Genomic DNA, 115,343 nt, shown 5'->3' on the forward strand with positions numbered 1-115,343 from the left:
CGAAGAACCCAACGGGCCACAGGTCCTGCTGCTTGACGATGTTCGCTGCTGTCCTTGACTCCTGCTGCAGCAGATACAGCGCCCGAGCTATACATCTGTCCAAACGGTCAGCAACCTAACCGTGACCTTCCGGCGTTACGGTTGCACCTACAACTTGGGTAGGTTGGACATTGATGACTGTTCTTGCTGACACGCACCTGTCGGGCGCGGTAGATGCGGCCGAGCGACTGCTGTCCATGCGCGCGGGGGCTCCGGTGACGCTCGCCGACGCCGAGGATCTCGGCGGCAGCGGACGCACCACCGTGGTACGCGCCCGGGTGGCGCAGAACCCGGTGTCGATGGATCGTACGCTCGTGATCAAATCGCTTCCCGCACATGAGGATCCTCGTTCGTTTCGACGTGAGGTGGTGTCGTATCAGTACGTCACCGCGTTGCCCAACGAGTCGCGGCCGGGACCGCAGTTGATCGCCTCCGACTACGACCGCCGGGTACTCGTGCTGTCCGATCTCGGCACCGGCCAATCGATGAAGGATCTGCTGGCCGGCAACGACGTCGTCGCCACCTCGCGGGCCGTCTCGGCCTGGGGTCAGGCACTCGGACGGATGCATGCGGCGACCCTCGGCGGCGAGGAAGACTTCTCGGCGCTGCTCCGGCGCGGCAACGCGAAAATCGGCGTGAGCGTCGACGTCGGGGAGCGGTGGGCTCGTCACGCGACCGACTCCGCGGCGTCGGCGGCGGCCGGGCTCGGCGTCGAACTCACCGACTCGGTCGCGCGCATGCTCGACGCCGGCTGCGACCTGTTCACCGGCGGTGAGCATCGCGCGTTCAGCCCGTCCGACGTCGGGCCGGAGAACATCATGCTCAACGACGCGGGCGTGCAGTTCATGGACTACGAGTGGGGCGGCTTCCGCGACGCCACCCTCGACATCGCCTATGCGGTCGCTACCTTCGGCCAGCATCTGTCACGAGTGAATCTGGCCCGTCGCGCCGACCTGGAATCAGCGTTGATCGACGCGTGGCGCTCGGAGGTCGAGGGCATCTGGCCCCGACTGAGCAACGACGCCGAACTGCACACCAGGCTGTTCACCGCCTGGGTGCTGTGGTCGTGGCTGTCGACGGTGTGGATGCTGCCCGGCGCGGGGCACGACGGTCTCGCCGTCGACGGCGACGGTGAACTCGTCGAAGATCCCGCGTCGGTCCTGTCCCACGACTGGGCGCTGCACAGCAACGACCCACGGGTGATCATCGCCCGCTGGACCGACCTCGCCGACGCCGCTTCGCGAGCCGGTGACGCGCAGCTGGCGAGTTTCTCGTCGGAGCTCGCCGTGGCGCTGCAGCGCGCCTGGTTGAGCTGACCGGCCCGACCCCGCGCGATGGACACACTCTTCGATCCTCCTGGTGACCCCGTGCCGTCGTCGTCGACGACCCTGGGTCCGCCCGACGCGTCGTCGGCGCCGTTGGCGGTTCGGATGCGACCACAGTCCCTCGACGACCTCATCGGGCAGGAACATCTGCTGACGCCGGGATCACCGCTGCGTCGGTTGATCGCCGGGTCGGGAGCGGCATCGGTGCTGCTCTACGGGCCGCCGGGTACCGGTAAGACCACCATGGCATCGCTCATCTCGCGAGCCACCGGCGGCCGCTTCGAGGCGCTGTCGGCGTTGTCCGCGGGGGTCAAAGAGGTGCGTGCGGTGATCGACGTCGCCCGTCGCCGACTGATCAACGGCCAGCAGACCGTGTTGTTCATCGACGAAGTGCACCGCTTCTCCAAGACGCAGCAGGACGCCCTGCTCGACGCCGTGGAGAACCGGATCGTGCTGCTGGTCGCGGCCACGACGGAGAATCCGTCTTTCTCGGTGGTGGCGCCGCTGCTGTCGCGATCACTCGTGCTGCGATTGCAGTCGTTGTCGGACAAGGACATTCGTGAGGTGATCGCCCGGGCGATCGCCAGCCCGCGCGGATTGAACGGCGCGATCTCGCTCAGCGACGAGGCACTCGAGCACCTGGTCGCGGTAGCCGGCGGCGACGCCCGGCGCGCGCTCACCGCGTTGGAGGCCAGCACCGCGCCCTACCTCGACGACCCCGCGGCCGGCGACCCCGGCGGTGAGGTGCCGGTCGTCGGCATCGCCGACGTCGAGCAGGCGATCGACCGGGCGGCCGTGCGGTACGACCGCGACGGCGACCAGCACTACGACATCACCAGCGCCTTCATCAAGTCGATCCGCGGCTCCGACGTCGACGCCGCCCTGCACTACCTCGCGCGGATGATCACCGCGGGGGAGGACCCGCGGTTCATCGCGCGCCGATTGATGATTCACGCGTCCGAGGACGTCGGTCTCGCCGATCCGATGGCGCTGCAGACGGCCGTCGCCGCCGGTCAGGTGGTCGCGCTCGTAGGTATGCCCGAAGCCCAGTTGGCGTTGGCGCAGGCCACGATTCACCTGGCGACGGCGCCCAAGTCGGGAGCGGTGACCGCCGCGCTCGGCGCGGCGATGGCCGACGTCGCGGCCGGAAAATCAGGTGCGGTTCCGCCGCATCTGCGCGATGGTCACTATGCGGGTGCTCGCAAACTCGGCAACGCAGTCGGCTACCGGTACCCGCACGACGACCCGGATGGTGTACTGCCGCAACAGTATCCGCCAGACGAGCTCGTCGGCGCCGACTACTACCAGCCGACCGAACGTGGATTCGAGCAACAGTTGGCCAAGCGATTGCCACGGCTGCGGGCGATCGTGCGCCGACGGCGCTGAGGTCGCGACCCGGCGTCGAATCCTCCGGCGGTAGGCTTGATTGTCTCGACTCTCGAACCCACGAAGGACACCCAGAGTGCAAACGCATGAAATCCGCAAGCGATTTCTGGATCACTTCATCCGCGCCGGCCACACCGAGGTGCCCAGCGCGTCGTTGATCCTCGACGACCCCAACCTGCTGTTCGTCAACGCGGGCATGGTGCCGTTCAAGCCGTACTTCCTGGGCGCCCAGAATCCCCCGTTCGACCGCGCGACCAGCGTGCAGAAATGCGTGCGCACCCTCGACATCGAGGAGGTGGGCATCACCACCCGCCACAACACCTTCTTCCAGATGGCGGGCAACTTCTCGTTCGGGGACTACTTCAAACGCGAGGCGATCGGTTTCGCCTGGAGCCTGCTGACCGACGCCGTCGACGCCGGCGGCTACGGCATTGATCCGCAAAAGCTTTGGCCCACAGTCTTTCTCGACGACGACGAGGCGTTCGCCATCTGGCGCGACGAGATCGGCGTGCCGGCCGAGCGGATCCAGCGTCGCGGCATGGCCGACAACTACTGGTCGATGGGTGTGCCCGGACCGTGCGGCCCCTGCTCGGAGATCTTCTACGACCGCGGCCCCGGCTACGGCGTCGAAGGCGGCCCGGAAGCCGACGAGGATCGCTACATCGAGATCTGGAATCTCGTGTTCATGCAGAACGAACGCGGCGAGGGCACCAGCAAGGACGACTACGCGATCCTCGGGCCGCTGCCGAAGAAGAACATCGATACCGGCATGGGCATCGAACGTGTCGCCTGCATCCTGCAGGGCGTCGACAATGTCTACGAGACCGATCTGCTCAAACCCATCATCGACATCGCCGCGTCGCTGACCGGCAAACCCTATGGCGCCGATCACGACGACGACGTGCGTTTCCGAGTCATCGCCGATCACACCCGCACCGCGGCGATGCTCATCAGCGACGGCGTGCTGCCGTCGAACGACGGCCGCGGATACGTGCTGCGCCGCCTGCTGCGCCGCATCGTCCGATCGGTACGTCTGCTCGGAGCCACGCAGCCGACCATGCGCGAGTTCGTCTCGGTCGCCATCGACGTCATGTCGCCGGCATATCCCGTGCTCAACGAGCAGCGCGAGCACATCCTCACCGTCGCAGTCGGGGAGGAGAGCGCGTTCTCGACGACCCTGGTCGCCGGGTCGAAGCTCTTCACCGACGCCGCCGACGCCACCAAGAAGGCGTCGCGCACGCAGATCAGCGGCGCCGACGCGTTCGCCCTGCACGACACCTACGGCTTCCCGATCGATCTCACACTGGAGATGGCGTCGGAGGCCGGGCTCACCGTCGACCGCGATGGATTCGCCGAGCTGATGTCGCAGCAGCGCAAGCGTGCCAAAGCCGATGCCACCGCGCGCAAGTCCGGGCACGCCGATCTGTCGGTGTACCGCGAGTTCGTCGACCGCGGACCCACCGAGTTCACCGGATTCGACGAACTCGTCTCCGACGCGCGGGTCCTCGGTCTGGTCACCGACGGCAGGCGAGTCACGCACGCGGGCGTCGGCGACGAACTCGACGTGATCCTCGACCGCTCGCCGCTGTACGCCGAATCCGGTGGCCAGATCGCCGACATCGGATCGATCACCACCGGGTCGGGCGTGCGCCTGCGCGTCACCGACGTGCAGAAGGTCGCCAAGTCGGTGTGGCTGCACAAGGTCGTCGTCGACGAGGGTGAGATCGCCGAAGGCGACGAGGTGATCGCCGCCGTCGACGCTTCCTGGCGTCACGGATCCACCCAGGGCCACTCCGGCACGCACATGGTGCACGCCGCGTTGCGTCAGGTCCTCGGACCGTCGGCGACGCAGGCCGGATCACTGAACCGGCCCGGTTACCTGCGCTTCGACTTCCACTCGGGCAAACCGCTGTCGGAGTCGCAGCGTACCGAGATCGAGGAGATCGCCAACGCCGCCGTCGAGGCCAACTATCCGGTGCGGACCTTCGAAACGGGTCTGGCGGAGGCGAAGGCGATGGGCGCGATGGCGCTCTTCGGCGAGAATTACGGCGACGTCGTGCGCGTCGTCGACATCGGCGGACCGTTCTCGATGGAACTGTGCGGCGGTACCCACGTGGCGTCGTCGGCGCAGATCGGTCCGGTCACCGTCGTCGGTGAGTCGTCGGTCGGCTCGGGTGTGCGCCGCGTCGAGGCGTACGTCGGAATGGATTCGTTCCGGTACCTATCGAAGGAGCGCGCTTTGCTGGCCGGGCTGGCGTCGTCGCTCAAGGTGCCCTCGGCCGAGGTGCCCGACCGCGTGGAACTGCTGGTCACCAAGCTGCGTGAGGCGGAGAAGCAGATCGAGAAGATGAAGGCCGAGGCGGCCGGCGCAGCGGCGTCGGGCCTCATCGACGCTGCCGTGACCGTCGGGGACACGCTGGTCGTCGCCGGTCGCGTCGCCGACGGGCTCGACGGCAACGGATTGCGCGGGCTGGCGACCGACCTGCGTGCGAAGGTCGGCGACCGTCCCGCGATCGTCGTGCTGTTCTCCGTCACCGGGGTACCCGGCGAGGTGAAGGTGCCGTTCGCCGTCGCCACGACTGACGCCGCGCGCAAAGCCGGACTCAAGGCCGGTGACGTCGTGAAGGAGATCGCGCCGATCGTCGGCGGGCGCGGCGGCGGCAAACCCGACCTCGCGCAGGGATCCGGCTCCGACGTCGCGGGCATCGACGATGCGCTCGCCCGGGTCGCGCAGCTGGCCGGCGCGGCGAAGTGACAGACGACTGGACCCGGGGGCGGCGACTGGGAGTCGACGTCGGGACCGTACGGATCGGGATCGCGATGTGTGATCCCGACGGAATCCTCGCGACACCGGTCGAGACGGTGCAACGGGCCAAGGGCAAGGCCCGGGGAACCGATCTCGACCGTATCGCCGACCTCGTCGCCGAATATGAGGCGATCGGCGTGATTGTCGGACTCCCGCGCAATCTCGCGGGTAAGGAATCGTTCGCCGCTGATGCGGTTCGCGAGTTCGGCGACGCCATTGCGGAGCGTATTTCCCCTGTTCCCGTCGAGTATTTCGATGAACGGATGACCACCGCGAGTGCGTCGCGAGCGCTGAGATCGGCGGGTGTTTCTGCGAAATCGGCACGCTCGGTGATTGATCAAGCAGCGGCAGTCGCTATTCTTCAGGGGTGGTTAGACTTCGAACACCGCAGAATGTGATGGGCGATAGTGAATTGTTTTCCTTGTCGGTGATCACACGGTGAATTCAGATGAAGGGTCGGATCGCTCGCGCAGCCGCCATCGTGGTGGCAGCGCCGACGACGCCGACCGGCGCCGGTATTTCACCGAGGTGGATCCGGCCCGTTCCAACACCCGGCATCGCCGACGGCGACTGGAGGGGGACACGACAGTACCCATCTGGTTCACCGGCGAGGTCCCGCTGGTCGACGACGTCGTCGACGAGGGCACCGGTCGAGTGCTTCCCCAGCGCGTGGAGCCGGGACGCCGCTACGCCTCGCGTGAGCCTGAACCTGCGCAAGACGAGGGACCGGGGGAGCCGAACATCCGACGGCACGTGCCGTCGGGCAGGGAAACCGTTGCGCAGTCGCGTCCAGTCGACGTGCCGGCCGTCGAGGGGCCGGCAGTCGACGACGAGACCACCGACGAGCCGCTCGACGACACCGCCGTCGACGAGGCGGCCGCACTCGACCGGAGTCGGGCCGGTACCCACGATGACACGGTCGCCGACGAACTCAGCGAGTGGCAGCGGGAGTTTCCCCGGGAATCCGGCGTCGACGAAGCTTCGGTGGGGCAGCCGTCAGTCACCCACCAGGCGTATTCCGAAGTCGAAGACACCGACGACCCGGTGTATCCCTTCGACGACAACGATCATCGTGACGATGGGAGCGCCGCGCGGCGTCGGCGTCGCAGCATCGTTCTCGCTGTCGTCGTCGTATGTCTGTTGGCGATGGTCGGCGGAATCGGATACTTCGGCCTGCGTTTCCTCGGAGTCGTCGGCGCGAGCGACTATTCGAATGCCAATGGTACCGGTGATGTGCTGGTAACGATCCCCGATAATTCGACGCTGCGCGATTTCGGGCAGATTCTCACCGACAAACACGTCGTCGGAAGCGTGAAGGCATTCACCCGGGCGGCCGACGGTAAGACCCTGGCCGCCGGTATCTACAAACTGCGCACCGAGATTCCAGCCGCCAAAGCAGTACAAATGCTGGACGACTCGCAGATGACGTACCGAGTGGGCCGGGTGGTGATTCCCGAAGGCGTCCAGCTCGATTCGAAGACCGGAATCGACGGCAAGGTGACCCCGGGTATTTTCGAATTGATCGCCGAAGCGACGTCGACCACGATCAACGGTACACCCGTCGGCGTGACGTCCGACGCGCTGTCGAAGGCCGCCGCCGAAGCCACGGTCGATCAACTCGGCATCCCGCAGTGGGCGAAAACCGAGGTCACCGCACTCGACGGCGATCACCGTCGGATCGAGGGGCTGATCGCTCCCGGGACCTGGGAGACCGTGGACCCCTCGGCGTCGGCGACCGACATCCTGCGCACGCTGATCACCGACAGCGCGCGCCGCTACGAACAGTGGGGCCTGCTCAGCGCCAACGAATCCGGTCTGAGTCCGTACGAGACGCTGACCGCGGCGTCGGTGGTCGAACGTGAGGTCAGCCATCCCGACGATTTCGCGAAAGTCGCCCGGGTCATTTTGAACCGCCTGAAAGACGGGCAACGGCTCGAAATGGATTCCACCGCGAATTATACGGCCGCAATCACGAATATCGATGTACACGGCGATGCGTATAAAGCCGACAACAAATGGAATACCTACCGGGTGAAGGGCCTGCCGCCATCGCCGATCGCGTCGGTCGGGCAGAAGGCTCTCGAAGCGATCGAGCATCCCGCGGTCGGCGACTGGAAATACTTCATCACCGTCGACAAAGAGGGCACCACATTGTTCGCGGCCAGTTTCGACGAGCACAAGAAGAATCGTGAGAAGGCGTGCGCGAACAAATTCTTGACGGTCGGATGCAGTTGAGCGCCCGAAAAGCGGCGGTTCTCGGAAAGCCCATCGGGCATTCCCGTTCACCCGACCTGCATCGCGCCGCCTACGCCGCGCTCGGATTGGCCGACTGGACCTACGAGCGCATCGAATGCGACGCCGACCAGTTGCCGGGGCTCGTCGCCGACCTCGACGACTCGTATGTCGGGCTGTCGGTGACGATGCCGGGCAAGTTCGCCGCGCTCGAATGCGCCTCCGAGGTCTCCGAACGAGCGGCACTCGTCGGATCGGCGAACACACTGGTGCGGACCGAATCGGGATGGTTCGCCGACTGCACCGACATCGACGGAATGACCGGCGCCCTACGTGAGGTCGGAGCCGATCTCACCGCCACTGCGCGCGCCGTGGTGATCGGCGCGGGCGGCACCGCACTGCCGACGCTCTGCGCGCTCGCCGGGGCCGGCGCGCGTGAGGTCGCCATCGTCGCCCGCGACCGAACCCGTGCCCAGCGAACCTTCGACGTCGCGGAACAACTCGGCATCGAGGCGACGTACCTCCCGTTCGCGCCGTCAGAGGAACTGACCGCCGCGGTCGACGCCGCCGAGGTGACCGTTTCGACGGTTCCCGCCGACGGAGCGACCCCACTCGCCGCGTCGATCGCCCCGCGGGCCGGCAAAGTCGTCGACGTCATCTACGCCCCCTGGCCGACGCCCCTCGCCTCCGCCGTCGACGCCGCCGGAGGCCGCGTAGTCGGGGGGCTGGTCATGCTCCTCAACCAGGCATACCGACAAGTGGAGCTGTTCACCGGCCTGCCCGCCCCGCGGGAAGCGATGGCCGCCGCGCTGCAGGAGTGAGGGGAAGGGTCGTCTAGCCGCCCGAGTACTGCCCCGCTCGCGTGTCATTTTCGCTCCCCGAGTGCCGAAGCGAGGAACGAGCTTCGGTGTAACGAGGGGCACGTAAGCCGAAATACCAAGGTACCCAATGTGTTTGCTTGCGTTGACGCGCTGCGGCTGGGGCGTCGTTGACCCCCGAAAATGGGCAGAACAGGGACCCCGGGCGTGTCGTCCTCGCCTAGCGGCTCGGCCGCCACGCCGCCCCGATCCCATTTTCGGGCGTCGTCGACACCCCTACCGAAGAGCGCCCTTTCGGCTGCACATTGGTGTGGGCAGATTGCATTCCGCCCCGACACTCCTGCCGAGGGAGCGGGCCCCTCGCCACCGCTGAGCGAGCAGATTGCAATCAGCCAGCACCCACACGGCAGATTGCATTCCGCCCCGACGACCCCCGCCGAGGGAGCCGGCCCCTCGCCACTGCTGAGCGGGCAGATTGCAATCAGCCAGCGCCCCACCGCAGATTGCATTCCGCCCCGACACTCCCGCCGAGGGAGCCGGCCCCTCGCCGCCGCTGAGCGGGCAGATTGCAATCAGCCGCTCGTCAAGCCCGACGTTGTCCACACCGACGCCGCGAGTCCACAGATCCCGAACATCTGCTCAACCACTGCCTCTCGGGCGCCACAATCAGCCCATGGGGGAGTCTTTCGACGTCGTCGTCGCGTTCTGGCTGCTCGCGCTCGCCGGGAGCGACGCGCGCTGCGGACGACTGCCCAATCGGTGGCTCGTGCCCGCGGTCGTCGCGGTCGCGGCGTCGAGCATCGACGACCCCGCGATCCTCCTCTCCGCCGTCATTGCTACGACGCCGTACCTCGCGGGTTTTGCGCTCAACCACGTCGGCGCGGGCGACGTGAAGTTGGCATTCGTCCTCGGCGGGATGTCGGCGGATCCGATCGCAGCGCTGTCGGCGGTACTTCTCGCGCAGATCACCACTGTCGCTTGGCATGTGAGATCGCACACATCCCGGGCATCGCCGCACGGTCCTGCGCTGTCCGGTGCGGCGGTGCTGGTGTGGGCCGCGGGAGGCTGATGCGGGTCGTCGACGCCGAGCATGGAACAATTGAGCATTGTGTTGCGTTGGATAACTGCCGGAGAATCCCATGGCCCCGCCCTGATGGCGATGGTCGAAGGTATGGTCGCCGGGGTGCGAGTCACCTCGTCCGACATCGCCGAACAATTGGCCCGACGCCGCCTCGGCTACGGGCGCGGCGCCCGGATGAAGTTCGAAGCCGACAAGGTCACCGTCATCGGCGGTCTGCGTCACGGCCTCACCCAGGGTGGCCCGGTCGCCATCGAGATCGGCAACACCGAATGGCCCAAGTGGGAGCAGGTCATGTCGGCCGACCCGATCGATGCCGCCGAGCTCGAAGGCAGCGCCCGCAACGCGCCGTTGACCCGACCGCGCCCCGGCCACGCCGACTATTCCGGCATGCTGAAATACGACTTCGACGACGCCCGGCCGGTCCTTGAGCGGGCCAGCGCCCGCGAGACCGCGGCCCGCGTGGCAGCGGGCACCGTCGCTCGCAACTTTCTGCGTCAAGTCCTTGGGATCGAGATCGTCTCGCACGTCGTCTCCATCGGTGCCAGTGCGCCGTACGAGGGTTTGCCTCCGACCATCGACGACATCGAGGCCATCGACGCCAGTCCAGTCCGCGCATTCGACGCCGCCGCCGAAGCCGACATGATCGCGCAGATCGAAGCGGCGAAGAAGGACGGCGACACGCTCGGCGGCGTGGTCGAGGTGGTCGCCACAGGCGTCCCCGTCGGACTCGGCTCGCACGTCAGCGGTGAGACCCGCCTCGACGCGCGCCTCGCCGGCGCGCTGATGGGCATCCAGGCGATCAAGGGCGTCGAGGTGGGCGACGGTTTCGCCACGGCCCGCCGCCGCGGCAGCCAGGCCCACGACGAGATGATTCCCGGACCCGACGGCGTGCTCCGCTCGACCAACCGTGCCGGCGGCCTCGAGGGCGGCATGACCAACGGCGAGTCGATCCGTGTCCGCATTGCGATGAAGCCGATCTCGACGGTGCCCAAGGCACTGTCGACTATCGACATGGCCACCGGCGAGACGGCCGTCGCGATCCACCAGCGCTCCGACGTCTGCGCCGTACCTGCCGCGGGCGTGGTCGCCGAGGCGATGGTCGCGCTCGTCGTCGCCCAGGCGGCCCTGGAGAAGTTCGGCGGCGACTCGGCGGGCGAGACCGCTGACAACGTGGCTCGCTACCGCGCGCACATCGCTGCCCGTCCACCGCGCCCATGACCCCGGCCGTCGTACTCACCGGATTCATGGGATCCGGAAAATCTACTGTCGGACAAGAACTTTCGCGTCTTCTCGACGTAGAGTTCATCGACACCGACACCGAGTTGGAGCGCCGCGAAGGACGCACCATCGCCGACATCTTCACCAACGACGGCGAGGCCGCCTTCCGCGCGCTCGAGGTGGACACGGTGCTCGACGTCCTCGCCACGCACGACGGTGTGATCGCCCTCGGCGGTGGATCGATCACCAACCCCAAGATCGTCGACGCCCTGTCCGGGCACCACGTGGTGTACTTGAAAATCACTGCCGAGCAAGGGTTTTCCCGCGTCGCCGGATCCGACCGGCCCCTGTTGGCGTCGGCCGACCCGGGCGCACGCTACGCCGAACTGCTCGCCGGTCGACTCGCGGTGTACAGCGGCATCGCGACGCAGACCGTCGACGCGAGCGCACTGCCCGCCGACGTCGCCGCCATGATCATCAGCGGCCTGCCGCAGGCGAGCTGAACCGAAGGAGATCGTCCATGACCGAACCGGTATCCATCACCGTCAACGCGGGCTCGCCCTATGACGTGCTCATCGGACGCGGGCTGCTCGACGACGTCGCCGCCGCCGCCGCGGGCGCCGACTCGATCGCCATTCTGTACCAGCCGCCACTGCTGCAGACCGCCGAAGCGGTACGAGAATTCCTGGCGGGCAAGGGTTTCGACGCCCACCGGATCGAGATCCCGGACGCCGAGGCGGGCAAGGATCTGACGGTAGCCGCCTTCTGCTGGGAGGTTTTCGGGCGGATCGGCCTCAAGCGCAACGACAAGGTGATCTCACTCGGCGGCGGTGCGGCAACCGACCTCGCCGGGTTCGTCGCCGCGACCTGGATGCGAGGCATCGGTGTCATCCACATCCCGACGACGCTGCTCGCCATGGTCGACGCCGCGGTCGGCGGCAAGACCGGCATCAACACCGACGCCGGCAAGAATCTCGTCGGCTCGTTCCATGAGCCCGACGCCGTGCTCATCGACATCGCAACGTTGGAGACGGTCCCGCGCAACGAGGTGATCGCCGGCATGGCGGAGATCATCAAGACCGGTTTCATCGCCGACCCGGTGATCCTCGACCTCATCGAGGCCGATCCGGTCGCTGCCCTCGATACCAGCGGCACCGTGCTACCCGAACTCATCCGACGTTCCGTCCAGGTCAAGGCCGACGTCGTGTCGGCGGATCTGAAGGAATCGTCGTTGCGCGAGATCCTCAACTACGGTCACACGCTGGGTCACGCCATTGAACGTCGCGAGCGGTACAAGTGGCGTCACGGCGCGGCCGTCTCGGTCGGCTTGGTGTTCGCCGCCGAACTCGCGCGCCTGGCCGGCCGCCTCGACGACGCCACCGCCGACCGACACCGCAGCATCCTGGAACTCGTCGGACTGCCGACCAGCTACGACGCCGATGCGTTGCCGCAGTTGCTGGAGACGATGGCCGGTGACAAGAAGAACCGCGCGGGTGTGCTTCGGTTCGTCGTGCTCGACGGTCTGGCCAAGCCGGCACGACTGGAAGGACCCGATCCGAGCCTGATCGCTGCGGCCTACTCGGCCGTGGCGAGCGACGGCGCACCGTCAGGCGGCGTATTTCTCTAAGGCGTGTCTCCCGCCGCGGCTCCTCAGACCATTCGGCCGCGACAATTCGCTAGTCCGGGCAACTTTCGCCGGACGTGGTCCTGACGTACGCTGGTATTGAATTAACCAGTTCGTACATTAGGAGCTCTCATGTCCGGCGACATCCTCGTGCTCAACGGCCCCAATCTCAACCTGCTCGGGACCCGACAGCCGCAGGTGTACGGGCATGACACGCTCGACGGCGTCGTCGAACTGTGTCGACGCCGGGCGAAGAAGTTCGGCCTGACCGTCACCGCCCGGCAGTCCAACCATGAAGGACTGCTGATCGACTGGATCCACGAGGCGCGCCGCAGCGCCGCCGGAATCGTGATCAACCCGGGCGGCCTAGCGCACACGTCGATAGTGCTCCGCGACGCCGTGGTCACCGTCGAGTGCCCGGTCGTCGAAGTCCACATCAGCAACATCCATGCCCGTGAAGAGTTTCGGCATCAGTCATATTTGACGCCGGTCGTCGACGGGGTCATCGCGGGTCTCGGTGTGGCCGGATATGCGCTCGCCGTCGACTACCTCGCCGCGAAGATCACCCGATGAGCGGCGTCGCGACGTCGATCGCGACGGTGTGCCTGTCCGGGACGCTGGCGGAGAAACTCGACGCCGTCGCAGCGGCGGGATTCGACGGCGTCGAGGTGTTCGAGCCCGACCTCGTGGCATCGCCGCTGTCGGCGACACAGATCCGCGAGCGGGCCAGGACGCTGGGGCTGACGATCGACCTCTACCAGCCGTTCCGGGACGTCGACTCGACAGATCCCGCTCAGTTCGAGCGCAACCTCGCTCGCGCGGAGGCGAAATTCGACGTCATGAGCGGACTGGGCTGCGACCTGATGCTGGTGTGCTCGTCGCCGCTGCCCACCGCGGTCCGCGACGACGCCGTACTGGTCACCCAGCTGCGGACACTCGCCGAACGAGCGCAGCGGCGCGGGATCCGACTCGCCTACGAGGCTCTCGCCTGGGGAACGCACGTGAACACCTATTGGCACTCGTGGGAGATCGTGCGCGCCGTCGATCATCCCTCCCTCGGGCTCTGCCTGGACAGCTTTCATGTGCTCTCGCGCGGCGACGACCCCGATCGGATCGCCGACATCCCCGGCGACAAGATCTTCTTCGTCCAGTGGGCCGACTCGCCGGCGATGGCGATGGATGTGCTGCAGTGGAGTCGGCACCACCGCAACTTCCCCGGACAGGGGTCGTTCGACCTGCGGCGATTCGCCGTCGCGCTGCAGTCGAGCGGCTACCGCGGCCCGTGGTCGCTGGAGATCTTCAACGACACCTTCCGGGCCGGCGACCCGGTCCGCACCGCGCGCGACGGTCTGCGATCGCTGCGATTCCTGCAGGACAGCGCACACTGCGTCGGCGACGACCTCTTCACCGCGCCCGACGTCGAGCCGCTGGGCGACGTCGTGTCCGTCCGCATCGCGGCGGGACCGGGAAAATCGTCGACGCTGCAGTCCGTGCTCGGCGCGCTCGGATTCGTTCCAGCGGGTCGGCATCGCGACTACGACCTGCAGTTATGGCGTCAGGGGCAGTTGACCGTCGTCGTCGATGCGTCGCCGGGAACGGTCTGGACCGCACCCGGGCTGCCCGCGCATCTGCCCGCACTCACGCAGATCGGCATCCGCTCCGACGACCCCGCGTCGTGGGCGCGGCGAGCACACGCGTTGGCCGTGCCCGCCGACAGCGTCGGGCTACCCGGCGTCGAACCCGACGACGCCGTCGCCCGCGTGGAAGTGACCGGCACGACGTCGGTCGACGTGCGCGCGCCCAGCAGCGCGGCGTCCTGGGGGGCCGCGTTCGTGCCGGTCCCGGGCGTACGTACGGCGACGTCGGTGCCGGTGCTCACCGGCGTCGACCATGTCGGCATCGCCGTCCCCGACGACGAATGGGATTCGGTGATCCTACTGCTGCGGTCGGTCTTCGGCATGGAGCCGCACGACGAACCCGACATCACCGACGCCGTCGGGCTGATGCGCAACCGTTCGGTGATCGCACCGGCGGGATCGTCGACGCCGTTCCGGCTGACCCTGGGTATGGTGACCGGCCTCGCGGCGTCGACGTTCGGCACCGCTCGACGCGGCGGAATCGGACACGTGGCGTTCTCCTGCGACGACATCTTCACCGCCGCGGCCGCGATGCGTCGGCGTGGGTTCACCGCGTTGCCGATCCCGTCGAATTACTACGACGACCTCGCGGCGCGATTCGGGCTGCCCGGTGAGCTGCTCGCGCAGATGGCGGCGTCGGGGATCCTCTACGACCGCGACGCCGACGGCGAGTTCTTTCATCTGTTCACCCCGACGCTGGGTGCGGACCTCTTCTTCGAGGTGGTGCAACGCGTCGGCGGCTACCGCGGGTTCGGTGACGCCAACGCCGCCGTCCGGATCGCCGCCCAGCCCGCCTGACCACCACGCCGGTCCCAAGTCCGAACGCAACGGCCCAGGTCCGACACCAAATGATGTCGGACCTGGGCCGTCGGGTCGGACGTGCGGGACTACCGGTGCGCGGCGATCTCGCGGTTGTCGAGTTCGTCGAGCGTCGTCTTGAACCGTTCGGGTGCCGTGGCAGCCGACGCCGCCGCAAGCAGCGTGCAGCAGGCGGTGAAGATGGCGACGGGCAACCAGTTCTTGACGTCGTCGCCGCGCAGTGCGGTCGCGATCGTCGGGGCGAAACCGGCCAGGGCGAAGCCGATCTGAGTGCCGATCGCCATGCCCGAGTAGCGGACCTTGGAGGAGAACATCTCGGCGTAGAACACCGGCCAGACGGCGTTGGTCGCACCGTAGAAGCCGGCCATCAGCACGATCGCGGCGGCGAAGATCGCTCCGACGTTTCCGGTGCCGATCGCACCGAAGTAGGCGAACACCCCGACGGCGGCGGTGAGGGCGCCGCCGATGAAGACCGGTTTGCGGCCGATCCGGTCGGACAGCGCGCCGTAGAGCGGCTGCGAGACGAGGGCGACGGCGTTCGCGGCGATCGCTACCCACAGCATCGTCGTGCGGCTGATCCCGACCTCCGGTGATGTGGCGAAAGCGAGGCCGAAGACGGCGAAGACGGTGCTGACCACCGCGATGAACGCGCAGACGATGACGCGCAGCACGTCGCGCCAGTGATAGCGGAACAGTGTCACGAAGGGCATCGGCTCCGCCTTCTCGGCGTCGTCGGCTGTGTTGGCGATGAAGATCTCCGGCTCTTCCAGCTTGCGGCGCACGACGTAGGCGACTACCAGGACGAGGAAACTGCACCAGAACGGAATGCGCCAGCCCCAGGTGTACAGCAGATGGTCGGGCATTGCGGCGACCGGAATGAACGCGAGGCTGGCGACGATGAAGCCGGCCTGGGTGCCGGTGAGAGTCCAGCTGCAGAAGAAGCCGCGACGAGCCATCGGGGAGTGTTCCAGCGTCAACGAACCCGCTCCGGATTGCTCGCCGGCCGCCGAGATTCCCTGGCCGACGCGCAGCAGGATCAGCAGCGCCGGCCCGACCCACCCCATGGCTTCGCGCGAGGGCAGACAGCCGACCGCGAAGGTCACGACACCCATCAGGACCAGGCAGAACATCATCACACGTTTGCGTCCGGCGCGGTCCCCGAAGTGACCGAGGACGAAGGCGCCGATCGGGCGGGCGACGTAGGAGATGCCGAATGTCGCCAGCGACAGCATCAGCGGGTTCTTGGAGCCTGCGAAGAATACTGTCGGAAAGACCAGGGCCGCGGCCGAGGCGAAGATGTAGAAGTCGTAGTACTCCAGCATGCTGCCGAAGAACGCGGCCTTGGCGGCCTGCTTTGCCTTTGCCGAGTCGCCGTCGTAGGTCGGCGACTCGACGTCGGAGTTTGTCATCGTCATTGGTGATCCTTGGTCGTCCTGATACGCAGTTCGGGGCGGTGCGTAGACATGAACGTAACCGAGGTCACAGGCCCGGGTCAATAGTGTTTGAACTAGTTAGTTAAAAAATTTCCGACGGACCGTCAGAAGACATACGGCTGGCGGACGTAGGCGACGACGGCGTCGCCGAGCATCCGCCGCAGGTGATCGCGCTGATCGTCGCCGAGCAGGTCGGTCTGGAACAGCGCACGGAACGTGTCCCGGTTCGCGACCCGGAACACGCAATACGAACTGATGAGAATATGCAGGTCAAGGGGAGTGACGTCGTCGCGGAACTCACCGGTGGACCGACCCCGGGCGAGAATGCCCGCCAGGGCGTCGAGGGCCGGCTGCTGCGAATCGGCGAGTCCGTCGATACCCGCGATGTTCTTGCCGCGCTGCATGTTCTCGACGCTGACCAGCCGAATGAAGTCGGGGTGGCGCTCGTGATGGTCGAAGGTCACCTCGGCGATGGCGCGCAACGCCTCGGCGGGCGGAAGGTGCTCGACGTCGATCCGCGATTCCTCGATGCGGATCTCCTGATAGGCATTCGTGAGAACGGTTCGATACAGCGCGTCCTTGTCGCCGAAGTAGTAGTAGATCATGCGCTTGGTGGTCGCCGTCTTCTCCGCGATCTCGTCTATTCGCGCACCGTCGAGGCCCTTCTCGGCGAATTCCCTGGTCGCGACGGCGAGGATGTCGCGTTTGGTCCCCTCGGGATCGCGTGAGCGTTTGGGTTTGTCGGCGGTCATGGCGCTCCTGGGTGTCGATCGCTGGCGAAGCCTTGCCTTAGTGCTGCCTCAGCATGTTACCGTTGCCATAACTCACTAGATAGTTAAAAGCTGGAGCTACCGATGTCCTACAGTTTTCCCGTTCCGCGGACGTACCTGTGCGGCCTGATCGGATCGGGTATCACCCGATCACTCACGCCGTTGCTGCACGAGGGCGAAGGACGTGCGCAAGGCGTCGGTCTCGTGTACCGCATCCTCGACCTCGACGAACGCGGTGGACCCGACAGTCTGCGGCGCCTGGTGACCTCGGCTGTCGAACTGGGCTTCGACGGTCTCAACATCACTTTTCCGGTCAAACAGTCGGTCATCGGAATGCTCGACGACCTCGACGACACCGCCGCAACCCTCGGTGCGGTCAACACCGTCAAGATCACCGACGGCAAGCTGACCGGCTACAACACCGACTGCACGGGATTCGCTCGCAACCTGACCGCCGGACTGGGCGGAATCGATCCCGGCTCGGTCACACAGATCGGCGCAGGCGGCGCCGGCTCAGCGGTGGCGCACGCGACCCTGCACAGCGGAGCGCAGCGTTTCACGATCATCGACGCCGATGCGGCACGCGCACGTAGCCTGCGCGACAGCCTGCGCAACCGATTCCCCGACCGCGACATCGACGCCGACGGCCTCGATGGAATCGCGGTAGCCCTCAAAGAATCCGACGGTGTCATCAATGCGACGCCGATGGGGATGGCACACCATCCGGGTACCGCATTCGACACCGCGTTGCTGCGCGACGACATGTGGGTCGCCGACGTCGTGTATCGCCCGGTCGAGACGGAGTTGCTCCGGACCGCCCGCGCCATCGGTGCCCGGACCGTCAGCGGTGACGGGATGACCGTCGGGCAGGCGCTCGACGCCTTCGAGATCTTCACCGGGTTGACGGCCGACGCCGATCGCGTAGCCGCTCACATGAGCGCGCTGCTCGCCGCGGAGATGACCGCGACCCTCTCGACTCAATAGCGTTCGATGATTTTCCGAGAGAATTGCTATCCGCAAGAACGCGAGTGCGATCATGTGAGAATGCCCACAGATAGCGTGCTCCGTGACGTCGACCGCGGTGGGCGACCCGCGACGACGAGTGCCCACGCGATAGCGGCGGCGGCTCAGCGCCTGTTTCTGAGTCGGGGATTCGATCAGACCAGCGTCGAGGACATCGCGTCGGCCGTCGGAGTGAGCAGGCGGACGTTCTTTCGCTACTTCTCGACGAAGGCCGACGTCGTGTGGGTGGAGTCGAATGCGGAGCTGACGCGTTTCGCCGCCCTGCTCGACGCATCCGATCCGGCTGTCCGACCCTCCGACATCGTTGGGCCGGCGTATATCTCGTCACTCAGTTATGGCGTCGGGGAGACCGAATGGGTCCGTCAACGTACTCAGCTCATTCTGTCGGTGCCCGCCGTCGCCGCACACGCCAACGGCGTCTACGTCCAGTGGCGCGCAGTGGTCGCCGACTTCGCGGCTCGACGCCGGGGCGAGACTCCCGCCGATGCCTACCCGATCGCGTTGGCGCACGCCTTCATCGCCGGATCGATGGCCGCACACGAACGCTGGCTCAGCGCCCCCGGGTCCGCGCTCGCCGACCATCTCACCGAGATGTTCGCAATGATGCTGCCGCTGCGCTGAACTGGACGCGCGGATGCCGCACCTTCACCGCGGTCCACCGCCGCACGCGTCGACGAACACCTGCACGACCTGCCCGATCCCGGGCGCGCCGATGACCCATCCGGCGACGGCCCAGCCGAGGCCGAGGTGTGCGAACGCGGCGGCCAGAGCGCGGACGCCGTCGAGTTCGACGCCGTCGGGTGCGGCATACCGCAGGCGACGCAGCCGCGTCGGATACGTCTGCGCGTCGACGATCTCCATCCCGACCGGATCGCGAGCCGCGATCCAGGAGCCGAGCTCACTGCACGGATCGCAGCCGCGTGCGACGAACAGCCGTGCGGGCGCGCCGAATCGCACCGGTCGCCACCGCGGCAACCACGGTCGCACCGATGCGCGGTACTCGGCCCAGTCCGCACCGAACCGACCACCGAGTGCATCGTCTTCGACGAGCGCCGCCAACCCGGCCGAAAATGCCATCGCCACCACAGCCGCCGCATACATCAGCGGAATCGACGTCACCACACCCGTCAGTACCAGGAGTAGCGTGCCGCACAACTGCATCGGATTGCTGACGTAGGCGTACGGACCCGACGTCACCAGGTGCGACGGCGGATCCCACGGCCAGGGGGTACCGCCGGCCCGCGCGAACTCGACAACCGCGGCCAGGGCGACCATCGCGACGACTCCGGCGAGCTGAACCACGACGACGTCGACCGGTCCACCGACGTGCAGACGCCAATCGGTTGGTGCGAGAAGCCCGCTGCGCCGCCACAGTTCGACGCACACGAGGGGGATCGCGACGAAGAGCACCGCGGTGAACAGCACGACCTGCAGGCACACCCGAACCCTCAGCCGCCGTCGACGAACCGTCAGATCCGCCAGTACGACGCCGGGTACGAGGCAGACGGCGACCGCGAGTGCTTCACCCCACCACCAGTCATCGCGCAATCGCACCGCGGGACCCAACGTCGGCATCGCGTACACGTCGAGCAGCACCAGCCCGATCACCGTGTAGCGCGGGTCGATCCACCGGCTGGCCAGGACCGGGACCAGCGACCACAGTACGGCCCAACCCAGCAGAAGGTCGACCGGCACACCCAGGATCGACGGTCCCGCGGTGCCGAACGACCACCAGCCGACGCCGACGGCGAGCACGTTCACCGTCAGCAGGGCGACGCCGCTCCAGATCAGCGCCAGTACCGCCGCCGCCCGGCGTCGGATGTCGTTGCACACCAACCACAATCCCGCCGCGGTGCCGACCGGCACCAGCACGATCAGCGCGCGCACGATCCCCGCGTCGAGGTGACCGATCACCGGCATCAGTCGACGGTCGCGTGCCGACCGGCCCGCTCGCCGTCGACGTCGACGGTCCGGATGAGGTAGTCGGCGGCCCGCCACGTGACGAACCGCTCGATAGGTCCGAAGTACCACGACGGTGACAGCAGTCGCGTGTAGTGAACCGTCCACCGCAGCTCGGTGCGCCGCGCGTCGACGGCCGTCCAACTCACGTCAATCCTGTTCCAGCGCAGCCACGTTGCGATCGGCGTGGTGTCCGACTCCGCGGTGAATGTCGCCGACGACGGCGTCCGGGCGACGACTCGTAAGGTGAGCGTGCTCGCTGCGGTGCCCCAATGATGTTGCACGACTGGGCCGCTCCGATGATGCGCGCCGTCGAAGGTGATTCGGCGGACGGCGCCGACGTCGAGTCCGCCGGAGTCGTCGCGCGGCGTCGGGAAGCCGATCGCGAGTATGCCGCCGCGTGGAACATCGAACCGCAGCGGACGCGCCAGTGCCGCAGCGACTTGTGACGCGGGCAGATCGATGACGCGGGACGCCGTCGACGCCGCGGCGCCCGGTGGCGTGAGGACGGGCGTCGTGCCCTCGAGTGCCAGTGTGACCAGCAGCAGCGGAACCACGACGGCGAGTGCGCCTGGCGGCCGACCGCTTCTCTTAGCCCGCCATGAATCGGCGCATCGAGCGCCGACGTAGACGACCAGATAGAAGATCGGCGCCGCCATCAGCACACAGCACGCACCCTCGCCGAGCAGCGGAACCGCGAGCAACAACAGCAGCGTCGTCACCTTGATCGCCGTTCCCGCAGCGGATTTCGGTGGCGCCGACAGCGTGATCACCACGGCGATGACCAGCGGGATGCCGATATACAGCGCTGCTGATTGCCCGAGTCCGTGGTCCTTGAAGTAGAGGTAGAGCACAAAACCGGCGCCCCCGGCCGCGATGACTCCGACGGCAAGCCACTGTTGCGTCGACGGACGGTACGGCGTTTCTTCCGGTTCTTCCTGGAGCGGCGGAAGGTCGTGGTCGTCCATGCGGGCTGATGCTACCGAGGGCGCCGGTGCGCGTCGCTCAGTGCGTGGCCTCGGCGTCGGCGTCGGGTTCGACATGATCCCGGGACAGTTCGTGCAGCGCCCGGAACACCCGTTTCGACGACTCGGCCCACGGCATCAAGATGGGGAAGACGTGGAACATCCCGTACTCCTCCATGGCGTAGACCTGCACGCCTGCCTTCTCCAGGTGTTCGACGAACTCCCGGATGCTGTCGCGAAACATCTCGTCGGCGCCCCAACAGACGAAGGTAGGTGGAAACCATTCGGGATCGGGGTCGGAATATGCGGCCGACACTCGGGCGTCGACGGGGGAGACCCCCTGCAGGTACGGCGTGACGGGAACGCTCCACGGCAGGATGTCATGCGGAGCGTTGTCGAGCACCGACGGCTGGTCGAGAGCCAGATCCACCTCGGGGGAGAACAGTGCCAGCGCGGCAGGCGCGGGCATCGACCGCGAACGCAGCAGCGAGATCAGCGACGTCGCCAGGCCGCCGCCGCCCGAATCACCCGCGACGACGAGGTGGGCAGGATCGACGCCACGGTCGAGCAGTCCCCGGTAGACATCGGCGGCGTCGAAAACGGCTGCGGGAAAGGGGAATTCCGGCGCCATCCGGTAGTCGGCGATGAACACCTCGTGTCCGGTGATCTTGACCAGTGACGCCGCGAACGCCGAGTACATGATCGGCGACGTGCCGATGTAGCCTCCGCCGTGCAGGTACAGCATCGTCGCGTTGATGGCGGCCTTGTCGCAGTCGGCGTCGACGTGGCGGTCCGAACTCGCCTTCGCGCGGCACCAGATGCCCGGCACGCCCCCGACGACGTCGTCGGTGATCTCGACGTCGTCGGCGACGCCGATGAACGGTGGCATCACGACCCGGCAGATCTCGTCGAGGATCTTCTCCATCGACCGGAACTCCTCGATCGGCAGACCCATCGCATAGCCCATGAACGAGCGCACCACCTGCCGGGTCACCGACTGCCCGACGTTGTCGAGCAGGCCCGCCGGTCCGTTCCACGGTTGGCGAAACGGAATCGTCGCCAAGCCGTTGAGCAGCGACTGTCCCAGACCGATCACGGTGAGCGCCGTCACCGGCGTCGAGGCCGTCTTCACTTCGGGTCGATCTGCCATAACCATGCTGGCCAGGGTAGTGCTCGACGCCGCGCCCGGCCATGACCCCAGTCACCGGACCAACCGCTCACGGCTCGATCGACCTGCGCCGGAGCGACTTTCGTAGCTGGGGTGTGTCCCACGCCGACCCGCCCGGCGAGCGCTCCGCTGGCGAAACGGCGCGAATTCATTATGGTGTAGAGCGTGCGTGACTTCCGATGCAAGTCCTGTGGTCAGCGTTTGTCCTTCGAGAACAGTTTGTGCCTGCACTGCGAGAGTCCGTTGGGGTTCTCTCTCGCCGAGCGCAACATTCTGGTGCTCGACGACGACGCGCGGGCCGTCGTCGACGATGTCAGCGTCGGGCGGTGTGCGAATTTCACTGTGGCCCAATGTAACTGGCTCACCGACGACGACGCGCCCGACGGACTGTGCGAATCCTGTCGGCTGACGCGTACTCGTCCGTCCGACGACGACACCGACGCTCTGGCAGCGTACGGCGAAGCCGAAACGGCCAAGCGGCGTTTGGTCTTCGAGCTCACCGAACTCGGCTTGCCGATCGTGTCGCGGCTATCCGAACCAGAGTCCGGTCTCGCGTTCGACTTGTTGTCGAGCAGGTTGGAGCCGGTGGTGACGGGACACGCGGACGGCGTGATCACCCTCGATCTCGCCGAGGGCGACGACGTGCACCGCGAGCAGATGCGCGTCGAACTCGCCGAGCCGTACCGTACGGTGCTCGGTCATTTCCGGCACGAGATCGGCCACTACTATCAGTCGGTGCTGATCGACGATGAACGGCGCAAAGGGTTTACCGAGCTGTTCGGTGATCCCGACGCCGACTATCAGGCCGCGCTGGACAAGCACTACAGCCAGGGTGCGCCGGAGGGGTGGTGGGACGAATACGTGTCGTCGTACGCGACGATGCATCCCGCCGAGGACTTCGCCGAGACATTCGCCCACTACCTGCACATCCGCGACACCCTCGACACCGCTGCCGCATTCGCGTTCGCGCCCGCCGGGTCGACGCTCGACAGCGACCTGTCCGGCGACATCGGATTCGATCAGATCATCGAATGGTGGCTGCCGTTGACCTGGTCGCTGAACCAGATCAACCGCTCGATGGGCCTACCGGATCTATACCCCTTCATCCTCGCCGGCCCGGTGTTGGAGAAGATCAGATACGTGCACTCGTTGGTGGGATGACCCGCCGGTCCCAGCCGAGGTGCGCGGCTCCCGTCCGCTGGCTAGCGAGGCGAAGCCCATCCCGCTGGTTGAGCGAGGCGAAGCCGAGTCGAAACCCCCGGTGCCGCAATCGATTTCGACTCACCGCGCTCACTCAGTCCGCAGACCTCGGGACGCTCGTTACTTCGACTCGCGCCGGCTCAATCAGCGGATTGGGACCGCCGTCGGTGACGCCCACGTAATCGGGCAGTTCGACGCCGTTGATGGCACGGTCGATCAGCTCGGCGAACCACTCGCCGGTGAAGTCTGGAACGGGCTCCGCGGCAGTGCCCCCGACGTCGCGACTGCGCGCGTTCAACCGCCCGATCTCCTGGTTGGCCTCGACGAATGGCCGCATCTTCTCTTCGTAGCGACCGAACGCGACGGCTGGGTTCCAGTCGGCGGCGGCCAGTTCACCGGCGAGCACGTAGGCGCCCACCAGCGCGAGTCCGGTGCCCTGCCCCGACATCGGCGACGAACAGAACGCCGCATCCCCGAGCAACGCCACCCGCCCGCTCGACCACCGATCCATCACCACCTGGGCGACCTGGTCAAGGAAGAAGTCCGATGAGTCGTCCAGGTGAGCGAGAATCTCCGGCGTCCGCCAGCCGAGCCCCGCGACGCGCTCGCGAACGAGCGCCTTCTGCGCTTCGACGTCGCGATAGTCGACGTCGAACTCGGGTGAGGCGAAGCAGAACATCGCCATCGCCCGCGTCGCATCCTGGATGGGCCGCACCAGCGCTGCGCGTCCCGTCTCATGATCCTGATATTCGAGCAGCCAGCGGTCGAGTCCGAATTCATTGGGCACGCTGTAGAAGGCCAGTACGTGGCCGAGGTGATGGAGGAACTCCTCGTGCGGCCCGAAGACCATGGCCCGCAGTGCCGAGTGCAGCCCGTCGGTCCCCACGACGAGCTCGAAGCGCCGCCGGTCACCGCCCGCGAACACGACGTCGACGCCGTCGGTGTCCTGGGCGAGTTCGACGATGCGGTCCCCGAACAGATACTCGACGTCGTTCGACGTCGCGTCGTAGAGCACCTGCGAGAGATCCCCGCGCAGAATCTCGATATCCGCGATGAAGCCGTCGCCACCGTCGTCCTCAGCGCTGAAGGTCTCCAGAATCTGCCCCTCGGCGTCGACCGAGTACGCCCCCGCGGTGTCGGTGGTCGCCGCGCGCACCGCCGCGTCGAGGCCCATCCGCTCGATGACGGTCTTGGTGATGCCGCGTGCGTCGACCGCCTGCCCGCCTGGCCGAAGGTCGGGCGCTCGCTCGACGACGGTCACCTCGGCTCCCCAGCGGTGCAGCCAGTGAGCCAGCGCCGGTCCAGCGATGCTCGCGCCCGCTACCAGTACCCGGGGTCGGTTCGCCCGCTGATCGGGGTCGTTGCTCATGCCGCCGCCTTTCGATGTTCGCTGCTGGAAAGATTCCAGCAGTATCGACCTCAACGCATCCGGAAACTCATCGGTGCGTCCACCAATTGCCGGACTTCACCGTAGACGCGACACTATCGGCCCAATACGAGCGCATCTGCGGCCGATGAGGAATGATCTACCCGTGACTGCAATCAAGGTGCGCGATGCGGCGCGTCTGCTCGGCGTCAGCGACGACACCGTCCGCCGCTGGGTGTCCGCCGGATTACTGACCACGACATCCGATGAAGGCGTCGCGACGGTCGACGGCCGCCGACTCGCGGAGCTGGCGCGTGAACGTGCCACCGCACCACCCGACGACGACGGCATCCTCCGATCGGCCCGCAACCGATTCACCGGATTGGTCACCGACGTCGTCGTCGACGGCGTGATGGCGCAGGTCCGCATGCAGTGCGGGCCGTTCGAGGTGACGTCGTTGATGAGTGCCGAAGCGGCGCAAGAACTCTCGCTCGAACCCGGCTCCGTTGCCACCGCGGTCGTGAAAGCCACCACCGTCATCGTCGAAACGAAACGAGAAGACTCATGAAGAAGTTGTTCGCCGTCGGATCAGCGGCCGCACTCGTGCTCCTGGCCGGTTGCTCGTCGAACGACACGGGCACCAGCGCGTCGTCGGCCTCGGCGAGCGCCGCCTCGACGACGCTCAACGTCTCTGCCGCGGCGTCACTGAAGAAGACGTTCACGACGATCGCGGGCGACTTCGAGAAGGCTCATCCCGGTGTGAAGGTCTCGCTGTCGTTCGCCGGGTCGTCGACGCTGGTCAACCAGATCAAGCAGGGGTCACCCGCCGACGTATTCGCCAGCGCCGACGAGAAGAATATGACCAAGCTCGGCGACAAGGCGCTCGATCCCAAGATCTTCGCCACCAACACCCTGGTCATCGTGACGGCGCCGGGCAATCCCAAGGGGATCCACACCATCGCCGACCTCAACAAGGCCGGAGTGACGACAGTCGTGTGCCAGGTGGCTCAACCCTGCGGCGCGGCGACCGCGACGGTCGAGAAGAACACCGGCATCACCATCAACGCAAAGTCTCAAGAGGAGTCGGTGACCGCCGTGCTCACCAAGGTCACCTCGGGGCAGGCCGACGCCGGGCTGGTGTACGTGACCGACGCCAAGGGCGCCGGGGACAAGGTCGCGACCGTCGTCGATCCGGCATTCGCCGCCGTGGTCAACAAGTATCCGATCGCGGTGGTGCGCGGCGCGGCTAACGAGGGTGTCGGCAAGGAGTTCGTCGACGCTGTGCTCAGCGCGTCCGGTCAGCAGGTTTTGCAGGCCGCCGGCTTCGGGAAGCCTTGATAGGCAACAGAACTCGCTCGTCGGTCGGTCTCCCGACGTGGCTGTACCTGCCCGCGGCGGCCGGAGTGGCCCTGATCGTCGTCCCACCGATCGGGCTGCTTCTGCATACGCCCTGGCAGTCGTTCCTCACCCAGGTTCTCTCGGAGTCGTCGCGTCAGGCACTGCTGCTGTCGTTGCGGACGGCGGCGGTGTCGACACTGCTGTGCGTGATCCTGGGGGTACCGATGGCCGTCGTCTTCGCCCGCCACGACGGTCCGCTCATACGCGTGCTCCGTGCTTTGGTGCTCTTGCCGCTGGTATTGCCGCCGGTCGTCGGCGGCATCGCCCTGCTCTACACGTTCGGACGGTTGGGCCTGATCGGATCCCCGCTCCGTGCCGCTGGGATCGACATCGCCTTCACCTCGACGGCGGTCGTCCTCGCGCAAACCTTTGTGGCACTCCCGTTTCTGGTCATCAGCGTCGAGGGCGCGCTGCGCATTGCGGGGACTCGCTACGAGGAGGTCGCCGCGACCCTGGGCGCCAGTCCCACGCGGACCCTGTGGCGAGTGACGATGCCGCTGATCGTGCCGTCATTGCTGGCCGGTCTGGTGTTGGCGTTCGCGCGGGCGCTCGGTGAGTTCGGCGCGACGATCACGTTCGCCGGCAATGCGCCGGGTATCACGCAGACAGCTCCGCTGGCGATCTACACCGCCGAGATCGACGATCCGCAAGCGGCGATACCGCTGGCGTTGGTGCTCGTCGTCGTGTCGCTGATCGTCGTGGTTGCGGTGCATGTTCGACGCCGCGACGCCGGCCAGGGCGCGCTGTGACCCCGACCGCGCCGAACCTGGTTGTGCGCGTGGATAATCGGCGTCCCAAGCTGACGGTTGAGCACGGCTTTCCCGGCGGCGGGACGACCGCCGTCGTCGGACCGAACGGCGCGGGAAAGACTACTCTGCTGCGGGTGATCGCCGGGCTGGCGCACGCTGATTCGGCAGTGATCACCGCGGGCGACCAATCGCTGGACGGGGCGTCGGCGCGTGTCCCGGCCCATCGTCGCGGCGTCGCACTGCTGGGACAGGACGCTCGTCTGTTTCCGCACCTGAGCGTCGCCGACAACGTGGCCTTCGCGCCGCGCGCCCAGCGGCTGAATCGGACCGAGGTGAAGATGCGGGTGACGCAGTGGCTGGCCGCCTGTGAGGCGGCCGACCTCGCCGAGCGTAAGCCCGCGCAGCTGTCGGGTGGGCAGGCCCAGCGCGTGGCCATCGCGCGGGCTCTCGCGGCACAGCCCCGAATCCTGTTGCTGGACGAGCCTTTTCGAGCACTCGACGTCGACGTGGCGGGCCGATTGCGCGCGCTGCTGCGCGATCTGCTCGCCAGCCGGGAGCAGACCACGATCTTCGTGACGCATGACGTCGTGGACGTCGTCACCCTGGCCGACGACGCGGTGGTCATCGACGACGGGCGCATCGTCGACGCCGGGCCCACGGCCGACGTACTGGGGCGCCCGGCGAATGCGTTCACCGCCAGCCTCGCCGGCCTGAACCTGGTGTCCGGGAAGTGGGACGGCAGCGCGGTCGTAGCCGCCGAGGGCAAGCTGAGCGGGTTCCTCGCGGAACCGGTGCGCGTAACCGATCACGCTACCGCGGTGTTCGGGCCGGACGCCGTCGTCGTGACGACGTCGCCGCCGACGGATTCGAGTATTCGCAACGTCGTCCCCGCACGAGTCACCCAGGTGGTGCCGCGCGGCGACCGATTCCTGGTGCGAGGTGCGACGTCGTTGGGTGAGCTCGGAGCCGAACTGACCCGAGAATCACTGTCCGACTTACGAATCGCAGTCGGATCCGACGTGTACTTCGCGGTGAAGGCCACGTCTGTCCGGGTGTATTGAGGTTTGCCGGCGACGGGTCGCGCCGAGCGAGCTTCGTAGTCGAGGCAGCCACCTCCGGCTCGTCGGGTGGCGTGGTGAGGGATGCGACGGCTACCTTCGCTCGTCGGCTGCGGTGGTGAGGGACGAGACGGCAACCCCCGGCTCGTCGAGTGCTGTGGTGAGGGACGCGCCGGTTACCCCCGCTCATCGAGTGCCGGAGCGAGGAACGAGCTTCGGTGTATCGAGATGTCTGTCGGCCGATGTCGAATGCTGCTGCGGTTTAATGGGATTGGGTTGGGTTGCCGACGTTGTCTCGCCGGGCCCCTCGTTACACCGAAGCTCGCGAGCTCGCTGCGGCACTCGGGGAGCAGGTGGGTGCGTGTGGCGGGGTGTCTACCCGCTCGTCGGGTGCTGGAGCGACGGATGCGCCGGCTACCCCCCGCTCGTCGGCTGCCGTCGTGACGAACGCGCCGGTTACCCCCGCTCGTCGAGTGCCGGAGCGAGGAACGAGCTTCGGTGTATCGAGATGTCTGTCGGCCGAAGTCGAATGCTGCTGCGGTTCAATGGGATTGGGTTGGGTTGCCGACGTTGTCTCGCCAGGCCCCTCGTTACACCGACGCTCGCGAGCTCGCTGCGGCACTCGGGGAGCGGGTGAGGTGCGGTTCGCGGGGTGTCTACCCGCTCGTCGGGTGCTGGAGCGACGGATGCGCCGGCTACCTCCGGCTCGTCGGCTGCTGTGGTGAGGAGCGCGACGGCTACCCCGCTCGTCGGCTGCCGTGGTGAGGAACGCGCCGGTTACCCCCGCTCATCGAGTGCCGGAGCAAGGAACGAGCTTCGGTGTATCGAGATGTCTGACGGCCAAAGTCGAATGCCGCTGAGGTTCAATGGGATTGGGTTGGGTTGCCGACGTTGTCTCGCCAGGCCCCTCGTTACACCGAAGCTCGCGAGCTCGCTGCGGCACTCGGGGAGCGGGTGGGGTGCGGTTCGCGGGGTGTCTGCCCCGGCTCGTCGGCTGCTGTGGTGAGGGATGCGACGGTTACCCCCGCTCGTCGAGTGCCGGAGCGAGGAACGAGCTTCGGTGTATCGAGATGTCTGTCGGCCGAAGTCGAATGCTGCTGCGGTTCAATGGGATTGGGTTGGGTTGCCGACGTTGTCTCGCCGGGCCCCTCGTTACACCGACGCTCGCGAGCTCGCTGCGGCACTCGGGGAGCGGGTGGGGTGCGTGTCGCTTCGCGGTCACTCAGCGCGACGCCTACACCGACGCTCGCGAACTCGCTGCGGCACTCGGGGAGCGGGTGGGGTGCGTGTCGCTTCGCGGTCACTCAGCGCGACGCCTACACCGACGCTCGCGAACTCGCTGCGGCACCCGGGAGCGGCGTGTCCGTCGGGGAGCCACCCGTCTCAGCGGTTCAGTGGGCTGTAGAACACCAGCCCGTTGCCCTTGTTGTCGTAGACCACGGCACGGCGCTCGTGTGCGTCGTCGTAGGGGCCCTGGACGATGCCGCCTCCGCTTTCCTCGACAGCTTTCGCCGCGGCGTCGACGTCGGCGGTCTTGATGCCGACGACGACCTGCCCGTGAATCGGATGGTCGATCTTGGTGGCCAGCGCGAGCGTGATGGGCCCGCCGTCGAGCGCCGCGAAATGTGCTCCGTCGCGGAACTTGAGGTCCATTCCGAGTGTGCCGCTGTAGAACTCGATCGACTCGTCGATGTTGTCGGTGGACAGGATGATCATCTTGACTTCGTGATCGCTCATTGGGAAACTCCTAGGTCGGCTCCGTTCACGGTAGCCCAAACCCGTTGCACCACCGAAGTGTTGGTTGAATCAGGCGACCATCCTCGCAGAGCCGTCCTAGGGTAGGTCGCATGACTGGCATCGACGATGATCCGTCGACCGAACCACTGCGGTCGCGGCGAAACCACTGGAACAACCAGATTCGGCGGCACGCATTCATGCGCCCCGACCTTCCCGCGTTGCGGTATCTCGGACGCACCACGACCTGGCGGGAACTCGATCGCCGATCGACGGCCTTCGCCGCCGCATTGCATCGCCGCGGCGTGGGCTTCGGTGATCGGGTGCTGATGGCGCTGCTGAACCGGCCGGAATACGTGGAGGCCGTGCTCGGCGCCAACCTGCTCGGCGCCATCGCGGTACCGGTGAACATCCGCATGAGTCCCAACGAAGTCGCCTACCTCGTCAGCGACAGCGGAGCGAAGGTCGTCGTCACGGAGAAGCTGCTCGCTCCGTTGGTCGATGCGGTTGCGGCATCCACGGGTTCGCTCGACACGCTCATCGTCGTCGACGCCGGAGACGAGGCTTCCGACCATCTCGATTACGAGACGCTGCTGACCGAGCCGGGCGGCGACCGTCCCGACGTCGATGTGCCCGAGGAGACTGTCGCGGTCATCATGTTCACCTCGGGCACGACCGGAAAACCCAAGGGCGCCATGCTGACTCACACCAATCTGCAGGCCCAGGCATTGACCACGATCAGCGCGTCGCGCGCACAGCCGGATTCGGTGTCGTCGGTGGTTCCACCGATCTTTCACATCGCCGGGTTGGCGGCGTTCGCACCGACGTTCTATCTCGGCGTGCCCGCGGTGATCCACCCGCTGGGCGCCTTCGATCCCGACGTGATGCTTGACACCCTGGAGAGCGAGGGCACGACGTCGGTGTTCATGGTGCCGGCGCAGTGGCAGGCGGTCTGTGCGGCTCAACGTGCGCGACCGCGGACCCTGAAGTTGCAGACGATCAGCTGGGGCGCGGCACCGGCGTCGGACTCGGTGCTCTCGGCGATGAATGAGAACTTCCCCGCGGCCGCGAACATGACGGCCTTCGGTCAGACCGAGATGTCGCCGGTGACATGCATGCTGGAAGGTAAAGACGCGCAACGCAAGATGGGATCGATCGGCAAAGTGGTGCCGGCGGTCACCGCGCGGATCGTCGACCCGCTGATGAACGACGTCAAGCAGGGTGAGATCGGCGAAATCGTCTACCGCGGACCGAATCTGATGAAGGGCTACTGGAACAAACCGCAGGAGACGGCCGAGGCGTTTCGGGGCGGCTGGTTCCATTCCGGCGACCTGGTGCGCGAGGACGACGAAGGATTCCTGTTCGTCGTCGACCGCGCGAAAGACATGATCATCTCCGGTGGCGAGAACATCTACAGCGCGGAAGTGGAGAACGTGCTGTTCGGCCACCCCTCGATCCGCGAGGCCGCCATCATCGGGCGCGCCGACGCCAAGTGGGGTGAGGTTCCGGTCGCCGTCATCGTGCTCGACGGTGCGGACGACCTGACTCTCGACGATCTCAAGCCGTATCTCGACGAGAATCTGGCTCGGTTCAAGCAACCGAAGGACCTCGTCATCGTCGACGAACTTCCGCGCAACGCGGGCGGCAAGGTGGTCAAGCCGACCTTGCGCGCCGCGTACGGAAGCAAAGACGCGGGACTATCCGACTGACCCCTCGACCAGCATGTCGATGGCCTTGCGGGTGTAGACGCGGTAGCCGTACTCGGGCCGGTAGCCATGGATCTCCGGAGTGTCGAGGTCGGCGATGAACCGCAGTATCTCGGCACTGAACACCTGCCCGGGCACCAGGACCGGGAACCCGGGCGGATAGGGCGTCACGAATGTCGCCGAGACGACGTCGGTGCCCGCGTCGAGGTACTCGTGGATCTGTTCGGCGTCGAGGTATTCGCAGTTCGCGTCGTCGTAGGACAGGTAGAACGCCGGTCGGACATCGCCCTCCGGCGTCGACTCCGCGAGGCCGGCGTCGGCATCGTCTCCGACGTGGACGACGTCGACGACGTCGACGACGTCACGGAAGGCCGGGTGGAATCCGCTGAAGTTCGGCATGTCCAGTGCGTCGGCGGTCAACCGGGCGACTCGCCGCTCGAAGTGGCCGCGTTCGCCGAGGGCCATGTCGGCGACGTGTTCGTCGAGTTCGCGGGTGATCTTGACCATCACTTCGACGAGGAACGCCACCGACGACCGCGTGGTGCCGATGTTCGTCATGAACAGCACCGTGTTGCGGGAGGTCTTGTTGATCTGCACCCCGTAGCGGTCCATCAGCTGGTCGCGCTTGAAGGTGTCACCGTCGTAGCCGGTGCGCCCGATCGACAAGGTGATCCGCGACGGGTCGAGGACGAACTCATCCTGCTCCCATGCGGCCATCATGTTCTGTAGACCCGATCGCAGTGGCTGACCGATGTGTGACGGCCGGTAGGTCTCGGGAATCAGATCCGACGTCTTCAGGCAGGACAGGTAGCGGCTGAGCAACGGATGGTTGTCGATCGCGTCGCGCAGCTGCATCGCATTCTCGATCTGCCGCTGGACCAATTCGACGCCCTCCAGCGCGACTTGGCGCCGACCCAGATCCAGCGACGCGAGGATCTGATAGTTGGGTGAGGTCGAGGTGTGTGCCATGTACGCCTCGTGGAACGCCTCGGACACCTTCTGGTCGAAGTCCTGGTCGTAGACGTGGATCATCGACCCCTGTCGCAACGACGTCAACGTCTTGTGCGTCGACTGCGTGGCGTACACACGCACCCGTGCCTTCGCCGGATCCGGGGTGAGCCGACGTTCGAGCAGCTCGTCGTCGGTCGGCGGGTGCGCGGCGTCGGCGGCCAGCCGCGTCTCGTGGGCGGCGATGTAGGCGGGCTCGGAGAGCTTGCGGCGCAACGTGTCTGCGTTGTACATCGCGGTGCGGGTGCGGTACACGGGATGGAATCGGGCGAAGGCGAACCATGCTTCGTCCCATAGGAACACCAGGTCGGGTTTGAGTGCGAGGCACTCCTCCATGACGCGCGCGACGTCGTAGACGATGCCGTCGAAGGTGCAGTTGGTCAGCGAGATCATCTTGACCCGGTCGAGTTTGCCCGCGCGACGCAGGGCGAGGAGCTTCGACTTGATCTCCCGCAGCGGCACCGCACCGTACATCGAGTAACCGGGCAGCGGGTAGGCCTCGAGATAGACGACTTTCGCGCCGGACATCATCATGCCGTAGTGATGCGACTGGTGGCAGTTGCGATCGAGCAGCACGATGTCGCCGGGCGCGACGAGTGACTGGGTGACGATCTTGTTGGCGGTCGACGTCCCGTTGGTGACGAAGTAGGTGTTGCGGCTGCCGTAGGCTTCGGCGGCCAGCTGCTGGGCCTCGCGCAGCGGGCCGGTCGGCTCGAGCAGCGAGTCGAGTCCGCCGCACGTAGCCGACGTCTCGGCCATGAAGACGTTGAGCCCGTAGAAGCTGACCATGTCTTTGACCCAATGCGAATTGACGATCGACTTGCCCTGCGAGATCGGCAGCGCGTGGAAGACTCCGGTCGGGCGGTGGCTGTACTCCTTGAGTGCGCTGAAGAACGGGGTGCGGTAGCGGGCCGCAACCCCCTGCAGGATGCTCAAATGCAGTTCCAATACGCCCTCGCGGGCGTGGAACACACGGCGGAACTGTTCGCCGAGCCGTCCGGCGATGTCTTCGACCTCGATCTCGGTCATCAGGTACAGGTCGAGTTCGGGACGCAGTTCGGTGAGTGAAGCCGCCAGGATCTCGGCGCGCTCGTCGGGGAAGAGGTGGTCGGCGAGGTTCTGCGACAGCGACGTGTCGAGGAATTCGGTGAGCGACGACAGGTCCCGCGGCGACGCATGGGAGAACCGGCGTCGAATCACCACCGCCTGCAGGTTGACGTTGAGGCGGGTGGCGACGAGAGCTTCGTCGCCGCTGCCGACGACGACGAGTTCGTAGCGGAACTCGTCGTCGGGCCGCCGCCACGAGCGAACTTCCCGACGCAGCGCCTGTTCCTGTTCGTCGGACATCGCTTCGACGACGAGCACTTCGAAATACGGTTGGTCGTGCCGCGAAACAGGTTGCTGCTCAAGGTCTCTGGGGTCGGTGGGGAAGAGTTCGGTGTCGTCGGCGCCGGCCCGCTTCTGGCTGCCGGAGCGATAGGACTCGTTGGTCAACGCGCGGTTGATCCGCGTGACGAGGTCACCGAATTCGTCATAGGATCCGTCGGTGAACAGTCGCTGCACGCGCGCGAAACGCGTGTTGCCCGGGTAGGCCCAGTAGGGTTCGAGCGGTGTGAGTTCGGCCAGGATGTCGCGGCAGATGCCGACGTAGCGGTCGCGCCGCTCGCCGACGGTGTCCTGCCGGTTGAGTCGGTCCGCGGCCTCGTCCAGGCGACACCACGCATCGCCCCGAAGTTGCCAGACACTGTTGTACGCGTGCGCTTCGTCGGCCATCGCCGCACCTTTCACCGGGGGTGTTGGCGCCATGGTGGCAGTCGAGAGTGGACAGACACGCGACGCGCAAACGAATTCGGCGTGGCCATCATGTGGCCGTCGCGCCGGTATCCGGCATTTCGCACCCGGGTCGGCAGAGAATCAGTCGGCAGAGAATCAGTCGGCACGGAATCAGTCGGCACGGAATCAGATGTCGCCGACGGTCTCCCACCATCGGGTGATCGCTTCGGCGACGTCGTCCGGCGCGTCGGACTGGACGAAGTGCCCCGCGTCGCGGATCGTCACCGTCGTGAGGTCGGAAAGCGTTGCCTCCCAACGTCGACGCTCCTTATCGCCCAGCGCGACGTCGCCGTCGGCCCAGATGAGCAACGTCGGCAGACCGTCGAAGCGGTCGAGGTGATCCTCGACGTCGGCGAGGAAGTCGCGGCTGCCGATGATCGCGCCGGGCAGCGTCGCGCAGCCGTTGCGGCGCTCTCTGGTGGGCAGGGCGTTGCGGTAGTGGTCCATCTCGGAGGCCGTCGGCTTCCGTCGTCGATGACCGGCCGGGATGAGCGCGTTCACGAACAGGTTGAACCGCCGGGTAAGTTCGCGGCCGACCAGTCCGCCTGCCGCGCGTGACGCCAGCTCGGCGCGGATGTCACCGTTCAACGGCCACGCCCAGGTGTTCAGTAGAACGAGGCCGAGGAATCTCTCCGACCGGAATTGAGCGGCGCAGAGACCGATCGGGCCGCCCCAGTCATGGGCGACCAGCGTGACGTCGGCGAGGTCGAGCCGATCGACGAATGCGGCGACCGTCGCGGCGTGATCGTCGGGCTGAAGTCGGTAGCGCCTCGACGCCGTGGACAACCCGAACCCGGGGTAGTCGAGGGCGATGCAGCGGAACCGGTCACTGAGCCGGGCGATCACGTCGCGGTAGACGAACGACCAGGTGGGATTTCCGTGCAACATCAGCAGCGTGGGCCCGGTGCCTTCGTCGATGTAATGCACGACGTTGCCGTCGATCTCGATGAAACGGCTGTCGAACGGGTAGAGATCGGCGTCCACCCAGTCCGGGCGAAGGTAGGAGGTCATCGTTCACTCGCTAGATCGGCGGGGTCGTCGACGACGTGTGGACCGTTGAAACGCAAGCGCTGCAGGACGGTCAGATCCCCGGTGAGGCCGAGTCCGAGTTGGCGCGCGAGCTCGACGTCGACTTGTCGGGTGAGCAGGCCCAACGCGAGCTGTGCGTTGCCCTCGATGGTCAGTGACGGTGGCGTCGACGGCCGAACGAGTGTCGTGCGAATTTCTCCATCGGCGATCTCGATGAATGCGGGGGCCTCGGCGACGCGTGCTTCGACGACGACCGGTGGCGCCGTCGGGTCGGCGTCGTCGAGCAGTTCACTGATCGGGAAGGCGAGCCAGTGACTGCGGAAGGTTTCGGTACTCGTGGGGGCGGCCATGTATCGCGCGCCGAAACGAACCAGCGAGCGGATGACGGGCTCGAGGTCGCGTCCCGCGTCGGTCAGTTCATAGAGGGTGGTGCCGATTGGTGGCGGGGCGTCGTAGCGCGCGACGAGTCCTTGCGCCTCAAGGGTTTTGAGTCGCTCGGCCAGCAGGTTGGTCGAGATGCCGGGCAGGCCGCGGACAAGGTCGGCATACCGGGAGCCGCCTTGCAGCAGCAGTTCCCGGACGATGAGGAGTGTCCATCTGTCGCCGACGACGTCGAGTGCCTTGGCGACCGAACAATACTGGTCGTAGGAGCGCATGAGGCGATCCTACGACCGATGTACTTCAGTTTCAATAGTTAGTACTTCAGTTTATGAAGCAACCTGTGTGGCGTGATCGACGTCGACGACGTCGGCGCGCTTGAGCGCCGATCGATGCCGCGCCGTGGCATAGACCAACACGGCTAGGCCGGCGACCGTGACGACCGCACCCGCCCAGATCGGCGAGGTGTAACCGAGGCCGGCGGCGATGGTGAGGCCACCGATCCACGCGCCCAACGCGTTTCCGATGTTGAAGGCGGCGATGTTCGCGCCCGACGCGAGCGTGGGTGCGGTCGAGGCGAAGTTCATGATGCGCATCTGCAGGCCCGGGACGGTGGCGAAACCGAAGGCGCCCATGAGGATCAGCGACGCTACGGTCATGACTTGGTTACCCGCGGTCGACGCGAACGCGACGAGAATCACCGCGAGCGCGGCCAGGATCACGATCAGGGTCGGTGCTAGCGCACGGTCGGCTGCTTTGCCGCCCGCGTAGTTTCCGATGAACAGCCCCACACCGAACAGGACCAGCAGCCACGGCACAGTTGCGGACGCGAAGCCGGAGACGTCGGTCAGGGTGTAGGCGATATAGGTGAAGGCACCGAACATTCCGCCGAAGCCGAGAATGGTGATCACGATCGACAACCACACCTGCGACGAGCGGAACGCGGCGATCTCGGTGCGCAGACTCGGGGTCTCGCGGTGGTGAGTCTTGGTGTCGGGCACCAGGATTGCGATGCCGGCCAGCGCGATGACGCCGATGATCGTGATGGCCCAGAAAGTCGAGCGCCAACCGAACTGCTGACCGAGGAACGTGCCGAACGGCACCCCGAGCACATTGGCGATGGTCAGTCCGGCGAACATCGCGGCGATCGCGCCGGCCCGCTTGGCCGGTGCGACCATGTCCGCGGCGACGACGGCACCGATGCCGAAGAATGCGCCGTGGCACAGTGCGGCGAGGATGCGTCCGGCGAGCAGCATGTCGTAGCTCGCTGCGGTGGCGGAGAGCAGATTGCCCCCGATGAACAACACCATCAACGACATGAGGACGCGTTTGCGGTCGAAGCGAATCACCGCCGCGGTCACCGCGATCCCGCCGACGGCGACCGCGAGCGCGTACCCGGAGATGAGGTAGCCCGCAACCGACTCGGTGACGCCGAAGTCGGCGGCCACCTCGGGGAGCAGGCCCATGATGACGAACTCGGTGAGTCCGATGCCGAAGCCGCCGAGGGCCAGGGCGAGAAGTCCGACGGGCATGTCGATCCTTTCAGGCAGTTATATGAGGCGTACGCATGTAGTTGCAAGCGCGTGATAAATAGTTGCATACGCTTGCTACTGGCGCAAGCTGGTATCCTTTGTGAGTCACATCGAGGAGGACGACATGGGTATCGCCGACGACGCCGTCGAGGTCCGCTCGCAGGGGTGGCGCACACTCGCCGCGCTGCACGGGCTGCTCGACGCCGAGCTCGAACGCGCGCTGCAACGCGAGCACCGGCTCTCCGTCGTCGAATACACCGTGCTCGATGCACTGAGCCGCCAAGACGGTTGGCACATGCGGATGGCGCAACTGGCTCGCGCGGCTGCGCTCAGTTCCAGCGCCACGACACGTCTGGTCAACAGGCTGGAGGATCGCGGCCTGATCCGGCGGATCCTGTGCGCCGACGATCGCCGCGGCATCTACACCGAATTGACCGACGACGGGCGCGACCTGCTGACGCGGTCGCGACCCACGCATGATGCGACGCTGGAAGCCGCGCTGGATTCGGCCTGTGCGACACCGGAATTGGCGCCGCTCGTGGCTGCGCTGCACGAGTTGCCGACGGCAGGTGGACGGCCGTCGGCGACGAGTCGTTACCCTGGCAGCCATGGTTGATCTCGCATACGTCATCGCAGGATCCGAGGCCACCGGCGGCGCCGGACTGCAAGCGGATCTCAAAACCTTCCAGCAGCTCGGCGTCTACGGTGTCGGCACCATCACCTGCATCGTCTCGTTCGATCCTCAGCACGACTGGGGACATCGATTCGTGCCGATCGCGCCTGACGTCATCGCCGACCAGATCGAAGCCGCCACCGCGGCGCACGCACTCGACGTCGTGAAGATCGGGATGCTCGGCACACCGGCCACGATCGATACCGTCGCCGCCGCGCTCCGCCGACAGCCGTGGCGGCACGTCGCCGTCGACCCGGTGCTGATCTGCAAAGGTCAGGAGCCCGGCGCGGCACTCGACACCGACAATGCGCTGCGCAGCGAGATCCTGCCCCAGGCCACCGTCGTGACGCCCAACATGTTCGAAGCGCAGACGCTCTCCGGCATGCGATCCATCGACAGCGTCGACGACCTGGCCGAGGCCGCACGACGCATCGCCGACCTCGGACCGCGCTACGTCGTCGCCAAAGGCGGCGTCGAACTGCCCGGCGACGACGCCGTCGACGTCGTCTACGACGGCACCGACGTGACCGTCCTGCGGTCGCCGAAGGTCGGGCAGGAGCGGGTGTCCGGGGCCGGGTGCACGCTCGCCGCGGCCATCACCGCCGAATTGGCCAAGGGAGCCGACGTGCTCGACGCCGTGCGCACCGCCAAGGCGCTGACCACCGCCGGGATCGTCCGGCGGGTGTCGGCACGGACGCCTTTCGACAGCGTCTGGCAGGGGGCGTAGCTCGATCCGTGGAGTGAGCGAGCGTGCGCGACTTCGACTCGGCTAGCTGTAGCGCCTCGCTCGGACCGGCTCAACCTGGGTTTACCGGTCGGGGCATTGCATCTGCTGGTTGAGCCGTGAGGAGCGTAAGCGCGCCGTACTGAGCGAGGCGCTAGCCGAGTCGAAGTGACGAGCGTGTCGAAACCGCTGTACCACAATGCATTTGATGGTGGCGCACGTGTCGAACTGTGATCGTATCGAACGGCGCTCGCCCAGCTCAACCAGCAGGCGACGGGGCCGGAGGCGACTTTCTCAGGTCAAAGTAGATAATCGATTCGGCGGCGATGGGGCGGTGCCGGTCAGGCCCGCCGGGAATCAGTCAGCTAGTCGGAACCGCGCGGGTCGGCGCGCAGCGCGGGCATCAGATAGCGGCGCAGGTGTCCCAGGACGTCGCCGGTATCGTCGGGGTTCACCGTGTTGCTCGGCATGGTGCCCAAGCTGATCAGTGTCCTCGCGACCCACTCGGCGACCTCGTCGAGGCGGTGGGCCGCATGGATTTCGCCCTTGCCCGACGCCGCGTCGACGTATGGGCGCCAGAAAGCCGCCAGGTCGGGGACCAACCCGGAGACGCCGGCACCCGCGCAGGCCGCAAAGTCTTCGGGTTCGTCTGTGCGCAACCGCATCAGCAGCGTGCCGGGGTCGTCGTAGGCGCCGCGACCGATCCGAACACCGGCGGCGAGCTGTCGGTCGAAGCCGTCGATTCCGTCGAGCTCGCGGCGCGCGTCAGTCCAAAACGACTCCGTCAATCGCACGATCGCGGCGCCCACCAACGTGGGCTTGTCGGGGAAATGCCGGTACAGCCAGGCTCGTGAAACACCGGCGGATTCGGCGACCTGCTGCATGGTCATCGCGCGAATTCCCTTGTCCGCCAATAGCTTGTCGGTGGCGTCGAGCAGCCGAGTCGTTACGGACGGGGGAGCGAGATCAGTCGGCGGCAGCTCAGACACCACCTGACAGTAGCAGCCACGGTAGACAGATTTCAGAAACTGTTTACAGACGTCGTCGCGATGTAGTAGACAGAATGAGTGATCTGTCTACACACCGGGAGTGCCGTATGAATCACCCCTTGCCGAGCACGGCGATCATCGGCGCCGGTATCAGCGGCCTGACCGCGGGCAAGATGCTCAACGACTACGGCGTGCCGTACGTGTGCTTCGAGTCCTCCGATCGGATCGGCGGGAACTGGGCGTTCGGCAATCCCAACGGCCACAGCAGTGCGTACAAGTCGCTGCACATCGACACTTCCAAGCATCAGCTGTCGTTCCGCGACTTCCCGATGCCGACCGACTACCCGGACTTCCCGCATCACACCGAGATCAAGAAGTACCTGGACTCCTACGCCGATGCCTTCGGCCTGCTGGACAATATCGAATTCGAGAACGGCGTCACGCACGCGCGACGGCTCGACGACGGTGGCTGGGAGCTGGAAACCCAACGGGGACAGCGGCGTCGGTTCGATCTGCTAGTGGTCGCCAACGGGCACCACTGGGACCCGCGATCACCGGAATTCCCCGGCGACTTCACCGGCGTGACGATGCACGCGCACCACTACATCGACCCGAAGACGCCGTACGACTTCTCCGGCAAGCGAATCCTCGTGGTGGGGTTGGGCAACAGTGCGGCAGACATCGCTGTGGAACTGTCGTCGCGGACCCTCGACAACACGCTGACGCTGTCGACACGGTCGGGCGCGTGGATCGTCCCGAAATACTTCGCGGGTAAACCTGCCGACAAGTACTACCACACCTCGCCGCACATACCGTTCGCATGGCAACGCAAGTTCATGCAGGTGATGCAGCCGCTGACCACCGGCCGCCCGGAGGACTACGGGCTGCCGACGCCCAACCACAAATTCTTTGAAGCGCATCCCACCCAGTCGGTGGAACTGCCGCTGCGCCTCGGCTCCGGCGATGTCGTCGCCAAGCCGAACATCACCCGATTCGACGGCGACACAGTCTATTTCGACGACGGCACCTCCGACGACTTCGACATCATCATCTACGCGACCGGCTACAACATCACCTTTCCGTTCTTCGACCCGGACTTCATCAGCGCGCCCGACAATCGCATCGACCTGTACAAACGCATGTTCTATCCGGGCATCGACGATCTCATCTTCGCGGGATTCGCGCAGGCGACGCCGACGCTGTTCCCGTTCGTCGAGGCACAGGCTCGATTGGTCGGCGCCTACGCGGTGGGCCGGTACCGGCTGCCCGACGTCGCCGAGATGCGTCAGGTGATCGCCGCCGATCAGCAGTTCTACACCGGGCACATGCTCGACCGTCCACGGCACACCCAGCAGTTGGATTACTACTTGTACGAACACAACATGCGCACCGCGGAGATCCCCGCCGGCGTCAAGCGAGCGCACCTACAGGGTCCGCCGCGATGGGCCGGCGTCGATGCCGCCGTAGATGCCGCCGTCGAGGCACAGCTTGAGGATCGGCTATGAATCGTCTCACCGTCACGTTCAATTCATACGGAACCCGTTGCGAGGCATGGTTTTACCCCGGCCCAGAAGATTCACGGTTCGACGGCCCCACAGGTCGCCCGGTGGTGGTGATGGCGCATGGATTCGCCGGGACCAAGGACTCCGGGCTCGAGCCGTTCGCACTGCGACTCGCCGACGCCGGGTTCGCGGTGTTCGCCTTCGACTATCGCGGGTTCGGCGCGTCGGAAGGGCAAGTACGGCAACGGATCTCGATGGCAGATCAGGCCGACGACTACCGGGCCGCCATCGCAGCCGTCGGAGCGCGGCCGGGCATCGACCGCAATCGTATTGTGCTGTGGGGTCTTTCGCAGTCGGGCGGGCACGTGCTCGTCGTCGCGGCGGGTCGATCCGATGTCTGCGCGGTCGTGTCGATGGTGCCGATGGTGAGCGGAATCGCCGCCGGACGACACAACTTTGCGACGGTCGGCGCCAAAGGCATGCTCCGCTCGACGGCCGTGGGACTCGGTAGCGCGATGGCGGCGAAAGTCGGTGCACGGCGTCGAATGTTGCCCGTCGTCGGCGAGCCGGGCGAAAACGCCGCCTTGACCGCGCCGGGATACCTGGAGGCATACGAGTCCATCGCCGGCCCGACCTGGCGTAACGAGGTCGATGCCGCGGTCGGATTGGAGCTGGGCTCGTTCAACGCGGATAAGCACGCGGACGACATCGACGCGCCCGTGCTGGTGCAGATCGCCGATTTCGATCGGGCGGCGCCGCCGTACGCCGCGTCGAAGACGGCGTTCAAGGCGCGAGCACAGGTACGCCACTACCCGTGCGACCACTTCGACGTCTTCGAGGGGCGCGGCTGGTTTGAACCGGCTGTGGCGCACCAACTTTCATTCCTCACCGCGCAGCTGTCGTCTGTGGAGGCGGGGGCTGATTGCAATCTGTCGGGTGAGGCTCGGTGAGGGAGTGGCTCCCTCGGCCGGGGTGAGGTGGCTGATTGCAATCTGTCGTCGGGGAGTGCGAGCGCCGCGACGGCCCGATACGACGAAGACTGCCCACCTGCACACAGCGCAGGTGGGCACTCCCGAGTGGGGCCGATCAGGCCGAAACTACTTGGCCGGAACGACCTTGCCGTCGACGGTGACCTCGACTGTGTCGGTCTTCGAGTCCCAGGTGATCTTGCCGTGCTCGAAGGTCGATACCTTCAGCGTGCCCTCTTCGGTCTCGTCGCTGGTCGCGGTGCCGAGCGGACCATTCGAGCCGCCCTTGCCGTCGGCCGACGGGTGACCGGTCGCGTCGCGCTTGACGTTCCACGCGTCGCGGATCTTGCCCCAGGTGATGTAGGCCGGGGTAGCGGGCTCGGCGTTCTTAGCGGTAATGACGCCGCCGTCGAACTGCTGGAACACGACGCCGCTGGCGCTGGTGCCCGACGCCTCCGGGCCCGTCAACGGTTTGCCCAGGTCGGCGCGCTGCTTCTCGGTGGCCGACTGATATTTCGCGGCGAGCGAGCCGGAGAGCGTCACCTTGGTGCCGTCCGCCGCGGTCAACTCAACGGATTTGTTCTCGGCCGACGCCATGGACGACCCCGACATGGCCGACCCCGACATCGCGGCCGAGCTCGCCTCAGCCGACGCCGATGCCGACGCGCTGGTGGAAGTGTCGCTGCTGTTGTCGCTGCAACCCGCGACGATGAGGACCGCGAAAGAAGCGGCGGCAGCTGCGCCGACCGTCCGTCGAATGATCTGCTTCATGATTCCCCTTCGGTTTCTGAGAGCAACTAATCGCCTCGACGCGTACAGGTGCACGCGTACCGCGTTCGACCTAACCACATTTCGATTCGAGAAATGCTCAATTCACGATCCTGGCGTGGCGCGGGGTCGGCGCAGACTGTCTGTTCGCCGTCGGTGACGCGATCCCGGGTGGCCACGTTCTTGGCCACGTCGGCGGACTCGAATCTCACGACGAAGGGCGCCGGAGGAACTACCGCGGTCGAGACGCCGCTCGAACCGAGCTGAGTCAGCGCCGTTCACGGCGAAGCGACGTCGAAGTGGATTGGTAGGTAAGGGTTTTCGCTATATCTACGCGTCTTCGCGCGCTGTAGGGTCGGCATCGAAGGAACGACGACGCACGGTCGTCCTCGGACGCAAGGAGTGATCATGCCAACCTCGCCCACGCTCGCCGAATTGGTGGCTCGCATCGAGACGCTGGAGGGTGAGGCGGCGGTCCGACGGCTGCAGGCCCGCTACATGTTTCTCTGCGACACGCCGTGCCCCGAGTTCGGCGTCGCCGACGACGCTGAACGCATCGATCTGATCCTCGACCTCTACACAGACGACGCCGTGTGGGAGGGCGTCGGTGACTACTACAACGACCAGTTCGGTCGGCTCGACGGCAAACAGGCTCTGCGCGAACATTTTCAGCGATTCTGGGGCGAAAGGCGTGACCCGGCGCTCGTGCTGAACGCGCACTACCTCACCGCCGAGCAGATCTACGTCGCCGGCAATCAGGCGACCGGCCAGTGGATTCACGTACAACCGTGGCTCTACGCCGACGGGAGCGGACTGCTGCGGTCGAGTCGGTTGAACAACGCCTTTCGCAAAGTCGACGGTCGTTGGCTGATTTCGCGGACGCGTACCGAGAACGTGTTCGTCGCGCCGTTGCAGGACGGTTTCGCAGATGCCTACCCGACATCGTCGGTGCTGATGAAGCCGTAGTCGAACGGCAACGCGGACGACGAGAGTCCGGTCGGGCCAGGATGCTCGACCGGACTTGTCGTCGAGGACCTACCTCAATTCGTTTATCAGCCTGCGTGCGTTGACGATTCCTGACTGGATGGCGCCGTCGACGCACACCCCGTTCCAGCCGCGGGCGTAGTCGGCGCCGGCGAATTGCAATCGAGTGTCCGATGATTCGAAGTTGCTCCAGCCGTTGATGAACTGCCCCGAGCGCAGCGTCGCCCAGGTCTGCCCGGACCACTTGTCGGCCACCCAGTCGTGGCCGCCGCAGTCGAGCACGGTGAGGTCGTCGCGCCACACGTTGATTGCGGCCTGCGCCGCCTCGACGTCGTCGAGGGCGAGGCGAGTGTGGTCGGAGCCGAATCCGACGAGGATGGTCGCGTCCTCGTCGTCGAGGAACTTCTCGCTGCGGATCAGCGAGATCGGGTGCTGGCCGGGAGCGCCGGCGATGATCGATTGGTGGCCCTTGACCTTTATCCAGATCTTGAGACCCACCGAATTGGTTCCCGCGGTGATCATTTCCCGTTGTGCCGCGCCGAGTTCCGGGCTGAACTCGATGTTCTTCAGCGCGCCGATGGGTGCGGTGACGATGACAGCATCGGCAGTGTCGGTCGTGCCGTCGGCGAAGGTGACCGTGGCACCCGCCGTCGTGTGCTCGACACGGGACACCGGAGTCCCCAGCTCGACGTCGGCGCACAGATCCTCGGCGATGGACTGATACAGCCCGCGCATCCCGTCGGTCAGCTTGAAGCGCAACGTCTGCTCGTCCATCAGTGAGCTTCGGTGGTCACTCAACGACGCCCAATGCTTGGCCATCAGTGGTGAGGCCGTGGCCGTCGACCCCTGGTAGCCTGCCGACCAGTACGAGTCGGCCAAGTCGATCTGCTCCTGCGAGTATTCGCCGTCACGCAAGCAATCGAGCACGCTTCCCTGGTCAGCCTGCCGGAATCGCTCGACCAGCTCCGGATCCGAGTTCGGGTCGTTGAGGACGTACAGCGGATCATGTGGGTAGGGAAAGAAGTCCCGAGATCCCTCAAAGACCTTGTCCTGCAACGTGGTCAGTGCTTTGTCGAGGTCATGTTCGGTGCCGTGGCGCACGACGCCGTCGCTGACCCAGTAGGCGTCGTCGATGTCGGGGCTGGGGTAGATGCCCTGGTCGTAGCGCGTGATCTCGGTCCAGACGAAGGGCTGCATCCAGTGCACCCAAGTCGCGCCCATTTCGAGAGCGTGGCCGCCGAGGCGCTCGTCGGTCCAGGCCCGGCCGCCGATGCGGTCGCGTGCTTCGACGATGCGGACGGTGACACCGGCCGATTCGAGTTCGCGGGCGGCGATCAGCCCGGCGAATCCGGCCCCGACGACGATGACTTTCTGATGGGTCTGTGAGTCAGACATTGCTTGTGTTCCTTGATCTTTCGGGTGCGACGGTGGATAGGCTCACGCGAGGGGGCTGTGCTGAGTGCGCGCCCCGCGGTCGAGCTGACGGTCGGCTACCAGGCGGGCCCCGACGACGCCGCCGACGAACACCACGGCGATCACCACGAGGAAGACGACGGACAGGACGCGAGAGCCGCCGATCAGGGTGGTGAAGTTGGCGATCACCAGTGCCGTGATCCCGACCAGCCCGATGGTGCCAAGCGCAGGCGCGATCTTGGTGTGCCACCACCGGTTGTCCGAATCGGTGCGCCGGAAGTAGGCGATGATCGCAACGCTGGTGAGGACCATCAGCGCGAGGATGGCGACGATGGCGACGCCGGCCATCCAGGTGAACAGCTGCAGTACGGGGTCGGCGTTGGCCACGGCGAACGCACCGACCAGAATGAATGCGCTGATCGTCTGCAGGATCGAGCCTTCGTGCGGGGAACCGTGCTTGGGGTGGACGTTCATCAGCCGCTTCGGGGCGAAGCCGGTGCGCGACAACGCGAAGATGTAGCGGGCGATCGCGTTGTGGAACGCGAGCAGGGCGGCGAAGAGGCTGGTCACCAGCATCACCATCATGATGTCGGAGGCGACGCTGCCGAGGAACTTGGTAGCCGCGGTGAAGGTGAGGTCAGCGGTATCCGACTGGGCAGCCTCGGCGACCTTGTCACTGCCGAAGGCCAGGACGACGGCCCAACTGGCCACAGCGTAGAGCACACCGATGGTGATGACGGCGACGTACGTGGCGATCGGAACGGTACGTTTGGGATTCTTCGCTTCCTCACCGTAGATGGCCGTAGCCTCGAAGCCGACGAAAGATCCGATGGCGAACATCAGCGCGATACCCGGGGAGCCGGAGAAGAAGGCGTGCGGGGTGAACGACACGAAGTCGATTCCGTGGGCGCCGCCCTTGATCAGCACGCCGACCGACAGTGCCACGATCAACGCGATCTCCGCGACGAGCAGCACGCCGAGAACCTTGGCGCCGAGGTCGATGCTGCGATATCCGAGCACCCCGACGATCGCCATGAGGACGCCGGCCCACAGCCACCACGGCAGGTCCGGCCCGCCGAATTTCACCACAACACCCTGCAGCGTCGACGCCGCGAGACCGTAGATCGCAGCCTGAATCGTCGTGTAGGCGAGCAGCGCCAATCCGGCACCTCCGAGGCCCGCGGATCGTCCGAGACCCTTGCGGACGTAGGCGTAGAAGGCGCCGGTATCGGTGACTGAACCGCTCATGGCGGCATATCCGACACTGAAGATCAGCAGAACCACGGCGGCAATGATGTAGGCCATCGGCGCGCCGGCGCCGTTGCCGATCGCGATCATGACCGGCAGTGACCCGGCGACCGCGGTGAGCGGTGCCGCAGCGGCGATTACCAGAAACACGATGCCTGCGACGCCGATCGAGCCGCGCAGCGACGAACCGCCGTCAGATGTTGTTGGGGTGGTGGGGCTATCGATCATGATCGACCTCTTCCGAAGCGTCCGATTCGACGCTTCACACGATCTCGTGGCTTGGGAGACCACGGTCTGTGATTCAACACGTGTAGAACCATGGCGTCTGATGAACGCTACTGTGACCAGAGAGCGGCGGCTATGCGGAATTCCTTTAGCGCCCGGCGCCGCGACTGACCGGGAGGACGACGTGCCAAAACTGGTAAACCATGCGGAACGACGCACGACCATCGTCGAAGCGGCGTGGCGGCTGATCGCCGAGCGCGGCATTGACGGTGTGAACATGCGTGATCTTGCTGCGGCCGCGGGCTACACCAACGGGGCACTCAGTCACTACTTCGGCGGAAAGGACGAGATCCTGCGCAGCGCCTTCGAACACGTCCTGGTCGAAACGAACCGTCGCATCGACGCGTCGGTCGGGTCGTCGCACGGTCGGGCCGCGCTGCGCAAGGTCTGCTTCGAGATCATGCCGCTGACGTCGTCGGCTGCATTGGAGGCGCGCATCGCGGTGTCGTTATGGCAACGCGCTATGAATGACCCGGTGATGAAGCGGATCAACAACGATGCCGTCGGGCAGTGGAAGGCCATCATGCGCCGACATTGGACCGAAGCCATTGCCGCGCATGAACTTCCACCGACCGATGTCGACAGGGGAGTCGAACTGCTGATGACCGCGATAATCGGCCTGCAGATCACCGCGGTCTTGGACTCTGATGCCGCGTCGCGCGGGGCCCAGGTCGCGCTACTCGATCGGATCCTCGCCGCTGAAGGTCGCTGCGGCTAGGCCTGTGCCTAAAGGAATCACCTAGGAACACGGAAGTGATTGCTGATTGGCGATGCCTGCGCGCGCTCATACTGTTTGAGGCGACACACCGATCGTCCTCGACTCGCGTCAACCGGGTTTCGCCGGGCCTCGCGCGATTCGACGACCCGCAGTTCTGGAGCCGTGATGAGCATCGATTTCACCCCCGACAACATCTACGACCTCGCGCCGTCCGACCTGGTCCAGCCGAGTAAGGTGGCCGGCCGGATGTACATCGACCCCGATATCTTCGAACGCGAGATCAAAGACATCTTCGAGCGAACCTGGGTCTGGGTCGCACACGAAAGCGAGATCCCCGCAGCAGGCAATTTCAAGAGCACTCACGTCGGGCGGCAGCCGGTGATCGTCGTGCGCGACCGAAGGGGCGCGATCAACACGCTACTCAATCGCTGCCGACATCGCGGTGCGAGCGTTTGCGAACAACGCACCGGCAAGGCCAACGGATTCACCTGCCCGTACCACGCGTGGTCGTACAGCCTTGACGGAAAACTGCGCGGAATACCGTATCCCGAGGGCTACGAGGGTGTCATGACCAAGGACGGCATGGGCCTGCGCAAACTGCGCACCGAGGCGTACTGCGGCATGGTCTTCGCGACCTTCGACGACGATGCCGAGCCGCTGGAGGACTTCCTGGGTGACGCGAAGCCATGGATGGACCGCTTCTTCAAGCAGGGCGGTGGCTATCCGCTGAAAGTCCTTGGCACACACCGATTCAAGTTTCACGGAAACTGGAAGATCCAGTTGGAGAACACCACCGACGGCTACCATTTCCCGATCGTGCACCGTTCGTGGATGGCGTCGGTCGACTCCGAGACCGCCGACATGATGAGTTTCATGAACGATCCCGCCGCCACCACCCACGACCTCGGCAACGGTCACTCAGTGGCGCAGATGGTGCCCGAACACTCCGATCTCGACGCCGACGACGGCAGCGAGCCGTTGCAGGAACGCTTCAATGATCTTGTCGCAGAACTGAAGTCGCAGGGATTGTCAGAAGCGCAGGTTCGCCGACTGGTCCGCGCGATGCACGGCACCGGCTTCAACTTGAACCTGTTCCCCAATGTCTCGATGTCGATCTCGTTCCTTCGCGTGCTCAGGCCGATCTCCGTCGACGAGACCTACATCGAACACGTTGCGCTCGGACCTGACGGCCCGCCGGAGATCGTCGACCCGGTGAATCGCGAACGCATGCGCGTCCACGAGCACTTCCAGGGGCCATTCGGATTCGGCACACCCGACGACGCCGAGGGCTGGGACCGGGTGCAGCGGGGCGCAATCGGCGGTCCCGACCTGCCGATCATGGTCAACCGCGGAATCGGTCGTGAAACGCGGGCCGAACAGGGTTGGCCTACCTCACATGTCACCGACGAGACAGGTATGCGATCGGCATACACAAAGTGGAAGGAGATGATGAGCGATGTCTGAGGCGACCACCGCACCCGCCGCCCGCAAGCCGAAACCGGGGGCCTGGGCACCGATCACCGAGGCACGGCTGCTGCCGGTGTCGACGGTCGGCACCGACGACCCGCGGGTTGGCCGCGCGCTCGATCTCATCGCCCGAGAAGCTGAGCTGCTCGACCACAAGGACTACACGGAATGGGAGAAGCTCTACCTCGACGAGGCGCTCTACATCATCCCCATCGACCCGGACACCACCGACTTCGCGAACACCCTGAACATGGTCTACGACGACGCCACTATGCGCCGGATGCGCGTGACCCGCATGACTGAGGGCTACGCGATCGCCGCGGTAGACTCGGCGCGGACTGTCCGTACCGTCAGTCGTGTGGTGCCGTCTGATGTCACCGACGACGTGGTGCAACTGCGCGTCGGCCAGACGCTGATCGCATATAAACGTGGGCGCCATGACATCTGGGCAGCCAACGTCGACTACATCGTCCGACTCGGCGAGTCGGCGATGTCGGATCGCATCCTGCAAAAGGTCATCCGACTAATCAACGGCAACGACGAAGTGCCCGCAGCTGGCTTCCTGCTGTAGGTGTGAGTGCACGACGCCCGTGGCGAGAAATCACCACGGGCGTTTGTGCTGTCTGCTCGGCGTCAGCTACGTACTCGCCCGACGGCGCTGGACAAGCGGGAGGGGCGTGCCACACATCTCCGAGGCCGGATGCACGTGTTTCCGGCATAGCTCAAGACGGTGAATCCAACTGCATTGCAGTGGGATTCACCGTCAGCGGCAGTACCTCAGATCACAGGATCACGGTCACCGTCTTGGTCTCGGTATAGGCCAGGATTCCTTCGTAGCCGAGTTCTCGGCCGATTCCGCTGGCCTTCACACCGCCCCAGGGGAGTTGCGGTGCAAGGGGGGACCAGCCGTTGACGCCGATGGCGCCGGCCTCGACGCGGGCGGAAATACTGTGTGCCCGAGACACGTCGCTGGTCCAGACAGTCGCCGACAGTCCATACTGGTTGTTGTTGGCGAGCGCGACGGCCTCGTCGTCGGTGTCGAACGGAATCACGACGCCGACGGGACCGAAGATCTCTTCGCGGGCGACGGTCATGTCGTTGGTGCCGGCGAACACCGTCGGCTCGACGAAGAATCCCGGCCGATCAGGTGCGCTGCCGCCCGCGACCACTCCCGCGCCTTCGTCGGCGCCCTTCTGCAAGTACCCGACGACGCGGTCGCGCTGACGTTCGTTGACCAGCGGACCCATCGTGGTCGCTGCGTCGAACGGGTCGCCGATCACCTGCGCGGCGGCTGCGCCACCGAGTCCGTCGAGGACTGCGTCGTAGACCGTGCGATGTGCGATGATGCGGGTGCCCGCCGCGCACACTTCGCCCTGGTTGAAGAACAGACCCATCGCGCAGCCCTGCACTGCCGCTTCGAGATTCGCGTCGTCGAAGATGATCTGAGGAGCTTTCCCGCCGAGTTCCAACGCGGTGCGCTTGAAGTTGGTTGCGGAGTTGCGCAGTATCGCGCGACCAGTCTCGGTCGAGCCGGTGAACGAGATCTTCTTAATACCCTCGTGCAGCGACATGGCCTCGCCGGTGACCTTGCCGATGCCGGTCACGACGTTCACCGTGCCCGGCGGGAAACCAGCTTCGGCTACCAGGCCGGCGAGGTGCAGGATAGCCAATGACGCGTCCTCGGCCGGCTTGATGATGACCGTATTGCCGGCGGCCAGTGCGGGGCCTAGCTTCCATCCCAGAATCATCAGCGGGGCATTCCACGGGACGATGGCGCCGACGACGCCCAGCGGCTCGCGCCGGGTGTACGCGTGCTGCTGGATGGGGCTTCCCAGGTAGCCGTCGGTGGCGATCTGTTCGCCGTTGATCTTGTCGGCCCAGCCCGCGTAATACCGCAGGGTACCGACTAGGTTCGGAACCATCAGTGCGACGCCGGCACCCACGGGGCGGCCCATGTCGAGCGATTCCAATGCGGCGAGTGTGTCGACGTCGCGCTCGACAAGGTCGGCGAGCTTGTTGATCAACACGCCCTTTCGTGACGGTGCGAGGGCGCCCCACTCGCCCCGGAAGGCATCGTTGGCGGCATCGACCGCGGCATCGACGTCAGATCCGTCGGCCGCGACGAGCTCCGTAATCGGTTGTCCGGTGGCCGGATTGAGCGTCACGAACGATTCGCGCGCGGTGCGCCATTCACCGCCGATGAAGAGTCCGGTGTGCAGCGCAGAGATGTCGATCATGGGTTGGATACTCCTCGGTGGAAGCGGATAACGTCACCGGTCGTCGGGTGACCGCGTATGCGGAATGCCGGTGTCTGCCAACGCTATCCAGCTGGAAGTCCGACCACCAGGCGAACTTGACAACGCTCGTGTAGAGAATCCTTTACCGATTGGCCGGGCCGATCACGCTGTCCACCAATGGAAATGCCAGGCGCACCGACGTGCCGCGCGGCGTGTTCGGCAGGTATTCGATAGTGCCGCCGTGCCGTTCGACGATGTGCTCGGAGATGATCAGCCCGATACCCGAGCCGTCCTGCTTCGATGAGAAGGCTCCATGGGCCAACCGGTTGCCGGGACCGCCGGCCATCCCGCGTCCCTGATCGCGGATCAGGATGAACGCGGTGCCATCCGCCTCGCCGCTCTGCACCGCAAGTTCCTTGACTTCTGTTGTGGGCCGGATGATTTCGTCAAGGGCGTTGACGCACAGATTGATGATCACCTGGCCGATGAGGACACTTTCACCCTCGATCAGCAGATCCCGTTCAGGGACGTCGGCGAATACGCGGATGCCATGGTCGGCGGCGCGCAGCCGGACGAAATACAGACTTTCGGCGACGGTTTCGTTGAGATCCATGACCGCGGCGGTGCTTTCGATGCGCCGTACGTATCGCTTCACCGACTGGACGATGCCGGCGGCGCGCTGCAGCTGCTTCTCGATCTGGTCGATGCCATACCCCAGACTGCGCCGATCCACGGTGTCGGCGGTAAGGCGCGTCTTGAGTCCGCTGAGGTAGTTGGCCGAGGCTGCGAGCGGCTGGCCCAACTCATGCGCCAGCATCATCGCCATGTCACCCATCGCGTTATAGCGACTCAAATACTGCAGGTGAGCCTCCTGGTAGGCGTTGCGCCGTTCCCATTCAACGCGTTCGGTCACGTCGCGCACGGTGAGCACCCGCGATCGGATGCCGTCGTGCGCGACGATCTCGAGTTCACCGGCAAGCCAGATCGTGGTGCCGTCGGCATTCGTGAGTTCTTGGGAGATCCGGACGGACCCCACGCCACCGTTGAGGCGGGCGACGACGTTTTCGTCGGACAGTCGTGGTTCGCACGGTCCGAGATCTTCGAGATGAATGCCGGCGAGGTCGGCGGGCGTGCTGCTGAACAATTGTGCGGCGAGCGGGGAGATGTCATCGATGCAGTTGTCGTCGTCGAGCACCACGATCCCGGCCTGTGTGTGAGTCATGATGCGCTGCAATGACTCTGACACACGGCTGAGTTCCTGCTCCAGAACTACCTCTTCGGCGATGTTGCGGAACTCGACCATGACGACCGGGCCGTCCTCGCAGTGCACGAGTGTCGCACAGGCGTCGGTGAGGAAGTCGGTTCCGTCCTTCGCCCGGTATTTCCATCTCTTGCGGCTCGAACCGTTGACGACCGCCGATTGAAGCCACGCGACCCCGACCTCGCGCCGATACTGGCGTTCCTGCGCACTCATGTGGTGGGCTTTGAGCGGTTTGAGCTCATCGACGCTGAACCCGAACATGTCGCACGCGGCCGGATTGGCCCACAAGATGTTCTTAGAACTCGCCTCGTGAATCAGAATCCCCGTGCCGGTGATGAGGATCATCTGTTCTATGTCGCGACGGGTGGGAAACATGACTCGAGAATCGTCCACGATGCGGATGCACTCAAGTAAGGAATTGCTTACCGCTGGGACGGTAAGTCCCGATAGCGGGTGTCGACGTCGATAAATAGTGTTCCCACCGGAGCGATTTCACATCGAATGGAGACTTCCCATGACCACCCCAAGCGTGACTGACCGAATGTCCGCTGAGCCCGCGGGCCCGGACCGCGAGGCCGCATTCGTCCACGCCCTCGACGTGCTCGCCGATCGTCGTGATGAGTTCAACGCGCAGGGCTACGTATCGAAAGACTTTGTTGCACTTCTGAAGAAGGCCGGAATGTATCGTGCTTCGACGCCCGCGCAGTTCGGCGGTGAGCCGATGGCACCGTCGGACTTCATGCGTCTCGTCGAGCGCGTCTCGGCGGTCGACCCGGCCACCGGCTGGGTGGCGAGCTTCGGGTCGTCGCTGGTGTACTTCGCGGCCCTGCCCGTCGAAACGCAGCGCAAGATCTACGCTGCCGGACCGGACCTCGCCTACGCAGGCGGTCTGTTCCCGATGCAGGAGGCGGAGAAGGTCGACGGCGGCTACGTGTGTTCTGGCGTGTGGCAGTTCGCCAGCGGATGCCGCGGTGCCGACATTCTCGGCATCGGGCTGGCGGGCGGACCGCAGACCGCGGGCAAGCCGCTGACCGCGCTCGTCGATCCAGCCGACGTCGAGATCGTCGAGAACTGGGATGTGGCAGGTATGAAGGCGACCGGGTCGCACGCGGTACGCGCCGACGGAGTGTTCGTACCCGACGAGATGACTTTCGTCCGCGGCGGCGAACCGCAGATCGACGAGCCGCTGACCCGTTACCCGGCGCTCGCGTACGCTGCGCAGGTGCTTGCGGTGGTCACGCTCGGCGCCGCACGCGGGGCACTGGACTATGCCATCGAGGTGGGGTCGTCGCGGACGTCGATCACCGGCGGTGCCAGCAAGGGCAACCGTTCAACTTACAAGATCGGCGTCGCCGAAGCCGAAGCGGAACTGCGTGCGGCGCAGACGTTCTTCTACGGCACCACCGACACCGTGTGGGCCAAGGCTGTCGCCGCCATCGAGATCAGCGTCGAAGAGCAGGCGCTGCTTCGTCTTGCCGCGACGCACGCCGCCCACGCGGGGCGCCGAGTCGTGTTGCGCGCTTTCGACCTTGCCGGCACTGGCGCGATCTACCAGACCCATCCGCTGCAGCGCTTCCTGCAGGATGCACTGGTGCCCGCTCAGCACGCGATGTTGCAGACCAACACCTATGAGGCTGCGGGAGCGTTGCTGCTCGGGCTCGAAGCCGGCATCCCCAGCTTCCCGTGACCGGCTGACGACAGCTACGACTTCACCATCCATTTGCAAGGAGTTATCGAATGGCACTACGTACTCTGTTCTGCGTCGGCAACAACCAGAACTTCTTCGATCTGCCCAAGTCCGACATCGGCCCCGTGTGGGACGCGACGATGGAGTTCCTGTCTAGCCTGAACTCGATGGACGGCATCGACATCGTTGGAACGTTCGACGACGATGCACACATGGTCGGTCCGTCTGACGGCTGGCCGTGGACCTTCTATGTGCTCGCCGACGTGCGCGATCAGCAGACCGTCGCCGCCGCCTGCAACCTGCTGCGCACCATCATGGTGGGCGAACACGCGTTGTGGCGCTACTTCAAGCTCGAGGCTCGGATGGGCCGCGAACTCGTCATCCGCGACGACGCAAGGGCCTGAGCAATGTCACACGCACAGCCAGGAACGGCTGGCATCGCGCTCGTCACCGGGGCCGCGGGCGGAATGGGCAGCCACATCGCCCGGCGCCTGCACGCCGATGGCCATCGCGTGGTGCTCGCCGACCTCGCCCTCGACGCAGCCGAGCAGATCGCCGCCGAGCTCTCCGCTGACGGTTCCACAGCTCGGGCCGTCCTGCTCGACGTCGCGCACCGCGACAATTTCGTTGCGGCATTGGAGGATTGCCGATCCACGTGGGGTGCGCCGACGATTGTCGTCAACAATGCCGCCCGGACCCAGGCCGCGGACCTCATGACTCTGGCTGAAGACGAGTTCACAACTGTGCTGTCTACCAATGTCAACAGCATCTTCTTCGGCTGCCAGGTCTTCGGGGCCGCCATGGCCGACCAGGGTTACGGCCGGATCGTGAACATGGCCTCGCTCGCCGGGCAGAACGGCGGCACCGCCACCGGTGCACACTATGCCACCTCCAAGGGCGCGATCCTCACCGCCACAAAAGTCTTCGCGCGCGAACTTGCCGGTAGCGGCGTCACTGTCAACGCGATCGCTCCCGGCCCGCACGACTTGCCGGTCGTCAAGGCCACCGTTGCGCCGGACCGGCTCGGTGCGGTGATCGCGAGTATCCCGGTCGGTCGGCTGGGCAGTGCGTCGTTCGTCGCCGACATGGTCGCTCTGCTGACCTCATCCGATGCCTTCTTCGTCACCGGCGCTTGCTGGGACGTCAACGGCGGACTCTACGTCCGCTGAAATCCATTCGGCCTCAAAAGCTTTCAATCCACATTCAGCACGGAGAACTACTATGGCACTCATCGACGTCGTCGTCTCGGACATCGTGCAAGAGACATCCACCGTGAAGACGTTCTACTTCGCCAGGCCCGACGGCACTCCGGTCGGCCGTTACTCGCCGGGCGCACACATCGATGTCGTCGGCCCGACGTCGCTCACCCGCCAGTATTCGCTGTGCAGTAGGCCCGACGACGGTGACACCTTCGCCGTCGCGGTGAAGCGCGAAGAGAACTCGCGTGGCGGCTCGGTGGCGCTGCACGAGTTGGCAGTGGGTGACATCCTGCAGATCAGTGAGCCGCGCAATGTGCTGGCGATCGCCGACAGCGCGACCCACCACGTGCTCGTCGCGGCCGGTATCGGCATCACCCCGATGCTGAGCATGGCGCGATACATGGACGTTCACGGTATCAGCTTTGAGCTCCACTACTTTTCGCGAACGGAAGAGGATGCCGCGTTCCTGCCGTTGCTGCGTGACCGGTGCCCGGAGAAGCTCTTCACCCACCTCGGCGTCGACCGTGAACAGCAAGAGTCGCTGCTCGTGACTGCACTGGAGAAAGCGCCGTCGGACACGCACGTATATGTCTGTGGCCCTGAGGGTTTCATGGACAAAGCAATATCGGTGGCAGAGCGCTTCGTGGCGGAAGCCGCAGTGCACTTCGAGAGCTTCCATGCCGCGGCACAGGCCGATGCAGTGCAGAACGACTCGTTCGAGGTGGAACTCGACGGAGAGATCTACGAGATCCCCGCCGACAAGAGCATCGTCGAGGTTCTCGACGAGAACGGCGTCGAAATCGACACGTCGTGCCAGGAGGGGATTTGTGGAACCTGCACGATGACGGTTCTCGCGGGGGTTCCGGAGCATCGCGACAATGTGCTGACCAAGGCGGAGAAGGAAGCAGGCGAACTGATCGCCGTCTGCGTATCACGCTGTGCGGGAAAGCACTTAGTTCTGGACTATTACTGAGTGGCTCACCTGGCGATACCCGCGTGCCGAAACGAGCTTGCACGTATCGGCACGCGGCCGCTGAGTGACCCAACCGGGTAGTCCTCCTTGCGGGCTATCCCTGCGGCACAGTCACATCGAAACGCAGTACGTCACGGACCAGCGTGCTGATGCTTTCGGCGTCGGTCTTGGCTTTGATGCGAGCGCGGTGGACGTCTACGGTCTTCACGCTCATGCCCAGCCGCCGGGCGATGTTCTGACTGGGCAGGCCCTCCACCACGAGCACCAGGATCTCCCGTTCGCGTGGCGTCAGCGCTGCAACCTTCGTCTCGATCTCGCGCTTGCTCTCGAAAGTGCTGAACCGCTGGACTGCCTGGTCGACACCGGATTGCACGGCGTCGAGCAATCGTTGTGGGTCATAAGGCTTTTCGAGGAAGTCCAATGCGCCGTTCTGCAGTGTCGACACAGACATCCGGATATCGCCGTGAGCGGACACGAAGATGATTGCCACGTGTGGCGCGTACTCGTTGAGGCGGTCCTGGAGTCGGGTGCCGCTCATCTGCGGCATCCGGACGTCGAGAATGATGCAGGCGGGATGATTGCCGTCGTAGACGGCGAGGAACTCGTCGGCGCTGTGACAGATCGTCGGGTGGATGCCGATACTGTCGAGCAGCCAGTCCACCGACTCGCAGAGCTCTGGGTCGTCGTCGACGACATAGACCGTAGCGGGGGCGGTCATGAAACCCCGGGCTGCGCCCGCGACTCGTCCCACGAAGCTTCGGCCACCCAGTAATTCATGCCGAAGTCGCTGACTCGGTGTTCCCACGGCGTTGTCCGGGCCAGTTGGGGTTCTTCACGCATGACCGAGGCGTCGGCGGCTTCCGGTCCATCGGCTTCGACCGTCCAGTGCACCCAATTGACCTCTCGGCCCTCCTCGTCGTGCACGAAGAGGTCCACGTGGTGCCAGCCGTAATCGAAGGTGTCTTCATAGCACATGAGGAACATTCGGTGGTGATTCACAGGGCGGGTGGGAATTGCCATGGTGCCTTCCTGCCTTTCGATTCCGAGCCTAGGCCGATTGAACGGGGAGTGCCCGCAGGACCGATTCGATACGTGATCCCAGATCAAGCAACGTCATCTCGGCGCCCGGAGGCCCGACTAGTTGGATACCGATCGGCAGTCCGCCGGTGCCGCGTGCACCAGGCACGACGACCACCGGGAAGCCGAGCAACTGCCACGGCCTGCTCAAGATCGGCGATCCGGTCGCGTCGAGCCCGAGCGGTGCCGGGCCTGGCGCGGCGGGCCCGACGATGATGGCGTCGTCACCAAGTTTGTCCTCGAGGAGCGCGGAAGAGAGCTCACGGCGGTACAGCGCCGCCGCGGAATCCTCGCTAGACACCGACCGTCCGGTTTCGACGAGGGTCCGCAGCGGGGCGCTGAGTTCGGCGGCATAGGTGTCGTAGATCGCGCCGAGAGTGTGAGCGGCTTCGTGCGCCATCACGGTGGCATGGTCGCCTGCAAGCGTGCGGATGTGATCGTCCCAGCTGAGGTCGTCGGTGACGACCCCGGCGTCGGCGAGCACCGAAGGCATTGCGGCCAGCAACGCAGCCATGCTGGGCTCGATATCGTGCAGTCCGCTTCCGTTCCAGAGCAGTGCGCGCGCAGCACGTTTCGGCGTCGACGAGGTATCGGCGAAGGCGGCATACACATACCGCAGGTCGTCGACGGTCCGCGTCAGAATGCCCAGCGAGTCCAGGCTCTCACTGAGGCCGGTGATGCCTGCAACATCGGCTGCTCCGTGTGCGAAAACGAATCCCGCTGCGCCACAATATGATGCGGGTCGAGTCAGCGATCCCGCGGTTTGCGTGCCCAATGCGATGGCCACCGTGCCCGCGCCCACCGCGGCAGCGGATCCGCTCGACGACCCGCCGGGCGTGTGCGTCAGATCGTGCGGGTTGCGAGTGGGTCCCGGCGCAAAATAGCCGAACTCGGTGGTGACCGTTTTGCCCTGGACGATGGCCCCGAGTTCGCGTAGCCGGCTGACACAGGGAGCGTCGGCCTGCGCAGGCGACGGTGCGGTGACGGTAGATCCGGCTCGCGTCGGGAGTCCGGCGACGTCGATTAGATCTTTGACGCCCACCGAGATACCGTGCAGCGGACGAGGGCCGGTCGACGTGGGTCGTGCGTCGTCGAGATATGTCTCCGACAGCGACACCCATGCCGCGAGATCGCTTTCCCTGCGGTTGATTTCGGAGCGCACACTCGTTGCGAGCGCCTCCGCGGAGACGGTTCCGCCGTTGACGGCTGCTGCCTGCTCACCGATGGATCGAGTCCAGTACTCCGCGCTCACACAGTCCTCCTCGTGATGTGGTCTGAACTTCGAGTCTGCCGGTAAGACACGCGCGTGAACAGTAAGGAAATCCCTTCTACCGCAGTAGGGAACCAACACCTACGGTGTGCGGGTAGATCGGCGGATCCAGGTGATCGGCGCTCGCGAACAACGGCAGGAGATTCCACGATGACACCCACAGGTTCGACGGCGATCGACTCGCGAGTCTTTCGAGAAGTCATGGGGCACTACCCAACCGGTGTCGTCGTCGTGACGGGGCGCACCCCCGACGACGAGCTGCATGCGTTGGTTGTCGGCACCTTCAGCTCGGTGTCCCTCGATCCGCCGCTCGTGTCGTTCATGCCGATGAAGACATCGAAGACGTTCACCAAGCTTCAGGAATGTTCGTCGTTGTGCATAAACATCATCGGTGGCGAACAGGAAAATGTCGTGTTGACCATTGCGCGACGGTGGGAGAACAAGTTCGACGGCATCGATTGGCATCCGTCGCCAACGGGTAATCCGGTGCTCGTCGACGCCGTCGCCTGGATCGAGACCCGAATCTGGAACACCGTCGACGCGGGTGATCACTGGATCGTGCTGTGCGAAGTGATCGATCTCGCGGTCACCAATTCGGTTACGCCGTTGATCTTCTTCCAGGGCGGCTACGGCAGCTTCGCGTGTTCATCGTTGATGGCGCGAATGGATCACGAGATCTTGCCCGCGATCACCTCGGCGCACAGTGCGCGTGCGGCTGTCGAGCAGTTGGCGAATGACATCGGCTGTGAGGCAAGCATTTTCACCACCGTGAGTGAAGAGGAGATTGCAACCGTGTTGTCGGTGACCGCACCCGGCGTGGACCGGGAGGCGGATTTCGCGCAGCGGGTGCCGATGGTGCCGCCGATCGGTGACACGTACTTCTTTGATCAATCCGAGCGTCAGCAGCAACAATGGGTCGACCGATTGCGCGGCGTCGACGACGATGTCAAGGATATCTATCGCCAGCGACTTTCGTTCCTGCGTGAGCACGGGTACGTGTACTCGCTGTTGCCCAGCGAGGAGGGGCGATCCGCCTATGACACGGTCCGCGACGCGACGGCCCGGTACTCCGGCGGACGGCTCACGCCTGCGCAGGAACGCGAAATCCGGGCTTCCCTCGTGAATACGGCTGTTGATTATCGGGTCCAAGAACTGACCGACGACGGTTTCTACGATTTGGGGTCCATCGTGGTGCCGGTCCGCGACCGAAACGGCGTGTACGCGCTCACCCTGAGATTGGCGCAATTGCCGGAGGGCGCGTCGTGCGCGGAGGTCCGAGACTGGGTGGAGAAGGCGCGGGCGGTGGTCAAGACGCTGGAGGGGTGCGACAGTTGAGCGGTGTCGACCTCAGTCGACGCAGGGCACCGCCGCGTCGGCGGATACCGCGGTGCCCTGATCCACATTCTGGACAGCCGGCGTCGGCGAGGCCGTGCTCTGACCTGTTGTCGCCGGTGTCTGCGCCGACGAGTCGCTCGTCGACGTGGTTGCGGTCGACTTACCCTTCGATGCCGACGTCAACGGCACTCCGAACGCGCGCTGAACTTGTGTGCGAATGGCGTCGGAGTCGACGATGTTGACCGATTGGCCTTCGACAGTCGCATAGCGCTCGACGGGCAGAGTGCTGAAGTGAATCTGCTGACCGGCCGGCGCGGTCATCTCCTGCGCCCACTGAACGAGATTCCAGCCGTCGGACACGACGACGTCGCGGTGCAGGACGTCGGTGAGCGCCTGCAGTTTCGCCGGATCGGTCAGCGTGCCCGCATTCTGCAACTGGTGCAGGGCGGAGATGAGGAAGGCCTGCTGGCGACGGGTGCGGTCGAGATCCCCGTTGTCGAGGCCGTGACGCTGCCGGACGAAGGCGAGGGCTTGCGACGCCGAAAGTTGCTGTCGGCCGGCGGGAAACGACGCGCCCGAGTAGGAATCGTGCACGCGATGGTTGAGGCATACGGTGACCCCGCCCAATGCGTTGGCGACGTCGTAGAAGCCGACGAGGCTGACTTCGGCGAACCGGTCTATCGGAACTCCGGTCAGGTCGCGCACCACACGGATCGCGGCGGCGCGGCCGGCCTCGCGTCCTTGCGTTTCCAGTGTCTGCTGGTCGGTCTGTCCGTTGTCGATCATCCGCTGTTCGACCTTGGCTTTGGTGCGACCGTACGCTTCTTTGATCTTGGCGTCGGAGACGTCGAGATCGTGCATCCCGACGTAGTCGTCGCGCGGTATCGAGAAGGCGACCACGTTCTTACGGTCGGCGGGGATGTGGATGAGGATCAGGGTGTTGGTGTTGTAGCCGCCGTCGGAGCTGTCGCCGGCGTGCAATTGCTGCAGAATGGTGGCTGGTAAATCGTTGCCCGACTGGTCTTTTCGGGAGTCCAGCCCCATCAGCAGGATGTTCTCGGCGGACCCGGTCGAGCGCGGCGCGTGGGCGAGCGCGTTCGACGAGGTGACCGTTTGGCTGAGCTTGGTGGTGGCGTTCCACGCGAACGCGGTGACCACGAGCAGCGCCGCCGCCGCCGCCGCCGACGCGGTACGAGCGACCGCGATCAGCCGACGACGACCGGGACTGTGCCGCGCGGTGCCGATCGTCTCGGCCCGAGGTCGTGAGCGCGACGCCCCCGCACGTCGTCGCGGTGCGTTGTCGCCCGCGGAAAGATCTGGCAGCGCTGCGCGTGTGCGTGGGATGCGCGTCGTCGGAGCGTCGGCGACCGAATGATGCGGCGGATGGAAGCGGATCGTCGGCTCGTCGACATGCGGCGTCACGTTCGCCGGGCGGTCGGTGGAGAAGTCCCAGGCACGGCCGGCGGCACGCTCGCGGCGATACAAGTCACCGGAGGTGGGGCGTGCGGCACGTCGAACGCGCCGTGGGGGTGTGGGTTCCATGGCAGCACCACGGTAGGTGGACAAAGCTTAGGCGCGACTGTGAAGCAATTCTGTCGGCACATTCGACGGATGGCCCGGCTAAGGTCGTCACGGGTCGACAACTCTCAACCGGGCGAGGTGAGGCGAGATGGACCGTGACGGCGTTGCGGTGGTACCGGAAGCGGCAGCCGACATTGCGGTAGGCAAGCGCCCGTCGGGTTTGCACGCTTTGCGCAATCCGGGCTTCCGCTGGTACTTCTTGGGTCAAATCGCCTCCGCCAGTGGAACTTTCGTACAGCAGACGGCGATCGCCTGGCTCGTCCTGCAGCTCACCGGATCGGCGGCGGCACTCGGCGTCGTGCTCGCGGTAGGCGGTCTGCCCTCGCTGATTCTGGGGCCCTGGGGAGGGGTGGTGGCTGATCGGTTCGACTTGCGTCGACTACTGCTCGTCACCCAGACGATTCAGGGCGGTCTGGCCGGAGTGCTCACGGTGATGGGAGCGACGGGTTACGTCAGTGTCGTCGCGGTGGTCGCGCTGAACGTCGTCGGCGGTGTCGTGCAGATCGTGGATTCGCCTGCGCGGCAGGCATTCGTCCCGCAACTGGTCCCGCCCGACGATCTCGCCAGCGCGGCCAGTGTCAACGGAGTCGTGATGAACAGCGCCCGGGTTGTGGGACCCGCGGTTGCCGGAGTGCTCATCGCGACGGTCGGGACCACCGCCTGCTTCGCGGTCAACACCGTGTCGTATCTGGCGGTGATCGCCGCGCTCGCGATGATCCGACCGCTGAGCACGGCGACTCGTGCCGGTTCGTCGGATGGCCTGGGTGAGGGGCTGCGTTACGTTCGGGCGCATCAACAGCTGTGGCTGCCGCTGGCGATGATGGCACTCGTCGGGCTGGTGTCGTTCAACTTTCCGGTGATTCTGCCGGTCTTCGCCCAGTCGACCTTCCATGGCACGGGTACCACCTACAGCCTGCTGTCGGTGATGCTCAGCGTCGGGTCGGTGGTCGGATCGCTTGCCGTGGGCCAGATTCCGCATCCGCGACGCATTTACCTCGTCGGCGCCTCGCTCGCGTTCGGTGTGGCGCTCGCCGCGACGGCGGCCGCACCGAACCTGGTGTTCGCGTGCATTCTGCTCGCCGTCAGCGGGGCCACCGGATTCTGCTTCGTGACACTGGCCTCGGTGGCGCTACAGCTGCACGCCGAACCGCAGTATCGCGGTCGAGTGATGGCCTTGTGGGTGTTCGTCTTCATCGGCACCACCCCCATCGGCAGCATCGTGATGGGGTGGGTGACCGGTAGCGGCGGGCCTCGAGTCGCACTGCTCATCGCCGCCGGTGCCGCCGTCGTCGCGGCCGGTGCGGCGGCATTCGTCCGGACACCTCCGCACCCCGACGAATATCTGCGGCAACCACCCGTCGCAGACCGGTGACGGGCGCGCAAGGATGCGAATAGGACCGCCAGGCAGGATTCGATTCCGTCGTCTCCGCAGCGGCGGTGATCCGCTTGCTGGGGGCGGGCGTCGTAAAGGTCGGGCCCTGACCGCTAGATCCGGATCGTCGGCAACGGGAATCGCGGTGGTCGACTCCCGACGTCGTCTCGCCACACCTCGATACACCGAAGCTCGTTCCTCGCTTCGGCACTCGGCGAGCGAGGGGGCGTCGTGCCGACCTGGCGGATGGGCACTCGGCGAGCGGGTGGGCGCGCTGTAGCGGTCGGCACTCGGCGCGGCGACCGCTCCGACCTACACTCGCCCCAAGTCCGCTTCCGCGCATACCTCTTCGAATGCCCGGGCACCCAGGCCGTCGATCGCACCCACTACGCCCGGCTGCACTCCTTGACCGCGCGAAAGGCGTTGCGCGGCAACCGCCATCAGCTCTGCGGTCACCGTGTAGGGCGACGGCCCCTCGACCTCGACCTGCGCGAGTATCGCGCCCGACGCCGACCGGGCCACCGCTACGGCCACACCGCGCACCTTCGCTCGCTCGGCCTCGTCGGGGCCGCCCGCGGGGCCCGACATGCGCGACAGCCCGGCGTCGAGCGCCTTGCGCCCGACGGCGACCTTGGCCAGACCGTTGAACAGCACCGACGTCGCCTGCATCGGGCGGGCGAGGCTCGGGAACCATCCGTTGAACACCCGCACATCACGCAGGTGCGGGTACCGAATCGGGAGCTGCAGCACCTCGGTACCCGACGCCAGGATGGCGCTGCGCGCCGCCCCGCGCACCGGCATCCGCACGACGTTCTGTGCCGCACGGCGCTCCGCCAGCCTGCCGTCGGCGAAGATCGTGACCGGCAGGGTGAGACCGTCGGCGACCGTTTTGCGTGTGCCCTGGCTCAGTCCACGCCACAGCGGTCCGGTGGCGAAGTACCCGACGTCTATCGAGCGTGCCTGCGGCCCAGCGTCTTTCGCGGCCAACTCGCCGGCGAGCACGCCGGGGATGTAGTCGTAGCCGAAGGCCGGCAGCATTACCGAGCCGTTGTCGCGGGCGAGTCGGTCGTAGCGTCGCTGCAATTCCCGGACGAATCCCACCTCACCGGTGGAATCGACGTAGTGCGCACCGGCCGCGGCGGCAGCCTGTGCGGCGGCCCAGCCGACGCGTTCGAACGGTCCGACGCCGGTGACGAGGACATCGCCTTCGCTGACGAGGGCCGCGACGCCGGCGGGGTCGGCGACGTCGGCCACCTGATAGTCGAGCCCGCCGAGGCTCTGCGCGAGTTCAGCGAGCTTCGACGCCGAGCGGCCGGCCAGGACAGGGCGTTCGCCGCGTCGAACCAGGGACTCGACCGCCAGCCCACCGGCATAACCGGTGGCGCCGAAGACAACGATGCGCGAAGCGTTGACGTCGGTCATGCGTCCGCTCCGGGGATGAGCAGCAACACCTTGCCGACGCTGTCCGCGGATTCGAGCAGGGCTTGCCCGGCCTGGGCCTCGGCGAGCGGCAGGGTCGTGGAGATGATCGGTCGGATGAGTCCGTCGGCGACCAGCGGCCATTCATCGGCGGCGACGGCCGCGACGATCTCCGCCTTCGAGCCCGGACCGGTGAGCGGGCGATTGCGCACGTTGAGCCCGATGATGCGGGCACGCTTTGCGATCAGCGCCCCGACGTTGACCTCGCCGGTGAAGCCGCCCTGCATGCCGATGCACACCAGACGTCCGCCGACGGCGAGGGCGTCGACGTTGCGCGACAGATAGCTGCCGCCCATGATGTCCAGGATCACGTCGGCCTGCCCGGCCATCTCGACGGCGAAATCCTGCTCGCGATAGTTGATGACGACGTCGGCGCCGAGATCGAGGCAGCGCTGTCCCTTGGCCGCGGAGCCGACAGTCACAACGACTTTCGCGCCGAGCGCCTTGCCGACCTGAATGGCGTGGGTGCCGATTCCGCTGCCGCCGCCGTGAATCAGGAGCGTTTCGCCTGCGGTCAGTCCGGCGTCCATGACGATCGTCGACCACACGGTGCTGGCCACCTCGGGAAGCGCGGCGGCGTCGATCAGCGAGACCCCGGCCGGGATCGGGAGCACTTGATCGACGGGCACCACCGCATACTGTGCATAGCCGCCACCGGCGATGAGTGCGCACACCTGGTCGCCGACTGCGGGACCGTCGACGCCGTCGCCGAGCGCCGCTATCGTGCCGGAGATCTCCATCCCCATGATGTCGGTGATGCCCGGCGGCGGCGGGTAGAGGCCCTGGCGTTGCATGAGGTCGGCCCGATTGATTCCGGCGGCCGCCACGCGCACGAGGACTTCGCCCGCGGCGGGCGTCGGCGTGGGCTCGGTATCGGAGACGATCAGGTTGCGATCATCGTCGACGACGATCGCCGACATCGTAGTGGGGACGGTCATTTCGATCCCTTTCCGGCGAACTTCCATGCGCGCAATGCCGCGGTGAGCGTCGGCGCCCACAGCCGCCACGGCACCGCGGCGGGCGGTGTGAAGCTTAGACCGCGTTGGTGAGCGATGGTCTGGGCTTCGGTGTATTTGAGAATCCCGTCGCGGCCGTGCCGACGACCGAGGCCGGAGTCGCCCATGCCGCCCATCGGCGCGTCGATGCTGCCCCACGCGGCGGCGAAGGCCTCGTTGACGTTGACGGTTCCGGTGTGCAGGCGAGCCGCGACGGCCCGGCCGAGCGCACCGTTGCGGGTCCATACGCTGGAGTTCAGTCCGTATACCGACGCATTGGCCTGTGCGACGGCGTCGTCGATGTCGGTGAAGGTGTACACGGCGACGACCGGTCCGAAGGTCTCGTGCTCGAACAGGGTCATGTCAGGGGTGACGTCGGTCAGGATCGTGGGCTCGTAGAACAGCGGGCCGAGGTCGGGACGGGCGGTGCCGCCGGCGAGAACCGTCGCACCCTTGGCGACGGCATCGTCGACGTGAGTGCGGACGGTCGTCAACTGCGACGTGCTGGTGAGACTGCCGATGTCGACGGTGTAGTCGAAGTCGGCGCCGATCTTCAGTGCCTTCGTCTTCGCGACGAACTTCGCGATGAACCGATCACGCACCGATTCGGCGACGTAGATCCGCTCGATCGAGACGCAGAGCTGCCCCGACGACGGGAATGCGGCGGCAACCGCGCCGGCTGCGGCCTTGTCGAGGTCGGCGTCGTCGAGCACCAGCATCGGATTCTTGCCGCCGAGCTCCAGGGACGCCCCGATCAGCCGTTCGCCTGCATCGCGGGCGATCTGACGTCCGGTGGCGGTAGAACCGGTGAACATCATGTAATCGGCACCGGCCATCAATGCGTCGCCGATGGAGCTGCCACGCCCGATGACCATCTGCCACACGTCGGCCGGGAGCCCCGCCTCGATCATGAGATCGAGCGCCCACAGCGCCGTCAGCGCGGTCTGCGTATCCGGCTTCTGCACAACCGCGTTGCCGGCCATCAACGCGGCGATCGCGTCGCCCGCGGCCATCGACAGCGGGTAATTCCACGGTGACACGATGGCGATGACGCCCTTCGGGTGGTGCAGTTCGGTGGTGTGCGTGAGCAACGGAATCGCACCCCGACGACGTTGCGGCGCAAGCACTTTCGACGACGTTCGGGCGTAGTAGCGGGCAGTGATCGCGGTGTCGGTGATTTCCAGGAATGCGTCGCGGCGGGTCTTGCCGTTCTCTGCCTGCATCAGGTCGAGTCCCTGATCCTGGCGGGCGAGCACGAGATCGTGGAAGCGCAGCAGCACGGCGGCCCGCTCGTGGATCGGCGTCGACGCCCACTCCTGTTGTGCGCGCCGGGCTTTGACGTACGCGGCTGCGACGTCGGCGGGCGTCGACACGCCGAAGTCGCCGAGTGGGGCGCCGGTGTACGGCGCGGTGGTGGCGACCCGTGCGGCGTCGGCGGCCGCGGTGACGCGAGAGGTCAGGCGACGCAGCAGTGCTGGAGTGAGTGCGCCGGGCAGTGCGGTCCCCGGCGTGGCGACGGTCTGGACAGACATGATGAATTCCCTTGGGAGAGTGGGGGAGTGTCAGCGAGTGGCGACGGAGACGGGGACCGGCATGTGCAGCGCGGCCTGGGCCCGGGTGTTGACGTCGAGCTGGACGGTGCGGATGGGACGCAGCGCACGCAAGTCGTCGGCCATCCGGCCTTCGCCGATGGTGAGTTCGACGCCGCGGGGGAACAGCGAGGTGCCGGTGGCCAGCGTGTTGGTCTGGTTGAGCGTCGACTGCCACACGCCGTCGACCCGCGTGTACGAGTTCAGCGTGCTCACCTTGGCGCCGCTGGCGTACTGCTTCTGCTTGGGGGTTGGCGCGGACAGGGCGACGTCGACGCCGCCCGCGTCGTTGGCGACCCGCGCGGTGCTGCGGTTCTCGTCGATGTCGACGTCGAGGCCGGTGACCCACTTGGGGAAGCCGTAGCCGTCGTGCCCGCGAACCTGCGCGATGTCGGTGTTGACCGGCAGGGACAGCACGTAGGAGTGCAGGTTCTCATTCGCCAGCGCCGACCCGAGGTCGGCGATCGCCAGCGAGCCGTGCCGGGCCGGGCGGACCGCGACGCCGACGGCGGCTTCGGTGTAGAAGTCGATGTCGCACACGTCGTAGCGGAAGAACATCACCGAGACCAGGCCGAGTCCGGGGGCGATCTCCAGTGGGGACAACTCGGCCGGGATCCGGCGGCGGATCGCCTTGCTGGGGGCGATCATGGTCACCCGCGCCGAGGACATCGCGTAGTAGAAGTTCGGCGTCAGAGTCGGGCCGATCGGGGACTCGACGCGCGTCTTGCTCAGTTTGCGGAAGAAGTCGACCGAGCTCACTCGGGGATCGGCGGCGACGTCGTCGAGGTCGGTCTCCATCCGGTAGCGGTCGTAGAGCCCGCCCGCGGGAACGGTGACGGCGCGCCCGCCCAGATCGACGGTGACGGTGGTGGGATCGGTTGCCATGGTGAGCTCCTTCGTTGACTTCGTGTATGCGGTGCTTACATGAGAGTAGAGGGGTGATGTAAGCGGCGTCAACACGTTGGGTCGTGCGAAAGGAGTGTTCTGCGCCACAGGCAGGCAGGTGGCGGCGCCGGGAAGTCGACGCGGGCTCGGCTCAGCGCAGAAAGCCCAGGTCGTGCCGACCGGGCACGACGGCGTTCGGATCGGCTCCGACGACTTTGCCGAGCAGTTCGTGGTAGACGTCGCGAAAGTCGACGGTCGATTTCAAGTCGCCGTCGTCCAGATCGGTGAGGCTCGGGTCGTCGCCGTGGAAACCGCCGCGCACCGTCGGCCCGAGCACCAGCACCGGTCCCGCCGTACCGTGGTCGGTCCCCTGCGACGCGTTCGCCCGAACCCGCCTGCCGAACTCGGAATAGACCATCACCACGGTGTGCCGACCGCGGTCGTCGTCGTGCATGGCGTCGAGGAACCGGGTCAGCGCCTGGTCGACGTCGGCGAGGAGTTTGCGCTGCGTGCCCTTCTCGTCGGCGTGGGTGTCGAAGCCGCCGAGGAACACCGAGTAGACCCGCGTCGGCGCGCCGATCGTGATGCACCGGGCCACGACGTCGAGCTGGGCCGCGAGTTTGTTGTTGCCGAGATCGGTGGTGTCACCGGTTGATCCGCCGGGGCCGTCGTCGGTACCGGCGGTCGAGCCACCGTCGGAGAGATGGGCGAAGGTCGTCGTGACGGTCTTCGACGCCCGATACGACGACCGTACGGCTGCCATCGCGGCGGTGTCGTGGTTGTCCGGAACGGTCAAGGGCCCCACCTTGGTCGCGAGCGTCGACGCCGTGACACCCGACGTCGCGAGTACCGCGGCACTCGCGCGATTGCCGATGGCCAGCTGCGGGACCGTCGATCCGATGCATAGTGCGCGCACCGGATCGTCGCCGGTCGCGTCGAGCCACCGACCGACCCAGCCGGTCGACGACGCCGACTCCGGACTCGCGGTCTGCCAGATGTCCATCGACCGAAAGTGCGAATGGTCGGGTTTGGGGTAGCCGACGCCGCGGATGATCGCGAATTCACCGTCGCGCCACCGCTCGATGAGGCCGGTCATCCCGGGATTGAGGCCGTAGTGGTCGTCGAGATGGTAGACCTCGTCGGCGGTGAAGGCCAGTTCCGGTCGGGCGTCGTGGTAGGCGTTGTCGGCATACGGCACCACCGTCGAGAGACCGTCGTTGCCGCCGTAGAGCGTCACGATCACCAGCGTGCCCGCTCCGGCGGCCAGCGGCCGGCTGACTGCTTCGTTGCGTAGGACGTCGAAAGTTATTGCGCCGCCTGCGATTCCGGCGGTGATCAGCCCGCCGCCCAGCAGCAGCTGCCGTCGATTGAGGGTGGTCATGAGGTGAGGTACTCCGGTGTCACGAGGGCTGCGGCGACCAGCATCCGCGGGTTGCCGGCGAGGGGTTCGAGTGCTCCGAGCGATGAGTCGCTCCAGTGCCCGATGCCCAGCAGGTAGCCGACAGCGTCGACCCGTGAGCCACGTGCGGCCGACGCCACCGTGGATACGTCACCGGCGGCGGCCACCTTGGTCGCGATGGCGAATCGGGTCGTGGCCGCGGCGGTCGACAGCCAGCCCTGCCCGGACGGCCACCCGCCGACGTCGGGCGGATAGAACGGACGTTGCCCGAGGGCGCGCAGATATCCATCGCCGGTGTCGAGATTGTGGGGAGTGCCTGACCGGCCGGTCGCGGCGGGGACGATGCGCATGGCACGCAACGCGCCCACATACCACTCGATCGGTCCGCTGACCACGGTCGCCCGCGCGGTCAGAAACTCCGGATCGGTCCAGATCGCGGTCGTCAGTGCGCGCAGGTCTCGACCGGATCCGTAGGCGTCGACCAGTCGGGCGAGCGTCTTCGCCGACGCGGGCCGGTCGGACGCCAACGCCCGCCACAGCCGCCCCGCCACATACGACGCCGACGACGGGTGACCGAGAACGGCGTCGCAGAACCCGGTCAAGTCCAGATCACCGGTGCGCCCCAGCACCGTCTTCGACTGTGTGTCATGACGTTTCGCCACAAAGCGTGCGGCACCGCCGCCGGTGAGAGTCCAACCGGTCAGGGCTCGTGCACCCGCGCGGACGTCGGCCTCGGTGTATCCGCCGTCATGGCCGAGCGCGAACAATTCCATGAACTCGCGCGCCAGGTTCTCGTTGGGTGCCGCGGCGGTGTTCTGCCGTCCGTCGAGCCAGATCAACATCGCCGGGTCGACGAGCATCGCGAGGGCGAAGTCCCGGAAGTCGCCCAGACAGTGCGTACGCAACGTCGCATTCTGGGCAGCCATCGCCGACGCCGACGTCACCTTGGCGGCCGATGTCGCGAAGTGGTTGTGCCACACCAGCGTCAGCCGTTCGAAGACCGGGTCGTTCGCGAGCACCAAACGTTGTAACCACCAGCGCGACAGCGCGCGCTGCTGCGCGGCGAGAGCTTTCTGGTGCTTCTTGCGGTCGTCGAGATCGGCTCCGCGACGGACCGGTGTGGGCGGATGAAAGACCGGCATCGGCGTGCGTCGATCGTCGTCGGCCTGCGTAGCCGCGAGCGCCGAGGTCACGATCTGCGTGGGCGACGCCGCGGCGGCCGCATCGATCTGCGGTCCGGTCGCGCCGAAACCCATCCGGCGCATGATCCGGGCCGTCTGCATCCAATTCGCCGACATAGCCACCGTGGTTCACGATAGTGGATCGGTCGCGTGGCGATGATGGATTCGCCGAGGCCCGCTGAGTTGCAGTCGGGCCCCGGCGTCGGGGATTGGTATTGGGGGTCAGGCGTTTCGGGTCCGCTAACGCAGACCCGCCGCCACCTGCGCGGCGGCCCCCGCGGTCATCGCCGCGACACCTTCGACGCGTTCGGGCGCGATCGGCGGAATCAGTGCCGCCGCGACCACGACGGGCAACTCGCTCTGTGCGATGACCCGTTGATGCGAGAAGGTGTCGAACCCGGCCTTGCCGTGGTAGGCGCCCGATCCGCTCATGCCGACACCGCCGAACGGCGCGGCGTCGTTGAGGTAGGCCAGCGCCGTGTCATTTCGCGAGACCGCGCCCGAATTGGTGTTGAGCAGGAACCGCTGGAAGGCGTCGTCGTCGGCGCCGTACCAATACGACGACAACGGATGTTCGCCGCGCGCGACGTATCCGATCGCGTCGTCGACGTCGGCGTAGGTGTGCAGCACGAGCACCGGTCCGAAGATCTCCTCGGAGTTGATCACGGCGTCGGGGGAGGTGTCGACCAGCATCGTCGGCGGGATGCGACGCCGGGCGGCGTCGGGCACCCGGTCCCGCTCGTTGTCGGGCACGATGACGATCTCGGTGGCTCCCTTGGCTTTCGCGTCGTCGATCAGGCCGGTGACCCGCGCGTAGTTGGCGTCGTTGACGATCGACACGACGTCGGGGTTGTCGATGAACGTGGGGAAGTAGGTGAAGACGGCCTTGCGGTACTCGTCGATGAACGCGTCCTTGCCGGATTCGGGAACGAAGGCGTAGTCGGGGCACAGACACACCTGCCCGTTGTTCATCATGCGTCCGGCGGCGATGCGGTTCGCCGCATCGGCGATGTCGGCGTCGGGGGCCACGACCGCGGGGTTCTTTCCGCCGAGTTCGAGAGTGACCGGCACCAGGTTCCGGCCGGCGGCCTCGGCGACGATTCGCCCGACCTTGGGTGACCCGGTGAAGAAGATGTGGTCGAATCGCAGGTTGGAAAAGGCCGTCGCGGTGGCCAATCCGCCGTTCACGACGACGACTTCGTCGGGGTTCATCCGGGTGGCGACCGCCCGCGCGAACACCTCGCCGGTCTCGGGGGTGATGTCGGAGAACTTGATCATCACGCGGTTGCCCGCCGCGAGCGCCTCGACCGTGGGTTTGAATACCAGCAGGATCGGGAAGTTCCACGGGCCGATGATCCCCACGACACCCTTGGGGCGGTTCTGGATCGCCGCGGGTACGCCGCCTTCCATCCCGGCGGGCAGCTCGACGGGCGCCATCCAGGCCTCGACGTTGGCTTTGACGTCGTTGATGCTGGGCAGCGCCGACAGGATGTCGGTCTCCAGGGTCGTGGTCTGCGGACGACTCCCGAAGTCGTTGTTGAGCGCATCGGCCAATTCGCTCGCATGTTCGAGGACGGCGGCGACGAAGCGGTCGATCCGGTCGATGCGGGTTGCGGCGTCGGGAATGGGATCGGTGGCCTGGGCGGCCCGTTGCGCGTCGAGTAGAGCTTGGAGTTCTTCGGCAGTGACGTCGGTGGTCATGATTTCCTTCAATCGACTGGAGATGACGGACGTGGATATGACAGCGATACCGAGTCAAGACTACGAACCCGGCGGATCGTCCCGACGGCGGTTTGGCGTAATCGTCGTCGATCTCGGCGTCGTCTTCGTGCGTTGAACGCGTCCGGTGCAGCACCACCGACCACCCGACGGATCGTCGGAGACTGCACGAGATCACCGACAGATCGTCGGGCACGTGCCAGAGTGTCCCACCTCACAATTGCTGCATGGAACATCTACTCGACACCATCAGCGACCTGCCCGCCGAACCGGTCGACCCCGCGCAAGTGGTCACCGGATCTCCCACGACCGGGTTCCGGGCGCTCGCCGCAGTCGCCGGCGCCGAAGTCGGCGTCTGGGAGATCACCCCCGGAGTGATGACCGACGTCGAGGTCGACGAAGTCTTCGTCATCCTCTCCGGGTCGGCGACCGTGACCTTCGACGACGGCGAAGTGCTCGAACTGCGGCCCGGCGTCGCCGCACGACTGCGTGAAGGCGACCACACCACGTGGACCGTCCACGAGACGCTGCGCAAGGTGTACGTGTCGTGACCGAGACGATCATGAACTTCATCGACGGTCGGTTCGTCGAGTCGGCCACGGACACCTTCATCGAACTGATCGACCCGGCGACCGGCCTGGCCGACGGGCGGTCACCGGTGTCGAACGCCGCCGAGGTCGACGCCGCCTACCGTGCGGCAGCACGGGCGCTGCCCGACTGGAAGCGACTCACACCGGGCCGCAGGCAGAAGTACCTGCTCGACCTCGCCGACGCCCTGGCGGCTCGCAGATCAGACATCGCCGCAGTCCAGGCCCGTGACACCGGTCAGCCGATCCGCTACATCGCCAGTGAAGAGGTCGACCAGGGCGTCGACCAACTCCGCTTCTTCGCCGGTGCCGCGCGGATGTCAGAAGGCAAATCGCAGGGTGAGTACCTGCCGGGCCACACGTCGAGCATCCGGCGCGAACCGATCGGCGTCGTCGGGCAGGTGACACCGTGGAACTATCCGTTCTGCATGGCGATCTGGAAGATCGCGCCGGCGCTGGCGGCCGGCAACACCATCGTGCTCAAACCCAGTGACACCACACCGCGTTCGACGATGCTGCTCGCCGAGATCGCCGGCGAGATTCTGCCCCCGGGCGTGTTCAACGTGGTCAACGGCGACGCGACGACCGGCCGACTGCTCGTCGAGCATCCGGTGCCCGCGCTGGTAGCGATCACCGGCTCGGTCCGGGCCGGAGTCGAGGTCGCCCTCTCGGCGGCGAAGACGCTCAAGCGTGCGCATCTCGAGCTCGGCGGTAAGGCGCCGGTCGTCGTATTCGACGACGCTGACCTGCCCAAGGCCGCGACGGCCATTGCGAATGCGGCGTACTTCAACGCCGGTCAGGATTGCACCGCCGCCACCCGGGTGATCGTGCACGAGCGCGTGCACGACGAACTGGTCGATCTCCTCGTCGCCGCGGCGCGCGCGACGCGCCCCGGCCCGCCGTCGGATGAGACCGCCGACTACGGCCCGCTCAACAATGCACAGCACTTCGCGAAGGTCGCGTCGTACTTCGAGACGCTGCCCGGCCATGCCATCGTCGCAACGGGCGGCACCCGCGTCGGCGACGACGGATTCTTCTTCGCGCCGACCGTCGTGACCGGCGTTCATCAGGACGATCGCATCGTGCAGGAAGAACTGTTCGGGCCGGTGCTGACCGTACAGCCGTTCACCGACGAAGAGAGCGCGATCGCCGACGCCAACGGCGTCGCGTTCGGCCTGGCGGCGAGCATCTGGACCCGCGACCACCACACCGCCGAGCGATTGACCCGTGAACTCGACTTCGGATGCGTCTGGATCAATACCCACCTCCCGTTCGTCTCAGAGATGCCGCACGGCGGGTTCGGAGCATCGGGCTATGGAAAAGACCTGTCGGGCTACGGTTTCGACGATTACACCCGCATCAAGCACGTGATGAGCGCCCATGACTGAGATCCCCGCGACCCAGATCCCCGCGACCCAGATCCCCGCGACCGAGACCCGCAACACCGGGACCACGCATGGCCTCAGCACGAGCACAGTGGTCCGCAAGCAGCTGCGAACTCTGCCGATGGTCGCGATCCTGTACTTCAGCGTGTCCGGCGGACCCTACGGGCTCGAGGCGAGTATCTCGGCGTCGGGGCCGGGAATGGCGCTGCTCATGCTGCTCATCGTGCCGGTCGTCTTCGCGATCCCGTGCGCGTTGATGGTGGCGGAGCTGGGCTCGGCGATGCCGGTCGAAGGCGGCTACTACTACTGGGTGAAAGCCGCGTTGGGGCAGGGCGCCGCGGTCGTTCAAGGGATTTGGAATTGGATTCTGACGTTCCTCGACACCGCGCTGTATCCCATTGTGTTCGCCGACTATCTGTCGAGTTGGATTCCCGGAATCGAACGGGGAAAACATGTCGGACTGAGCGTGCTGGGCGGGACTTTCAGCTTCGATGCGCACTGGCTCGTCACGATCGCGTTCATGATTCCATTGGCGTATCTGAACATTCGCGGGTCCAGGCTGGTCGGTGAGATGTCGACGATGTTGATGATCCTCGTCTTGGCCCCCTTCGTCATCCTGTCGGTCTACGGGTTGATTCATTTCGCGACCAGCGACGCGACGTTGGCGTCGTCGTTCACGATGCCGAATGAGAGTGTGATGTCGTCCTTCGGTCTGGGATTGGGCATCATCATCTGGAATTACATCGGCTGGGAATCGCCGAGCACCATTCTGGGTGAAGTCGACAAGCCGCATAAGACCTATGTCAAAGCGCTGTGGATCAGCGTTCCGCTGATCACCATCAGCTATCTGCTGCCGATGATCGCCGCGCTCGGATCGGGGCTGCACGCCGACGATCCGTCAGCGTGGGCCGACGGCGACTTCGCCGACGTCGGCGCGCTGCTCGCGGGGGATTGGCTCAAGGTCGCGATCATCGTCGGCGCCGTCATCGCGCAGATCGGTCTGTTCTCGTCGTTGCTGATGTCGGGTTCGCGAGTACCGCGTGTGCTCGCCGGCGAAGGCTATCTGCCACGCTGGCTGGCCCACGATCACCGGCGTTACGGAACTCCCGCCCGGGCGATCGTCGTGAGCTGTCTCGTCTTCGCTCTGTTCTGCGCGATGGACTTCTCGGCGCTCGTCAACGCCGACGTGATGGTGAATCTCGCGGCGCTGCTGATGCAGTTCGTCGCACTGATCGTCTTGCGGCGGCGACGCCCCGACATGGCTCGCCCGTATCGCGTGCCGGGCGGAAACTGGGGACTGGCGCTGCTGGTGATCGGTCCGGCGATCTGCACGGCATGGCTGCTGAGCAGTTCGTTCACCGAACAGCCGGAGGCGTTCTGGATCGGGATCGGATTGCTGGCGTTCGGCGTCGTGTCCTATCCGTTGCTGCGGCGTCGGTATTCGGGTGTTCCGACCGTGAGCTGACACCCCGGTTCGCGACGTGTTGGGCGCGGTCGGCTATTCGGCCGCGCCCAGCATGTCGTCGGCGACCAGCGCGACATGCAGGGAAACCCGGATGTCGGGATCGTCGAGGTCGACGCCGAGAATCCGCTCGATCTTGGCGAGCCGGTCGTAGAACGCGGCCCGCGACAGGTGCAGACTGGCCGCGGCGGCGGTCTTGCCCGCCGGGTTGAGCAGTAATGCGCGCAACGCCGACATCAGGTCGGTGGTGTCGGTGCTGTTGGCGCGCAGCGGGGCCAGCTCACGGTCTGCGAACAGGCGAATGCGATCGTCGTCGCCGAAAAGGGAGAGCAGTCCGCGCAAGTGCAAGTCGTCGAGCCGATAGACCAGAGCGGCGGCGTCGGCGGGGACGGCGTCGGCCACTTGAGCGGCTTCCTGCAGGGTCTGCGCGATGTCGGACCGGTCCGCGACCGGACGCCCCGACGCGATCACGACGTCGTGCGCGGCGTGTAACCGTGTCGCGATCCGGTCGGCGGTCACCTCGGCGTCGGCGCTGGGGCTCAGCGACAACAGGATCTGGATGTCCTGGTCGACTTCACAGACGAGCGCCGGGACCTTCGCGGTGTGCGCCGCCCGCACCGCCGACGCCGCCACGTCGACGACGCGCTCACCCGCTCTGGCCGGGCGCTGCGGGCGCACCAGGAGGCCGAGGAATCGTCGCCGGTCGAGGGGAAATCCGACGAGGTCGGCGCGGCTGCGGGCCTCGTGCGAGTGGGGGTTCTCGCGCAGGACGGCCAGTGTTTCGCGGTGTTTGCGGCGGATCACGTTGTCGCGGTCACGGTCGTGCAGGCGATGCAGAGCCAGCGCCGCCCCGGCGCGTTCGGCCACCGCGATGAGCCGCTGCGACGGTGGTTGCGCGGTGCCGATGATCAGTCGGCCCCACACCTGATCCGCCGTGCCCAGCCGCGTGACCAACCAGCCGTTGGTCGGGTCCCAGCCGGTTCGGCCGGCGATGCGCACGCGTGCCGACCGGGTGCGCCACCGATCGAGGAACCCGGCCATGTCCTCGCCGCCGGCGAGGTAGTCGAGCGGGCGGTGCTGCGCGTTCTCCAAGACCACCGGCCCGTCGGCGAGCCGCTCGACGGCCGCGAGGATGTCGGCGGGGCTCGCCTGCGTGAAAGACAACTCGGTGAATGTCTCGTGGACGCGCTGGGCGTCGCGCAACTCCGACAGTTGCGCGTCGACGACGTATTCGCCGATCGCCTGCGTCAGCTCGGCGAAGCGTGTCTCGTGTCGTAGCACGACGAGGGGGATATCGGCCGCCTCACATGCCGCGACGAGGGCAGGCGGCAACTCGTGCCGCCAACGGCGACCCAGTTCGACGACGAGCCCCGCACTGTCGACGTCGGCGAGGCTCTGCGCGAACGCGGTCAGCGCGGACGTGTCGTCGTCGTCGGGCAGCCCGGTGCCCATCGTGAGCAGCAGGTCGCCGGATCGGAGCAACTCCTCGACGTCGGAGCGTTCGGTGGCGTGTGCCCACCGGATCGGCCGCCCGAGCGCGGACTTGCTCGCCACGACGAGCGGCGAGGCCCGTCTAAACGGTGGCAACGTCAAGGCTTCGGCGAGGGTGAGTTGGCTCATCGCCCGTCCTTTCCGACAAGGTGTCGAGTTGAAACGCGACAATCCTACATATTGCCGGTCCCGCGCTGGTGTTTTACCGGAGAGTATTGAGACATGACCTTCACAGCTCCGCATCAGACCGCCTACGAGCGAAACGCCCCCGACGTCCGCGTCGTCGAAGCGGCACTCAAGCCGAGCCGCCACGCGGTGTTCTGGCTCGAGGAGGCCGGAGTGAGCGAGCACTACCCGACGCTCGACGCCGCGGTCGACGCCGATCTGACCGTCGTCGGCGGCGGCTATCTGGGGCTGTGGACTGCGGTACTCGCCAAACGCCGAAACCCCGCGCAGCGCGTGGTGTTGCTCGAGGCGGAGACCATCGGTTGGGCGGCGTCGGGCCGCAACGGCGGCTTCTGCGAAGCGTCGATCACCCACGGGGAGGAGAACGGCCGATCACGCTGGCCCGACGAATACGACCTTCTCGAGCGGATGGGTCTGGAGAACCTGGACGCGATGGAGGCCGACGTCCGCGACCTCGGCATCGAGTGCCAATGGGAGCGGACCGGCACGCTGACCGCCGCCGTCGAGCAGCATCAGTTGCCGTGGCTCGGCGACGACGCGCTGTCGCGTGCGGAAGTCACGTCGATGATCAACAGCCCGTTGTTCCTCGGCGGAGCGGTGGACCGGGACGGGTGCGCGCTGGTCCAGCCCGCTCGGCTGGCGAAGGAACTCGCCCGCATCGCCACCGAATCGGGTGTGACGATCTTCGAGCACTCGGCGGTGACGAGACTCGACAGCACGACGTCGGGACGCACCACGGTCGTCACCAATCGCTCGACCGTCACGACCGACCGAGTCGTGTTGGCCACCAACGTCTTCCGTTCGCTGCTCTGGCAGAACCGGCTGATGACGGTCCCCGTCTACGACTACGTCCTGATGACCGAGCCGCTGTCGCAGGAGCAGCTGGCCTCCATCGGGTGGGAGGGCAGGCAGGGCCTGGCCGACATGGCAAACCAGTTCCACTACTCGCGGCTGACGGCAGACAATCGGATTCTCTACGGCGGCTACGACGCCGTCTACCACTTCGGCAAGAAGCTGAGCGCCGCGCGCGAGGACCGACCGGAGACGTTCACGACCCTGGCGTCGCACCTACTCGCGACGTTCCCGCAGCTGGAGGGCGTGACCGTCAGTCATCGGTGGGCCGGCGCCATCGACACCTGCACGCAGTTCGCCGCGTTCTACGGCCTGGCACGCAGGGGCCGGGTTGCCTACGCGGCGGGATTCACCGGATTGGGCGTCGGCGCAACACGGTTCGCCGCCGAGGTACTGCTCGACCTGCTGTCGGGAACGTCGACGCCGCGCACCGAACTGCAGATGGTGCGCAAGCGCCCGCTGCCCTTCCCGCCGGAACCGGCCGCCGCCGCCGGGATCAATCTCACCCGCTGGGCACTCGACCGCGCCGACCATCGCGAAGGCAACCGGAATGCGTTCTTGCGGACGCTGGACGCGATGGGGTTGGGCTTCGATTCTTAGTAATGTGTCGCACTTGAAGAGTTGTATGACGTTGCGTTCCTCTGCCGGTTGAGCGAGCGGAGCGAGTCGAAACCCCCACCGGCCGGGCAATGACGAAACCCGCGGCGGCACAGTGGTTTCGACTCGGCTTCGCCTCGCTCAACCAGCAGGATGCGGCGAGGCAGGGGTGCGCAAGATATCAATACCATTAGGCGCGACGCACCACCAGTGTCTCGGGGCGCCTACAGATTTCTGGGGCCGGCGTCGACGTCGAGTGCCGACACAACACCGTCGATCGCGTCCCGATGCAGGAAGTCCCCGCTCCGCGACACCAACCCCACCTCGGAAATCAACTCACCTTCGGCGATGGGGTGGGTGGTGATCTTCTTCCCGTCGAGGAAACGCGCCGCGGGCGGCATGTCTTTGACGACGGCGATGAGCATCAATTCACCGGTTCGACGCATTCGCGCCTCCAATCCGATGAGGTCGCGCAGGTCTACCTCGGCCACCGATCCGACGCCGGCACCCGACAATGCGTCGTAGACACCGCCGATGAATGCCGGCTGGAGATTGCCCGGCATCGTCAACAGGTCGCGGCCGGACAGATCCGCCAGTACCAACGGCCGATCGTCCGGCAACCCGCTGTCGATGGCCGATGCGACGGCGTACCGGTATCTCGCCAGCGGGACCGTGCGCAATCCCGGCGCCTGGATCGGCAGATGGACCAGAGCGAGGTCGAGCTCACCGTGGCGCATCGCGTCGATCAGGACCGACGACGACTCCGAGACGAATTCCGGGTCGGCGCCGTGGTCGCCCGCCGCGTCGGTGAAGCGTTGGGTCAGCACGGTCGACGTCCACGGGGTGCCGCCGATGCGTAGTCGCGGCTGGTCGCGTCCGTCGGCGAATCGCTGCGCGTGCTCGGCCTGCGCGAGCATCTCCACCGCGAGCGGGAGGAATTCGTCACCGAACGAGGTGCGCTCGAATCGGTGGTACTTGCGCTCGAACAAGTCACGCCCGAGTCCCCGTTCCAGTTCACGGATCGTGCGGCTCAACGGCGACGGAGTAATGCGCAGCTTCTCTGCGGCAGCGGTGATCGTGCCCTCCCGCGACACCGCGACGAATGCCCTCAACTGCGAAAACTCCACCGGCTGAGTCTAATCGGCAGGTGGAATCGCGGTTCGCTGCGGTGCGACCACCGACACTTTGCGCATATTGGCACCTACCGCGGACGAAAACGGCACGACGCCGCTGCCCGACTTTGCGCTGTACGCGACGGGCGTCGCGCCAGCACAGTGGAGGGGAGTCCACGCGTGAAGGGAGCAGCTCATGTCGCCGACTGAGCCGTCAGCAGATCGGCCGCCAGCAGATCGGCCGTCGATCGACCGTCCACTGACCGGCATCCGGGTCATCGACGCCGTCGACGGCCCGATGCAGACCGTCGGGCGCATTCTGTCCGATCTGGGCGCGGAGGTACTGCGCATCGAACCACCGACCGGCTCACCCGCCCGCAGCGCCGGTGTGCTGCACGGCGATCGGAGCCTCACCTTCGACCTGCGCAACGCGGGCAAACAGAGCATCGTCGTCGATCTGACGACCGCCGACGGACGCCGGACGCTGCGCGACTTGGCCGCCGACGCCGACCTCGTCATCCGCGACGGCGTCGCCCACGCCGACCTCGCGTCGTCGACGCTGCGCGAACGCAATCCGCTGCTCGTCGTCCTCGACATCAGCGATTTCGGGTCGTTCGGCGACCGCGCCGGCTGGTCTGCGACGCCGGATGTGCACGCCGCAGTGAGCACGGTGCTTTCCCGCTCGGGGCTGCCCGACGTCGAGGAGCCGCTGCTGCCGCCGGAGTTGCTGCTCTACGAGTCGGCTGCTGTGCAAGCGGTCTGGACGGCCATGTTGGAGCTGGCCCACGTCCGGGCCACCGGTGTCGGCGACGTCGCCGACTTCTCGGTGTCCGAGGGTCTCCTGCAGATTCTGGACCCGGTCTTCGGTGTCAGCGGCAGCGCCCGTGCGGGTGTCGCCCTCACCGACCTGCCGCGCGGCCGGCCCGACGCCCGCCACTACTACCCGATGTTCGCCGCCGTCGACGGCATGGTGCGCATCTGCGTTCTGTCCCGTCGCCAGTGGCGCGGGATGTTCGAATGGCTCGGCAGCCCACCGGAATTCGCCGACCCCGAGTTCGACAAGGTGACCAGCCGCTACCGGGCCAAAGATCGCCTGTACCCGGCGATCGCCGCGATGTTCGCGACTCTGTCCGTCGACGACGCCGTCGAACAGGGGCAGCGGTTCGGCGTCCCGACGGCGGGCCTGGCGTCGTCGCGAGAAGTGCTGGCGCAGCGGGCATTCAGTGAAAACGGGTCGTTCGAACCGTGCACCGTCGGCGACCAGCCGGCACTGCGGCACTCGGGTTGGTACGAGATCGACGACACCCGCATCGGCGCCAAGGCCGGGGCGCCGGAGCTCGGGGCGGGCTCGGCGTCGAACAGTCGCACCGGTGTCCCGATCGCCGACGACGCGCGGCCCGGTCGACGCCCCTTCGACGGGCTGCGGGTCCTCGACCTCGGGGTGATCGTCGTCGGCGCCGAACTCGGCCGGCTGTTCGGCGACTACGGCGCGGAGGTGATCAAGATCGAATCGTCGGCGTTCCCGGACGGGTCGCGGGTGATACCCCGCCACGCACCGATCACCGAGAGCGCGAGTTGGGGCTTCCGCAATCGAAAGAGCCTGGGGCTCAATCTTCGTAGCGACGAGGGCCGCCGAATCTTCGCCGATCTGGTCCGCACCTCCGACGTCGTGCTGACGAATTTCAAGCCCGGGACGCTCGCCAAACTCGGCTTCGACATGGACGCGCTGCTCGACCTCAATCCGGGCATCATCCTGTCCGAGTCGAGCGCGTTCGGCAATCATGGCCCGTGGAGTCGGCGTCTCGGCTACGGTCCACTGGTCCGCGCGAGTGCGGGACTGTCCGGGCTGTGGTCCTACCCGGGCGAATCCGACGGTTACAGCGACGCGATCACCGTCTTCCCCGACCATCTCGTCGCCCGCCTCAACGCGTCCGCGATCGTCGCGCTGCTCATGCGCCGCGACCGCACGGGTCGTGGTGGTCGGGTCAGCACCGCACAGGTCGACGCGATCTTCGCAGCGATGGCCGATCATCTACTCGCCCAATCGCTCGACGCCGAGCGGGAACTGCGCCCGGAAGGAAACGACCGCGGTATCGATGCGTTCCGGGGCCTGTATCCAGCCGCGGGAACCGACGAATGGCTTGTCGTCGACGCGGTCGGCGACGATCAGTTCGCGGCCGTCGCATCGCTGATCGGTCGATCCGAGATGCGTGCCGACCCGCGTTATGCCACCGCGCAGTCTCGCTGGGAGAATCGCGCCGAACTGCGAAAGGTGTTGTCGGAGTGGACGAGTACCCGAACTCCGTTCGACGCCGCAGCGCACTTGCAGGCCGCCGGCGTGCCTGCGGGACCGATGATGCGCATCCCCGACATCGAAGCGGACCCGCATCTACGCGGCCGGGGTGTGTTCGGGGAATTGATCCAACCGCAACTCGCCGGCGGATTGATCACCAATCTCGGCGAGGCGCGGACGCAGAACCTGCGCCCACCGCTGCTGCAGCCCGCTCCGCTGATCGCCGAACACACCCGTGGCGTGTTGCGCGACGTGTTGGGCTCGACCGACGACGAGATCGCGCGATTGATCGAACTCTCGGTTCTCGAAGACGATGTGCAGGCGGCGAAACCCGCTGTGAAAGGCTGATGATCATGATGACAGAACGCGCCGCCATCGCCGGCCTCGGTATGAGCGAGATCGGAAAAGTGTACGGCCACAAGGCGAGTGACTTCGCATCGATCGCCGTGCACAACGCCGTCGCCGACGCCGGGCTGGCCCTGAGCGACGTCGACGGGCTCATCGTGTCCAGTGGCATCGGGTCGGGGGTCAACGTGAGCCTCGCCGCGAAGATGGGACTCACCGACCTCAATCTGCTGACGTCGATGCAGGCCTTCGGATCCACCGCGGCCCAGATGGTCCAATACGCCGCGATGGCCGTGCAGTCGGGGATGGCCCAGACCATCGCGATCGTCTGGGCCGATGATCCGTTGAAGGAGAATGTCGGGTCGGGCGCGGTGTATCGCGCGTCGTCGAGCAAGGCGCCGTCGGGGTGGTGGGGCCTGATGGCGACCAGCGGAATCACCAGTCAGAACACGCATTATGCGCTGGCCGCGCAGCGGCACATGGCAGCCTACGGCACCACCAACGATCATTTCGGCGCGATCGCAGTCGCCCAGCGCGAGTGGGCCGCACTGAATCCGTTGGCGCAGTTGAGAACTCCGATCACGCTGGCGGACTATCACGCGTCGCGGTGGATCGTCGAGCCTTTTCACCTCTATGACTGCTGCTTGGTCTCCAATGGCGCTGTGGCACTGGTGATCACGTCGCTGGAGCGGGCGCAGGCGCTGGCCCAGCCGCCGGTTGAGGTACTCGGCTGGGCGCAGTCGCACCCGGGACGTCCGGTGATGCGCAACGACGACTTCGGGCTGGTCAGCGGTGCGGCGCGATCGGGGCCGGCCGCGCTGCGCATGGCGGACACGAGTGTCGACGAGATCGACCTCGTCGAGATCTATGACTGCTACACATTCACGGCGATGATCACCGTCGAGGACTACGGTTTCTGCGCGAAGGGCGAGGGTGGACCGTTCCTCGCCGAGGCCGGGCGGCTCGGCCCGGGCGGCAGTTTCGCGATGAACACCGGCGGCGGAGAATTGTCGGGCTACTACCTGTGGGGGATGACCCCGCTGTCGGAAGCCGTCATCCAAGTACGTGGCCAGGCGGGTGAACGCCAAGTGGCCCGACATGATCGAGCGATGGTGTCAGGCAACGGCGGCACCCTCGACCATCATGCGACATTGGTCCTCGGGACCGTCTGAAGGAGAATCATCATGGCATTGTTTCCCGTACGTCGAGACGCGGCGTCCGACGACTTCTTCACCGCGACCGCGCGGGGTGAGTTCCCGCTGATCCGCGACCTGCAGACCGGCGACTATCTCGATCCCCGCAATGGTGCCGGGCGAGACCCCGACCGATACAAACAGGTGGCGGCAGCGGGGACGGCGACCATCGTGTCGTGGTCGGTCCCGCACGCGAAGTCGGCCGGCAGCGGCACCGAACGGCAAGTCGTAGTGGGCATCGTGGCGCTGACCGAAGGGCCGTGGTGGTGGGCCGAACTGCGCGGCGTCGACCCCGATCACGACTTGACGGGCCGCCCGGTCGAGGTGCGGTTCGAGAAGTCGGGCGAAGGCGAGCAGGACGAGGTGGTGCCCTACTTCGTCGCCGCCGGATAGCGGTTCACGGCTCGGGTACGACGACGTCGACCGTGTCGGGCCACTGCATCGAGCCGCCCATGTCGGAGATCCGTACGAGTTCGCCCGCTGATGCGAGCCAGATCGTGCCCGACGCATCCACGGTCACCGACGGGCCCGACGACAGGACCGGAGCCACATGAACTGGCTGCAAGCGTGCCCGATCGAGAATCGTGACCAGCCAGAACTTGCCTCGGCTCAGGTCGTACTCGACCGGTCCCGCCAGCGGCCACCAGGTTCGACCGCACCGAGTGGGCGGATGGCCGATGATCCAGATGTACTCGCCGACGGTTCCGGCACCGAAGAACGAGCGTGGCACGGACCTGGTGGTACCGATGTCGAGATCGGTTGTGACCGAGCTGAATCCGTCTTGGTGGGCGAGTGTCAACGGATTGCCGAGGAGTTGTGTAATCCCGATCGAGCGATGCGGGGTGTCCAGGACCGGGCCCGCAGTGCATACGCCGGCCGGGTCGACCCGGATCAACCTCAGGCGACGTCGACTGGCGTTGCGCACCTCGAGCAACACGACGATGCCCTCGGCGTCGGCGACCGCGCTGACGGGTGTGCCATCCGGGGGTTCGACGGGTAGGGCGTCGCCCCGCGGCGTGTGGATCTGCCAGGGACCGGTCGCAGTACACGCGAGGAGCCACTCACCATTGACGGCGCAGACGGTGGTGCCGATGTCACTCACTCGACGGCCGATCCGAGCGTCGAGGTCGACTCGAAAGGTACCGTCGGAGCCGCCGACCCAGCATCCGGTCGGCGTCGCCCATACGCGTCGGCCGTAGGTTACCGGCGCTGGTAGCAGATGCATTGTGGGCGTGGCATTTCCGTCGATGCATGCGACCGCGGGAAGCGCTCGGTCGACGACCCAGATACGCGTCTGGACCGCGGACACCGAGCCCGTGACGAAGTCTCTGCGCAGCGGTAGTTCGGGAACGTCGTCGAGATCGAGCGTGATGAGCACGCCGATCTCGGCGCGCGCCGGACTGGGCGGGGCGTCGTCGTGGCGTTCGTCGTCGAAGAAGCGAGGTGACCGTTGCACGCTGCGGTAGTCGCGTCGATTGGGAATCGAAGCCCAGCGCTCGCGGGTGTCGACCCGATTCCAGTACTCGATGGCGACGTCGACCTTCGTCACGCGTCCCCGCACGCTACCGGAGGAGTCGATACCGATCACGCCCGTGAACTGGCCCGTCACCTCCACCCGCCCGGTCCGCGGCCGGGGTCCATACCAGGTCGCGGTCCAGCCGTCGCCGCGGAGCAGTCCGCGCCACCACCACGACGTCTCGCGCTGTATGGGATCGCGTCCGTCGGGTTCGAGTGTCGCGCGTACCGTCGTCGAATCAGGTTGTCCCGCAGATGTTTCGACGAACAGCAGTGGAAACGACGTCACCTCGCCGACGGCGGGCGGTTCGATCTGGCCGTCTTCGACGGCGAGCCGGTCGACGAGGACGGTCAGCGTGCGAGTGCTCGCACTTTCGCGTGCCGGCGTCATATGCCTTTGCGGAATTCGGACATCGATCGACCATATCAGGCAGTCTGGACAGATGACTACGTCGAATGCCCCAGCCTGCCGCCGAGATCGAGGCCGGTGGCACAGTCGGTGAGCGAGGAGCCCGATCACCGAACTCCGGCCCGAATGCTGCTCATACTGGTGATGGTCATCGGTTTACTGGCCGGACCGGTGGCGCTGGGTTGGTACGCTCTGAGATCTTTCGACCGCGGAATGTCAGTACATACCTACGAATCCGTGGATGCTGCGCGGAGTCTGGCCCGCGCCCTGGGTCTGGCGTTGGCCGACGATGATCACGTCGACTACGGGGAGTACACCAGCGCGTTTCGCGATCCGGGCGCCTACCTCGTCGTCGACACGTCATCACCGCAGCGGTTGGCGCGGATCGTTCACGACTCCGGCCTGCCCGCTCCGACTCCGGTGCCGACCGAGGTGTCGCTGCGGTCAGTAGGGCAGCACGGTCCGCCCCGCACGCCGACGCTGCTCACCTCGACCGTGCAGCGAAATGGGAACTACCTCACCGCGTGCTGGGATCCTGTCCGCGCACCGCGTCGACTCTATGTCAGCGCTTTCGAAACGTGAATCGGCATCTGCCCATCGGCGGATAAAAGTACGACCTACGGCAGATGTGCCTAACGCCCCGTCGAGTACAGACTGAGAGATACTTCGACAAGCAAGGGGTCAACTGATGCCGACAATCGTGGAGCGACTGGCCGAGTTCGCCTCCCAGACGACGCTGGACGCGCTGCCGGACGCGGTAGTGTCCGAATCGAAACGAATCCTGCTCGACACTCTCGGATGTGCGGTCGCATCGCTCGACGACGTCGCGGCACAGCGCGGCGTCGCATTCGGTCAACAACTCGGCGGGGAGCGGGGACCGGCGTCGATCCTGGGAACGTCGCGGTCGACGTCGGTGGGCGGCGCCGCATTCGCCAACGCCGAGTTGGTCAACGCTCTGGATCAGGACGCCGTTCTGCCGCCGGGACATGTGACGCCCTACGTTGTCCCGGGCACGCTGGCGACGGCGGAAGCCTCGAACGTCTCCGGCGAGCGGTTGCTGGCGGCGATCGCCGTCGCGCACGAGATGTCGTTCCGGATCGGCAAGGCGACCGACTATCTCCGCGACATCAAAGACGGCGTTGTGACGATTCCGAAGGTCATCGGCTACAGCAGCACGCTGTTCGGCGGGACCGCCGGAATCGGTGTGGTGAAAGGCTTTTCGGTCGACACGATGGCCGATGCCCTCGGCATCATGGGATCGACGATGCCGACCAACACGCAGCGGGCCTGGATGATGCACGCGCCGTCGACCACGATCAAATACCAACTCGCCGGCGGGCTGGCGCTGTCCACGGTGACCGCCGCGGCGATGGCCGAGCTCGGCCACACCGGTGATCGCCAGATGCTCGACGACCGCGAATTCGGCTTTCCCCGCTTCATCGGCACCACACGCTGGGAGCCCGCGCCGATCACCGCCGACCTGGGCGAGGAATGGACGTTCACCCAGTTCCAGGCGTTCAAGCCCTACCCGCACTGCCGCGTCATGCACGGTCTGTTCGACGCACTGATCGAGATCGTGACCGAGAACGACATCGCCCCGCACGAGATCGACTCCATCGACGCGTGGGGCGAGAGCTTCGTGATGCAACCCGTCTGGGTGAACGAAGACATTCGCAATCCCCGCGACGCACAGTTCTCGATGACCCATGGACTGGCTCTGGCGGCGCATCGGATTGCGCCCGGGAAGGACTGGCAGACCGACCACGCGGTGCACGACCGATCGGTACTCGACCTGATGACGCGATCGACTTTCCACGCTCATCCCGACTTCGCGCAGGCGCTCGCGGCCGATCCGTCAGCTCGCACCACCCGCCTCGAACTGACTGCCCGCGGTACGACCTTCACCGGCGATCGGCAATATCCGAAGGGCGTCCTGTCGCCCGACCCGGAGACGTACCTGACCGACGATGAGCTGATCGCCAAGTTCCGCCACAACGTCGACGGTGTGCTCAGTGCGGCCGACGCCGACCACGTCATCGACGCGGTCTTCGACCTCGAACACGTCGCCGGCGTCGCCGACATGATCGCGCGGGTACGCCCGGCGAAGGTTGGCCGCCCCGACTGAGAATGTCCAAGAATCTGGACAGGCACGGGTGTTGATTCCGAGCACGATTCATGAGGAGGGATACACCCGACCGAAAGGAATCAACATGAGCTTCACACTCGACAAAGCCACCGCGGAACTCGCGGACAACTGGGTCAAGGCACTGTCCGACATCGATTTGTTCATCGAGATCGCGACCGAGGACTGCCTCGTCTGGCACAGTGCCGATGACCTGTGGGTCTCCGTGCCCCAAGCTGTCGCTGCCGTCTACGAGCGATCCACGGACGGCGTCGTCCCGACCTTCGTGCCCGAGGGAATCACCTTCACCGAGAAGGGCTTCTTCAACGAGTGCTCCACCGAGGTGTCGATGGGCGGTCAGATGATGAAGCTTCATTTGATTCAGCTGGTGGAAGCCAAGGACGGCAAGGCGATTCGCGTGAAGGAGTACATCGGTCCCGAGATGGGTGTGCAACCCTGATCCGTTCGGCGTTGACGACCATTGGCAGGGAAGGGACGTGCATGAAGCAGGGGCGAGTACGACAACGGGCGAAACGTCGGGTCACGGTGACGGCGCTGGTGGCAGCGTCGCTGGTTCTCCTCGCCGGAGCGCCGGCGGCGGCAGCGCCGCCACCGTCCGATCCGGCCTTCCTGCTGGTGGGCGGAACTGGGTCGGGAGCTCTTTCGGTTCTGCGTGAGCAGAACGGTCGGTTGTCGCGGGTCGGTGCGCCGATGCCGATCGAGGCCGGCACGTTGGCCGTCGCTGTCAGCCCGAGGGGACGCTATGTCTATGTCGCACATACCATTTCGGGAACGCTTCAAGGGTGGCGGCTGTCCGGCAGCGGGACGCTGACGCGGCTGCCACATACCCGGATCGTGCCGGGTAAGCCCGTCGTCGGGGCGGTGGTGAGCCCGGACGGACGCCGTCTGTTCGTCACCTCGGGCGGCGTCACCAACGCGATCACCAGCTACCTCATCGCGCCCGACGGATCGCTGCGCGCAACGGGTGAGACGTCGATTCCCGGTGCGACGAGCGGCCTGTCGATCCCGACGGTGTCGCCCGACGGCCGCTTCGTCTTCGCGCCGAGCTTCATCGGCGCGACGATGAACTCCTTCCGCGTCGGATCCGACGGCTCGCTGCACCCGGTGGGACCGACGATGCGCACCGGCGACCGTCCGGCATTGCCTTCGGTTACGCCCGACGGCCGGTTCCTGTACATCACCAACGAGGGCACCAACGACATCTCCGGGTGGTCCATCGCGTCCGACGGCACGCTGCGGTCGATCGGAACGGTTGCGACAAAAGTGCTGCCCCACGGGATGGCCATCAGCGCAGACAGCAGGTATCTGTACCTGCCGCAAACCGGTGGCCCCGGAGTCAGCGGCTTCCGCATCGGCGGTGATGGAACGCTGACAGCGTTGCCGTCGGCCGACGCGCCAAGCCCTGCCGGTCACTTCCCGGGCCGTGTCGTGCTGAGCCCGGATGGCAAGTGGCTCTACGTGATTGACACGTTGACGGTGTCCGGTACGGAGAAGGTGTTCACGTACCGGGTGGAACCAGGTGGACGGCTCGCGCCGACCGGCTGGCCCGCGGTCGACACCGGTGTGGTGTTCTCCGACGGCGCGACGGGCGTGTTCGTGACCGCGTAGTGGGGGTGTCCGTGGCTAAACGGTCGGAACTGCCCGCGGGCGTTCGACCGTGGCCGTGGTCGCAATATCGGAGGTACGGTTCGTCGCTCGTGCCGGGGCACGGGTTGAGATGGACTCGCGTCTCTTGTGCACCAGTGGTATCGCACTTAAAGAGTTGTATGGCGTTGCGTTGCTCTGCCGGTTGAGCCTGGTTTCACCGGTTGGGGGCACTCCATCTGCTGGTTGAGCCGCGAGGAGCGCTAGCGACGAGCGTGTCGAAACCTCTGTACCACAATGCATTTGATGGTAGCGCACTTGTCGAACTGTGATGGTATCGAACATCGAGGGGTGTGCACCCAAGCCGAGCAGGTGCGGCGAGAAGGGGTGGACACGCGTCACTTGCCGGGTGTCATCGACGATATTGGCGCGCATCATCGAAAGTCGTTGTGGCTGAGAGGTTTCGACACGGACGCGGCTAGCGCTACTTCGACTCGGATAGCGCCTCGCTCAGCACGGCGCTCGTCCGGCTCAACCAGCGGAGCGGGTGTCATCGGTGGATCCAGGTTGAGCGAGCGGAGCGAGTCGAAACCCCATCCGCCGAGCAATGACGAATCCCGCAGCGTCACAGTGGTTTCGACTCGGCTTCGCCTCGCTCAACCAGCAGGAAGTGGCGAAGCGGGTTGCGCGCAATGCGTTTGCGCGGCGGTAGTCGAACTCCCGCGGCGGTAACTCGTTCCCGCGGACGTAAACCACCGCAGCGGGAAGGGGTTACGGTGGCGCGAATTCGGTTACCGCAGTGGGACATCGGCCACCGCAGTGCGAACGATTAGCACACGAAGAATAGACGAGGCGAGCATCGAGCCGCCGTCTTGTTGCGCTGCCGCAGCAGCATCGCGTCGGCAGTGTCCGACGCACGCCGGACCGCCGAAGGCGCCCACCACTACCCGCGGTGCCATGGTCTTGCGACCGACACCGCGATTGACCGACACCGACACCGCGGAACGCTCACCTGACAATCCCGACTGCAGCATCCATACAACCCTCAACCGCCCCAGCAGTGACAACGAATCGATTCACCCCGGTGACCGCCCCGACACTGCCATCGCATCGCTACCGGAAACTGGACGCGACACCACCACCACCAGCGGAATGTCGCAGTTGAACAGTGCGGTATCGCCGCCCGCTGGCCCGGGCGGCCGATTGCACTCTGCCCCGTCACCGGCGCCGGGGGGGACATTCACCCCGTCACCGCTGAGCAGGCAGTTTCCAATCAGCCCCAGCGCATTCTGCCCGGCGGATCACACTCACCGCACCCTCAACACGAGGTATGCGTCAACGAAACGAAGTGGACGTTGGCAGTCATGGATAACGACAACACCTAAACCTCGGTAGCTGCCGATGGCTATCAAAGTGCGGGATCGCACAATCTGCACATTATATATTGTGAGCTGTGGCATACTGAGCCACGGCTGGCGTCTCCGGCCGGTTCTCACGTGTTTGGCGAGGTGATGCAGATGGACGACGTGCTGACACGTCCTGCGATAGAGGTGCGACGAGCCCCGGCTCCCAGCGTGCGTGATGTCGCGATCGGAGCCGCGTGGACGCGGTCGCGACTCAACCGCGTCGACGAATCGGTTCTCCCGACGCCCTGCGAGTCGTTCGACGCAGCGTCGAGCCGTCTGCTGCGCGCCGCGCGTCCGGTCCTGAACCGAGCGGCCCAAGATCTTGCCGACACGCAACTCGGACTGGTGCTGGCCGACCATGACGCGCGCGTCCTGCATACCCGATTCGAAGAGAAGCGCTTACGAGATGGGCTGGGGGAGTTGGGTATTGTACCCGGCACCCGGCTGGGTGAAGACGTCGTTGGCGCAAACGCGATCGGTACACCGCTGGAGATCCGCAGGGGCCTGCTGATGTACGGCGCCGACCACTATATGACCGCGTTTCGCGACTTCACCTGCTACGGCCATCCCATCGTCAATCCGGTGACCAAACGTGTCGAGGGTGTGATGAACATCGGTGGCATCTCCGAACAGCACGGGTTGTTCGGGGTCGTCGTCAAGCAGCTGGTCGCTGACATCGAGGCGCGGTTGGCAGAATCCGCGGCGGACTCCCACCGCCGACTGGTCGCCACATTTCACGCGGCATCTGGGCGTGGCAGACGACGGCCCGTCGTCTTGGTCGCGGACAACCTCGTCCTCGCCACTCCCGCGGCGCTCGACCTGCTCGATACCGCCGACCATGCCGTGCTTCGCGCCGTCGCCGACGAGGTGCGTTCGACGTCGCGACCGGCCGGCCGCGACGTCGAACAACGTGTGACGCTGGCGTCGGGTCGGTCGCTGGACCTGCGGTGTACGGCGGTCGACGACGCCGATGCCGTGCTGGTGGATCTGATCACCTCGCCGGAGTCGTCGGGCGCTCTGGCGGCGGGCCGACAGCTCGATACGCCGCTGCTCGTCGTCGGCGAGACAGGTTCGGGGCGAAAGACTTTCGCGCGTCGGCAGGCCGGCGCAGACGCTGCGACAATCGACGCCGCAGACGTCGCCTGGCATGGTGAACAGGCGTGGTGCACCGCGATCCGGGACATGCTGGCCGCGTCGGCACCGGGGCTCATCGTCGAAAACGTACACCTGCTGCCGCCGTTGGTCACCGCGGCGGTGGCCAAGGCGCTGGCGACGTCGGAGCGTCGGGTGGTGCTCACGGCGTCGGGCAGCGATCGCCTCGCCGATGACATCGCACCCATCTTGGCCCAGTGTGTCGCCCGCGAAGATCTGGTGCCGCTGCGCAATCGCCCCCACGAGATACCGCACTTGGCGCAGCAGATGCTTGCGCAGATCGCGTCGAGCAACACGAGTCGACTCACCGCGGAGACGTTGCGGGTGTTGTCGGCTCAACGGTGGCCGGGCAACCTGACCGAACTGCGGCGCGTCATCGAGGGATTGGTACGGGTGCGCTCGGTGGGGGACATCATCCCGGCCGACCTGCCACCGAGCCATCGGCAGGTGGCAGTCCCGAATTCGCCTGTGCAGCAGGCGGAACGAGAACTGATCTCGGCTGCGATCGACGCGGCGGGCGGTAACAAGGTACGTGCCGCCCGCGCGCTCGGTGTCAGTCGCTCGACGCTGTACAACAAGATGCGAGCACTCGCGATGGCCTGAGGACTACCTGCCCGGTGCCATGGTGATGATCTTGCCGTCCGATGCCACCGTATGGGTGTTGACATAGGTGGCCCGATCGCGGCGTAGGTTGCCGGCGGGCAGTACCCAGAAGCGTTGCAGGATGCACTGCGCCCGGACTGTCCAACATTCTTGACACTCGCTACGCCGCGGGACGTCGTAACCGAGTCCCGCAACCAATGCCTCAGTGTGCGCGATCGAGCGCCGCATCGAGTTGCGCCGCCAGTGTCCGCCACTCCCACAATTCGTAGGAGAAGACCACCGACAGTGGAGACGCAAGCACGACGAGAACGCACGCCCACAGCGGAAGATCGAAGTAGCCCATCGCCATGGCGCACAGTGGCGCGGCGAATGCGACGACATGGCCGATATCGCGCGGCACGGCTCCGACCAGCCAGGCGTGCAGGACGAAGATCGCGACGAGGAAGATCAGCACGGGCACCGCCACGGTGGTCACCGCGGTGAAGGTGCTCACGTGAAACTCATGGTCGAAGACGTAGCCGAGTACATGCACGCCTGCGCCGACCGCGGTAATGGAGGCGTAGACGATGGCATGGCCGTACGCCCACGGAAGTACTTTGTCGCGGCGCACCGCCAAGATCGGCGCTGACGGGAGGAGAAAGTACGCCCACCAGAGCGAGAACGACACCAACGCGCCCGCGCCCACGATCACGACGGTCGACAACGACCAGCCCTGGGCCGACGAGATCTCCTGTGCCGAGGCGAGTGTTCCGGTGATGGTCTCACCGATCGCGATGATCGCCAGCAGACTGTAGCGCTCCGCGATGTGGTGCGGATGCCATGGAGACCCGATCCCGCGCCGTCGACTCCGCACTTCGGTGATCGCGGGTCCGCTCAGATCGATCAGCCACAGGACACACAGTATCGGCAGGGCGGTATGCAAGGAGATCGGCGCGATGATGAAGACCACCCAGCCGACTTGCGCGACACTGACGCTCACGATGTTGCCCAGTGCCAGTCCGCGGTAGCGCGGGTCGTCGACCAGCACCCGACACCACTGTGCGACGACCGCGACGCGCATGATCACGTAGCCGACGACCATGACCTCGCCGACGAGTTCACCGCCGTCCTCGATCGACGTGAATAGTGCGGGGATGCCGATGGCTACGATGATCACGCCGAGCATCTGGACCAGGGTCAACACGCGGAACAACCAGTCGTCGTTGTCGAAAGCCGACGCGAACCACGAATAGCCGGTCCATGCCCACACGATCGCCAGTAGTGAGATGGCGAAGGCTATGGTGGCCGGGACGACGTGACCAGCCGCGACGCCGTGCGCGAACTGTGCGGCGGCGACCCCGAAAGCAGTCACGAAGGTGAGATCGAAGAAGAGCTCGAGGGTGGTCGCGGCGCGATGCCCTTCGTCGATGTCCCGCCCCGTCATCCTGCGGAGTCCGTGTCGGTAGAACTGCTGGCCTGGGGTGAGTATCACTCTGGTAAATCTACTTGCCGAGCCGATCGGTGGGACGTACGTCGAGGCGTGTTTTGCGGAGACTTCACAGCGGCCATTGCACGTGTTTGACTTCGAAGAACTCGCGCAGCCCCTCTTCGCCGCCCTCGCGGCCGATGCCGCTGTAGCCGGGGCCGCCCCACGGCGCGTCGGGTCGCATCGGGCCGCCGCCGTTGACCGCCACGGTTCCCGATCTGATCTTCCGGGCGACGTCGATCGCGTCGGGGGTCGGACCCCACACCGTGGCGTTCAGGGCGTATCGGCTGTCGTTCGCGAGGGCGATTGCCTCGTTTACGTCGTCGTAGCCGATCACCATCCCCACCGGAGCGAACAACTCCTCCTGCGCGATCTCGGCCGAGTTCGGCAGGCCGGTCACGATAGTCGCGTCGAGATAGAAGCCGTCCGAGTCAAGGCGCTTGCCGCCCAACGGAATTGCACCACCCGCCGCGACTGCCCGCTGCAGATAGCCCTCGACGCGATCGCGATGTTCGGCGGTGATCAGCGGGCCGATCGCGGTGGACGCGTCGAACGGATCACCGACCGGCAGCGTCGCGAGGAACTCCGCGGATGCCGCGACGTAGTCGTCGACCAATGCATGCGGAACGAACGTGCGGGTCGTCGCGCCGCAAGCCTGGCCGCTGTTGCGGGTGAACCGCAGCGACGACGCCGGAACCGCGCAGGACAGATGCGTCCCCGGCAGCACGATGTTGGGCGACTTGCCGCCGAGCTCCAACACCACCTTCTTCAACGTCGGCGCGGCCAACTGCTGGATCACGGTGCCGACCGCGGGGGAGCCGGTGAAACTCACCATGTCCACTTCGGGTGCGCTGACCACCTGTTCGGTGACCGATGGCGGACCGAATACCAGATTGACTGCTCCCGCCGGGAAGCCCGCTTCGTCGATGAGCTCGACGAATTTCGTGGTGATCAGTATCGACTTCGGCGAGGTGAGCAGCACGCACGAGCATCCGGCCGCGAGCGCCCCACCGAGCTTGAACGCAGCCATCAGGGTCGGCACGTTGTAGGCCAGGATCGCGGCGACCACGCCGATCGGCTCGCGCAGCAACATGCCGCTCGTCGGAACCGTGCCCGGATAGATCGTCATGGGTTGCTCGTAGCCGTCCCGCGGCCCGCGTTCGGCAGCATCGGCGAACCAGCGGAAGAACGAGACCGGCAGGTCTACGTGCTGTGGTCCGCCGGTCGACAGCGGTGTGCCGAGTTCGTGCGCGGCGAGCTCGGCGATCTCCGAGCGGTCACGTTCCAGTAGGTCGGCCAGCCGGTGTAGCAGGCGTCGACGTTGTGCGCCATCGGTGCGGCTCCACTCTCCGCCGTCGAATGCGCGGCGCGCGGCCGACAGTGCGGCTTGGATCTGGTGTGTCGCGGCGGCGTTGGACTGCGCGATCACACCGCCGGTCGACGGACTGACCGTGCTGATCGACGATCCCTCTCCGTCGGCCCAGGTGCCGTCGAGATACAGTCGTGCGGAGCTCAGTGCTGCCATGGCGATCTTCTCCAGATATTGGTGAGCAAATGAAATCTATTGATCTGCAATATGATTGGGCTGGCATCGAAGGATTTCGGGTGATGCCGCACCGACTCTGACGCTAGTAGCGAGCAAGCGCGCGACCTAACGAAAATCGGTCAACCGCGGGTTTCCCAGAAGTGAAGTGCCGATGATCGGCTCCGCAGGTATTTGGCGACGTCGGCATTCGGGGCTCCGATAGGGTTGGGGCGGTGAACGGTCGGATCGCGAGCGTCGGCCGACAGTGTGAGGAGAGGGCGATGGCGACATTCAACAGGATGCATCTGATCCGTCAGGTGGACCTGTTTACCCTGCAACTGTTCCTTTCCGCGATCGAGGAGCGTCAGATCGGCTTGGCTGCGATTCGTGAGAACATCGCGGCGTCGACGGCGACCAAACGCATCCAGGTGCTGGAGGACATCGCGGGTGTCGAGTTGCTTGAGCGCACACCACGAGGCGTCGCGCCCACGGCCGCGGGAGCGGTACTGGAACGTCACGTTCGCGACATCTTCGGCAGCATCGATGAGATGCGTTCCGAAGTCGCGGCGCTCACCGAAGGTGTGCAAGGGGAGTTCTCGATCGCATCGGCGCGCACCATCATCGTGCCGTTCCTCGGCCGCGAACTGCGGGTCTACTCCAAAGAGTTTCCGCTCGTCGACATCGCCGTCACCGAGACCGAGAACTCCGACATCATCAGCCTTGTGTCCCGTGGTGAAGCCGACCTCGGAGTGTTCGCGGCCGCCTACGATCTCGATCTCAGCGGCGTAGACGTCGTGCCCTATCGCGAGGATCGTTTGGTTGCCGTTGTGCCGCAAGCACATTCGCTCAGCGGTGAATCACAGGTCACCTTCGCTGATCTGGCGACCGAGCGCATCCTCGCGCCGCGCGCCCTGATGGGTGCGTTGCATGCGGCGGCCAGACGGCTCGGCAAAGACTTCGCGTCGCACCACAACGTGCGCAGCGCTGAAGTCGCGATCTCGCTCGTCGACTCGGGGCTCGGCGTGTCAGTGGTACCGGAATGCATGCTCGACTTCGAAGTGATGTCGCGGGTGGCCGTCCTCGAACTAGACGAGCCGTGGGCGGTGCGGCGCATTCATCTGGCTACCCCGACGGGCCGCGCCCAGAGCCCGGCGACGCAGGCGTTCATCGCGCAATTGCTGGCTCGACCCGACGAGGAGGACGGCCCCACCGCTGGTTGAGCGGGGTTTCGTCGACCAGCGCCTCAACCGCCGGTTGAGCCGTGAGGAGCGCTAGCGACGAGCGTGTCGAAACCATGGTGACACAACAGATTTCGCGCGCCGGGCCGACCCCTTGTCTCGTTGGACTCTCGGCGGGAGTTGCGTGGTTTCGACTCGCTGCGCTCGCTCAACCAGCGGGGAATGGCGGCCCACCGGTGGTTTCGACTCGCTGCGCTCGCTCAAACCAGCGGGGAATGGCGGGCCGACGGCGACTTTGACTCGCTCAACCAGCGGGGAATGGCGGCCCACCGGTGGTTTCGACTCGCTGCGCTCGCTCAACCTGCGGAGAATGGCGGTCCAGCGGGGAAACAGCCGCCACCGGCAGCTTCGACTCACTTAACCAGCCGGGGGGACCGCCAACTCGAGGATTCTGGTGTAGACCGGATCAGTCCTGATCGGCGACCGACAACAGCGCCGCCGACCTCGCACGGGCCGAGTGGCACAGCGCGACCGCGCGGGGGTGCTCCAACCGGTCGGTCGTCGCCAGGTACTCGTGAAGCTGAGCCTTGGCGGCATACCAGGCGGAGATCGTGGCAGGGTGGGCGTCGGACGCCGGGCGTGCCAGGGAGAGCCGGGTCATTTCTGCGAGTACGTTCATCGTCTTGCCTCGGACCGTCGTCGTATTGGTGTCTAAAATATATTATCTATGATGGGTGCGGTGTCAATTGCGTTCTCGGCAAGCGTCGCTTAGCGAACTTTCAACAGACGTGACGACGTGGATTCGCTAGCGTTCGAGTGATCAGAACCTCTAGAGGAGGCAGCACGTGAATGTGTCAGGACCGCTGGTCGGAATGCGGGTCATCGAACTCGGCGGTGTGGGGCCGATCCCGTTCACCTGTCAGCTGTTGGCAGATCTCGGCGCAGACATCATCCGGATCGATCGTCCACCGGGCTACGACGGCGGCGCTCCGATAGAGGCCCGCTACAACATCACCAATCGTGGACGACGAAGCGCCGCCTTCGATTTGAAGAATCCCGCGGCCGTCGAGGCAATTCTGGACCTCGTTCGGGACGCCGACGTGTTGGTGGAAGGATTCCGGCCCGGCGTCACCGAACGTCTCGGACTCGGACCCGATCGGTGTCTCGAGGTCAACCCGCGGCTCGTCTACGGACGAATGACGGGCTGGGGGCAGAGCGGTCCGATGTCGAACGCGCCGGGCCACGACATCAACTACATCGCGCTCACCGGTGTGCTACACGCGATCGGCAGCACCGACGGTCCGCCGGTGCCACCGCTCAATCTCGCCGGCGATCTCGGCGGCGGTTCGCTGTACCTCGCCTTCGGCATCGTGGCAGCGCTTCTGGAACGGCACACCTCGGGAGAGGGACAGGTGATCGACGCCGCCATGGTCGATGGATCGGCGTCACTGATGACGCTGTATTACGGGTTTCACGCGGCAGGCTACTGGAAAGACCGTCGCGCATCGAACCGCCTCGACTCCGGCGCTCCGTTCTACAACACCTACGAGACCGCCGACGGGCGTTGGCTTGCCATCGGATCGAACGAGACTCGCTTCTGGCGCAACACGTTGCGGCTGCTCGGCATCGACGAGGCGGACATGCCCGATCAGCACGACCGATCACAGTGGCCCGCCATGCACGAGCGTCTGGCGGCAGCTGTGCGGACCAAGACCAGGGATGAGTGGTGTGCGCTGGCCGACGGCGAGGAAGTCTGTTTCGCGCCGGTGATGTCGCTGGCCGAAGCACCCGATCACCCGCACCTCAAGGCGCGCGGGACCTTCCTGAGCGTCGACGGTGTGGTTCAACCCGCGCCGGCGCCACGGTTCAGCCGAACCCCGGGTGCCATCGCGCGTCCGCCCGCGGAACCGGGCGAGCACACCGATGAGGTATTGGCCGACTGGGGCTTTTCGGCGGAACGACTGGCCGATCTGCGCGCACACGGGGCGATTTCGTGACGGACGGCGCTGCGGCCAGACTCTTCGCGTGGTGAGCTGCCGAGATCGAATCGCTATGAATCCGCGGCGCGCGCATCTAGGACTGGTCGCGCCGAATAGCGCTGGTGTCCAACAACTTAGACATCGGCAACCCTTGCGGCCACGGACAATCGAGTCATCGAATCCCGGCTGACCACAGAGACGCAGATGACGGGCACGCACAACCTCGACCAGAAGATCCAGTGGGTCGTCGACGTCGAGGAGATCAGGATGCTGATGGCGAAATAGTGCCATGGCATCGACAAGAAGGAGGAGTTCGCGAGCTTCGTATCGATCAGTCCGATTTTCAAGGACAATATTCGGGGTTGATCGTTACGAATATCGACACAACCGTGTAGGGCCAGAGGTGGGCTGTGTCGGGTATCTGCAAATTCGGTGAATATCAATAGCTGCGCTCTGCTGACCCATCCTGCCCATTTGGGATCGAAACAATCTGTGTTGGCGAACGATTTTTCGTCGCCTCGTCTCACCTTTGTCGGGTGATTGGCAGGCGAACGCCAGCCTTGGCAGCTTCGTTCGTAAGTCTATTCTCCGCCCGAGAAGGCGATTTGCGCCGTCGAAACCGGCGGTTCGAAATTTTTCAATTGCCTCTCTCACCTGCGTAGGTCAACCTTGACGGAACGTGACAACTGTCACATTGCCTAAGCAGGAGGAAATCGATGAAGCACGAGGCGCGCCGGGTAGTCACTGGTCATGACGAACAGGGGCAGTCGGTTGTGCTGTCCGACGCCGTCGTCGAGGCGTTCGAGGCGGCGCCGGCGTTCGCGAACAGGATCTGGTCGACCGACAGCTTCCCAACCGACAATGCTGACCAGCGCGACGGCGCGGTGGTGATCGAGACGCTGCCGTCGAACGACGGCAGCGCGTTCTACGTCGTCGATTGGGCCCCCAACAGCGAGTTTCCGGAGCATCGCACTCTTACCGTCGACTACGGCGTCGTGTTGAGCGGAGTCCTCGAAGTGGTTCTCGACAGCGGTCAGTCCACGCGGCTGTATCCCGGCGACACGATCGTTCAACGCGGCGCGGCCCATACATGGGTCAACCCCACCGACGAATGGACCCGGACCGCGTTCGTCATGGTCGGCAGCAAACCTCTGCTCGTCAACGGCGAGGAAGTTCAGCCGACGATGTAACTCGGTTGACCCGCAACGAATTGCTCATCTCAAGATAAGGATCGCAAGAAATGGCCAGTCGACTTCTCGACGGCAAAGTTGCCGTCATTACCGGTGCGGCGAGTGGAATGGGATTGGCGACTGCGGAGACATTCGTTGCGAATGGTGCACGAGTCGTCCTCTCCGACGTTCAAGAGGACGCTGGAGTGGCTGCCGCCGAACGCCTAGGCGAGCGCGCGCGCTTCCAGAAAACCGATGTGACCGACGACGCGCAAATCGATGCACTAGTCCGCTACGCGGTGGACGAGTTCGGCGCACTTGACGTGATGTACAGCAATGCCGGTGCAGCGGGCGATCTATCGCCGATCATCGATATCAGCCGAGAGGGTCTTGACCGGACCCTCGCACTCAATCTGACCGCCCACGCCAGCGCCCATAAGCATGCGACCAGGCAGTTTCAGCGGCAGGGCACCGCCGGCTCGATTATCACGACGGCGAGTATCGCCGCCTTACAAGCGGGCTGGAACGGCGCCGCGTACTCGATCGCCAAGGCCGGCGTCATGGCCTTGGTGCGGCAGACGGCCCTGGAAAACAAGGGCACCGGAACTCGATCGAATGCGATTCTGCCGGGCGGGGTGATGACTCCGATGATTCCGCAGATGTTCGGAATCGCCGAAGCCGACGCGCAGCGATTCCTCGATCGAGCTGGCGAGGCGATTGCGGGTGAGACGCTCATCGGACGGACCGGTTATGCCTCCGACATCGCCAACGTGGCGCTATTTCTCGCCAGTGATCTGTCCAGTTGGGTGACCGGCATCGGCATCACCGTCGACGGTGGGGCGATGGCATTCACGAAGGACGCGACCGTCGAGCTGATCACGCAGGTCGCCGGCGAATTCAGTTGACCCCGCCCGGCATGTCGCGGGCACTGTCACAGTTTCACAAATCTAAGGAGAATTGCCATGACCACCACATACGACGACGCTCTGAAGGCACTCTATATCGAGTGGTCCAGCAGAATGGCCGCGGATCCGACGATGTCTATCCAGACCATGCGCGATATGCAAGAAGCATGGAGCACTGCCGCGACCGAACCGGAAGGGGCGAGTTATGCCGACGTCGACATCGACGGCCTCAAGGGCATCTGGTGCATCCCGCAGAACGCGGATCCGCAAGTCGCGATCCTCTACTTCCACGGGGGTGGAATGATCGTCGGGTCGGCGGCGTCTCATCGAAAACTTGCCGGCCACCTCGCTCGGGCGGTAGGTGCCCGGGTACTCGTCATCGACTATCGTCGCGCGCCGGAGAATCTCTTCCCCGCGCAACTGGACGACGGTGTCAAGGCGTACCAATGGTTGATCGACCAAGGTTATGCCCCCGGCAAGATCATCAGCGCGGGAGACTCCGCCGGCGGTACGTTGTCGCTCGGATTGGTCGTGAACCTGCGTCAGCTCGAGCTGCCGCTTCCGGGTGCGGTGTTGGCGCTGTCGCCCGGACTCGACTGGGAGGGCCTGTGGATGATCAATGAAGACACCGATCAGTTGGCGAAGAAGGCTGTCATTGTGATGATGGGCGGGATCGCATTCGGTGAGCGGAGCCGAACAGACGCGCTCACCAACCCGCTGTATGCGGACCTCGCAGTCTTTCCCCCCGTGTACGTGGCGGCCGGCGGTCACGAAAATCTGCTCGGCGCCGCACGTCAGTTCCTCGATCGGGCAACCGCCGCGGGCGTGGACGTGGTCCTCGACGTCGCCGACGAGCGCCAACACGTCTACCCGATCGCTGCGGGCAACGACCCGGAAGCCGACCGCACCCTTTCCGACTTCGCCGCGTGGGTGCGTCCGCGCGTCGGAATCGAATAGGCAGCCGCGACGCCAGGACGCGTCGGGGCACCGGCTGCGGCACGGCATCACCGGTATTGCGCGACAATTCACTACCGCAGTAGCAGCAAGCTACTGCGGTAGTTTTATGCGGTTTGCGGTTGAGCAGCCGATTCACACTCGGTGAATCGAGCTTGGCGATTCATCAATTGACCCCGCGCCCTACCCGGTAGAGAGTTGAATATGCGGCGTACGTCACAGTGGCCGATCAAATACATTGTGGCGCAAGTCATTTCAACCAAGCTTCGACGACGGGACACAATGCGGTGTGGCACGACAATTCTTCGCGGTTCTATATCGACGGACGGTGGCGCGACGCGGCCACCGCTGACACCTTCGAGGTGCGATCACCGTTCACCGAGGAACCGATCGCCCAGGTGGCGGCCGGCTCACGCGCCGACGTCGACGCCGCGGTCACCGCCGCCCGGCGGGCCTTCGACAGCGGGCCCTGGTCGCGTATGTCGTTGGATGACCGAGCGGTGGTGGTTCGCGCGTTCCGGGACCATCTCGCGGCGAACGCGGCCGCACTCGGCGAGGTGATCACCGCCGAGATGGGATGCCCGATCAGTCAGACGGTGCCGTCGCAGAGCGGTGCGGCAATCGCCCTCCTCGACACCAACCTCGAACTGGCGCAACAGTACCCGTGGAAATCGCTGCGCCGTTCGGCGCTGGGCACCGCGTTGGTCGTGCGACGGCCGATCGGCGTAGTCGCCGCCGTGGTGCCCTGGAACGCGCCGATCTCGGTGGCGATGCTGAAGCTGGCGCCCGCGCTGCTCGCCGGATGCAGCGTCGTGCTCAAGCCGTCACCCGAATCGCCGCTGAGCGCACACTATCTGGCGGCCGCCGCCGACGCCGCGGGACTTCCGCCCGGTGTGCTCAACATCGTGGTCGCCGACCGCGCCGAAAGCGAGTACCTCGTCACACATCCAGGGGTGGACAAAGTGTCGTTCACCGGATCAACGACCGCCGGGCAGCGGATAGCGACACTTTGCGGCAATGATATTCGCCGCTACACCCTCGAACTCGGCGGAAAGTCAGCGGCGATCATCCTCGACGACGCCGATTTGACCGCGGTCGTCGCATCGCTGCGTTCCCTGTCGTTCCGATACAACGGCCAAGCGTGCACCAACAAGACGCGAATTCTGGTGTCGCACAAGCGGCATGACGAGGTCGTCGATGCCCTCGCCGAGATGATCGCCGGACTGCGCTTGGGTGACCCGACCGACGCATCCACCGATATCGGGCCGCTGGTCAGCCCGCGTCAGCGTGACCGAGTCGAAGGCTACCTCGCGAAGGGCCGCGCGGAAGGTGCGCGCGTCGTCATCGGCGGCGGCCGGCCGGCCGCCTTCGAGCGCGGAATGTTCGTAGAGCCGACGCTGTTCGCCGGCGTCACCAACGACATGACCATCGCGCAAGAGGAGATCTTCGGTCCGGTAGTCGGCGTCATCGCCGTCGACGACGAAGCGCAGGCGATTGCCGTGGCCAACGACTCGGCGTACGGACTGTCCGGTGCGGTCTACAGCGCCGACTCCGAGCGGGCCTTGCGCGTCGCCGCACAACTCGAGACAGGCAGCGTCGAAATCAACGGCGCCAGTACAGGTTTCCACGCCGCGCTGGGCGGATTCAAACACAGCGGCGTCGGCCGCGAAGCCGGCTTGGAAGGCTTCGACGCGTTCGTCGAACTCACATCCTTCGGCCTACCCACCGACCTGGCCGACACCCTCGGCTGAACACCAGAGTCATTGCATTCCACGTCAATTCCACGCAAAGGACCGATCATGACCGCACGACGCCTGATTCCATTGGCCGGAGCATCCATCACCCTCGACAGCGGGCTCATCACGATGGGTACCCACGGGCCGCTCACGGTGCCGATCCCGACCTTTCTGATCGAACACGACCGGGGGCTGGTTCTGTTCGACACCGGATTGGTGCCCGACGCCTGGAACGATCCACGTTCGGTGTACGGCGATCTGGTGGATATCTTCTCGCTCGACTGTCCGCCGGAGAACACCTTGGAGAACCAGATCGTCGCAGCCGGATATCAACTCTCCGATGTCACGCACGTGGTCATCTCGCACTCGCACTTCGACCACACCGGCGGCATGTATCTGTTCCCGAACGCTGAGTTCTACATGTCCGAGGTCGACATCCGCTACGCGTTCTGGCCGGACCCGCCGTTCCGCGGTTTCTACCGTCCGGCTGATTTCGAGCCGACACGCGACTTCTCGTGGAATCCGCTGCGCGAAGACCTCGACTTGTTCGGCGACGGCAGCCTCGTGCTTTACCAGACGCCGGGACACACCCCAGGGGAGATCAGTCTTCTCGTCGGGCTCGAATCGCAGAAATTCCTCATCACCGGCGATACGGTGCACCTGCGATCCGGCGTCGCCTATGAATGCCCGTGCCCGGTCGACTACAACGGCCACCAGGCGATCGAATCGATCCAGCGGATCAAGCAGCTCGCGTCCAGTCAGCAGGCACGCATCTGGGTGCTGCACGATCCCGAGGACTGGGCCGAGCTCGGTTCGACGGTTCACTCATGACGTCGACCGTCGACACCACCGAGGGCTTGACCGAGCGCCTCGCGCGGCACATCGTCCGCGTCGCCGAAACACCGCCGTCACCGCACGACACCGAGGTCGTCCGACGACTTCTGCTCGACAATTTCATCGTGTCACTGTGGGGCATGACGCGGCCCGCTGCGACCGAAATCGCCGACTGGACAAAAAGATTCGCAGGCAGCGGAAGCTCACCGGTGCTGGGCCGCGACTGGCTGGTCGACCCGTCGATCGCGGCCCTCGTGCATGGCACCGCGGCGCACAGCTTCGAACTCGACGACACCCACAATTCGACGGCCTCCCACCCCGGTGCGGCGATCATTCCCGCCGCACTCGCGGTAGCCGCCGAGCCCGGGAGACCACTGACGCGAGACGAATGGATCGCTGCCATCATCGCCGGCTACGAAGCGATGGCGCTGGTGGGGGAGGCGGCTGGCGGGATGGCAGCGGTGCACCGGGGATTCCACCCGACGTCGCTGTTCGGTGCCTTTGGTGCGGCCGTGACGGCGTTGACGATTCGTGCGCTGCGTGCCGGTGTCGCACTGGACCCCGCACTGGTCGTGAAGACGTGGGGTCTGGCGCTGTCGCAACCCAGCGGATCGATGCAGTTCTCGGTCGAGCCCACCGGGGGCGAGGTCAAACGAGTCCATGCCGGACTCGGCTCCCATAACGGGGTACGGGCCGCCGACTTCGCCGCTCTGCCAGCGGTGACGGCACCGCGTCTGGCTCTCGAAGGAACCTACGGCGTGGCTGCGAGTTTCGGCGCCGCACCGCGAGATGCATTGAGTGACAAGCATTTACAGGACCGGCAGATATACGGCCTGAGTCTCAAGCCGTACGCGTGCTGCCGCCTGTTCCACTCGACCATCGACGCTCTGGCCATCGCCACCGACGGCTTCACCGTGGGGACCGCGGACCTGATCGACATCCTGGTCACCGGTCCGACCTTGATCGCCGAGCAGCATATGACGCCAGCGGAATCGTCGATGACGGCTCAGTACAGCTGCCCGTACGTGGTCAGTTCGACGCTGGCGTACGGTCCGACCGCCTACGATTCGTACACCGAGGAGTACCTGGACGATCCCACGATCCTCTCGATCGCCTCGAGAGTGCGTTTCGAGGTGGATGCGGAACTGGAACGCACACACTATCCAGAGCATTTCGCCACCGCCGTCCGGTTGACCTACGCCGATGGCACGGTCCGCGCCGCAGAAGTCGTCGACAGTGTGGGAACCGCGCAGAATCCGATGAGCGTCAACGACATTCGGGCGAAGGCGGACGGGCTCGCGCGGCACGGCCTGACCGGCGTCGCAGCGAGACTGACGTCGATTCTCTGGGACGACGCTGCCCAACAAGCCGAGTTGAGCACCGCGCTGCAGCGCGAGTCACTCACCCTCCTGGGGCCAAGTTCTCATCCCGGTTGAGCCGAGCCGAAGCCACCCACTCGCTGGTTGAGCCGGGCCGAAGCGCAAGCGCAGGCCCGTGTCGAAACCGCATTAGACGACCGTCCCACGCAGCCAAACTCATTGAGACAGTTGTGAACTCGCGTCGCGGTGATTTCGACTCGGCTATGTCGCCGATCCCGAGATCTTGGCTGAACTGCTCCCGCCGATACCGATGGGGCGCGTGTGACACCCCGAAGAGGTTGCGTAACTCGTCTTGTTCCTCGCCAGTGAAGAAGCGTCGTACATCACCGGGCAGGAATTGAAACATAGCCGGTGGCTACACCACGATCTGAGCGTTCACAACATCGACGTTTGCGCGATCAGAGTGTCCACGAACGCCTTCGCCGTCTGGCTGGTGGCCCGTGGGCCTCGGGTCACCACATTGATCTGACGGACCGCCCACGGCTCGTCGAGAGTGCGCACGAGCATCGACGAGTCGGCTGCCGCGGTGATCATCCGTTGCGGCACAACGGTTATGCCGAGGCCCGCGCGGACCATGCCCAACGCGACCTCGCCGGTTCGGACGACGTGGCGCAGGTTGGCCGGCCGGCCCAGTCGCTGGGCAACGTGCTCGAATGCCGACGCCATCGTCGCCGTGGCGATCAGCTCGTGATCGGCCAGGTCGCGGTAGGTGAGCGATTCTCGGTCGGCGAGCGGGTGACCGATCGGCAGCACAGCTACCAGTGGCTCGCTGGCCAGCAGCCGGGTGTCACCGTCGAGCGGCCCCGACGTGCCGACGCGGGCGAAGACCCCGACGTCGCATTCGCCTGCCGAGATGTGACGGATCACCTCGGCGTTGTCCATCTCCTGCAGCGATAGATCGACCAGCGGTCGTTCGGCGACGAACGCGCTGACTACCGGCGCGAGCAGATCGATGATGACCGAGTGTGCCGCGGCGACCACCAGCCGTCCTTCGACTTCTTCGCTGACCCTGGACAATTCCGCAACCAACGCATCCAATTCGGCGAGGATCGAGCGGGCATAGCGTTCGAGCACCGTGCCGGCCGCGGTGGCGACCACGCCGTCGCGGCCACGCTCCAGCAGACTCACGCCGACCAGGTCCTCGAGCGCCTGAATTCGCTTAGTCGCGGTCGACGGCGCGATGTATTCGCGTTCGGCCGCCAAGCCGATCTGGCGTTCCTCGATCGCCGAGACGAACAACCGCAGACTGAACGCGTCGATCTGGCGAATCATGTGCAGCCGGTTGAACGATCCCATGGTCAGTTCAGCATAGTCGACGCTATATGGCGGGGTATGCGACTCGAGTTCGTAGGGCAATCTGAACATATCGCCACCGCCGCACGATTGGCCGGCGAAGTGCTTGACGCGGTCGGGTGAGGTATGTGCTGGGCAGATCTCCCGCCTGCACGACGTGGCGCGATCGGAAGGCGGGCGAGCGCGGAGAACCGCGGCCATAGTCGCAAAAATAGCCTGTGACCTGCTGAAATGCCGATTCGATCAGCGTGAATCGAGGGTTGACGAATGACCACTTGGTTTGCCCCGCGAAGCGATTTACGTTGAATACATCGCCGGACGTGGCCCACGTCATACGCAGATTGAGAAAGCGAGAAACGCATGATCCCCAATTTCCTGAACGAAGACCAGCAGGCATGGCTCGACGTAGTCAATGATTTCATGGACAACGAAATCACCGTCGAATACGTGCGCCATTGCGACGAGAATCGGGAATACCCCTACGAGGCATACGAAAAGATCGCCAAGCAGGGGTGGCTGGGTATTCTGTTCCCCGAGGAGATGGGCGGATCCGGTGGCACCATCTTCGACTACTCGCTGATGGCCGAGGGATTGGGCAAATTCGGCTTCGACTTCGCCTGTTCGGTGCTGGTGCCGACCTTCACCGCGATGAATATCCTCAAGTTCGGCACCAAGGAACAGCAGGAGCGCTACGTCAAGCCGTTCATCGACGGTGACATCCGCTTCTCGGTGTCGATCTCCGAGCCCGACGCCGGGTCGGACGCCTTCAACACCAAGACCCGCGCACGCCGCGACGAGAACGGCGACTGGATCATCACCGGCTCCAAGCTGTGGTGCTCCGGCGCAGCGGCCGACAACACGGTGATCGCGATGCTGGTCCGCACCGATACCTCGGACAAGCACAATGGGCTGTCGGTGCTGCTGATTCCAAACGACACCCCCGGTCTGGTCATCAACAAGCTGCCGACTCTCTCGCGGCACGCGACCGGCACGACGGAGATCTTCCTGGACAACGTCAAGGTCCCGGCCGACGCCATCCTGGGCGAAGAAGGCCAGGGCCACAAGGTGATCACCGACCACCTCGAACTGGAGCGCTGCGCTGTCGCGTGCGCCTACACCGGCAACGCGCAGGAGGCCGTCGACAATGCGAACCGGTACGCGCATCAGCGCACCCAGTTCGGCAAGCCGATCCGCGAGTTCCAGGTCCTCAAGCACATGCTCGCCGAGAACCAGACCCGCGTCGACGCCGCCCGTCTGCTCTGCTACCGCGCCGCGGCCATCAAGGCCGAAGGCATCCCGGCCGCGCGGGAGACGTCGATGGCCAAGCTGTACGCGTCGGAGACGCTCAAGCAGTGCGCGTTGGATGGGATGCAGATCCTCGGCGGATACGCCAACCTGCCCGAAGGCGACATGGAGCGCTACCTGCGGGAAAGCATTCAGTGCACCATCGGTGGCGGCACCTCGCAGATCCAGCGCACCATCATCGCCAAGTCGATGCGTCTGACCAACGTCTAACCCCGATTACCGCAGCCCTAGGAGCAACACTATGACCACTTCGACGAACCTCACCATCGACAAAGACATCGACATGCCACTCGACGAGATCGAGGTCGGGCGGGTATTCCGCAGCGGCGGGCGCACCATTACCGAGACCGATGTCGTCAATTACTGCGCGCTGACCGGTAACTGGATCGAAATCCATTCCAACAAGCACTACGCCGAGCAGACGCGCTTCAAAGAGCGTCTCGTCCAGGGATCGTTGACCTATTCGGTCATGACCGGACTGATCACCTTCGGACCCTCGATCCAGGCCAACTACGGCATCAACAATCTTCGTTACCTCACTCCGGTGCACATCAACGACACCATCTATGTCACCGCAGAGGTCATCGCCAAGAAGGATAAGGACGAGAAGTTCGGAGTTATCACCCTGCTGATGAAGGCTCTCAATCAGGATGGCTATGTGTGCCAGAAGAGCGAATGGAGCCTGTTGATGCTGCGCAAGCGTGAAGACCTCGAGGCCCTTGTCGGCGCCTCGCTGCCGACCGAACGCCCGAAGGACTGAACAGACAATGAGTGGACCGCTCGACGGCGTTCGGATCCTCGACCTGACGTCGAATTTCATGGGACCGTACGCGGCGCTGTTGCTCGCCGACGCCGGTGCCGACGTCTGCAAAGTCGAGGCGCCGTCGGGCGACACCACTCGGGGCGTCGGGCCCCGACGTAACCCGGGAATGAGCGCGATCTTCCTGCACCTTAACCGGAACAAGCGCAGCATCGTCCTGGACCTCAAAGCCGACGCGGGCCGCGCCGCACTGCACCGGATGGTGCGCGACGCCGACGTCCTGATGTACAGCCTGCGGCCGGCGGCGATGGCGCGACTCGGGCTGTCCTACGCCGACGTCGCCGCGCTCAACCCACGGCTGATCTATTGCGGCGCTTTCGGTTTCGGGCAGAACGGACCCTACGCAGACCGCCCGGCGTACGACGACCTGATCCAGGCAGCGGTCGGGATGCCGGTGCTCCAGGCCCGTAAGTCCGGACCACCGGACTACGTGGCCACGGCCATCGCCGACCGCGTGGTCGGCATGGCCATGTCGAACGCTGTCACCATGGCCTTGTACCGACGCGAGAAGAGCGGGCGCGGACAGGAAGTCCAAGTACCGATGTTCGAGACGTTCGCCCACTTCGTCATGGGAGATCACCTGTACGGCAAGACTTTTGAGCCGCCACTGGGTGAGACTGGATATGCGCGGATGATGAACGCCGACCGCAGACCGTACGCGACGCGCGACGGCTACCTGGGCATCAACGTCTATACGGACCGACACTGGCAGCGGTTCTTCGAGGTCACCGGGCACCCGGAGATGAACGACGATCCACGATTCGCCGACATCCACGGCCGGACCGCGAACATCGGTGAGCTGTATGCCTACTTGGCCGAGGTTCTCGCGACGCGCTCGACCACCGAATGGGTCCAGATCCTCACCGAGGCGGACATTCCGGCGATCCCGATGAACACACCGGACTCGCTGATCGATGATCCCCATATGAAGGACGTCGGCTTCTTCATCGACGAGGACCATCCCAGCGAGGGACGCATCAGATCCCTCGGCATCGCCCAGACCTGGAGCGAGGATCAGCCGGAGATCCGCCATCCGGCGCCGCGGCTGGGTGAACACACCGTAGAACTGTTGCGGGAGTACAACTTCGACGCCGACGAGATCGCCGGCCTGATCGACTCCGGCGCCGCTCGCACCGCGGGCGATTGACCCACGCAGTACCGACATCCGAGCTGAATTGGAGACAGCGATGATCGCAGAGGGACCATTGAGCGGCATCACCGTCGTCGAACTGGGCGATAGCGCATCGGCGCCCTTCGCCGGAAAGATCCTCGCGGAATTGGGTGCTGAGGTCTGGAAGGTCGAACGGCCGAGCGGTGATTCGTCACGCGGCTGGGGACCCAGCGAATGGAAGGGCGACGGGGCGGCATTCCACGCCCTCAATCGCGGCAAACGATTCATCGGCGTCGACATCAAGGATCAGACGCAGCGCAACGAGTTGCAGCGGCTCATCGATCAAGCCGACGTGTTCATCCACAATCTTCGGCCGGGGTCGGCGGCGAACTACGAGCTCGACGCCGACAGCCTGCGGGCAACCAATCCCGAACTGATCTACTGCGAGCTCGGCGCCTTCGGACACGCCGGTCCGCTCAACACTCAGGGCGGTTACGACCCGCTGATGCAGGCGTTCTCCGGGATCATGAGCATCACCGGTGAGCACGGCCAACCACCGGTCCGGGCCGGGGTGTCGATCGTCGACTTCGGCGCCGGGATGTGGTCGGTCATCGGGATTCTCGCCGCACTGCATCGTCGCGACGTCAAGCACACCGGCTCGGCGGTGAACACGTCGCTGCTGGAAACCGCCATCGCCTGGATGTCGGTCGGTGTCGCAGGCTTCGGGGCGGACGGGAATGCGGGGGAGCGGCACGGTTCGGGCGTCGCTTTCATCGTTCCCCACCGTGCGTTCACCGTCGCCGACGGCGACCTGGTGGTGAGCTGCGCCAACGACTCCTTGTTCGCCAAGCTGTGCAAGGCACTCGATCATCCGGAGTGGGCCGTCGACGACAAATTCGCCACCAACGCGGGTCGGCTGCGCAATCGCGCGGAAATCGACGGCCTGATCGGCGCGGTGCTGGCCGACCACACACGCGCGCACTGGCAAGAACGACTCGCGGAGTTCGGCATTCCCATCGCGCCGATTCAGACGACCGACGAGATGGTGGGCCACGAGCAGACCCGCGCGCTGGGCATCATCAATCCTGCTGCCGACGACGAGTTGCCGATCGTCGGCTTGCCGATCTCGTTCGACGGAAAGCGGCCCGGCCCGTTGCACGCGGTGCGCCCAGTCGGTCACGACAACGACAGCCTGCGTGCCGCGGTCCGAACCAGACGTTGACGCCGAGCGCTCAGTTCAACGCGCGCAACAACATTCACACATATTGCAGCTTGCAGTTCTTCGGAAAGAGAGCACAGCATGAAGACGGTCCGTATCGGATCTGGTAGCGGGTTTTGGGGCGACAATCTCGACCCCGCGATCGAGATCGCCAAACACGGCGACGTTCAGTATCTGGCTTACGACTTCCTCGGTGAGCCGACCATCCCGACGTTGCAGAAGATGCAGCGTAAGGATCCCAGCCGGGGTTTCGTGCCGTCGATCCGTGCGGTGGTGCGCGGCGTCTTGCCGATCTGCTTGGACAAAGGCATCAAGATCCTGACCAATGCGGGTGCGGCGAACCCGTCGGCGTGTGCGGACAGCATCATCGCCGCCGCCAAGGAAGTCGGCATCACGAAGCTGAAGGTCGGTATCGTGACCACCAACGACGTCCAGCAGAAGGTCGAGGAGCTGCTCGATCGCGGAGTCGAATTCACCAACCTCGACAACGGCGACACCGATCTGGGTCGGGTCCGCGACCGGATCGTCGGCTCGTACGTGTACTCGGGGGCGTACGGCTACGTCGAAGCGTTGGAAGCGGGCTGCGACATCATCATCTCCGACCGCGCTACCGACGACGCCGCCATCCTCGCCCCACTGGTCTACGAATTCGGCTGGAAATGGGATGAGTGGGACAGTCTTGCCGTCGGCATCCTGGCCGGCCATCTGATCGAGTGCGGCGCCGCATGTAGCGGAGGAATCTCGAGCCTGTGGCGGGAGGTCCCCGAGCCGTGGAATATCGGCTACCCGATTGCTGAGGTACACGAGAACGGCGACCTGTTCATCACCAAGGTCGACGGCACCGGCGGCGTCGTCAACAAGGTGACATTGACCGAGCATCTGCTCTACGAGGTGCACGATCCCGGCAACTACCTGATGCCCGAGGTGATCACCGACTTCACCCACGTGGAGATGGACGAGGTCGCCAAGGATCGCGTAAAGGTGTGGGGCGCAAAGGGAAAGCCACGCCCGACCACCCTCAAGGCGGGAATCGCCTACATGGACGGATTCATCGGCGAAGCCGAGTCGTCGGTGACCTGGCCCGACGCGGTAGCCAAGGCGCAACGGTCCATCGAGATCATCGGCAAGCGGCTGGAGATGGTGCAGCTCGACGCCGAGGAACTGCGGTTCGACATGATCGGTGTCAACTCGTGTCACTGGTCGGCGGCGCCTGCGCCGGACCCCGACATCAACGAGGTGCGCGTGCGAGTCGCAGCCAAGTGCGCGACTCGTGCCGAGGCGGGCAAGGTCGCACGTGAGTGCGTGATGCTCATGGGTACCGGCCCGATCGGCTCGACCGGGCAACTCAACACCCCGCCGCCACGCGAAGTCTTCGCCTTGTGGCCCACGCTGATCGACCGCGAGGAGATCAGCCAGACCGTCGAGACCAGGGAGCTGTAACACATCATGAGCCGAATTCAGTTGAAAGACTTGGCCTTTGCCCGATCCGGCGACAAGGGTGACATCTGCAATATCGCGGTGATCGCGAAGGAGCCGCGCTTCTATCCGTTGATTCTCGAATATCTGACCGAGGACGCGGTCAAGGACTTCTTCGGCGACATGGTCAAGGGCGAGGTCAATCGCTACGAGGTGCGGACCTTGGACGCCATGAATTTCGTGTTGCGCAACGCACTCGGCGGCGGCGCCACCCGCAGCCTCCGCGCCGACTTCACCGGTAAGACCATGTGTCAGGCGCTGCTGCGGATCGAGTTCGACGTCGCAGAGAACGATCTGCAGTTGATGCACTGAGGCAATTCCCGTCGGGTTGGTCGACCCCTGTTGGTTTCGACTCGGCTACGCCTCGCTCAACCAGCGGGGGGAGCGTCACCAGCGCCCATTCCGCTGGTCGAGCGTGTCGAAACCACCGCGAGCAGAATTCGTAACTGCTTCGAAGCACAACAACTTTTCCGATTGAGAGACACCCAAATGAGCGACAAAGCACAAGTGATCGGCGTCAGTATGGTGAAATTCGCCAAACCGGGCGCGAATGACCCCTATGAAGTAATGGGCGCCAACGCGATTCGCGGCGCGCTCGCAGACGCGGGCATCGACTACAGCGAGGTGCAGCAGGCGTTCGCCGGGTATGTCTACGGGGACAGCACCTGCGGTCAGCGTGCCGTGTATTCCGTGGGAATGAGCGGTATTCCGGTCTTCAACCTGAACAACTACTGCGCCTCGGGGTCGTCGGCCCTGCTGCTCGCCCGACAGGCGGTCGAGGCCGGCATCGTCGACTGCGCGCTCGCATTCGGATTCGAGGAGATGAAGCCGGGCGCGTTGGGCAGTGCTTTCGCCGACCGCACCTCCCCGGTCGGCTGGATTCACGAGCTGCGAGCCGAGTTGCACCCCGAGCTGCCGACTGACGCGCCTCGAGCGATCCAGGCGTTCGGCGGGGCGGGCTGGGAGTACGTCAACCGGTACGGAGCCAACCCCGACATCTTCGCTCGCGTCGCGGTGAAGTCGCGGACCCATGCGGGAAACAACCCGTATGCGCTGTTCACCAAGCCGTTGACGGTGGAGCAAGTGATGGAAGCACCGACGCTGTTCCCCTATATGACGCGCTTCATGGCGTGTCCGCCGACGTGCGGGGCGGCAGCGGCCGTCGTCGTCAGCAAGGCTTTCGCGCGCAAGCACGGCATCACCAACGGCGTCGAGATCGTCGGTCAGTCGATGACCACCGACACCGAGGTCACCAAGACCGACCTGATCAACCTCGTCGGAGCGGATATGACCCGGCGGGCTGCAGCCGAGGTGTACGAGACCGCCGGGCTCGGGCCCGAAGACGTCGATGTCGTCGAACTCCACGACTGCTTCACGCCCAACGAAGTGATCAGCTACGAGGGCTTGGGGCTGTGCGGCGAGGGAGAAGCCGAGAAATTCATCCTCAACGGAGACAACACCTACGGCGGCAAGTATGTCGTCAATCCCTCCGGCGGACTGATGTCGAAGGGGCATCCCCTCGGTGCCACCGGGTTGGCGCAATGCGCCGAACTCGTCTGGCACCTACGCGGGACGGCGGGGGAGCGCCAAGTAGAGAATGCTCGAGTCGGCCTGCAGCACAATATCGGGCTCGGCGGCGCCTGTGTGGTAACCATGTACCGATCGGCATAGACGGAATTCGTCGACGACGACAGAACACGGAGAGGTCCTATTCCTCTCCGTGTTCTTTTGCATGGCCAAGGAAATTTCTTCGGGGTATTCGTGGTGGTCGAACAGCGGATTCGTAAATCATCACTAGGTTTGCTCGGCGGTGTCGCGTTAGCCTCAAATGACATCAATTGTAGTGTGCATCACTGATCGAAGAATCGCTGTCGATCACAGGTCAATTCATAAGCATTGATTCTGACGGTGCCGGAAAGAACACGGATACCACAATGACCCCACCTACACCGACTACTGAGAACAGCCGCCGCGGCGCTCTCGTGGTCGCCCTGTGTTTCCTCACTATCGTGGCCGACGGCTACGATCTCATCGTCTATGGATCGACGCTGCCGAAGATCATGGAAGAGCCCCACTGGGGTCTCACCCACGATACGGCTGGATTCATCGGCAGTATCACGTTGGTGGGCCTCATGGTCGGATTCGTGATCGCCGGGCCCTTGGCCGACCGGATCGGCCGGCGTCGAATCATCATGTTCGGCGCGGCGCTGTTCTCGCTCGGCTCGCTGGTCTGCGCAGTCGCTCCCAATGTCGAGGCGTTCGGGGCCGCACGGTTTGTGACCGGCATCGGCCTGGGTGGTGTGGTACCGTCCGCTGTCGCATTGACCGCTGAGTTCGCGCCGGCCAACCGACGGCAGCTCTACAACGGTCTGATGTTGACCGGATACTCCTTCGGTGGAATTATCTCC

The 115,343-nt window shown here is 65.6% G+C and carries 98 protein-coding genes (1 of these 98 running past the window's edge); 62 read left to right on the top strand and 36 right to left on the bottom strand.

The genetic code is table 11. The features are described 5' to 3' along the window. The first annotated feature begins 173 nt into the window (after positions 1-173). The 12 genes from HH308_RS17420 to HH308_RS17475 all read left to right on the top strand — a co-directional run bounded on the left by HH308_RS17420 (position 174) and on the right by HH308_RS17475 (position 14,964). Entirely contained in the window at positions 174-1,355 is a 1,182-nt protein-coding gene (locus tag HH308_RS17420) for a phosphotransferase (protein WP_170195505.1), read from the top strand. Between the two features lie 18 nt (positions 1,356-1,373). Beyond that, positions 1,374-2,750 carry a replication-associated recombination protein A gene (locus HH308_RS17425; RefSeq protein WP_170195506.1) on the top strand — a complete coding sequence of 459 codons (1,377 nt, stop codon included), beginning with the start codon at positions 1,374-1,376 and terminating at the stop codon, positions 2,748-2,750. Between the two features lie 76 nt (positions 2,751-2,826). Continuing rightward, entirely contained in the window at positions 2,827-5,505 is a 2,679-nt protein-coding gene (gene alaS / locus HH308_RS17430; protein ID WP_170195507.1) for an alanine--tRNA ligase, read from the top strand. Then, entirely contained in the window at positions 5,502-5,954 is a 453-nt protein-coding gene (gene ruvX / locus HH308_RS17435; RefSeq protein WP_170195508.1) for a Holliday junction resolvase RuvX, read from the top strand. The genes alaS and ruvX overlap by 4 nt, the downstream gene beginning before the upstream one ends. A gap of 40 nt (positions 5,955-5,994) precedes the next feature. Then, a complete protein-coding gene (gene mltG / locus HH308_RS17440; protein WP_312870669.1) occupies positions 5,995-7,791 on the top strand; it encodes an endolytic transglycosylase MltG in 1,797 nt (598 codons plus the stop codon). Further along, entirely contained in the window at positions 7,782-8,609 is an 828-nt protein-coding gene (locus HH308_RS17445; protein WP_170195594.1) for a shikimate dehydrogenase, read from the top strand. Before mltG ends, HH308_RS17445 begins: the two co-directional genes overlap by 10 nt. A 670-nt stretch (positions 8,610-9,279) precedes the next feature. After that, on the top strand, positions 9,280-9,675 hold the full coding sequence (locus HH308_RS17450) for a prepilin peptidase (RefSeq protein WP_170195509.1): 396 nt from the start codon (positions 9,280-9,282) through the stop codon (positions 9,673-9,675). Positions 9,676-9,696: 21 nt separating this feature from the next. Next, the gene (gene aroC / locus HH308_RS17455; RefSeq protein WP_170195510.1) at positions 9,697-10,905 is read left to right on the top strand and encodes a chorismate synthase; all 1,209 of its coding nucleotides are present in this window, start codon (positions 9,697-9,699) and stop codon (positions 10,903-10,905) included. Then, positions 10,902-11,408: a shikimate kinase gene (locus HH308_RS17460; protein ID WP_170195511.1), complete on the top strand. Its 507-nt coding sequence runs from the start codon at positions 10,902-10,904 to the stop codon at positions 11,406-11,408. The genes aroC and HH308_RS17460 overlap by 4 nt, the downstream gene beginning before the upstream one ends. Positions 11,409-11,425: 17 nt before the next feature. Then, on the top strand, positions 11,426-12,532 hold the full coding sequence (aroB, locus tag HH308_RS17465; RefSeq protein WP_170195512.1) for a 3-dehydroquinate synthase: 1,107 nt from the start codon (positions 11,426-11,428) through the stop codon (positions 12,530-12,532). 129 nt (positions 12,533-12,661) lie between these two features. Beyond that, a complete protein-coding gene (gene aroQ, locus HH308_RS17470) occupies positions 12,662-13,102 on the top strand; it encodes a type II 3-dehydroquinate dehydratase (RefSeq protein WP_170195513.1) in 441 nt (146 codons plus the stop codon). After that, positions 13,099-14,964, top strand: coding sequence for a bifunctional sugar phosphate isomerase/epimerase/4-hydroxyphenylpyruvate dioxygenase family protein (locus tag HH308_RS17475; RefSeq protein WP_170195514.1), 1,866 nt, complete (start codon positions 13,099-13,101; stop codon positions 14,962-14,964). The genes aroQ and HH308_RS17475 overlap by 4 nt, the downstream gene beginning before the upstream one ends. An 89-nt stretch (positions 14,965-15,053) precedes the next feature. Here HH308_RS17475 and HH308_RS17480 read toward each other — a convergent pair whose 3' ends face one another. Further along, entirely contained in the window at positions 15,054-16,400 is a 1,347-nt protein-coding gene (locus HH308_RS17480; protein ID WP_170195515.1) for an MFS transporter, read from the bottom strand. Positions 16,401-16,522: 122 nt separating this feature from the next. After that, positions 16,523-17,170 (bottom strand): TetR/AcrR family transcriptional regulator, encoded by a 648-nt coding sequence (locus HH308_RS17485; protein WP_170195516.1) that lies wholly within the window; start codon positions 17,168-17,170, stop codon positions 16,523-16,525. A 102-nt stretch (positions 17,171-17,272) separates the two neighbouring features. Here HH308_RS17485 and HH308_RS17490 point away from each other — a divergent pair, with 102 nt between their 5' ends. Next, positions 17,273-18,172: a shikimate dehydrogenase gene (locus HH308_RS17490; RefSeq protein ID WP_170195517.1), complete on the top strand. Its 900-nt coding sequence runs from the start codon at positions 17,273-17,275 to the stop codon at positions 18,170-18,172. Between the two features lie 60 nt (positions 18,173-18,232). Continuing rightward, entirely contained in the window at positions 18,233-18,832 is a 600-nt protein-coding gene (locus HH308_RS17495; RefSeq protein WP_170195518.1) for an acyl-CoA-like ligand-binding transcription factor, read from the top strand. A gap of 24 nt (positions 18,833-18,856) precedes the next feature. Here HH308_RS17495 and HH308_RS17500 read toward each other — a convergent pair whose 3' ends face one another. Genes HH308_RS17500 through HH308_RS17510 form a run of 3 tightly spaced genes read right to left on the bottom strand, consistent with a single transcriptional unit; the run spans position 18,857 to position 22,291 of the window. Further along, positions 18,857-20,131 carry a methyltransferase family protein gene (locus HH308_RS17500; protein WP_170195519.1) on the bottom strand — a complete coding sequence of 425 codons (1,275 nt, stop codon included), beginning with the start codon at positions 20,129-20,131 and terminating at the stop codon, positions 18,857-18,859. Continuing rightward, a complete protein-coding gene (locus HH308_RS17505; RefSeq protein ID WP_170195520.1) occupies positions 20,131-21,138 on the bottom strand; it encodes a hypothetical protein in 1,008 nt (335 codons plus the stop codon). Before HH308_RS17505 ends, HH308_RS17500 begins: the two co-directional genes overlap by 1 nt. A 37-nt stretch (positions 21,139-21,175) precedes the next feature. Then, positions 21,176-22,291 (bottom strand): alpha/beta hydrolase, encoded by a 1,116-nt coding sequence (locus HH308_RS17510; RefSeq protein ID WP_170195521.1) that lies wholly within the window; start codon positions 22,289-22,291, stop codon positions 21,176-21,178. A gap of 177 nt (positions 22,292-22,468) precedes the next feature. Here HH308_RS17510 and HH308_RS17515 point away from each other — a divergent pair, with 177 nt between their 5' ends. Beyond that, complete coding sequence (locus HH308_RS17515; RefSeq protein WP_170195522.1) at positions 22,469-23,464, top strand: zinc-binding metallopeptidase family protein; 996 nt, start codon at positions 22,469-22,471, stop codon at positions 23,462-23,464. Positions 23,465-23,597: 133 nt separating this feature from the next. Here the strand turns inward: HH308_RS17515 and HH308_RS17520 are convergent, their stop codons facing one another. After that, positions 23,598-24,872, bottom strand: a complete 1,275-nt coding sequence (locus HH308_RS17520; protein WP_170195523.1) for an FAD-dependent monooxygenase — start codon at positions 24,870-24,872, stop codon at positions 23,598-23,600. A gap of 163 nt (positions 24,873-25,035) precedes the next feature. On the opposite strand from HH308_RS17520, the gene HH308_RS17525 reads away from it, so the two are divergent. Genes HH308_RS17525 through HH308_RS17540 form a run of 4 tightly spaced genes read left to right on the top strand, consistent with a single transcriptional unit; the run spans position 25,036 to position 28,077 of the window. Beyond that, positions 25,036-25,437, top strand: coding sequence for a TOBE domain-containing protein (locus HH308_RS17525; protein ID WP_170195524.1), 402 nt, complete (start codon positions 25,036-25,038; stop codon positions 25,435-25,437). Next, positions 25,434-26,207, top strand: coding sequence for a molybdate ABC transporter substrate-binding protein (gene modA / locus HH308_RS17530; RefSeq protein ID WP_170195525.1), 774 nt, complete (start codon positions 25,434-25,436; stop codon positions 26,205-26,207). Before HH308_RS17525 ends, modA begins: the two co-directional genes overlap by 4 nt. Beyond that, positions 26,204-27,016, top strand: coding sequence for an ABC transporter permease (locus HH308_RS17535; protein WP_246284680.1), 813 nt, complete (start codon positions 26,204-26,206; stop codon positions 27,014-27,016). Before modA ends, HH308_RS17535 begins: the two co-directional genes overlap by 4 nt. A 29-nt stretch (positions 27,017-27,045) precedes the next feature. Beyond that, positions 27,046-28,077 (top strand): sulfate/molybdate ABC transporter ATP-binding protein, encoded by a 1,032-nt coding sequence (locus HH308_RS17540; RefSeq protein ID WP_312870672.1) that lies wholly within the window; start codon positions 27,046-27,048, stop codon positions 28,075-28,077. 1,380 nt (positions 28,078-29,457) lie between these two features. Here HH308_RS17540 and HH308_RS17545 read toward each other — a convergent pair. After that, the gene (locus HH308_RS17545) at positions 29,458-29,811 is read right to left on the bottom strand and encodes a VOC family protein (RefSeq protein ID WP_170195527.1); all 354 of its coding nucleotides are present in this window, start codon (positions 29,809-29,811) and stop codon (positions 29,458-29,460) included. Positions 29,812-29,921: 110 nt separating this feature from the next. Here HH308_RS17545 and fadD5 point away from each other — a divergent pair, with 110 nt between their 5' ends. Next, the gene (gene fadD5, locus HH308_RS17550) at positions 29,922-31,517 is read left to right on the top strand and encodes a fatty-acid--CoA ligase FadD5 (protein ID WP_170195528.1); all 1,596 of its coding nucleotides are present in this window, start codon (positions 29,922-29,924) and stop codon (positions 31,515-31,517) included. On the opposite strand, the gene HH308_RS17555 is transcribed toward fadD5, so the two are convergent. From HH308_RS17555 to HH308_RS17570, 4 genes are all read right to left on the bottom strand, one after another. Beyond that, positions 31,506-34,295 (bottom strand): aminotransferase class I/II-fold pyridoxal phosphate-dependent enzyme, encoded by a 2,790-nt coding sequence (locus HH308_RS17555; RefSeq protein WP_170195596.1) that lies wholly within the window; start codon positions 34,293-34,295, stop codon positions 31,506-31,508. The genes fadD5 and HH308_RS17555 overlap by 12 nt on opposite strands. Positions 34,296-34,481: 186 nt before the next feature. Then, positions 34,482-35,366 (bottom strand): alpha/beta fold hydrolase, encoded by an 885-nt coding sequence (locus HH308_RS17560; protein ID WP_170195529.1) that lies wholly within the window; start codon positions 35,364-35,366, stop codon positions 34,482-34,484. Continuing rightward, positions 35,363-36,040 carry a winged helix-turn-helix transcriptional regulator gene (locus tag HH308_RS17565; protein WP_170195530.1) on the bottom strand — a complete coding sequence of 226 codons (678 nt, stop codon included), beginning with the start codon at positions 36,038-36,040 and terminating at the stop codon, positions 35,363-35,365. The genes HH308_RS17560 and HH308_RS17565 overlap by 4 nt, the downstream gene beginning before the upstream one ends. 51 nt (positions 36,041-36,091) lie before the next feature. Continuing rightward, positions 36,092-37,294 (bottom strand): MFS transporter, encoded by a 1,203-nt coding sequence (locus tag HH308_RS17570; RefSeq protein ID WP_170195531.1) that lies wholly within the window; start codon positions 37,292-37,294, stop codon positions 36,092-36,094. Between the two features lie 124 nt (positions 37,295-37,418). Here HH308_RS17570 and HH308_RS17575 point away from each other — a divergent pair, with 124 nt between their 5' ends. Both HH308_RS17575 and thiD read left to right on the top strand, forming a co-directional pair. Then, positions 37,419-37,910, top strand: coding sequence for a MarR family winged helix-turn-helix transcriptional regulator (locus HH308_RS17575; protein WP_170195532.1), 492 nt, complete (start codon positions 37,419-37,421; stop codon positions 37,908-37,910). Then, positions 37,903-38,694: a bifunctional hydroxymethylpyrimidine kinase/phosphomethylpyrimidine kinase gene (gene thiD / locus HH308_RS17580; RefSeq protein ID WP_170195533.1), complete on the top strand. Its 792-nt coding sequence runs from the start codon at positions 37,903-37,905 to the stop codon at positions 38,692-38,694. Before HH308_RS17575 ends, thiD begins: the two co-directional genes overlap by 8 nt. 362 nt (positions 38,695-39,056) lie before the next feature. Here thiD and HH308_RS17585 read toward each other — a convergent pair whose 3' ends face one another. Continuing rightward, entirely contained in the window at positions 39,057-39,680 is a 624-nt protein-coding gene (locus HH308_RS17585) for a TetR/AcrR family transcriptional regulator (RefSeq protein ID WP_312870674.1), read from the bottom strand. 107 nt (positions 39,681-39,787) lie between these two features. On the opposite strand from HH308_RS17585, the gene HH308_RS17590 reads away from it, so the two are divergent. Beyond that, positions 39,788-41,185, top strand: a complete 1,398-nt coding sequence (locus HH308_RS17590) for a flavin-containing monooxygenase (protein ID WP_170195534.1) — start codon at positions 39,788-39,790, stop codon at positions 41,183-41,185. After that, positions 41,182-42,132: an alpha/beta hydrolase gene (locus tag HH308_RS17595; protein WP_170195535.1), complete on the top strand. Its 951-nt coding sequence runs from the start codon at positions 41,182-41,184 to the stop codon at positions 42,130-42,132. Before HH308_RS17590 ends, HH308_RS17595 begins: the two co-directional genes overlap by 4 nt. 147 nt (positions 42,133-42,279) lie before the next feature. Here HH308_RS17595 and HH308_RS17600 read toward each other — a convergent pair whose 3' ends face one another. Then, on the bottom strand, positions 42,280-42,921 hold the full coding sequence (locus HH308_RS17600; protein WP_170195536.1) for an LGFP repeat-containing protein: 642 nt from the start codon (positions 42,919-42,921) through the stop codon (positions 42,280-42,282). A gap of 405 nt (positions 42,922-43,326) precedes the next feature. Between HH308_RS17600 and HH308_RS17605 the strand changes: the two genes are divergently transcribed. Beyond that, positions 43,327-43,884, top strand: coding sequence for a nuclear transport factor 2 family protein (locus HH308_RS17605; RefSeq protein ID WP_170195537.1), 558 nt, complete (start codon positions 43,327-43,329; stop codon positions 43,882-43,884). Positions 43,885-43,953: 69 nt separating this feature from the next. Here HH308_RS17605 and HH308_RS17610 read toward each other — a convergent pair whose 3' ends face one another. Then, positions 43,954-45,297, bottom strand: coding sequence for a flavin monoamine oxidase family protein (locus HH308_RS17610; RefSeq protein WP_170195538.1), 1,344 nt, complete (start codon positions 45,295-45,297; stop codon positions 43,954-43,956). Positions 45,298-45,339: 42 nt separating this feature from the next. Next, positions 45,340-46,791: an APC family permease gene (locus HH308_RS17615; RefSeq protein WP_170195539.1), complete on the bottom strand. Its 1,452-nt coding sequence runs from the start codon at positions 46,789-46,791 to the stop codon at positions 45,340-45,342. Between HH308_RS17615 and HH308_RS17620 the strand changes: the two genes are divergently transcribed. The 3 genes from HH308_RS17620 (at position 46,790) to HH308_RS17630 (ending at position 49,604) form a co-directional block, all read left to right on the top strand. After that, a complete protein-coding gene (locus HH308_RS17620) occupies positions 46,790-47,566 on the top strand; it encodes a TetR/AcrR family transcriptional regulator (protein ID WP_246284681.1) in 777 nt (258 codons plus the stop codon). The two genes, HH308_RS17615 and HH308_RS17620, sit on opposite strands and share 2 nt — an antisense overlap. Before the next feature lie 165 nt (positions 47,567-47,731). Further along, positions 47,732-49,030: an aromatic ring-hydroxylating oxygenase subunit alpha gene (locus tag HH308_RS17625; protein WP_170195540.1), complete on the top strand. Its 1,299-nt coding sequence runs from the start codon at positions 47,732-47,734 to the stop codon at positions 49,028-49,030. Next, positions 49,023-49,604 (top strand): aromatic-ring-hydroxylating dioxygenase subunit beta, encoded by a 582-nt coding sequence (locus HH308_RS17630; protein ID WP_170195541.1) that lies wholly within the window; start codon positions 49,023-49,025, stop codon positions 49,602-49,604. Before HH308_RS17625 ends, HH308_RS17630 begins: the two co-directional genes overlap by 8 nt. 211 nt (positions 49,605-49,815) lie before the next feature. Here the strand turns inward: HH308_RS17630 and HH308_RS17635 are convergent, their stop codons facing one another. Both HH308_RS17635 and HH308_RS17640 read right to left on the bottom strand, forming a co-directional pair. Continuing rightward, positions 49,816-51,270, bottom strand: coding sequence for an aldehyde dehydrogenase family protein (locus HH308_RS17635; protein ID WP_170195542.1), 1,455 nt, complete (start codon positions 51,268-51,270; stop codon positions 49,816-49,818). 142 nt (positions 51,271-51,412) lie between these two features. After that, positions 51,413-52,906 (bottom strand): PAS domain S-box protein, encoded by a 1,494-nt coding sequence (locus HH308_RS17640; protein ID WP_170195543.1) that lies wholly within the window; start codon positions 52,904-52,906, stop codon positions 51,413-51,415. Positions 52,907-53,045: 139 nt separating this feature from the next. On the opposite strand from HH308_RS17640, the gene HH308_RS17645 reads away from it, so the two are divergent. From HH308_RS17645 to HH308_RS17660, 4 genes are read left to right on the top strand one after another with little or no spacing between them, the layout of a single operon-like run. Continuing rightward, entirely contained in the window at positions 53,046-54,218 is a 1,173-nt protein-coding gene (locus HH308_RS17645; protein WP_170195544.1) for an acyl-CoA dehydrogenase family protein, read from the top strand. A gap of 50 nt (positions 54,219-54,268) precedes the next feature. Continuing rightward, positions 54,269-54,622, top strand: coding sequence for a hypothetical protein (locus HH308_RS17650; RefSeq protein ID WP_170195545.1), 354 nt, complete (start codon positions 54,269-54,271; stop codon positions 54,620-54,622). A 3-nt stretch (positions 54,623-54,625) separates the two neighbouring features. Further along, entirely contained in the window at positions 54,626-55,387 is a 762-nt protein-coding gene (locus tag HH308_RS17655; RefSeq protein ID WP_170195546.1) for an SDR family NAD(P)-dependent oxidoreductase, read from the top strand. A 52-nt stretch (positions 55,388-55,439) separates the two neighbouring features. Then, positions 55,440-56,390, top strand: coding sequence for a PDR/VanB family oxidoreductase (locus tag HH308_RS17660; RefSeq protein WP_170195547.1), 951 nt, complete (start codon positions 55,440-55,442; stop codon positions 56,388-56,390). Positions 56,391-56,484: 94 nt separating this feature from the next. Here the strand turns inward: HH308_RS17660 and HH308_RS17665 are convergent, their stop codons facing one another. The 3 genes from HH308_RS17665 to HH308_RS17675 are packed head-to-tail and all read right to left on the bottom strand — an operon-like array spanning position 56,485 to position 58,719. Continuing rightward, complete coding sequence (locus HH308_RS17665; protein WP_170195548.1) at positions 56,485-57,108, bottom strand: response regulator transcription factor; 624 nt, start codon at positions 57,106-57,108, stop codon at positions 56,485-56,487. Further along, positions 57,105-57,410 (bottom strand): hypothetical protein, encoded by a 306-nt coding sequence (locus HH308_RS17670; RefSeq protein ID WP_170195549.1) that lies wholly within the window; start codon positions 57,408-57,410, stop codon positions 57,105-57,107. Before HH308_RS17670 ends, HH308_RS17665 begins: the two co-directional genes overlap by 4 nt. A gap of 28 nt (positions 57,411-57,438) precedes the next feature. After that, positions 57,439-58,719, bottom strand: a complete 1,281-nt coding sequence (locus tag HH308_RS17675) for an amidase (protein WP_170195550.1) — start codon at positions 58,717-58,719, stop codon at positions 57,439-57,441. A 168-nt stretch (positions 58,720-58,887) separates the two neighbouring features. On the opposite strand from HH308_RS17675, the gene HH308_RS17680 reads away from it, so the two are divergent. Further along, positions 58,888-60,072 carry a flavin reductase family protein gene (locus HH308_RS17680; RefSeq protein WP_246284682.1) on the top strand — a complete coding sequence of 395 codons (1,185 nt, stop codon included), beginning with the start codon at positions 58,888-58,890 and terminating at the stop codon, positions 60,070-60,072. Between the two features lie 12 nt (positions 60,073-60,084). Here the strand turns inward: HH308_RS17680 and HH308_RS17685 are convergent, their stop codons facing one another. Further along, positions 60,085-61,614, bottom strand: coding sequence for an LCP family protein (locus HH308_RS17685; RefSeq protein WP_170195551.1), 1,530 nt, complete (start codon positions 61,612-61,614; stop codon positions 60,085-60,087). A gap of 127 nt (positions 61,615-61,741) precedes the next feature. On the opposite strand from HH308_RS17685, the gene HH308_RS17690 reads away from it, so the two are divergent. Then, complete coding sequence (locus tag HH308_RS17690) at positions 61,742-63,025, top strand: MFS transporter (RefSeq protein ID WP_170195552.1); 1,284 nt, start codon at positions 61,742-61,744, stop codon at positions 63,023-63,025. A gap of 312 nt (positions 63,026-63,337) precedes the next feature. On the opposite strand, the gene HH308_RS17695 is transcribed toward HH308_RS17690, so the two are convergent. From HH308_RS17695 to HH308_RS17725, 7 genes are all read right to left on the bottom strand, one after another. Continuing rightward, on the bottom strand, positions 63,338-64,447 hold the full coding sequence (locus tag HH308_RS17695; RefSeq protein ID WP_170195553.1) for a saccharopine dehydrogenase family protein: 1,110 nt from the start codon (positions 64,445-64,447) through the stop codon (positions 63,338-63,340). Then, positions 64,444-65,424, bottom strand: coding sequence for an NAD(P)H-quinone oxidoreductase (locus HH308_RS17700; protein ID WP_170195600.1), 981 nt, complete (start codon positions 65,422-65,424; stop codon positions 64,444-64,446). Before HH308_RS17700 ends, HH308_RS17695 begins: the two co-directional genes overlap by 4 nt. 14 nt (positions 65,425-65,438) lie before the next feature. Further along, entirely contained in the window at positions 65,439-67,031 is a 1,593-nt protein-coding gene (locus HH308_RS17705) for a succinic semialdehyde dehydrogenase (protein ID WP_170195554.1), read from the bottom strand. Between the two features lie 30 nt (positions 67,032-67,061). Beyond that, on the bottom strand, positions 67,062-67,973 hold the full coding sequence (locus HH308_RS17710; protein WP_170195555.1) for an acetoacetate decarboxylase family protein: 912 nt from the start codon (positions 67,971-67,973) through the stop codon (positions 67,062-67,064). Positions 67,974-68,124: 151 nt separating this feature from the next. Then, on the bottom strand, positions 68,125-69,354 hold the full coding sequence (locus tag HH308_RS17715; protein WP_170195556.1) for a DUF1501 domain-containing protein: 1,230 nt from the start codon (positions 69,352-69,354) through the stop codon (positions 68,125-68,127). After that, positions 69,351-70,670: a DUF1800 domain-containing protein gene (locus HH308_RS17720; protein ID WP_211188584.1), complete on the bottom strand. Its 1,320-nt coding sequence runs from the start codon at positions 70,668-70,670 to the stop codon at positions 69,351-69,353. Before HH308_RS17720 ends, HH308_RS17715 begins: the two co-directional genes overlap by 4 nt. Positions 70,671-70,793: 123 nt before the next feature. Beyond that, a complete protein-coding gene (locus HH308_RS17725; RefSeq protein WP_170195558.1) occupies positions 70,794-72,254 on the bottom strand; it encodes an aldehyde dehydrogenase family protein in 1,461 nt (486 codons plus the stop codon). Positions 72,255-72,499: 245 nt separating this feature from the next. Here HH308_RS17725 and HH308_RS17730 point away from each other — a divergent pair, with 245 nt between their 5' ends. The 3 genes from HH308_RS17730 to HH308_RS17740 are packed head-to-tail and all read left to right on the top strand — an operon-like array spanning position 72,500 to position 75,709. Then, positions 72,500-72,823 (top strand): cupin domain-containing protein, encoded by a 324-nt coding sequence (locus HH308_RS17730; RefSeq protein ID WP_170195559.1) that lies wholly within the window; start codon positions 72,500-72,502, stop codon positions 72,821-72,823. A gap of 11 nt (positions 72,824-72,834) precedes the next feature. Further along, on the top strand, positions 72,835-74,247 hold the full coding sequence (locus HH308_RS17735; RefSeq protein WP_170195601.1) for an aminobutyraldehyde dehydrogenase: 1,413 nt from the start codon (positions 72,835-72,837) through the stop codon (positions 74,245-74,247). Further along, positions 74,240-75,709, top strand: coding sequence for an APC family permease (locus tag HH308_RS17740; protein WP_170195560.1), 1,470 nt, complete (start codon positions 74,240-74,242; stop codon positions 75,707-75,709). Before HH308_RS17735 ends, HH308_RS17740 begins: the two co-directional genes overlap by 8 nt. A gap of 33 nt (positions 75,710-75,742) precedes the next feature. Here HH308_RS17740 and HH308_RS17745 read toward each other — a convergent pair whose 3' ends face one another. Beyond that, positions 75,743-77,326, bottom strand: a complete 1,584-nt coding sequence (locus HH308_RS17745; RefSeq protein WP_170195561.1) for a PucR family transcriptional regulator — start codon at positions 77,324-77,326, stop codon at positions 75,743-75,745. A gap of 93 nt (positions 77,327-77,419) precedes the next feature. On the opposite strand from HH308_RS17745, the gene HH308_RS17750 reads away from it, so the two are divergent. After that, the gene (locus tag HH308_RS17750) at positions 77,420-78,835 is read left to right on the top strand and encodes an NAD(P)/FAD-dependent oxidoreductase (protein ID WP_170195562.1); all 1,416 of its coding nucleotides are present in this window, start codon (positions 77,420-77,422) and stop codon (positions 78,833-78,835) included. Between the two features lie 221 nt (positions 78,836-79,056). Here the strand turns inward: HH308_RS17750 and HH308_RS17755 are convergent, their stop codons facing one another. Then, positions 79,057-79,959, bottom strand: a complete 903-nt coding sequence (locus tag HH308_RS17755; RefSeq protein ID WP_170195563.1) for a LysR family transcriptional regulator — start codon at positions 79,957-79,959, stop codon at positions 79,057-79,059. A gap of 181 nt (positions 79,960-80,140) precedes the next feature. On the opposite strand from HH308_RS17755, the gene HH308_RS17760 reads away from it, so the two are divergent. From HH308_RS17760 to HH308_RS17770, 3 genes are read left to right on the top strand one after another with little or no spacing between them, the layout of a single operon-like run. Continuing rightward, entirely contained in the window at positions 80,141-82,585 is a 2,445-nt protein-coding gene (locus HH308_RS17760; protein ID WP_211188576.1) for a CaiB/BaiF CoA-transferase family protein, read from the top strand. Between the two features lie 5 nt (positions 82,586-82,590). After that, complete coding sequence (locus HH308_RS17765) at positions 82,591-83,754, top strand: thiolase C-terminal domain-containing protein (RefSeq protein WP_376767230.1); 1,164 nt, start codon at positions 82,591-82,593, stop codon at positions 83,752-83,754. A 12-nt stretch (positions 83,755-83,766) separates the two neighbouring features. Continuing rightward, positions 83,767-84,168 (top strand): Zn-ribbon domain-containing OB-fold protein, encoded by a 402-nt coding sequence (locus HH308_RS17770; protein ID WP_170195564.1) that lies wholly within the window; start codon positions 83,767-83,769, stop codon positions 84,166-84,168. Between the two features lie 4 nt (positions 84,169-84,172). On the opposite strand, the gene HH308_RS17775 is transcribed toward HH308_RS17770, so the two are convergent. Beyond that, on the bottom strand, positions 84,173-85,681 hold the full coding sequence (locus HH308_RS17775) for a hypothetical protein (protein WP_170195565.1): 1,509 nt from the start codon (positions 85,679-85,681) through the stop codon (positions 84,173-84,175). A 144-nt stretch (positions 85,682-85,825) separates the two neighbouring features. Here HH308_RS17775 and HH308_RS17780 point away from each other — a divergent pair, with 144 nt between their 5' ends. The 5 genes from HH308_RS17780 (at position 85,826) to HH308_RS17800 (ending at position 92,587) form a co-directional block, all read left to right on the top strand. Then, on the top strand, positions 85,826-86,281 hold the full coding sequence (locus HH308_RS17780) for a hypothetical protein (protein WP_170195566.1): 456 nt from the start codon (positions 85,826-85,828) through the stop codon (positions 86,279-86,281). 106 nt (positions 86,282-86,387) lie between these two features. After that, on the top strand, positions 86,388-87,824 hold the full coding sequence (locus HH308_RS17785; protein WP_170195567.1) for an MmgE/PrpD family protein: 1,437 nt from the start codon (positions 86,388-86,390) through the stop codon (positions 87,822-87,824). An 85-nt stretch (positions 87,825-87,909) separates the two neighbouring features. Next, complete coding sequence (locus HH308_RS17790; RefSeq protein WP_170195568.1) at positions 87,910-88,281, top strand: hypothetical protein; 372 nt, start codon at positions 87,910-87,912, stop codon at positions 88,279-88,281. A gap of 41 nt (positions 88,282-88,322) precedes the next feature. Continuing rightward, positions 88,323-89,450, top strand: coding sequence for a lactonase family protein (locus HH308_RS17795; protein ID WP_170195569.1), 1,128 nt, complete (start codon positions 88,323-88,325; stop codon positions 89,448-89,450). A gap of 1,493 nt (positions 89,451-90,943) precedes the next feature. Beyond that, entirely contained in the window at positions 90,944-92,587 is a 1,644-nt protein-coding gene (locus tag HH308_RS17800) for a sigma-54-dependent Fis family transcriptional regulator (protein WP_170195570.1), read from the top strand. 3 nt (positions 92,588-92,590) lie between these two features. Here the strand turns inward: HH308_RS17800 and HH308_RS17805 are convergent, their stop codons facing one another. The 3 genes from HH308_RS17805 to HH308_RS17815 form a co-directional block, all read right to left on the bottom strand. Beyond that, positions 92,591-92,785 (bottom strand): hypothetical protein, encoded by a 195-nt coding sequence (locus tag HH308_RS17805; protein ID WP_170195571.1) that lies wholly within the window; start codon positions 92,783-92,785, stop codon positions 92,591-92,593. Between the two features lie 4 nt (positions 92,786-92,789). Continuing rightward, positions 92,790-94,058 (bottom strand): low temperature requirement protein A, encoded by a 1,269-nt coding sequence (locus HH308_RS17810; protein WP_170195572.1) that lies wholly within the window; start codon positions 94,056-94,058, stop codon positions 92,790-92,792. Between the two features lie 64 nt (positions 94,059-94,122). Beyond that, positions 94,123-95,577, bottom strand: coding sequence for an aldehyde dehydrogenase family protein (locus HH308_RS17815; protein WP_170195573.1), 1,455 nt, complete (start codon positions 95,575-95,577; stop codon positions 94,123-94,125). Between the two features lie 281 nt (positions 95,578-95,858). On the opposite strand from HH308_RS17815, the gene HH308_RS17820 reads away from it, so the two are divergent. Next, the gene (locus tag HH308_RS17820; RefSeq protein WP_170195574.1) at positions 95,859-96,797 is read left to right on the top strand and encodes a LysR family transcriptional regulator; all 939 of its coding nucleotides are present in this window, start codon (positions 95,859-95,861) and stop codon (positions 96,795-96,797) included. A 424-nt stretch (positions 96,798-97,221) separates the two neighbouring features. Here the strand turns inward: HH308_RS17820 and HH308_RS17825 are convergent, their stop codons facing one another. After that, positions 97,222-97,434, bottom strand: a complete 213-nt coding sequence (locus HH308_RS17825) for a hypothetical protein (protein WP_170195575.1) — start codon at positions 97,432-97,434, stop codon at positions 97,222-97,224. 193 nt (positions 97,435-97,627) lie between these two features. Here HH308_RS17825 and HH308_RS17830 point away from each other — a divergent pair, with 193 nt between their 5' ends. The 7 genes from HH308_RS17830 to HH308_RS17865 all read left to right on the top strand — a co-directional run bounded on the left by HH308_RS17830 (position 97,628) and on the right by HH308_RS17865 (position 105,768). Then, on the top strand, positions 97,628-98,752 hold the full coding sequence (locus HH308_RS17830; RefSeq protein WP_211188586.1) for a CaiB/BaiF CoA transferase family protein: 1,125 nt from the start codon (positions 97,628-97,630) through the stop codon (positions 98,750-98,752). 698 nt (positions 98,753-99,450) lie between these two features. Further along, entirely contained in the window at positions 99,451-99,924 is a 474-nt protein-coding gene (locus HH308_RS17840) for a cupin domain-containing protein (RefSeq protein WP_170195577.1), read from the top strand. Positions 99,925-99,974: 50 nt separating this feature from the next. Further along, on the top strand, positions 99,975-100,808 hold the full coding sequence (locus HH308_RS17845) for an SDR family NAD(P)-dependent oxidoreductase (protein WP_170195578.1): 834 nt from the start codon (positions 99,975-99,977) through the stop codon (positions 100,806-100,808). A gap of 57 nt (positions 100,809-100,865) precedes the next feature. Beyond that, complete coding sequence (locus HH308_RS17850; protein ID WP_170195579.1) at positions 100,866-101,765, top strand: alpha/beta hydrolase; 900 nt, start codon at positions 100,866-100,868, stop codon at positions 101,763-101,765. A gap of 284 nt (positions 101,766-102,049) precedes the next feature. After that, entirely contained in the window at positions 102,050-103,513 is a 1,464-nt protein-coding gene (locus tag HH308_RS17855) for an aldehyde dehydrogenase (protein WP_170195580.1), read from the top strand. Between the two features lie 48 nt (positions 103,514-103,561). After that, the gene (locus tag HH308_RS17860) at positions 103,562-104,329 is read left to right on the top strand and encodes an N-acyl homoserine lactonase family protein (protein WP_170195581.1); all 768 of its coding nucleotides are present in this window, start codon (positions 103,562-103,564) and stop codon (positions 104,327-104,329) included. Then, the gene (locus tag HH308_RS17865) at positions 104,326-105,768 is read left to right on the top strand and encodes an MmgE/PrpD family protein (RefSeq protein WP_170195582.1); all 1,443 of its coding nucleotides are present in this window, start codon (positions 104,326-104,328) and stop codon (positions 105,766-105,768) included. The genes HH308_RS17860 and HH308_RS17865 overlap by 4 nt, the downstream gene beginning before the upstream one ends. 318 nt (positions 105,769-106,086) lie before the next feature. Here HH308_RS17865 and HH308_RS17870 read toward each other — a convergent pair whose 3' ends face one another. After that, positions 106,087-107,076 carry a LysR family transcriptional regulator gene (locus HH308_RS17870; RefSeq protein ID WP_170195583.1) on the bottom strand — a complete coding sequence of 330 codons (990 nt, stop codon included), beginning with the start codon at positions 107,074-107,076 and terminating at the stop codon, positions 106,087-106,089. Positions 107,077-107,364: 288 nt separating this feature from the next. Here HH308_RS17870 and HH308_RS17875 point away from each other — a divergent pair, with 288 nt between their 5' ends. From HH308_RS17875 to HH308_RS17910, 8 genes are all read left to right on the top strand, one after another. Continuing rightward, complete coding sequence (locus HH308_RS17875; RefSeq protein ID WP_211188577.1) at positions 107,365-108,519, top strand: acyl-CoA dehydrogenase family protein; 1,155 nt, start codon at positions 107,365-107,367, stop codon at positions 108,517-108,519. Positions 108,520-108,550: 31 nt separating this feature from the next. Further along, complete coding sequence (locus tag HH308_RS17880; protein WP_170195584.1) at positions 108,551-109,069, top strand: MaoC/PaaZ C-terminal domain-containing protein; 519 nt, start codon at positions 108,551-108,553, stop codon at positions 109,067-109,069. Positions 109,070-109,076: 7 nt separating this feature from the next. Continuing rightward, entirely contained in the window at positions 109,077-110,276 is a 1,200-nt protein-coding gene (locus HH308_RS17885; protein ID WP_170195585.1) for a CaiB/BaiF CoA transferase family protein, read from the top strand. A gap of 40 nt (positions 110,277-110,316) precedes the next feature. Next, positions 110,317-111,462 (top strand): CaiB/BaiF CoA transferase family protein, encoded by a 1,146-nt coding sequence (locus tag HH308_RS17890; RefSeq protein ID WP_170195586.1) that lies wholly within the window; start codon positions 110,317-110,319, stop codon positions 111,460-111,462. 78 nt (positions 111,463-111,540) lie between these two features. Then, the gene (locus HH308_RS17895; RefSeq protein ID WP_170195587.1) at positions 111,541-112,899 is read left to right on the top strand and encodes an acyclic terpene utilization AtuA family protein; all 1,359 of its coding nucleotides are present in this window, start codon (positions 111,541-111,543) and stop codon (positions 112,897-112,899) included. Between the two features lie 6 nt (positions 112,900-112,905). Further along, positions 112,906-113,247 carry an AtuA-related protein gene (locus HH308_RS17900; RefSeq protein WP_170195588.1) on the top strand — a complete coding sequence of 114 codons (342 nt, stop codon included), beginning with the start codon at positions 112,906-112,908 and terminating at the stop codon, positions 113,245-113,247. 177 nt (positions 113,248-113,424) lie between these two features. Beyond that, positions 113,425-114,606, top strand: a complete 1,182-nt coding sequence (locus HH308_RS17905; RefSeq protein ID WP_170195589.1) for a lipid-transfer protein — start codon at positions 113,425-113,427, stop codon at positions 114,604-114,606. A 263-nt stretch (positions 114,607-114,869) separates the two neighbouring features. Continuing rightward, a protein-coding gene (locus HH308_RS17910) for an MFS transporter (protein WP_170195590.1) crosses the window boundary here: on the top strand, positions 114,870-115,343 show its beginning. 810 nt of this gene lie beyond the right edge of the window; only the first 474 of its 1,284 coding nucleotides appear in the window; its start codon is at positions 114,870-114,872; the stop codon falls past the right edge of the window.

The sequence above is a fragment of the Gordonia asplenii genome (genome assembly GCF_012933505.1).
Lineage (GTDB): Bacteria > Actinomycetota > Actinomycetes > Mycobacteriales > Mycobacteriaceae > Gordonia > Gordonia asplenii.

Excerpts from the sequence above, each read along its gene's own strand:
- HH308_RS17420 (WP_170195505.1), top strand. The coding sequence starts at position 174 with ATGACTGTTCTTGCTGACACGCACCTGTCGGGCGCGGTAGATGCGGCC.
- HH308_RS17425 (WP_170195506.1), top strand. The coding sequence starts at position 1,374 with ATGGACACACTCTTCGATCCTCCTGGTGACCCCGTGCCGTCGTCGTCG.
- HH308_RS17445 (WP_170195594.1), top strand. The coding sequence starts at position 7,782 with ATGCAGTTGAGCGCCCGAAAAGCGGCGGTTCTCGGAAAGCCCATCGGG.
- HH308_RS17450 (WP_170195509.1), top strand. The coding sequence starts at position 9,280 with ATGGGGGAGTCTTTCGACGTCGTCGTCGCGTTCTGGCTGCTCGCGCTC.
- aroC (WP_170195510.1), top strand. The coding sequence starts at position 9,697 with ATGGAACAATTGAGCATTGTGTTGCGTTGGATAACTGCCGGAGAATCC.
- HH308_RS17460 (WP_170195511.1), top strand. The coding sequence starts at position 10,902 with ATGACCCCGGCCGTCGTACTCACCGGATTCATGGGATCCGGAAAATCT.
- aroB (WP_170195512.1), top strand. The coding sequence starts at position 11,426 with ATGACCGAACCGGTATCCATCACCGTCAACGCGGGCTCGCCCTATGAC.
- aroQ (WP_170195513.1), top strand. The coding sequence starts at position 12,662 with ATGTCCGGCGACATCCTCGTGCTCAACGGCCCCAATCTCAACCTGCTC.
- HH308_RS17475 (WP_170195514.1), top strand. The coding sequence starts at position 13,099 with ATGAGCGGCGTCGCGACGTCGATCGCGACGGTGTGCCTGTCCGGGACG.
- HH308_RS17480 (WP_170195515.1), bottom strand. The coding sequence starts at position 16,400 with ATGACGATGACAAACTCCGACGTCGAGTCGCCGACCTACGACGGCGAC.
- HH308_RS17485 (WP_170195516.1), bottom strand. The coding sequence starts at position 17,170 with ATGACCGCCGACAAACCCAAACGCTCACGCGATCCCGAGGGGACCAAA.
- HH308_RS17490 (WP_170195517.1), top strand. The coding sequence starts at position 17,273 with ATGTCCTACAGTTTTCCCGTTCCGCGGACGTACCTGTGCGGCCTGATC.
- HH308_RS17495 (WP_170195518.1), top strand. The coding sequence starts at position 18,233 with ATGCCCACAGATAGCGTGCTCCGTGACGTCGACCGCGGTGGGCGACCC.
- HH308_RS17500 (WP_170195519.1), bottom strand. The coding sequence starts at position 20,131 with ATGCCGGTGATCGGTCACCTCGACGCGGGGATCGTGCGCGCGCTGATC.
- HH308_RS17505 (WP_170195520.1), bottom strand. The coding sequence starts at position 21,138 with ATGGACGACCACGACCTTCCGCCGCTCCAGGAAGAACCGGAAGAAACG.
- HH308_RS17510 (WP_170195521.1), bottom strand. The coding sequence starts at position 22,291 with ATGGTTATGGCAGATCGACCCGAAGTGAAGACGGCCTCGACGCCGGTG.
- HH308_RS17520 (WP_170195523.1), bottom strand. The coding sequence starts at position 24,872 with ATGAGCAACGACCCCGATCAGCGGGCGAACCGACCCCGGGTACTGGTA.
- modA (WP_170195525.1), top strand. The coding sequence starts at position 25,434 with ATGAAGAAGTTGTTCGCCGTCGGATCAGCGGCCGCACTCGTGCTCCTG.
- HH308_RS17545 (WP_170195527.1), bottom strand. The coding sequence starts at position 29,811 with ATGAGCGATCACGAAGTCAAGATGATCATCCTGTCCACCGACAACATC.
- fadD5 (WP_170195528.1), top strand. The coding sequence starts at position 29,922 with ATGACTGGCATCGACGATGATCCGTCGACCGAACCACTGCGGTCGCGG.
- HH308_RS17555 (WP_170195596.1), bottom strand. The coding sequence starts at position 34,295 with ATGGCCGACGAAGCGCACGCGTACAACAGTGTCTGGCAACTTCGGGGC.
- HH308_RS17560 (WP_170195529.1), bottom strand. The coding sequence starts at position 35,366 with ATGACCTCCTACCTTCGCCCGGACTGGGTGGACGCCGATCTCTACCCG.
- HH308_RS17565 (WP_170195530.1), bottom strand. The coding sequence starts at position 36,040 with ATGCGCTCCTACGACCAGTATTGTTCGGTCGCCAAGGCACTCGACGTC.
- HH308_RS17570 (WP_170195531.1), bottom strand. The coding sequence starts at position 37,294 with ATGCCCGTCGGACTTCTCGCCCTGGCCCTCGGCGGCTTCGGCATCGGA.
- HH308_RS17575 (WP_170195532.1), top strand. The coding sequence starts at position 37,419 with ATGGGTATCGCCGACGACGCCGTCGAGGTCCGCTCGCAGGGGTGGCGC.
- thiD (WP_170195533.1), top strand. The coding sequence starts at position 37,903 with ATGGTTGATCTCGCATACGTCATCGCAGGATCCGAGGCCACCGGCGGC.
- HH308_RS17590 (WP_170195534.1), top strand. The coding sequence starts at position 39,788 with ATGAATCACCCCTTGCCGAGCACGGCGATCATCGGCGCCGGTATCAGC.
- HH308_RS17595 (WP_170195535.1), top strand. The coding sequence starts at position 41,182 with ATGAATCGTCTCACCGTCACGTTCAATTCATACGGAACCCGTTGCGAG.
- HH308_RS17600 (WP_170195536.1), bottom strand. The coding sequence starts at position 42,921 with ATGAAGCAGATCATTCGACGGACGGTCGGCGCAGCTGCCGCCGCTTCT.
- HH308_RS17605 (WP_170195537.1), top strand. The coding sequence starts at position 43,327 with ATGCCAACCTCGCCCACGCTCGCCGAATTGGTGGCTCGCATCGAGACG.
- HH308_RS17610 (WP_170195538.1), bottom strand. The coding sequence starts at position 45,297 with ATGTCTGACTCACAGACCCATCAGAAAGTCATCGTCGTCGGGGCCGGA.
- HH308_RS17620 (WP_246284681.1), top strand. The coding sequence starts at position 46,790 with ATGATCGACCTCTTCCGAAGCGTCCGATTCGACGCTTCACACGATCTC.
- HH308_RS17615 (WP_170195539.1), bottom strand. The coding sequence starts at position 46,791 with ATGATCGATAGCCCCACCACCCCAACAACATCTGACGGCGGTTCGTCG.
- HH308_RS17625 (WP_170195540.1), top strand. The coding sequence starts at position 47,732 with ATGAGCATCGATTTCACCCCCGACAACATCTACGACCTCGCGCCGTCC.
- HH308_RS17630 (WP_170195541.1), top strand. The coding sequence starts at position 49,023 with ATGTCTGAGGCGACCACCGCACCCGCCGCCCGCAAGCCGAAACCGGGG.
- HH308_RS17635 (WP_170195542.1), bottom strand. The coding sequence starts at position 51,270 with ATGATCGACATCTCTGCGCTGCACACCGGACTCTTCATCGGCGGTGAA.
- HH308_RS17640 (WP_170195543.1), bottom strand. The coding sequence starts at position 52,906 with ATGTTTCCCACCCGTCGCGACATAGAACAGATGATCCTCATCACCGGC.
- HH308_RS17645 (WP_170195544.1), top strand. The coding sequence starts at position 53,046 with ATGACCACCCCAAGCGTGACTGACCGAATGTCCGCTGAGCCCGCGGGC.
- HH308_RS17650 (WP_170195545.1), top strand. The coding sequence starts at position 54,269 with ATGGCACTACGTACTCTGTTCTGCGTCGGCAACAACCAGAACTTCTTC.
- HH308_RS17655 (WP_170195546.1), top strand. The coding sequence starts at position 54,626 with ATGTCACACGCACAGCCAGGAACGGCTGGCATCGCGCTCGTCACCGGG.
- HH308_RS17660 (WP_170195547.1), top strand. The coding sequence starts at position 55,440 with ATGGCACTCATCGACGTCGTCGTCTCGGACATCGTGCAAGAGACATCC.
- HH308_RS17665 (WP_170195548.1), bottom strand. The coding sequence starts at position 57,108 with ATGACCGCCCCCGCTACGGTCTATGTCGTCGACGACGACCCAGAGCTC.
- HH308_RS17670 (WP_170195549.1), bottom strand. The coding sequence starts at position 57,410 with ATGGCAATTCCCACCCGCCCTGTGAATCACCACCGAATGTTCCTCATG.
- HH308_RS17680 (WP_246284682.1), top strand. The coding sequence starts at position 58,888 with ATGACACCCACAGGTTCGACGGCGATCGACTCGCGAGTCTTTCGAGAA.
- HH308_RS17685 (WP_170195551.1), bottom strand. The coding sequence starts at position 61,614 with ATGGAACCCACACCCCCACGGCGCGTTCGACGTGCCGCACGCCCCACC.
- HH308_RS17690 (WP_170195552.1), top strand. The coding sequence starts at position 61,742 with ATGGACCGTGACGGCGTTGCGGTGGTACCGGAAGCGGCAGCCGACATT.
- HH308_RS17695 (WP_170195553.1), bottom strand. The coding sequence starts at position 64,447 with ATGACCGACGTCAACGCTTCGCGCATCGTTGTCTTCGGCGCCACCGGT.
- HH308_RS17700 (WP_170195600.1), bottom strand. The coding sequence starts at position 65,424 with ATGTCGGCGATCGTCGTCGACGATGATCGCAACCTGATCGTCTCCGAT.
- HH308_RS17705 (WP_170195554.1), bottom strand. The coding sequence starts at position 67,031 with ATGTCTGTCCAGACCGTCGCCACGCCGGGGACCGCACTGCCCGGCGCA.
- HH308_RS17710 (WP_170195555.1), bottom strand. The coding sequence starts at position 67,973 with ATGGCAACCGATCCCACCACCGTCACCGTCGATCTGGGCGGGCGCGCC.
- HH308_RS17715 (WP_170195556.1), bottom strand. The coding sequence starts at position 69,354 with ATGACCACCCTCAATCGACGGCAGCTGCTGCTGGGCGGCGGGCTGATC.
- HH308_RS17720 (WP_211188584.1), bottom strand. The coding sequence starts at position 70,670 with ATGTCGGCGAATTGGATGCAGACGGCCCGGATCATGCGCCGGATGGGT.
- HH308_RS17725 (WP_170195558.1), bottom strand. The coding sequence starts at position 72,254 with ATGACCACCGACGTCACTGCCGAAGAACTCCAAGCTCTACTCGACGCG.
- HH308_RS17730 (WP_170195559.1), top strand. The coding sequence starts at position 72,500 with ATGGAACATCTACTCGACACCATCAGCGACCTGCCCGCCGAACCGGTC.
- HH308_RS17735 (WP_170195601.1), top strand. The coding sequence starts at position 72,835 with ATGAACTTCATCGACGGTCGGTTCGTCGAGTCGGCCACGGACACCTTC.
- HH308_RS17740 (WP_170195560.1), top strand. The coding sequence starts at position 74,240 with ATGACTGAGATCCCCGCGACCCAGATCCCCGCGACCCAGATCCCCGCG.
- HH308_RS17745 (WP_170195561.1), bottom strand. The coding sequence starts at position 77,326 with ATGAGCCAACTCACCCTCGCCGAAGCCTTGACGTTGCCACCGTTTAGA.
- HH308_RS17750 (WP_170195562.1), top strand. The coding sequence starts at position 77,420 with ATGACCTTCACAGCTCCGCATCAGACCGCCTACGAGCGAAACGCCCCC.
- HH308_RS17760 (WP_211188576.1), top strand. The coding sequence starts at position 80,141 with ATGTCGCCGACTGAGCCGTCAGCAGATCGGCCGCCAGCAGATCGGCCG.
- HH308_RS17765 (WP_376767230.1), top strand. The coding sequence starts at position 82,591 with ATGATGACAGAACGCGCCGCCATCGCCGGCCTCGGTATGAGCGAGATC.
- HH308_RS17770 (WP_170195564.1), top strand. The coding sequence starts at position 83,767 with ATGGCATTGTTTCCCGTACGTCGAGACGCGGCGTCCGACGACTTCTTC.
- HH308_RS17775 (WP_170195565.1), bottom strand. The coding sequence starts at position 85,681 with ATGACGCCGGCACGCGAAAGTGCGAGCACTCGCACGCTGACCGTCCTC.
- HH308_RS17780 (WP_170195566.1), top strand. The coding sequence starts at position 85,826 with ATGCTGCTCATACTGGTGATGGTCATCGGTTTACTGGCCGGACCGGTG.
- HH308_RS17785 (WP_170195567.1), top strand. The coding sequence starts at position 86,388 with ATGCCGACAATCGTGGAGCGACTGGCCGAGTTCGCCTCCCAGACGACG.
- HH308_RS17790 (WP_170195568.1), top strand. The coding sequence starts at position 87,910 with ATGAGCTTCACACTCGACAAAGCCACCGCGGAACTCGCGGACAACTGG.
- HH308_RS17795 (WP_170195569.1), top strand. The coding sequence starts at position 88,323 with ATGAAGCAGGGGCGAGTACGACAACGGGCGAAACGTCGGGTCACGGTG.
- HH308_RS17800 (WP_170195570.1), top strand. The coding sequence starts at position 90,944 with ATGGACGACGTGCTGACACGTCCTGCGATAGAGGTGCGACGAGCCCCG.
- HH308_RS17815 (WP_170195573.1), bottom strand. The coding sequence starts at position 95,577 with ATGGCAGCACTGAGCTCCGCACGACTGTATCTCGACGGCACCTGGGCC.
- HH308_RS17820 (WP_170195574.1), top strand. The coding sequence starts at position 95,859 with ATGGCGACATTCAACAGGATGCATCTGATCCGTCAGGTGGACCTGTTT.
- HH308_RS17825 (WP_170195575.1), bottom strand. The coding sequence starts at position 97,434 with ATGAACGTACTCGCAGAAATGACCCGGCTCTCCCTGGCACGCCCGGCG.
- HH308_RS17830 (WP_211188586.1), top strand. The coding sequence starts at position 97,628 with ATGCGGGTCATCGAACTCGGCGGTGTGGGGCCGATCCCGTTCACCTGT.
- HH308_RS17840 (WP_170195577.1), top strand. The coding sequence starts at position 99,451 with ATGAAGCACGAGGCGCGCCGGGTAGTCACTGGTCATGACGAACAGGGG.
- HH308_RS17845 (WP_170195578.1), top strand. The coding sequence starts at position 99,975 with ATGGCCAGTCGACTTCTCGACGGCAAAGTTGCCGTCATTACCGGTGCG.
- HH308_RS17850 (WP_170195579.1), top strand. The coding sequence starts at position 100,866 with ATGACCACCACATACGACGACGCTCTGAAGGCACTCTATATCGAGTGG.
- HH308_RS17860 (WP_170195581.1), top strand. The coding sequence starts at position 103,562 with ATGACCGCACGACGCCTGATTCCATTGGCCGGAGCATCCATCACCCTC.
- HH308_RS17865 (WP_170195582.1), top strand. The coding sequence starts at position 104,326 with ATGACGTCGACCGTCGACACCACCGAGGGCTTGACCGAGCGCCTCGCG.
- HH308_RS17870 (WP_170195583.1), bottom strand. The coding sequence starts at position 107,076 with ATGTTCAGATTGCCCTACGAACTCGAGTCGCATACCCCGCCATATAGC.
- HH308_RS17875 (WP_211188577.1), top strand. The coding sequence starts at position 107,365 with ATGATCCCCAATTTCCTGAACGAAGACCAGCAGGCATGGCTCGACGTA.
- HH308_RS17880 (WP_170195584.1), top strand. The coding sequence starts at position 108,551 with ATGACCACTTCGACGAACCTCACCATCGACAAAGACATCGACATGCCA.
- HH308_RS17885 (WP_170195585.1), top strand. The coding sequence starts at position 109,077 with ATGAGTGGACCGCTCGACGGCGTTCGGATCCTCGACCTGACGTCGAAT.
- HH308_RS17890 (WP_170195586.1), top strand. The coding sequence starts at position 110,317 with ATGATCGCAGAGGGACCATTGAGCGGCATCACCGTCGTCGAACTGGGC.
- HH308_RS17895 (WP_170195587.1), top strand. The coding sequence starts at position 111,541 with ATGAAGACGGTCCGTATCGGATCTGGTAGCGGGTTTTGGGGCGACAAT.
- HH308_RS17900 (WP_170195588.1), top strand. The coding sequence starts at position 112,906 with ATGAGCCGAATTCAGTTGAAAGACTTGGCCTTTGCCCGATCCGGCGAC.
- HH308_RS17905 (WP_170195589.1), top strand. The coding sequence starts at position 113,425 with ATGAGCGACAAAGCACAAGTGATCGGCGTCAGTATGGTGAAATTCGCC.